General features: G+C 40.5%; 90 protein-coding genes and 4 tRNA genes (1 of these 94 running past the window's edge). 56 read left to right on the top strand and 38 right to left on the bottom strand.

Annotation, left to right across the window (positions count from 1 at the left end; translation table 11 throughout):
- Positions 1-85: transfer RNA gene (locus KO530_RS00320), tRNA-Tyr, on the bottom strand.
- A 96-nt stretch (positions 86-181) separates the two neighbouring features.
- Between KO530_RS00320 and KO530_RS00325 the strand changes: the two genes are divergently transcribed.
- The 7 genes from KO530_RS00325 to KO530_RS00355 all read left to right on the top strand — a co-directional run bounded on the left by KO530_RS00325 (position 182) and on the right by KO530_RS00355 (position 5963).
- Positions 182-655 carry a VC2046/SO_2500 family protein gene (locus tag KO530_RS00325; protein WP_216046400.1) on the top strand — a complete coding sequence of 158 codons (474 nt, stop codon included), beginning with the start codon at positions 182-184 and terminating at the stop codon, positions 653-655.
- A gap of 117 nt (positions 656-772) precedes the next feature.
- Positions 773-1765 (top strand): oxygen-dependent tRNA uridine(34) hydroxylase TrhO, encoded by a 993-nt coding sequence (trhO, locus tag KO530_RS00330; protein ID WP_216046401.1) that lies wholly within the window; start codon positions 773-775, stop codon positions 1763-1765.
- A gap of 67 nt (positions 1766-1832) precedes the next feature.
- Positions 1833-2081: an EF-hand domain-containing protein gene (locus tag KO530_RS00335; RefSeq protein ID WP_216046402.1), complete on the top strand. Its 249-nt coding sequence runs from the start codon at positions 1833-1835 to the stop codon at positions 2079-2081.
- 79 nt (positions 2082-2160) lie between these two features.
- Entirely contained in the window at positions 2161-2778 is a 618-nt protein-coding gene (locus tag KO530_RS00340; RefSeq protein WP_216046403.1) for an FMN-binding negative transcriptional regulator, read from the top strand.
- Positions 2779-2804: 26 nt separating this feature from the next.
- On the top strand, positions 2805-3275 hold the full coding sequence (gene ybaK / locus KO530_RS00345) for a Cys-tRNA(Pro) deacylase (RefSeq protein ID WP_216046404.1): 471 nt from the start codon (positions 2805-2807) through the stop codon (positions 3273-3275).
- A gap of 319 nt (positions 3276-3594) precedes the next feature.
- Positions 3595-4548 carry a transposase gene (locus KO530_RS00350; protein WP_216046405.1) on the top strand — a complete coding sequence of 318 codons (954 nt, stop codon included), beginning with the start codon at positions 3595-3597 and terminating at the stop codon, positions 4546-4548.
- A 485-nt stretch (positions 4549-5033) separates the two neighbouring features.
- Positions 5034-5963: a PEP-CTERM sorting domain-containing protein gene (locus KO530_RS00355; RefSeq protein WP_216046406.1), complete on the top strand. Its 930-nt coding sequence runs from the start codon at positions 5034-5036 to the stop codon at positions 5961-5963.
- Between the two features lie 313 nt (positions 5964-6276).
- Here the strand turns inward: KO530_RS00355 and KO530_RS00360 are convergent, their stop codons facing one another.
- The 4 genes from KO530_RS00360 to KO530_RS00375 form a co-directional block, all read right to left on the bottom strand.
- Positions 6277-6621 carry a lactoylglutathione lyase gene (locus tag KO530_RS00360; RefSeq protein ID WP_216046742.1) on the bottom strand — a complete coding sequence of 115 codons (345 nt, stop codon included), beginning with the start codon at positions 6619-6621 and terminating at the stop codon, positions 6277-6279.
- Between the two features lie 12 nt (positions 6622-6633).
- The gene (locus KO530_RS00365; RefSeq protein WP_216046407.1) at positions 6634-7956 is read right to left on the bottom strand and encodes a DEAD/DEAH box helicase; all 1323 of its coding nucleotides are present in this window, start codon (positions 7954-7956) and stop codon (positions 6634-6636) included.
- 484 nt (positions 7957-8440) lie between these two features.
- Positions 8441-9097, bottom strand: coding sequence for a CoA transferase subunit B (locus KO530_RS00370; protein WP_216046408.1), 657 nt, complete (start codon positions 9095-9097; stop codon positions 8441-8443).
- Positions 9097-9810: a CoA transferase subunit A gene (locus KO530_RS00375; RefSeq protein ID WP_216046409.1), complete on the bottom strand. Its 714-nt coding sequence runs from the start codon at positions 9808-9810 to the stop codon at positions 9097-9099. Before KO530_RS00375 ends, KO530_RS00370 begins: the two co-directional genes overlap by 1 nt.
- Before the next feature lie 110 nt (positions 9811-9920).
- On the opposite strand from KO530_RS00375, the gene KO530_RS00380 reads away from it, so the two are divergent.
- Positions 9921-10799, top strand: coding sequence for a LysR family transcriptional regulator (locus KO530_RS00380; RefSeq protein ID WP_252728687.1), 879 nt, complete (start codon positions 9921-9923; stop codon positions 10797-10799).
- Between the two features lie 11 nt (positions 10800-10810).
- Here the strand turns inward: KO530_RS00380 and KO530_RS00385 are convergent, their stop codons facing one another.
- On the bottom strand, positions 10811-11578 hold the full coding sequence (locus KO530_RS00385; RefSeq protein ID WP_216046410.1) for a hypothetical protein: 768 nt from the start codon (positions 11576-11578) through the stop codon (positions 10811-10813).
- A gap of 51 nt (positions 11579-11629) precedes the next feature.
- On the bottom strand, positions 11630-12331 hold the full coding sequence (locus KO530_RS00390; protein ID WP_436792288.1) for a sensor histidine kinase: 702 nt from the start codon (positions 12329-12331) through the stop codon (positions 11630-11632).
- Positions 12332-12511: 180 nt separating this feature from the next.
- Here KO530_RS00390 and cysB point away from each other — a divergent pair, with 180 nt between their 5' ends.
- Positions 12512-13486, top strand: coding sequence for an HTH-type transcriptional regulator CysB (cysB, locus tag KO530_RS00395; RefSeq protein ID WP_216046411.1), 975 nt, complete (start codon positions 12512-12514; stop codon positions 13484-13486).
- Positions 13487-13518: 32 nt separating this feature from the next.
- Here the strand turns inward: cysB and KO530_RS00400 are convergent, their stop codons facing one another.
- From KO530_RS00400 to pabB, 3 genes are all read right to left on the bottom strand, one after another.
- Positions 13519-14892, bottom strand: a complete 1374-nt coding sequence (locus tag KO530_RS00400; protein ID WP_216046412.1) for an L-serine ammonia-lyase — start codon at positions 14890-14892, stop codon at positions 13519-13521.
- 138 nt (positions 14893-15030) lie between these two features.
- Complete coding sequence (locus KO530_RS00405; protein WP_216046413.1) at positions 15031-15603, bottom strand: CoA pyrophosphatase; 573 nt, start codon at positions 15601-15603, stop codon at positions 15031-15033.
- Entirely contained in the window at positions 15600-17042 is a 1443-nt protein-coding gene (gene pabB / locus KO530_RS00410; protein WP_216046414.1) for an aminodeoxychorismate synthase component I, read from the bottom strand. Before pabB ends, KO530_RS00405 begins: the two co-directional genes overlap by 4 nt.
- 125 nt (positions 17043-17167) lie before the next feature.
- Here pabB and KO530_RS00415 point away from each other — a divergent pair, with 125 nt between their 5' ends.
- Together KO530_RS00415 and rmuC are read left to right on the top strand one after the other, a co-directional pair.
- On the top strand, positions 17168-18703 hold the full coding sequence (locus KO530_RS00415) for a fumarate hydratase (RefSeq protein WP_216046415.1): 1536 nt from the start codon (positions 17168-17170) through the stop codon (positions 18701-18703).
- A 96-nt stretch (positions 18704-18799) separates the two neighbouring features.
- Entirely contained in the window at positions 18800-20278 is a 1479-nt protein-coding gene (gene rmuC, locus KO530_RS00420) for a DNA recombination protein RmuC (protein ID WP_216046416.1), read from the top strand.
- A gap of 422 nt (positions 20279-20700) precedes the next feature.
- On the opposite strand, the gene rimO is transcribed toward rmuC, so the two are convergent.
- The gene (rimO, locus tag KO530_RS00425; RefSeq protein WP_216046417.1) at positions 20701-22107 is read right to left on the bottom strand and encodes a 30S ribosomal protein S12 methylthiotransferase RimO; all 1407 of its coding nucleotides are present in this window, start codon (positions 22105-22107) and stop codon (positions 20701-20703) included.
- Positions 22108-22527: 420 nt separating this feature from the next.
- Between rimO and KO530_RS00430 the strand changes: the two genes are divergently transcribed.
- Both KO530_RS00430 and KO530_RS00435 read left to right on the top strand, forming a co-directional pair.
- Positions 22528-24318: a GGDEF domain-containing protein gene (locus tag KO530_RS00430; protein ID WP_216046418.1), complete on the top strand. Its 1791-nt coding sequence runs from the start codon at positions 22528-22530 to the stop codon at positions 24316-24318.
- 54 nt (positions 24319-24372) lie between these two features.
- The gene (locus tag KO530_RS00435) at positions 24373-24858 is read left to right on the top strand and encodes a DUF2919 domain-containing protein (RefSeq protein WP_216046419.1); all 486 of its coding nucleotides are present in this window, start codon (positions 24373-24375) and stop codon (positions 24856-24858) included.
- A 19-nt stretch (positions 24859-24877) separates the two neighbouring features.
- Here KO530_RS00435 and KO530_RS00440 read toward each other — a convergent pair whose 3' ends face one another.
- Positions 24878-25291, bottom strand: a complete 414-nt coding sequence (locus KO530_RS00440) for a hypothetical protein (protein ID WP_216046420.1) — start codon at positions 25289-25291, stop codon at positions 24878-24880.
- Between the two features lie 223 nt (positions 25292-25514).
- On the opposite strand from KO530_RS00440, the gene KO530_RS00445 reads away from it, so the two are divergent.
- Positions 25515-26156, top strand: coding sequence for a hypothetical protein (locus KO530_RS00445; protein ID WP_216046421.1), 642 nt, complete (start codon positions 25515-25517; stop codon positions 26154-26156).
- Between the two features lie 5 nt (positions 26157-26161).
- On the opposite strand, the gene tcdA is transcribed toward KO530_RS00445, so the two are convergent.
- Positions 26162-26938: a tRNA cyclic N6-threonylcarbamoyladenosine(37) synthase TcdA gene (gene tcdA / locus KO530_RS00450; RefSeq protein ID WP_216046422.1), complete on the bottom strand. Its 777-nt coding sequence runs from the start codon at positions 26936-26938 to the stop codon at positions 26162-26164.
- A 312-nt stretch (positions 26939-27250) separates the two neighbouring features.
- Here tcdA and KO530_RS00455 point away from each other — a divergent pair, with 312 nt between their 5' ends.
- Both KO530_RS00455 and KO530_RS00460 read left to right on the top strand, forming a co-directional pair.
- Complete coding sequence (locus tag KO530_RS00455; RefSeq protein ID WP_216046423.1) at positions 27251-28669, top strand: mannose-1-phosphate guanylyltransferase/mannose-6-phosphate isomerase; 1419 nt, start codon at positions 27251-27253, stop codon at positions 28667-28669.
- Positions 28670-28685: 16 nt separating this feature from the next.
- Positions 28686-30134, top strand: a complete 1449-nt coding sequence (locus tag KO530_RS00460) for a phosphomannomutase CpsG (protein WP_216046424.1) — start codon at positions 28686-28688, stop codon at positions 30132-30134.
- A gap of 91 nt (positions 30135-30225) precedes the next feature.
- On the opposite strand, the gene KO530_RS00465 is transcribed toward KO530_RS00460, so the two are convergent.
- Both KO530_RS00465 and gltA read right to left on the bottom strand, forming a co-directional pair.
- On the bottom strand, positions 30226-30651 hold the full coding sequence (locus KO530_RS00465; RefSeq protein ID WP_216046425.1) for a DUF3429 domain-containing protein: 426 nt from the start codon (positions 30649-30651) through the stop codon (positions 30226-30228).
- 221 nt (positions 30652-30872) lie between these two features.
- Positions 30873-32153 (bottom strand): citrate synthase, encoded by a 1281-nt coding sequence (gltA, locus tag KO530_RS00470; protein WP_216046426.1) that lies wholly within the window; start codon positions 32151-32153, stop codon positions 30873-30875.
- 403 nt (positions 32154-32556) lie between these two features.
- Between gltA and sdhC the strand changes: the two genes are divergently transcribed.
- The 10 genes from sdhC to KO530_RS00520 all read left to right on the top strand — a co-directional run bounded on the left by sdhC (position 32557) and on the right by KO530_RS00520 (position 50407).
- Positions 32557-32931 (top strand): succinate dehydrogenase, cytochrome b556 subunit, encoded by a 375-nt coding sequence (gene sdhC, locus KO530_RS00475; protein ID WP_216046427.1) that lies wholly within the window; start codon positions 32557-32559, stop codon positions 32929-32931.
- Positions 32925-33275, top strand: coding sequence for a succinate dehydrogenase, hydrophobic membrane anchor protein (gene sdhD, locus KO530_RS00480; protein WP_216046428.1), 351 nt, complete (start codon positions 32925-32927; stop codon positions 33273-33275). Before sdhC ends, sdhD begins: the two co-directional genes overlap by 7 nt.
- On the top strand, positions 33272-35041 hold the full coding sequence (sdhA, locus tag KO530_RS00485; protein ID WP_216046429.1) for a succinate dehydrogenase flavoprotein subunit: 1770 nt from the start codon (positions 33272-33274) through the stop codon (positions 35039-35041). Before sdhD ends, sdhA begins: the two co-directional genes overlap by 4 nt.
- 14 nt (positions 35042-35055) lie before the next feature.
- Positions 35056-35766, top strand: coding sequence for a succinate dehydrogenase iron-sulfur subunit (locus KO530_RS00490; RefSeq protein ID WP_216046430.1), 711 nt, complete (start codon positions 35056-35058; stop codon positions 35764-35766).
- Between the two features lie 176 nt (positions 35767-35942).
- The gene (gene sucA / locus KO530_RS00495) at positions 35943-38765 is read left to right on the top strand and encodes a 2-oxoglutarate dehydrogenase E1 component (protein WP_216046431.1); all 2823 of its coding nucleotides are present in this window, start codon (positions 35943-35945) and stop codon (positions 38763-38765) included.
- A gap of 12 nt (positions 38766-38777) precedes the next feature.
- Positions 38778-40262, top strand: a complete 1485-nt coding sequence (gene odhB, locus KO530_RS00500; protein ID WP_216046432.1) for a 2-oxoglutarate dehydrogenase complex dihydrolipoyllysine-residue succinyltransferase — start codon at positions 38778-38780, stop codon at positions 40260-40262.
- A 132-nt stretch (positions 40263-40394) separates the two neighbouring features.
- Positions 40395-41561: an ADP-forming succinate--CoA ligase subunit beta gene (gene sucC / locus KO530_RS00505; protein WP_216046433.1), complete on the top strand. Its 1167-nt coding sequence runs from the start codon at positions 40395-40397 to the stop codon at positions 41559-41561.
- On the top strand, positions 41561-42433 hold the full coding sequence (gene sucD, locus KO530_RS00510; RefSeq protein ID WP_216046434.1) for a succinate--CoA ligase subunit alpha: 873 nt from the start codon (positions 41561-41563) through the stop codon (positions 42431-42433). The genes sucC and sucD overlap by 1 nt, the downstream gene beginning before the upstream one ends.
- Before the next feature lie 493 nt (positions 42434-42926).
- Positions 42927-46019 (top strand): TonB-dependent receptor, encoded by a 3093-nt coding sequence (locus tag KO530_RS00515; protein WP_216046435.1) that lies wholly within the window; start codon positions 42927-42929, stop codon positions 46017-46019.
- Positions 46020-46084: 65 nt separating this feature from the next.
- Positions 46085-50407 carry an alpha-1,6-glucosidase domain-containing protein gene (locus tag KO530_RS00520; protein WP_216046436.1) on the top strand — a complete coding sequence of 1441 codons (4323 nt, stop codon included), beginning with the start codon at positions 46085-46087 and terminating at the stop codon, positions 50405-50407.
- A gap of 113 nt (positions 50408-50520) precedes the next feature.
- Here KO530_RS00520 and KO530_RS00525 read toward each other — a convergent pair whose 3' ends face one another.
- Complete coding sequence (locus KO530_RS00525; protein ID WP_216046437.1) at positions 50521-51549, bottom strand: LacI family DNA-binding transcriptional regulator; 1029 nt, start codon at positions 51547-51549, stop codon at positions 50521-50523.
- A 188-nt stretch (positions 51550-51737) separates the two neighbouring features.
- Between KO530_RS00525 and glnS the strand changes: the two genes are divergently transcribed.
- Complete coding sequence (gene glnS / locus KO530_RS00530; RefSeq protein ID WP_216046438.1) at positions 51738-53402, top strand: glutamine--tRNA ligase; 1665 nt, start codon at positions 51738-51740, stop codon at positions 53400-53402.
- A gap of 103 nt (positions 53403-53505) precedes the next feature.
- On the opposite strand, the gene KO530_RS00535 is transcribed toward glnS, so the two are convergent.
- Positions 53506-54252, bottom strand: a complete 747-nt coding sequence (locus tag KO530_RS00535; protein ID WP_216046439.1) for a YciK family oxidoreductase — start codon at positions 54250-54252, stop codon at positions 53506-53508.
- Positions 54253-54608: 356 nt separating this feature from the next.
- On the opposite strand from KO530_RS00535, the gene KO530_RS00540 reads away from it, so the two are divergent.
- Together KO530_RS00540 and sohB are read left to right on the top strand one after the other, a co-directional pair.
- Complete coding sequence (locus tag KO530_RS00540; RefSeq protein WP_216046440.1) at positions 54609-57188, top strand: VolA/Pla-1 family phospholipase; 2580 nt, start codon at positions 54609-54611, stop codon at positions 57186-57188.
- A gap of 249 nt (positions 57189-57437) precedes the next feature.
- Entirely contained in the window at positions 57438-58460 is a 1023-nt protein-coding gene (sohB, locus tag KO530_RS00545) for a protease SohB (protein WP_216046441.1), read from the top strand.
- A gap of 88 nt (positions 58461-58548) precedes the next feature.
- Here sohB and KO530_RS00550 read toward each other — a convergent pair whose 3' ends face one another.
- Both KO530_RS00550 and KO530_RS00555 read right to left on the bottom strand, forming a co-directional pair.
- Positions 58549-60378, bottom strand: coding sequence for a M2 family metallopeptidase (locus KO530_RS00550; protein WP_216046442.1), 1830 nt, complete (start codon positions 60376-60378; stop codon positions 58549-58551).
- Positions 60379-60457: 79 nt separating this feature from the next.
- The gene (locus tag KO530_RS00555) at positions 60458-60796 is read right to left on the bottom strand and encodes a hypothetical protein (protein ID WP_216046443.1); all 339 of its coding nucleotides are present in this window, start codon (positions 60794-60796) and stop codon (positions 60458-60460) included.
- A 129-nt stretch (positions 60797-60925) separates the two neighbouring features.
- Between KO530_RS00555 and KO530_RS00560 the strand changes: the two genes are divergently transcribed.
- A complete protein-coding gene (locus tag KO530_RS00560; RefSeq protein ID WP_216046444.1) occupies positions 60926-61687 on the top strand; it encodes a Nif3-like dinuclear metal center hexameric protein in 762 nt (253 codons plus the stop codon).
- An 11-nt stretch (positions 61688-61698) separates the two neighbouring features.
- On the opposite strand, the gene elyC is transcribed toward KO530_RS00560, so the two are convergent.
- Positions 61699-62457, bottom strand: a complete 759-nt coding sequence (gene elyC, locus KO530_RS00565) for an envelope biogenesis factor ElyC (RefSeq protein WP_216046445.1) — start codon at positions 62455-62457, stop codon at positions 61699-61701.
- Between the two features lie 15 nt (positions 62458-62472).
- Between elyC and KO530_RS00570 the strand changes: the two genes are divergently transcribed.
- Entirely contained in the window at positions 62473-63279 is an 807-nt protein-coding gene (locus tag KO530_RS00570) for a methyltransferase domain-containing protein (RefSeq protein ID WP_252728689.1), read from the top strand.
- Between the two features lie 54 nt (positions 63280-63333).
- Here KO530_RS00570 and KO530_RS00575 read toward each other — a convergent pair whose 3' ends face one another.
- From KO530_RS00575 to sbcB, 4 genes are all read right to left on the bottom strand, one after another.
- A complete protein-coding gene (locus KO530_RS00575; protein ID WP_216046446.1) occupies positions 63334-64323 on the bottom strand; it encodes a 2-hydroxyacid dehydrogenase in 990 nt (329 codons plus the stop codon).
- A gap of 51 nt (positions 64324-64374) precedes the next feature.
- Positions 64375-64857, bottom strand: coding sequence for a glutathione peroxidase (locus tag KO530_RS00580; protein WP_216046447.1), 483 nt, complete (start codon positions 64855-64857; stop codon positions 64375-64377).
- Positions 64858-65066: 209 nt separating this feature from the next.
- A complete protein-coding gene (locus KO530_RS00585) occupies positions 65067-66722 on the bottom strand; it encodes a DUF342 domain-containing protein (protein ID WP_216046448.1) in 1656 nt (551 codons plus the stop codon).
- Between the two features lie 171 nt (positions 66723-66893).
- The gene (gene sbcB / locus KO530_RS00590) at positions 66894-68324 is read right to left on the bottom strand and encodes an exodeoxyribonuclease I (RefSeq protein WP_252728691.1); all 1431 of its coding nucleotides are present in this window, start codon (positions 68322-68324) and stop codon (positions 66894-66896) included.
- Positions 68325-68613: 289 nt separating this feature from the next.
- On the opposite strand from sbcB, the gene KO530_RS00595 reads away from it, so the two are divergent.
- The 3 genes from KO530_RS00595 to KO530_RS00605 all read left to right on the top strand — a co-directional run bounded on the left by KO530_RS00595 (position 68614) and on the right by KO530_RS00605 (position 73403).
- Positions 68614-69030 (top strand): CBS domain-containing protein, encoded by a 417-nt coding sequence (locus tag KO530_RS00595; protein WP_216046450.1) that lies wholly within the window; start codon positions 68614-68616, stop codon positions 69028-69030.
- Between the two features lie 90 nt (positions 69031-69120).
- Entirely contained in the window at positions 69121-73026 is a 3906-nt protein-coding gene (gene hrpA / locus KO530_RS00600; RefSeq protein ID WP_216046451.1) for an ATP-dependent RNA helicase HrpA, read from the top strand.
- Positions 73027-73100: 74 nt separating this feature from the next.
- On the top strand, positions 73101-73403 hold the full coding sequence (locus tag KO530_RS00605) for a PilZ domain-containing protein (RefSeq protein WP_216046452.1): 303 nt from the start codon (positions 73101-73103) through the stop codon (positions 73401-73403).
- 71 nt (positions 73404-73474) lie between these two features.
- Here the strand turns inward: KO530_RS00605 and KO530_RS00610 are convergent, their stop codons facing one another.
- Positions 73475-74662 (bottom strand): class I SAM-dependent methyltransferase, encoded by a 1188-nt coding sequence (locus KO530_RS00610; RefSeq protein ID WP_216046453.1) that lies wholly within the window; start codon positions 74660-74662, stop codon positions 73475-73477.
- A gap of 109 nt (positions 74663-74771) precedes the next feature.
- Here KO530_RS00610 and KO530_RS00615 point away from each other — a divergent pair, with 109 nt between their 5' ends.
- Positions 74772-75746, top strand: coding sequence for an NAD(P)H-quinone oxidoreductase (locus KO530_RS00615; protein ID WP_216046746.1), 975 nt, complete (start codon positions 74772-74774; stop codon positions 75744-75746).
- Positions 75747-75785: 39 nt separating this feature from the next.
- Here the strand turns inward: KO530_RS00615 and rnhA are convergent, their stop codons facing one another.
- The gene (gene rnhA / locus KO530_RS00620; RefSeq protein WP_216046454.1) at positions 75786-76244 is read right to left on the bottom strand and encodes a ribonuclease HI; all 459 of its coding nucleotides are present in this window, start codon (positions 76242-76244) and stop codon (positions 75786-75788) included.
- A gap of 73 nt (positions 76245-76317) precedes the next feature.
- Between rnhA and dnaQ the strand changes: the two genes are divergently transcribed.
- The 5 genes from dnaQ to KO530_RS00645 all read left to right on the top strand — a co-directional run bounded on the left by dnaQ (position 76318) and on the right by KO530_RS00645 (position 78969).
- On the top strand, positions 76318-77034 hold the full coding sequence (gene dnaQ / locus KO530_RS00625) for a DNA polymerase III subunit epsilon (RefSeq protein ID WP_216046455.1): 717 nt from the start codon (positions 76318-76320) through the stop codon (positions 77032-77034).
- Between the two features lie 31 nt (positions 77035-77065).
- On the top strand, positions 77066-78478 hold the full coding sequence (locus KO530_RS00630; RefSeq protein WP_252728715.1) for a TIGR03503 family protein: 1413 nt from the start codon (positions 77066-77068) through the stop codon (positions 78476-78478).
- 211 nt (positions 78479-78689) lie between these two features.
- Positions 78690-78766: transfer RNA gene (locus KO530_RS00635), tRNA-Asp, on the top strand.
- Between the two features lie 24 nt (positions 78767-78790).
- A tRNA-Asp gene (locus KO530_RS00640) sits at positions 78791-78867 on the top strand.
- 25 nt (positions 78868-78892) lie between these two features.
- Positions 78893-78969: transfer RNA gene (locus KO530_RS00645), tRNA-Asp, on the top strand.
- 132 nt (positions 78970-79101) lie between these two features.
- On the opposite strand, the gene KO530_RS00650 is transcribed toward KO530_RS00645, so the two are convergent.
- Both KO530_RS00650 and gap read right to left on the bottom strand, forming a co-directional pair.
- Positions 79102-79944 (bottom strand): D-hexose-6-phosphate mutarotase, encoded by an 843-nt coding sequence (locus KO530_RS00650; protein ID WP_216046456.1) that lies wholly within the window; start codon positions 79942-79944, stop codon positions 79102-79104.
- Between the two features lie 151 nt (positions 79945-80095).
- Positions 80096-81091, bottom strand: coding sequence for a type I glyceraldehyde-3-phosphate dehydrogenase (gene gap / locus KO530_RS00655; RefSeq protein ID WP_216046457.1), 996 nt, complete (start codon positions 81089-81091; stop codon positions 80096-80098).
- A 451-nt stretch (positions 81092-81542) separates the two neighbouring features.
- On the opposite strand from gap, the gene malQ reads away from it, so the two are divergent.
- From malQ to KO530_RS00705, 10 genes are all read left to right on the top strand, one after another.
- On the top strand, positions 81543-83738 hold the full coding sequence (gene malQ, locus KO530_RS00660) for a 4-alpha-glucanotransferase (RefSeq protein WP_216046458.1): 2196 nt from the start codon (positions 81543-81545) through the stop codon (positions 83736-83738).
- Between the two features lie 73 nt (positions 83739-83811).
- Positions 83812-85995: a 1,4-alpha-glucan branching protein GlgB gene (gene glgB / locus KO530_RS00665; protein WP_216046459.1), complete on the top strand. Its 2184-nt coding sequence runs from the start codon at positions 83812-83814 to the stop codon at positions 85993-85995.
- A 4-nt stretch (positions 85996-85999) separates the two neighbouring features.
- Positions 86000-88075, top strand: coding sequence for a glycogen debranching protein GlgX (glgX, locus tag KO530_RS00670; RefSeq protein WP_216046460.1), 2076 nt, complete (start codon positions 86000-86002; stop codon positions 88073-88075).
- A 30-nt stretch (positions 88076-88105) separates the two neighbouring features.
- Positions 88106-88498, top strand: a complete 393-nt coding sequence (gene msrB, locus KO530_RS00675; RefSeq protein WP_216046461.1) for a peptide-methionine (R)-S-oxide reductase MsrB — start codon at positions 88106-88108, stop codon at positions 88496-88498.
- Positions 88499-88745: 247 nt separating this feature from the next.
- Positions 88746-90191: a glyceraldehyde-3-phosphate dehydrogenase gene (locus KO530_RS00680; RefSeq protein WP_216046462.1), complete on the top strand. Its 1446-nt coding sequence runs from the start codon at positions 88746-88748 to the stop codon at positions 90189-90191.
- 218 nt (positions 90192-90409) lie between these two features.
- On the top strand, positions 90410-91537 hold the full coding sequence (locus KO530_RS00685) for a M14 family metallopeptidase (protein ID WP_216046748.1): 1128 nt from the start codon (positions 90410-90412) through the stop codon (positions 91535-91537).
- A 64-nt stretch (positions 91538-91601) separates the two neighbouring features.
- Positions 91602-93275, top strand: coding sequence for an alanine/glycine:cation symporter family protein (locus KO530_RS00690; RefSeq protein ID WP_216046463.1), 1674 nt, complete (start codon positions 91602-91604; stop codon positions 93273-93275).
- Positions 93276-93360: 85 nt separating this feature from the next.
- Positions 93361-93687 (top strand): hypothetical protein, encoded by a 327-nt coding sequence (locus KO530_RS00695; RefSeq protein ID WP_216046464.1) that lies wholly within the window; start codon positions 93361-93363, stop codon positions 93685-93687.
- Entirely contained in the window at positions 93687-93968 is a 282-nt protein-coding gene (locus KO530_RS00700) for a YeaC family protein (RefSeq protein ID WP_216046465.1), read from the top strand. The genes KO530_RS00695 and KO530_RS00700 overlap by 1 nt, the downstream gene beginning before the upstream one ends.
- Positions 93958-96768, top strand: a complete 2811-nt coding sequence (locus tag KO530_RS00705; RefSeq protein WP_216046466.1) for a DUF349 domain-containing protein — start codon at positions 93958-93960, stop codon at positions 96766-96768. Before KO530_RS00700 ends, KO530_RS00705 begins: the two co-directional genes overlap by 11 nt.
- Before the next feature lie 25 nt (positions 96769-96793).
- Here KO530_RS00705 and ansA read toward each other — a convergent pair whose 3' ends face one another.
- Positions 96794-97807, bottom strand: a complete 1014-nt coding sequence (ansA, locus tag KO530_RS00710) for an asparaginase (protein ID WP_216046467.1) — start codon at positions 97805-97807, stop codon at positions 96794-96796.
- Positions 97808-97971: 164 nt separating this feature from the next.
- Here ansA and KO530_RS00715 point away from each other — a divergent pair, with 164 nt between their 5' ends.
- From KO530_RS00715 to KO530_RS00740, 6 genes are all read left to right on the top strand, one after another.
- Positions 97972-99306 carry a M24 family metallopeptidase gene (locus KO530_RS00715; protein ID WP_303499994.1) on the top strand — a complete coding sequence of 445 codons (1335 nt, stop codon included), beginning with the start codon at positions 97972-97974 and terminating at the stop codon, positions 99304-99306.
- Between the two features lie 127 nt (positions 99307-99433).
- Positions 99434-101281, top strand: a complete 1848-nt coding sequence (locus KO530_RS00720; RefSeq protein ID WP_252728697.1) for a DUF885 domain-containing protein — start codon at positions 99434-99436, stop codon at positions 101279-101281.
- A 130-nt stretch (positions 101282-101411) separates the two neighbouring features.
- Entirely contained in the window at positions 101412-102539 is a 1128-nt protein-coding gene (locus KO530_RS00725) for an exonuclease SbcCD subunit D (RefSeq protein WP_216046468.1), read from the top strand.
- Positions 102540-102549: 10 nt separating this feature from the next.
- Complete coding sequence (locus tag KO530_RS00730; RefSeq protein ID WP_216046469.1) at positions 102550-105612, top strand: AAA family ATPase; 3063 nt, start codon at positions 102550-102552, stop codon at positions 105610-105612.
- Positions 105613-105725: 113 nt separating this feature from the next.
- The gene (locus KO530_RS00735; protein WP_303499836.1) at positions 105726-106010 is read left to right on the top strand and encodes a putative quinol monooxygenase; all 285 of its coding nucleotides are present in this window, start codon (positions 105726-105728) and stop codon (positions 106008-106010) included.
- A gap of 18 nt (positions 106011-106028) precedes the next feature.
- Positions 106029-106466 carry a MarR family winged helix-turn-helix transcriptional regulator gene (locus KO530_RS00740; RefSeq protein WP_216046471.1) on the top strand — a complete coding sequence of 146 codons (438 nt, stop codon included), beginning with the start codon at positions 106029-106031 and terminating at the stop codon, positions 106464-106466.
- A 9-nt stretch (positions 106467-106475) separates the two neighbouring features.
- Here the strand turns inward: KO530_RS00740 and KO530_RS00745 are convergent, their stop codons facing one another.
- From KO530_RS00745 to mrdA, 9 genes are all read right to left on the bottom strand, one after another.
- A complete protein-coding gene (locus tag KO530_RS00745; RefSeq protein WP_216046472.1) occupies positions 106476-107327 on the bottom strand; it encodes a peptidylprolyl isomerase in 852 nt (283 codons plus the stop codon).
- A gap of 81 nt (positions 107328-107408) precedes the next feature.
- Entirely contained in the window at positions 107409-108371 is a 963-nt protein-coding gene (lipA, locus tag KO530_RS00750; RefSeq protein WP_216046473.1) for a lipoyl synthase, read from the bottom strand.
- Positions 108364-109005: a lipoyl(octanoyl) transferase LipB gene (gene lipB, locus KO530_RS00755; RefSeq protein ID WP_216046474.1), complete on the bottom strand. Its 642-nt coding sequence runs from the start codon at positions 109003-109005 to the stop codon at positions 108364-108366. Before lipB ends, lipA begins: the two co-directional genes overlap by 8 nt.
- A 27-nt stretch (positions 109006-109032) precedes the next feature.
- Positions 109033-109296, bottom strand: coding sequence for a DUF493 family protein YbeD (gene ybeD, locus KO530_RS00760; protein ID WP_216046475.1), 264 nt, complete (start codon positions 109294-109296; stop codon positions 109033-109035).
- 45 nt (positions 109297-109341) lie between these two features.
- Positions 109342-110514: a serine hydrolase gene (locus KO530_RS00765; RefSeq protein ID WP_216046476.1), complete on the bottom strand. Its 1173-nt coding sequence runs from the start codon at positions 110512-110514 to the stop codon at positions 109342-109344.
- 259 nt (positions 110515-110773) lie between these two features.
- Positions 110774-111595: a septal ring lytic transglycosylase RlpA family protein gene (locus tag KO530_RS00770; protein WP_216046477.1), complete on the bottom strand. Its 822-nt coding sequence runs from the start codon at positions 111593-111595 to the stop codon at positions 110774-110776.
- Entirely contained in the window at positions 111592-112539 is a 948-nt protein-coding gene (gene mltB / locus KO530_RS00775; protein WP_436792289.1) for a lytic murein transglycosylase B, read from the bottom strand. The genes KO530_RS00770 and mltB overlap by 4 nt, the downstream gene beginning before the upstream one ends.
- A gap of 107 nt (positions 112540-112646) precedes the next feature.
- Positions 112647-113765: a rod shape-determining protein RodA gene (gene rodA / locus KO530_RS00780; protein ID WP_216046479.1), complete on the bottom strand. Its 1119-nt coding sequence runs from the start codon at positions 113763-113765 to the stop codon at positions 112647-112649.
- A gap of 9 nt (positions 113766-113774) precedes the next feature.
- Positions 113775-115343 carry the 3' portion of a penicillin-binding protein 2 gene (mrdA, locus tag KO530_RS00785; RefSeq protein ID WP_216046480.1) on the bottom strand. Its footprint extends 345 nt past the window's final position, so only the last 1569 of its 1914 coding nucleotides appear in the window; its start codon lies off the right edge, out of view — the gene reads right to left on this strand; its stop codon occupies positions 113775-113777.

Here is a 115343-nt window from a genome sequence, read left to right on the forward strand (position 1 = left end):
TGGTGGAGGGGGCAGGATTCGAACCTGCGAAGGCTGAGCCGGCAGATTTACAGTCTGCTCCCGTTGACCGCTTGGGTACCCCTCCAAAGAGGCGCGTATACTAACAGGAAATTTCAGTGTGTAAATAGAATTAAAGATTTTTTTTTAATTAACGATAAAAATAGATTAAAAGGAAAATACTTTGACTGCTGAAATATCCCCACAATTTAAAGTGGCCATTTCTGACCTCGAATGGTCGGGAACCCTTAATCGTGCTCTAGAGCAAGGGGATAAATTCGCATTGTTATTGGCGATGTTGGAAGATGACTACCTGCAACGGCCTAATGTAAACGGTGGCGCTGATGAACCTAGCCATTTTCCCAGTAGCATTTCAAAACACTACTACCCACAAACTCCACTCCAAGCAGAGCAGCAAGACTGGTCATTAGCACGCACAACAAGTGAATTAATGGCGCAAAATGTGAGTGACGCTATCCTCTGGCAGCGAATGCATCCCCAACCATTATCCATATTCAATGATGCCAAACGAATTGAACCTGAAGTGAAAATTAATTGTGGTTATCATACCCAACAACGATTCCACGCTGCACACTCGGCCAACACAATAGATGTAGATGAAACCAAACTCTACGATATCTTAAATGAGATAAGTTAATTAGCTAATTATTAACCCTAATTAATTTACGGTTTTTGCAAAATTATCTGTAGTTGGTATAATCCGCGCCGCAAAAAATGCTTTGGTTTTACGTTCCAATTCGCAAAAAGGTTAAATATGTCTAAATTCATTGTTTGCGCAATGTATAAATTTGTTGCGCTTGAAAACTATAAAGAAATGCGTCAGCCACTCATTGACGTGTTAGAAAGTCACAATATTAAAGGTACCTTGTTACTTGCTAGTGAAGGTATTAACGGAACTGTCTCTGGGACCCGTGAAGCAATTGATAGTCTAATTGCGTACCTCAACAGTGATCCCCGTATCAATCCAATTTCCTGTAAAGAGTCTCTAGATGACGTGCAGCCATTCTATCGTACCAAGGTGAAACTCAAAAAAGAGATTGTCACTATGGGAGTAGAAGGTATTGATCCAAAAAGAACTGTAGGCACATATGTGAAGCCTGCGGACTGGAATGCATTGATATCTGACCCTGAAGTCTTACTGATTGATACTCGTAATGATTACGAAATTGAAATTGGTACTTTCGAAAATGCAGTCAACCCTAAAACTGACTCTTTTCGGGAGTTTCCCCAGTATGTAGCAGATAATCTCGATCCTAAAAAGCATAAAAAAGTAGCGATGTTTTGCACGGGGGGAATTCGTTGTGAAAAATCCACTGCATTTATGAAGGAGCAGGGATTTGAAGAGGTGTATCACTTAGAAGGGGGGATTTTAAAATATTTGGAAGAAGTCCCTGAGCAAAATACTATGTGGAAAGGCGATTGTTTTGTATTTGATAACCGTGTTGCAGTTGATCATAAATTACAAAAAAGTCACTACGAAGCTTGTTATGCTTGTCGTCTACCCATAACTGAAGAAGATAAACAAACACCAGAATATGAACCAGGCGTGAGTTGTCCTAAATGTTTTGGTAAACACACAGATGAGCAGATTGCGCGTTTTCGTGAACGTGAAAAGCAGGTGAATTTAGCTAGAGAGCGCAACGAAGAACATGTGGGATCTGAAGCTCGAAAGGCGACAAAGTTGCGTCGACAACGTAAAGCGGCTGAGCGCAGAGAAAGACGTTTAGCTGCAGGTAAGTCAGCGTAGACAGACACACTTATAACGCGTTAAACTGCCGTTTGAATTAAATTAGAAAGTATTATAAGACTTAAATATGACCGACAAAACACCATTGGATGACAGCAAAATTGCTGAGATTCGCAAAGAGTTTGACTTTTTTGACCACGATAAAAATGGTCAAATTGATTTACCTGAGTTTATAGAGCTTTTAACCATCCTTTCGCCAAAAACAAAAGCGAGTCACGTTCAAGAAGGCTTCTCATTGATTGATGAGAACAATGATGGATTCATCGACTTCGAAGAATTTCTAGATTGGTGGCAAGAGGCTTGGTGGGAATATTAATTCCATTTACAAATTGCAGTTTTTGAAAGCCCCGCAAGGGGCTTTTTTATGTTCAAAGATGATATTTGTGGAGAAGCCCATGTATGTTGAGAAAAAATTTCAGTTATCAGACTTGGATGCGATGCGAAGTTTTATCGCACAAAATAGTTTTGGATTAATTGTATCTACTGATTTGAATTCTACCCATCTGCCATTTGTTTGTGATGTGGATGAAAATGGTAAACTATGTTTGTTTGCCCATATGGCCAAAGCCAACCCTCACTGGAAAACTATCGACAATAACCGAGCGCTTGTTGTCTTTAATGGGGCGCACGCTTACATTTCTCCTAGCTGGTATGCGACAAAACCCGCTGTCCCTACTTGGAATTATGTGGCTGTTCATTGTTATGGGGTAGTGCAGTTATTAGATGAAGATGATACTGCCTTAAGAATGCGCCAATTGATTTCTCACTATGAGCCTAGTTTGTTAAAAGATGACAGCACAATGCCTGAAGATTACCAGCAACGTCTTCGTCAGGCCGTGGTAGGTTTCAAAATGGAAATAGATGACATTCAGGGAAAAGAAAAACTTGGCCAACATCGTAAACATGAGGATCAACTCGGGGTCTTTTCGAGCTTAAATAATAGCGCGGATCCTGTTGCTAAGCTATTGGCTGAATACATGGAAGAACGCAGTCTGGGTAATGGTGAGACCTAAACCTTTTAATTAATGAGTATTGAAAAATGACACCTGCAATTAATCTTGCCAAAAAACGTAAAATTCAATATACCGTCCATCAATATCAGCATGATTCAGACACTAAATCATTTGGCTTAGAGGCTGCAGAGAAGCTGGGATTAGCCCAACAACAAGTATTTAAAACCTTGGTTGTTGAATTTGATGGAAAGGAATTGGCAGTGGCCATTTTACCGGTTAATACTAGCCTGAGTATGAAGTTGATGGCAAAAGCGTTAAGTGCAAAAAAGGTAAACATGGCGGACAAAGCTGATGTGGAGCGAGCCACCGGTTACGTATTGGGTGGTGTCAGCCCTTTAGGTCAAAAGAAACGCTTAAAAACCATTATTGATGATAGTGCTCAAAGGTTTTCGACAATCTATGTCAGTGCAGGCCGTCGAGGCTTGGAAATTGAATTGGCTGCTGATGATATCATCACCTTACTCAATGCAAAATACGCAGAGATTAGGCAGCAGTAAATCCCTTTTGGTTTACTATTTTAAACATGGACAGCCATATTATTTTAAACATGGACAGCCATATAGCATGAGCCAAAACAGCCAACATGGACAGCCACAAACTAGACTAGAACTAGACTCTTAGGAAAATAGAATCAACTATGCTTTAGTATGATTATTTTAAACATGGACAGCCATATAGCATGAGCCAACATGGACAGCCACATATCTTAACATAGCCAACATAGCCAACATGGACAGCCACAAACTAGACTAGAACTAGACTCTTAGGAAAATAGAATCAACTATGCTTTAGTATGATTAATTCAGGGAGTGAATTATGCCACTGGCAAGGAAGCGACAAATCAATCTTTCAGATACCCCTTATTATCATTGTGTATCCCGATGTGTCCGGCGTGCCTTTTTGTGTGGTGAAGATGAACTGACAGGGAAAAGCTATGAACATCGTCGCCAGTGGGTAGAAGACAGGTTATTGTTTTTAACCACCGTCTTTGCCATCGAAGTTTGTGCCTATGCAGTGATGAGTAATCACACCCATGTGGTGTTACATGTTAATGCTGACAAAGCTAAACATTGGACGGATACAGAGATTGCTCAGCGTTGGCATAAACTTCACAAAGGAACCTTGCTCTCACAAAGGTTAACCTCAAAAGAAACTCCCGTGTTCACAGACGATGAACAAATCACACTCCAGTCAACCTTGTCCGTTTATCGTAATCGCTTAACCGACATTAGCTGGTTTATGCGAGAATTGAATGAGCCGATTGCTCGACAAGCGAATCAGGAAGACGACTGTACCGGTCACTTTTGGGAAGGGCGATTCAAGTCACAAGCACTATTGGATGAACATGCATTGGCAGCTTGCATGGTGTACGTAGACTTAAACCCTATCCGGGCAAAAATGGCAACAACCCCAGAGTCATCTAACCACACTAGTGTGAAACGCCGTATTCATGATTTTAAGAAAGGTTATCAGCCATCTACGTTAATGCCTTTTGTTGGCAACCCAAAACAGCCACAACCGCAGGGACTAATGTTCGATTTAGTCGAATATCTTAAGTTGGTTGACCTATCTGGTCGCAGTCTTAATCCCAATAAAAGAGGGGCAATTGATATGAGTGAATCACCCATATTGCAACGTTTAGGGTTGGATGAACACACCTGGCAAGATATGTTTTTGACCTTTGAAACCAATTTTAGCGTGGCTGCAGGGCAATCAGACACCTTGAAACGCTATAAGCGAAAACGTCGGCAAAAAAATTCTGTAGGCTAACGATTCCACTAAAGCCGCTTTTCATTTCAATTGTTTCTTTGCACAAGAGACAGGCCTCCCCCTGCACTAAATTCAGCTCAATAGCGCCCATTTCCCAGAAACCGATGATTCCATAGGTATTTATCTAGATAATGAGCGTATTAAAACCTTTTCGATAAAATCCATTAATAGTTATGAGCCACGATCTTTCACTACTTTGAAAGGTGGCTGTCCAGATTGGAGACTTCTACTTTGAAAGGTGGCTGTCCAGATTTGAGATACAGATTTGAGATAATGTTAATTAATCGTTTTGAGATATTTTCTTCCCTTCTTTTTGTCAGGGTTTTTTACAAAATTTACAATTTGTTAACCGATGGGGAGTTAAAACGCTTAGTTTTCAACATGGTTGAAAATTTGGCACAAGGTATGCTGAAGCAATTACGTAGTTTTACAAATGTTAAGTAGTAGATCTAAGTGAGCCTATGTAATTAACAAGGAATAAAAATATGATAAATCGTTTCTCTAAACTCAGTATAGGGGTGGCTATATTGGCTTGCAGTACGGCTGCTTCAGCTAATTTAATCAACCTATTCGAAACTCAACGTGAAACCGATTTCGCCTATGCTGGCGTAGGGGGATTGCGTGGCACAGGAGTAGGTGATATTGCACTATCTGGTGTGTCAGGCACGGTCAGTCAAGCCTATCTATACTGGCATGGTCCTACATCATCAAGCGATTCAACATTTAATGCTAACGTTATGTTCAATGGCAGTGCTATTTCAGGCACTAATATCGGTTTTTCTGATGATAATTTCTGGGGACAGGATAACAGCCAAGCCTACCGCGCGGATGTGACTGGCTTAGTCAGTGGCGATGGTACCTATGCTTTGTCAGGATTCTCGCCTGACAATTCAAATGGAGCATCTTTGGTCGTTTATTACGACGATGGTGATACCACAAACAACAGAGATATAGTGACATTCGATGGCAATGATGCGAATTTCCCAAACTCTTATGATCCTGATGGATGGGACGTGACTTTGCCTGGTATTAATTATTCTGGTGGAACCGCTTCTCTAGTAATGGGGGTAAGTGATGGACAAGATTTTGGGATAGGCAACGACGGCCAATTTTTCATTAATGGCGTTGATATCGCAGGTCTTTTCGATGGCGCTTCAGTTCCCGCTACACCTGGCTCATCGGTAGGTAATGGCGGCCTTTGGGATTTAGTTGAGATTGATATAACGTCTTTCTTATCATTAGGCAGCAATACTATTAACTTGACCCATAGTGGCTTTCAAGATGCACTGAGCGCTGTTCACTTTCATGTGAATTTACCAGCCGGTGCTGCACCACCGGACCCAGGTCAAGTGCCTGAACCAGGCGTTTTATTACTGTTAGCATCCGGTTTATTGATGCTTAAACGCCGTAAATAGTAAACGTTAGTCTGATAGTGACAAAGGGCACACGCTAGAATATGCGTGTGCTCTTTTTAGTTACGTTATGGGTTTCCCTAAAAAGCTTCGCAACGCAAAGCTTCAAAAATTATAAACGCCACAAAGTAGAAATAAATTGTTGTATCAGTCGCTTGAGTGCAAAAGGGAGCTTTGAGGGATCTATGTTCTTCCAACTTTACCAACCTAGCTATAAATAATTAAGTTTGAAAGACTGTTTCTGGCAGGATACTGGCTGCGAAAACAGACAAAGAGCATTAATTTCGACGGACTGATTTAGGTTAAGCTATTCCCTTTAATGATTCAGTTGAGTTATGTGCAGTAATTCTCCAGCGGGGCCCCACAGATAAAAAACCTTGGCCCACGATTCGGCTTGAATCTCTGATAATTTGGTTTTGTATCGTGACTTTTTGGCTAAAGTGTAGGCTTCCTCAATATCAGATACGCATATCTGTAACATCAAATTTTCGGCTAATTGTTGATTATAAAAACGCTGTATGAAAAATTCACATTCGCCATTTTTGCACAAGGTGAGATCATCTGTAACGTATTCACTGGTAAATCCCAATTGATTATAAAAACTGACCGATTTTTGATAATCTAAACTGGGTATAAATACTTTGATATCTTCAACTTGCATAGGGCTCATGCTTTATTCATCTTCAGGTTCTACGGGTCTAGCTTTCTTACGCATGGGAATATGACCCACATCAACCCCTTCTTGGGCGCGGATCCGTTTTTGCGGTTTAGGGGCATTTTGCGGCGCGACTTTTTTGGCTTTTTTCTGTGGCGCACCTTTTAAAGCTCGTTGTTTAAGCGCTTTAAGTCCCTTGAATTTGCCTTCAAGTCCCTCAAGCTCACTGAAACTAATACTTTGTTGTAAAATTCCTTTGATGGTAATAAAACTCTGCCAATCTTTAGGACCAACAAGAGATGCTGCATTGCCTTTACTACCAGCTCGTCCAGTGCGTCCAATGCGATGTATGTACTCGTCTGCCAATTTGGGCAAGTCAAAATTGATTACCCATTCGACTTTTCGGAGATCTAAACCTCGTGAGGCTACGTCGGTGGTGACCAATACTTGATGTTGACCACGACTAAAGGCATTCATAATGTTACTTCGTTGAGACTGGGTTAAACTAGCGCTCAAAGCTGCGCTATCTATGCCATCTGCCGCTAATAATAGAGACAGTTTCTCAGTGTCTTCTCTGGTTGCGGTAAAAACAATTACTTGTTTGTTATCCGTATTTTCCAGCAATTTTTTGAGCAATGAAATTTTATGATCTAAATGATCTGCCAAATAAAATTGCTGTTCAATATCGAGGTGTTGTTCTCTTGAGTCACCCACACTTATTCGTTGTGGCGCATTCAACATTCTTTCGGTTAGATAATGTAATTCTGCTGAATCTAATGTGGCAGAGAACATCATTGTCTGTCTTTTGCGGTGATCAGCACAACGGTCAATTAACTTTAATTCCTCCGCAAAACCTAAATCTAACATGCGATCTGCTTCATCAAGGATAAGTAACTCTAGTCCATTCAAATATAGACTTTTCCCTTTTACATGATCAGCTACTCTGCCAGCTGTACCTACAACAAACTGTGGGTTTCGTTTTAGCGCCTTAACTTGATCATTAAAATTTTCACCACCTAAAATGAGAGTCGCAAAAATATTCTGATTGGCAATTAACCATTTGAGCTGCATGAATACTTGTTTTGCCAATTCCCTTGTCGGCGCTAAAATTAGCACTCTTGGGTCTTTTCGACTCAGGGCTCGCTGTTTAAGTACCCGTTGTAGCGCAGGAATTAAAAACGCGAGCGTTTTCCCCGAACCCGTTTTAGAAGATGCTAGCAAATCTTTGCCAAGCAGGCCTTGTCCAATGGCTTTCGCCTGAATTTCAGTTACTTCTTGAAAGCCTTTTATTTCTAGGGCTTTTAAAATTCGATGGTCTAGGGGAAAGTCATTAAATTGCAAAGTTTGTTCTCTTTTAGGGCTTGGAATTGGTCAAATGGAGATATTAACACACAGATGTAATTTTCATCTGAAAACTTATCTCAATGATAATTAGGGTATTGAGTTTGCGAATGCGCTTACCGTGCTCAGTTACCCTATTTGATTATGTCATTGCAAGCTAACCATAAATCCTAATCAGTTCGCGGAGTTATTTTTACAGCGCTTAAAATGCCATTCTTTACTTTGAATCTCTGATTAACAGTGTTGTACAAATAGAGAAGCAAGTTGAAGTGATTTTAATCTATCAATCTACAAATGCAAACAACTGAAGGGGAGTTTTATGTGAAGTCTAAAAAAGTCTGGGGAATTGTCATTCAATGTGATGACTTAAAGTTATTTGGAATTTTGAAAGCTGATATATAAAAATCTAAAAAACGTTTCATACGAGTAAAACTGTGTAGTTGAGGGCAGGGAACATATCCTTCAACTACACACTAAAACTAAACTAAAATGTCATTTCTTTTACATCGTTACTCACAACGAGTTTTCCAGCTGTTTTCTGTTTAACTTCATCAACCGAAACCCCTGGAGCGAGCTCTAATAAATGAAAAGCACCGTCTTTCACTTCAACCACAGCTAAATCAGTAATAATTTTATTAATACAGTTCACTCCAGTCAGCGGCAATGTGCAGCTTTCCAACAGTTTTGAGTTACCGTATTTATCTGCGTGGGTCATAGTGACGATGATGTTTTTCGCTCCCGCTACAAGATCCATTGCTCCCCCCATGCCTTTTATTAGCTTGCCAGGGATCATCCAAGAAGCAATGTTGCCACTGGTATCTACCTCAAATGCACCTAATACCGTAAAATCTACATGACCGCCTCTGATCATCGCAAAACTTTCAGCTGAATTGAAAATGGAGGCTCCAGTAATTGCGGTTACAGTTTCTTTGCCTGCATTGATCATGTCGGCATCTAATTGCTCTTCAGTTGGATTTGGCCCCATTCCTAATAGACCATTCTCAGATTGCAACATTACAGCAATATCTTCAGGCACATAGTTGGCTGCAAGTGTTGGAATACCAATACCAAGATTCACGTAATCTCCGTCTTGAAATTCTTGAGCGACGCGCATAGCTATTTGATCTCGAGATAAAGCCATTAGATTTCTCCTTGGGTTTTAGCAACTACACGGCGTTCAATTCGTTTTTCGAATTTGCCTTGGATTACTCTGTTTACGTAAATACCGGGAGTATGAATTTGGCTTGGTGGAATTGCTCCGGGTGGAACGATTTCTTCCACTTCAACAACCGTAATCTTTCCCGCTGTTGCTGCCATAGGATTAAAATTCTGAGCTGTATGACGATAGATGCAATTACCAAAAATATCAGCCTTCCAGGCTTTGACGATGGCAAAGTCGCCGGTGATAGATTCTTCTAAAATATAAGGACGCCCATTAAACTCTTTGACTTCTTTGCCTTCACCTACGGGAGTGCCGTAGCCGGTAGCAGTATAAAATGCAGGGATTCCAGCTCCGCCGGCACGCATCTTTTCAGCTAACGTCCCTTGTGGAGTCAATTCTACTTCTAACTCTCCGTCTAATAATTGCTTTTCAAATAGGGCGTTTTCTCCAACATAAGAGGAAACCATTTTTCTAATCTGTTTGTCTTCAAGCAACAATCCAAGACCAAAACCGTCTACTCCACAGTTGTTGGAAACAACAGTTAAGTCTTTGGTTCCCATCGCTTTTATTTGTGCGATTAGCCCTTCGGGTATACCACACAAACCAAATCCGCCAGCAATCACGGTCATACCGTCTTTTAAGCCGGCTAATGCGTCTTCATAGCTGGTAACAACTTTATTAAATCCGCTCATAAAAGCCTCTTTTTTACATAAATTTAACTTAGTATTAATCCAACTTGAACTAAAGTAAAATTGATTTAATATGCATATTAATAAATTAAATTTATCAATTGGTGTAAATCATGTTGTCTTATAAACAACTCCAGTGTTTTATAACATTAGCCCAATCTAGCACTTTTGCAGAAGCCGCAGAAAAAGTGCACCTTTCGCAACCTGCTTTATCAACCTCGATTAAAAAATTAGAAACATTTTTAGGTGGTGCGTTGTTTTCACGAACAACACGTAAAGTGCAATTAAGTCATGAAGGTCGCGAGTTTGTGCCTATGGCTAAGCGCTTAATGCATGATTGGGAAACGGCCATTGCAGATATGCAAGACCTCTTTGCTATGCAGCGGGGGCGACTAACTATTGCCGCGATGCCGTCTTTTGCAAGTAGCATTTTACCTGGGGTTTTGAAGTCATTTCACCAAAAGTGGAAAGATATTAATCTGACAATACGTGATGTAGTAATGGAAGATGTGATTGATTCGGTGCGAGAAGGTCGCGCCGAAATTGGATTTACCTTTGAAAATGAACAATTGGATGGTTTAGATTTTTATCCTTTGATGAATAACAAATTTGTCGCCGTTGTTGCCTCGAATCATCCTCTTTCAAGTTGTGTAGATGTGACTTGGCAGCAGTTGTGTGAATATCCGTTTGTTGTATTGAACAGGGGATCATCTGTGCGTAAGTGGATTGAAACCTTTGCCCAACACAATGGAATCGATTTACATATTGTGGCTGAAGCGAATCAACTGGCGACTTTAGGCGAATGTGTTAAACAAGATCTTGGGGTATCAGTAGTGCCGGGAATTTGTCAGCAGCAATTTAGCCACAACGAACTTGTCTGTTTACCCATTGCAGGAGAAAACTTAGTGCGCCGAATCGGCATGGTTAAAGCGTCAAGAAAGTCCCTGTCGGTGCCTGCTGAAACGTTGTGGCAACTGCTGGTTGAAAAATAATAAAAGGGGATTTACCACTTTTTCTTGGGGGCGAACAATTCGTCCAATTCGTCTCGTTCTTCTTCTTGCTTTTTCTGTCTATCTTTTGCATTGGCGTTGCGCAGATTGTCTTGAATAACTTTTAATCGTTCTTCAAGGGAAGCTTTGCGCTCAATATTGTATTGATCAGGCTGATTTTGCGCTTCCAGAGCGGCAATGGCTTTTTCAAAATACTGACGAGCAGATCCCAACATATTCGATTGCAAGGCCGAGTTTCCTCGTTTCGCTAAAGTTTCAACATTTACTTTAATTTGTAGAGCCGAAAGTTGTCGATCTTCTAACGTGTATAACTGAGTATCTACCTTTCCTTTGGCATGTTCTGAGCGCAATAAGGAACGAAACTTTTTAACCGCTTGAATATACTGAATCACCATTTTATCACTATCGGGTAACACGAAGTTTTCGTGTGACGGAGGAGGTGTGTCCATATCAACCATTTTTAAGCGATCTTGGGATTGTTTAATCCGTTGCTTTAATTCAGGCATGGTTGGATTTAATTCATAAATAACTTTCAAGGCGTTAAGAATACGGTTTTGCAGCACGGCAACTAAGCGTTGCGATACTGGGATAGTATCCACCGTCATTAAAATATCTTCAGTCTCATCAATTACCGATTTTTGTTTGGCAATCTCAGTCCGTTTTTCAGCCTCAACTTTTTCTTTGTGCTGTTGCAATGCGTTCACCACAATTGCAACCACAACTAATGAAACAATTAATATTATTATGATAGGAAAAATCATTTAGCCTTTAAATCCTGTAACAACTGACTTTTTGAATGATAAAACCGGATGTTAAGGCAACTTAAGTGTAAATACACTGCCGCCTATATTTCCGCCATTAGATAACGCTATTTCGCCTTTTTTATCACCTCGACGGTGAGCAGAAGCTATCAATCTGGCAAAAAACAATCCTAAACCTGTTCGCCCATTACTTATTTTAAAATCCTGCATTTTGAGTTCATTGTTGGCTAACATTTTACAAGGATAACCTTCACCATCGTCTTCGACTTTGATGTATAACCAATCATCCTGTTCATAAGCCGAAACTCGCAATTTCTTACTGCCGTATCGTATAGCATTGACCAAAATGTCATTTAACAAAAGAGTAATTAAATCTTGGTCTAAATAACGCACTAGTCCCGGAGTTTGTTCGATTTCCAGCGTCATATTTCTATGTCCCAAGTAGTGCTCATGGGTAATAAAAATATTTTCTAATAAATCGTCAATAAAACACTCATCTTCATTTATCGGCAGATTTTCCATTTCCGCCCTATATAAAGACAAAAGTTGTACTAAACCCGTATTTAAGCGTGAAGATTCATAGTGAGCTGTCGATAAAAATTGCTGAGCTGAGTGATTATCTGCTGTGATGGTTTTATTAAGACCATCAATAGATTGTTGTAAAAGATTTAGTGAGCTTTTCATATCGTGCACTGCCGCAGCCAGTACCGTCGAAAAGTCAATCAATTGTTGCTCTTTTGCTGTCACTGTAATACTCGTTGAACTGGGCTACAAAAAATTAAGTATCCCTGAACTAGGGGATATTTACCAAAATTTTTGCATTACTGGAATAAAAAAGCAGATTTTTATTAAAATTTTATGGAATTAATGTAACCTACAGTATATATATTTTGAATATATGCATATGTACTTAAAGGCACTTGGTTAATAAAAATGAAATTACAGCAACTAAGATATATTGTTGAAGTCTTAAACAACAATCTGAATGTTTCGGCTACGGCAGAAAATTTATACACCTCGCAACCGGGGATAAGCAAACAAGTTCGCATGTTAGAAGATGAACTCGGCGTCCAGATTTTCGGACGTAGTGGTAAACATCTAACTCATGTCACCGATGCTGGCCAAGATGTGATCAATATTTCACGTGAAATTTTGGCGAAAGTAGAAAGCATAAAAGCGGTAGCGAGAGAGCACACTTTGCCGGATCAAGGTAAACTGAATATCGCTACTACTCATACTCAAGCACGTTATGCGTTGCCTGATGTGATAAAAGGCTTTATGGGTAAATACAAAAAAGTGTCACTGCATATGCATCAAGGTACACCTTCACAAATAAGTGACTTGGCAGCAAAAGGTGAGGCTGACTTTGCCATAGCTACAGAAGCACTGCATTTGTACAATGATTTAGTGATGTTGCCGTGTTACCACTGGAATCGCAGTATTATTGTCAATCGTGATCATCCATTAGCTAAGAAGACAACGATCACCATTCAAGACATTGCTGAGTATTCTTTAGTGACTTATGTTTTTGGATTTACTGGCCGTTCTGAATTAGACCAAGCCTTTGACCGTGCTGGATTAGAGCCGAAGATTGTCTTTACCGCTACGGATGCCGATGTAATTAAAACCTACGTAAGGCTTGGAGTCGGGGTTGGTGTAATTGCCTCTATGGCAGTCGATGACAAATTAGATAGTGATTTGGTTAAAATAGACGCCAGCCACTTATTCGAATATAGCACAACCAAAATTGGTTTCAGAAAAGGCTCTTTCTTACGTAGCTATATGTATGAATTTATCGAACGTTTTGCGCCGCATCTAACCAAAGATGTTGTTGAACGTGCGATGATGCAAAAGAATAACGATGAAGTAGAGAAAATGTTTAAAGGACTAACTTTACCCGTTAAATAAACGGGTAAAGCATTACAAGCTAGAAAATTACTTCAGCATTCTATAATATTTACTGCTAAACCGCCTCGTGCGGTTTCTTTGTATTTGGACTTCATGTCATTACCAGTGTCCCACATGGTTTTAATCACTTTGTCTAAGGATACTTTGTGTTGACCAGTGCCTCTTAGGGCTAGCCTTGACGCATTTATTGCTTTGATGGCTCCCATCGCATTGCGCTCAATACAAGGTACTTGTACTAAGCCGCCAACAGGATCACAGGTAAGCCCTAAATTATGCTCCATACCAATTTCAGCTGCATTTTCAACCGCATCCACTGAGCCACCAATTATTTCCGTCAACGCTCCTGCAGCCATTGAGCAGGCAACACCGACTTCTCCTTGGCATCCAACTTCAGCTCCTGATATGGACGCGTTCTTCTTATATAAAATGCCGATAGCAGCAGCGGTGAGTAAATAACGAGCCGCCGTGGGTTTTTCTACTTTCCTAACAAACTTGTCAAAATAACATAAAACCGCAGGAATAATGCCAGCAGCACCATTGGTCGGAGCGGTTACAACTCTTCCTCCGGCAGCGTTTTCTTCATTAACAGCTAACGCAAATAGGTTAACCCAATCCATTGCTTGCATCGGATCCGCCGTTTGTTCTGTCTCTAAACGACGATAAAGGGCTGGAGCTCGACGAGTCACTTTCAAGCCTCCTGGCAGAATACCTTCTGTTTGAATTCCGTTGTGCACAGACTCCAACATAACCTGCCAAATATTCCAGAGCTTATCAATGACTTCCGATTTCGGCTGCACTGTCGACTCGTTTTCTAACATTAATGCGCTTATCGATAGGCCGTTATCTTTACATTGTTTAATCAATTCCAAAGAACTTGCGAACGGGTAAGGTAAAGGTTTTTGTTCTTTTTCAAGGGACATGTTTTTAACTGATTGAAAGTCTTCTTGTTTTACAATGAACCCGCCACCAATAGAATAATAAGTCTGACTTAGTACTAGTTGTTTATTTTGATAGGCATGAATGGTCATGCCATTTGAATGCAAGGGTAAGGTTTTACGACGATGAAAAACAATTGCGCCTTCACGGGGAAATTTAACTTTGTGAGTAGCGTTCAAATTTATTTGTTGTGAGCTCGCAATTTCGGATAGCCAATCCTCCACCTTAGATACGTCGACGGTTTCAGGATCAAACCCCATTAATCCTAAAATAACCGCTTTTCCAGTACCATGACCTTTACCGGTTTGTCCGAGAGAGCCGAATAATTCCACACAGACTTGATCAACGTTGGTTAATAAATTGTCTGAAGATAGTTGCTGACAGAAGGCATTTGCTGCACGCATGGGGCCCACAGTGTGTGAACTCGATGGACCGATACCAATGCTAAACATGTCAAAAACGCTGATCATTGCTGTATTTTCCTAGTTAATATGAATGTCATATTACTATGCTGATAGTTACTCTGGAGGGCAAGTGTTTACAGGCAACTTTTATCCGAGAATTGTTAATGAGGGCGTAAACAAAACTTATACAGCTTGCTAAATGTGCTAGTAGTCGATGTGATTTGACAGCAGTCTCACAAATGAAGCTGTAGCGCCCCAAATGGTCTTGTCTTGCCAAGTTATGAAATAAATAGGGTGTTTAGCATTGTTACGTTTAACCCAATGAATAAGATGATTTTGTTTATCCATAAGGTGCAACAACGGTACTTCAAACACGTTGTCTACTTCGTTTCGGTCTAAAACAAGGTCGAACTCAGGCTCAACAAAGCTCAAAAAGGGCGTCACTTCAAAACGACTAACGGTGCGAAATTTGGGAAGGCTGCCAATCAAAGTGATTTTATCGGACGTCAGTCCTATCTCTTCTTGCGTTTCTCGCAGCGCTGTATGTGCTAAATTAATATCGCTGTCTTCTAGCTTTCCGCCGGGAAAGCTAACTTGTCCAGGGTGGTTCTTTAAGTGCATCGCGCGCTGCGTAAATAATACGGTTAACTGATCAGCCCGTTCAATAATCGGGATCAGCACAGCAGCGGGTTTACCGGCTTTCAGTAAGGGAAAATCCGCTTCAGGCTTGACTTGTCTAATATGTTGAAATCGACGAATAAACTCTTCTTTGTTCACTGGTCGTTGTCCAAAATAGGTAAAATTTTCGACACTTTATCTAAACTTTCCTGATATTCATCTTGAGGATTTGAATCTAGTACAATTCCACCGCCTGCCCAACAATATATCTGTGAATCTTCACATAATAAAGTGCGAATACAGATACTTGTATCCATATCACCGTTTCTATCTATATAACCTATGCTACCACAATAGATATTGCGTCTATCTGGCTCTAATTCATCAATGATTTCCATTGCTCGGATTTTCGGGGCTCCGGTAATCGAACCACCTGGAAACGCACCTTCTAATAAACTCAAGCTATCATTATCTGCTTTTAGAGTGCCAGTTACGGTACTGACTAAATGGTGCACCGCTTCGAAGGTTTCGATGGCGAAAAGTTCAGGTACTTGAATAGAATGATCTTCACAGGTTTTACTCAAATCATTTCGCAATAGGTCTACTATCATTAAATTCTCGGCACGATCTTTGGCGGAGTTTCTTAATTCTTCGATATTGTGTAGATCTGTTTTCAACTCCGTTGCCCGAGGCCGAGTGCCCTTGATGGGTTGGCTTTCGACCTGATTGTCTTTCACTTTTAAAAATCGTTCAGGAGAAATACTTAAAACTGTGCTGTTTAAAAGTTGAATGTAAGCAGAAAAAGGAGCTTGATTGGATTTTCTTAATTTTAAATATGCTTGCCAAGTAGAGCCGCTAAATCGGGCACTAAAACGTTGTGCTAAATTGACCTGATAACAATCACCCGCGCGCAAGTAATCCAGAATCCTTTGCAGCTTAGTCACATATTCGGCCTTCGACATATTTGCTTCCCAGCGTGTTTCCAACTTATATTTTTGCTGGGTTTCAGGATGGGCTGGGGCGTTGAGCAGATTTTCTATTTCACTTTTACTAGGCGCAGGTAAGCCGGGAATATCTGCCAGATAAAAAAGCCCAGTCTGATTATCTTTTATAACACTCCAACCGTACACACCCACGGCCATATCAGAATTACTGTAGCCATCTTTCGCTAAGCTAGGCAAAGATTCATAACATCGGCCTAAATCATAGCCGAAAAAGCCCACAGCACCACTGGTGAAAGGTAAGCTTATTGGCGTTTCAGTCTCTATCGGTAGTGCTTTGGGGAGTGTGGATTTTAGCAAAGTACGCAAAATGTGAATTGGCTGACCTTCAATTTTCAGTACTTTTTGAATAGCAGAATACCCATTTTCTTGGTCATAAAAGTATTCTATTTCACACAAGTGCTGTTTGGCGGTAATCGCTGCTATAGGGTTGGCAACAAAAATATCAAAGCGGGCATTTTTGTGTGTGCTATTCGATGAATCCAGCAAAATCGACCATTTAGATTGGCAGAAATCCGCAAACAATTCCGTAATGTCTGTTGAAGAAGGAATAGCAAGTGTTTGAATACGAGAGCTTTTACAAGCGCTATGCTGCATGGAAATTTTACCAACAAATTTAAATTATACGCGTTTAGCGATGGAGCAATTGATTCCAAGAGGGTATCATATTGGCGGATATTTAAGACACAAAAAACTTCCCTACAATTGATTTAGAGGCACCTATGGCACTCATTCGTCAGCAAGATTTAATTGATAGCATTGAAGATGCATTACAATTTATTTCCTATTACCACCCTATAGATTATGTAAAAGCGGTTGAAGCAGCTTACAACAGAGAACAAAGTCAGGCAGCAAAAGACGCTATGGCTCAGATACTGATCAATTCTCGTATGTCAGCTGAAGGCAAACGTCCCCTTTGCCAAGATACGGGTATCGTAACTTGTTTTGTCAAAGTTGGAATGGGCGTGCAGTGGGATAAAACTGACATGACCATTCAACAAATGGTTGATGAGGGAACTCGTCGCGCTTACCTTAATCCAGATAATCCACTTCGAGCATCCATCGTATCTGATCCTGCCGGTGCTCGTAAAAACACTAAAGATAATACCCCAGCTGTAGTCCATATCGATATGGTACCAGGTGAAGGTATTGAAGTGATGATTGCGGCCAAAGGCGGCGGTTCTGAAAATAAATCAAAAATGGTTATGCTTAATCCAAGTGATGATATCGCTGATTGGGTGGTTAAAACTTTGCCAACCATGGGCGCGGGTTGGTGTCCTCCTGGCATGTTAGGTATAGGTATTGGAGGAACAGCCGAAAAAGCAGCGGTATTGGCCAAAGAAAGTTTAATGGATCCCGTTGATATTCAAGAGTTAATGGAGCGGGGCGCTGAAACGACTGAAGAAAAACTGCGTTTAGATATTTTCAAAAAAGTAAATGACCTCGGTATTGGGGCGCAAGGTTTAGGCGGCTTGACAACAGTAGTCGATATTAAAATTAAATCAGTGCCAACCCACGCGGCTTCAAAACCCATCGCCATGATCCCCAACTGTGCCGCCACGCGACACGCACATTTTCACCTTGATGGCAGCGGACCCGCAGAATTGACGCCACCTAAATTAGAAGACTGGCCAGATATTACTTGGGAAGTGGGCGACAATACCCGTCGTGTAAATCTCGATACTGTCACAAAAGAAGATATTTTGGACTGGAAAGTCGGAGAAACCGTTTTACTCTCAGGCAAAATGTTGACTGGTCGTGATGCCGCCCATAAACGTATTCAAACCATGATGGATAATGGTGAGGGTTTACCGGAAGGGGTTGACCTAACTAATCGCTTTATTTATTACGTGGGGCCTGTTGATGCAGTGGGTGATGAAGCCGTTGGTCCTGCAGGTCCAACAACCGCCACCCGTATGGATAAATTTACCGACATGATGCTGGAAAAAACCGGTTTAATGGGGATGATAGGTAAAGCCGAACGAGGACCTGCTACTGTTGATAGTATTGCTAAACACAAAGCGGTCTATTTAATGGCAGTGGGCGGCGCGGCCTATTTGGTATCAAAAGCGATCAAAAAATCCCGTGTTGTTGCTTTCGAAGACTTAGGAATGGAAGCAATTTACGAATTTGATGTTGAAGATATGCCAGTAACCGTTGCCGTGGATAGTACCGGAGCTAATGCTCACGAGACTGGTCCTGCAATTTGGAAAGTGAAAATAGAAGATTTAAACAAGAAGTTAGAATCCTCTAAATAAAAGCTACAAAAGTGCATCCTGTCTAGGATGCACTTAATCTACCTTGTCAAAAACTTCGTCATTTAAGCCAGTCATTTAGAATTAGAATCCATTAATATGAATTTAGATTTAGATCAAAATACCATTTTACTGTTAATCAGTGCCGCTTTTTTAGGGTTATTGTTAGGGGCATTGATAACCAATGTTATTAATCGTCAAAAGCATTTAGCTGAAAAGAAGCAAGAGCAACTGCAACAGGATCAAAATCGACAACAACTAGAAAATCAAATACTGCAACAGCATGACGAATTAGAAAAAATGCAGTTAAGAATTGATGAGGCCCACCAACAACAACTTGTGGCACAACGAAAATTTGGTGAGCTCGAACAAAAAAACCTGCAAATAGAACAATTAACTATACAGCTTGCTACTTGGCAGGAAAATGCCCAAAAAGCCAACGACAAGTCAAATAAGTACTATTCACAACTAGAGTCTCAAGCGGCTAGCTTTGCTCAAGAACGTATAGCCTTAGAAGACAAACTAGATTTACTTGCCAGTGCTGAAAAGCGTTTGCAGGAACAATTTGAAAATTTGGCGAATAAAATATTTGAACAAAAACAAGAGAAGTTTACACAATCAAGTAAAGCCGGATTGGACGCTCTTTTAACGCCACTGAAAGAGCAAATCGAAGGTTTTAAAAAGCAAGTTTCCGATCAGTATGTAAAAGAAGGGCAAGAGCGAGCTTCCCTTAAAACTGAGATTTTAGGACTCAAAGAACTCAATCAACAAATTACCCAAGAAGCAGCAGCTTTGACCAAGGCCTTGAAGGGCGATAATAAACAACAGGGTAATTGGGGTGAGGTTGTTCTAGAGCGCATTTTGACTGAATCTGGTTTACGTGAGGGACACGAGTTCGATACCCAAGTTAGCCTCAAGAATGAGTCGGGAAAACTGTATCAGCCAGACGTAGTGGTGCACTTACCTAACGACAAAGACATTGTTGTCGATTCTAAAGTGTCCCTTGCAGATTATGAACGCTATTTTAATTGTCAAGATGATGAGGTTGCCCGTAAACAATTTTTGCAAGCTCATACTAATTCTATTCGTAATCATATTAAGGAGCTGGGGAAAAAGGATTATCAAGATTTAAAAGGCATTCGCACACTCGATTATGTGTTGATGTTTATCCCCATAGAGTCTGCATTTTTAGTGGCCATCGACCAAGCGCCAGAGCTGGTAAAACTGGCACTGGATAATAATATTATGTTAGTTAGCCCAACTAATTTATTGGTGGCGCTGCGCACTATAAATAACATTTGGCAATACGAATACCAAAACCAAAATGCACAAAAAATCGCAACTCAAGCTGGTAAGCTTTACGACAAGTTTCATGGCTTTGTGGACGATATTGAAAAAATCAGTAAGTCTGTAGATACTGTGCAAAAACACGTTGATGCAGCAACCAATAAGTTAGTCTCTGGTAAAGGCAACCTTGTTCGCCAAATCGAACAGTTCCGTCATCTTGGAGTACAAACCAATAAACGCCTCAATCAAGCATTAGTAGAACAGGCAGAAGACGATTTAGACGAAACCTAAATGTTGCAACAAAGCACTTTAGCGATAGGTTTACAGCTGGAATTTACGCTCAATCCAGAGTAGCGAAATCACAATAATGAATAACCACCAAAATGGCAATTTTGATAATGTTTTTGCATGTTGTTGTGGGACATTAATTTAGCTACTGTCTGCGAAAATAAATAATCCTAAACCACTATTTACTGTGTTACTCAAGGCACTTTGCTGAGAGTCTGATCACGAAAGCAATGCCTGCCAATCTAGCTGAAATAATGACACTTGGTATATGCTTGGAGGGCGAGTATTAACACTATCACGAGAATTTAATTAGACTGAGTTAACCGCAAGATTTTATGAATATTAAAAATAGATAGGGCTGATTTACAGCCCGCAAATTAATTTTAAAATTTTGTTGGGATCAGAATGTTACTAAGTTCGAAGGGTTAGTCTTCTACCTTTACTGCCCACATATCGTGCTCGTCTGCGTGAATAATTTGGCCCCAAATTAGATCGCCAGGATTGACGTCAAATTCATCTGTTAAATAAACTTGCCCATCTATTTCTGGAGCATCGGCGAAACAGCGACCTACAGCTCCTTCACTTGTCACTTCATCAATCAGAATTTGGTATTCCAAACCTATTTTTTGTTGTAGTTTTTCAGCGCTAATTTGCGACTGAAGCGCCATGAAGCGTTCAAAACGCTCCTGTTTAACTGTTTCGGAAACTGGATCAGGCAAATCGTTAGCCTTGGCACCTTCCACGTCGGAGTATTTGAAACAACCAACTCTATCTAGCTGAGCTTCGGTTAAGAAGTCTAAAAGTTGTTGAAATTCTTCTTCTGTTTCACCTGGAAAACCGACAATAAAGGTTGAGCGTATAATTAATTGTGGACATATAGCACGCCAAGCTTTGATCCGTTCGAGGGTTTTTTCGGCAGCCGCAGGACGCTTCATCAGCTTTAAAATTCGCGGCGTCGCATGTTGAAAAGGAATATCTAAATAAGGCAGTATTTTGCCTTCAGCCATAAGCGGGATCACTTTATCAACAGAAGGATAGGGGTATACATAGTGCAATCGTACCCAAATTCCCATTTCAGCTAATTTTTTGCATAACCCCAACATGTCGGTTTTTACCGGCATACCATCCCAGAACCCTGTTTGATACTTAACGTCAACGCCGTAAGCGCTGGTATCTTGGGAGATAACCAATAACTCTTTTACACCTGCATTTTTTAAGCGTGTGGCTTCATCTAACACTTCTCCCACAGGACGACTGACTAAGTCACCGCGCATGGATGGGATGATGCAAAAGGTGCATCTGTGATTACAGCCCTCGGATATTTTCAAATAGGCATAATGTTTTGGCGTTAATTTAATCCCATGATCTGGCACTAATTGCATGAAAGGGTCGTGTTGGGGTTTTGGCAGATGCGCATGCACCTGTTCCACCACACTTTCGTATGCATGGGGACCGGTAATAGCCAAAACATTAGGATGCACTTCGCGAATTTCGTCTTCTTTGACGCCTAAACAACCGGTAACAATGACCTTACCATTTTCAGCTAATGCTTCACCGATGGTATCTAATGACTCTTGTACAGCTGAATCGATAAAACCACAGGTATTTACAATCACTAATTCAGCGTCATTGTAGGTTGGTACAACGTCGTAACCTTCGGTGCGTAATTGCGTCAAGATACGTTCTGAGTCAACTAAATTTTTGGGGCAGCCCAGGCTAACAAACCCTATCTTCGTTCCCGAAGTCACTTTATTTACGTTATTTGATTCCAAGACTTTCACTGGTGTTTCTAGGGTAGTGGTTTGCTTGGGGTTAACAATTTCTACGGTCATCTTGTGCCTTGTGCTATAGCTGGTATTGCTTAAACGTTTCGGTTTAAGACTAATAAATGGTGGATTAACTCATGTTTAGCTGACTAAACGTTGTCTCGACGAGTCGGTACTTTAATACGCGGGATTATACAGGAATGTCATTGGTCGTGATAGTGATAGCGTTCAATCATCGCTATAAGCTTTAGGCCAGTATATGTGCCTAAGTGTTTAGGTTTGCTAATAACCATTTTCGTTTCAATTTTGTATTTCTGTTTGGCTGGTTTTTTCTTACTAATTCATTCTGTCTTGTGCTTAAAACTAGAAAGACTTAAACTCGCGTTATTGATTTCATACACCTGAACATTCAGGGTTGAATGTAATAAGAATAATTGAATCATGCTAAATTGCTTTTCCCTTAAAAAGTGCGGGTTGGACGTTATCTTGAATATAAAATCCGTGTGCTTTTATTTCTTCATGTTTGGCCTGCTTAATTCCGCTGTTGTTTTCGCTGATCAAAATAAACAAGTCGCTGATTTTATTTTTGCCTCAAAAGTCAATACATATGATTGTCCTGAAGACGATGCAAATATTTCTATTGGTGAACACTTAAACCTTCCTGAAATAAACGACACACAACGTTTTCAATTAACCGTTATGAGGACTCATTGGCAAATTTGCGTTGGCAAACATGAGGAAGCCAAACAAGCGTTAATCGAACTGATTAATAATGCCGATGTGAATGAAGAAATGGAATATTACGCATCCGCTACTTATCAGCTGGGCTTTATCTATGATGTCCAAGAAAACTTGGAGCGATGTGAACTTTACGAACGCGCGGAGCAACTTTCCAAAAATAAATTTAAGGACATTCATTTAAGCGCGCAATTAGGCTTGATTACGGTCTGTCATGCTGACATGGATGAAGGTGTAAAGCTGGGTAAAATGTATGCCTTATTAGAAACCTATGCTGTAAAGAATGATCAGGCAGCGTTAGCGCATATACACAATAATATTGGGCTATTATATGCCTCACTCGGACAACAAATTTTAGCCGCTGAACAGTTTCAAAAGTCTTATGAATTGGGGTTAAGCACGTACACCAGTTCCAACTTGTTGGCCACTCTCATGAGTGTGATCTCTTCACAAATGGCGAGCGGGAATTTTGAAAAAGCCGAACAAGCAATCCAAGAGTTTAAGAGAGTAAATATCTCTGTGGATACCGCGCTTTCTAACGTATGGTTGCACTTTGCTGAGGCCGGATATCATTATAGAACTAATAATATTGAGCAGTTACGTTATAGCTTGGCGAAGTGGAAAATCTACCTAGACTCAATTAACAGCTCAACATTTAACAGCTTATTTCGTTGGTATAGTGCTGTGGTGTGTTATGAAGATGAAGATATCAATTGCTTAAAACAGTTTTTAGAAGATGAAAAAAACACCAGCGATGGCTATAAAATATTCATCAATAGAAACAAAGATTACTTAAAATTTATTGTGCAAATACAGTTGTTTTTAGGTGATGTTGAAAACGCGCAAAAAGCCTTTGAAGCATTTTCAGATGTGATGATTAATAAGACTATTGAGCAGCAAGAATCAGGCAAAATATTGGGTGTGGCTAATTTACACAGTCAAATACAAAGTTTGGAGTCCAGTCTACAAGAATCGAGAAACGAACGTATTCAAACAATCGTCATAGTCGTCTGTGTGCTTTTGATCGTGGTCATCGCAATTGTGTTTTGGTTACGTCGCAGATACCTCAATAGTTTGTCCTTTGATTCGGTTACCAATTTATTAAATAGTAAAGCTGCGCTGGCAAAAATTCGTCGTGTACCTGAACCTTCGCCTGGCCGCGCTAATGCTTTAGCGTTATTTGATTTAGGTAACTTCCGAGATGTAAATCGTCAAATAGGTGCGACAAATAGTGAATTGGCGTTACAACAAATTTCGTCAACCCTTAGTCAGGTAACTCGCGATAGAGATATTTTAGGTCGATTTGCACCTGAACAATTTATTGTGTGTTTAACTGACATAGAGGAAGATTCAGCCAAATCATTTTTTGAACGTATGAGATACGCTTTGGAAAGCACAATTTTAGGTGATCAACAAGGTCAGCAAGTGAGTATACGTTCAAGTATGAGCATATATATATCTAGCGGCACCTTCGATGATTTAGATGAAGTGCTTGATGACATGCTTCTGTCATTGGGTATTCAAACTGAGAGTGAATAAAGGGTTGTTGCATTTGGCTGCGATGCCTGTGTCTAGCATTAAAAAATAGGTAACATGTCGAAATTATTATTACCCTTGAGTCAATACGATGAAGCCGGACGCATTAGACCTCCACGGTTCTTTTGGTGGTGCTGTTTATTTCTTGCCAAAAGCTACGTGATTTTTATTTTGTCTCTAAGTAATTTCCGCGATGCTGATGGCTTATTAGAAATATTTTACCCGCAAAAGAATGAACTGTTTATTGGTTTCGGAATTGGTGGTGGCGCGCTGCTCGCGATAATTATTGTGGCTTATAGAGAAAAGTGGTGGGACACAAAATGGCAATTTATCAGACGACTAATTAAACCTTGTTTGATTCTAACCGTGATTTTGGATTTGCTCCATCAAATACAAATTTCTTTGAGCCAACATTGGCAATTTTCTTGGGCGGTAGCGACCTTGTTTTTATTTGATTTAGTGGTGTTATATTGGATTTTCAAAAGTCGTCATTTACGTTACATGATTGCAGATTGGGCCGATAACCAGCCCGTATCTTCTTAAACTGACTTTCTTTATTATTTTATTGAACGCTATTTCCAACGGCTTGTTGAAAGTAGTCTTGCACACTGATTTGGCTGTCATTGACCAATCTTTGATAACAGATGCCGGCAAATGCATAAGACTTACCTGAATATTCCATAACCACGTAAGGGGCATCTTTGTCAGATTCATCATAGCGCCAATTTCCACCCACAAGCTGTTTAAATATTTCACCTATATATGCACCGTAAATATTAGATATTGTGAATACAGCATCATTTTCCAATGCTTGATCTTTGTATTTTTCAATCCAAGCTAAAATCACATCGTCCACTAAAGCGATACTTTCAACTGTGCCATCCAAAACCAGTTTAAATTCATCCAATGTTGTATCAATCGCGTTTTGGGCACTGTCTGCCATTAATTGATTGAGTTCGTCTTGGGTCATACGCATGAAGTATCCTTAATTATTATTCGTGTCACTAAACTAATACCTTGATTGTGGCGACATAATTACCTTTTGTCTAATTTTCCAATCCAATTAAGCATCGGTTATCTAGGTATCGGCAATATGCCCAATTTCTTTTCTTTAATAGTAATGAATTCCAATTCCAACATTTATCAAGGTGAAATGTGGTTGTGTTGATCTCAAAATGATTAGATGGCGTATCTTTGATATGAAATATGCTTTTATATTGCCAACAACCGCTTTATTCGCGTTAGGTTTAATCGCTAGCCTAGTGCACTTTGATATTATTCCGGCGGGAATTACAATTCTTGAAAATCTAAAATCAGCTTTTGGAGAGTACTTTTACACCCTCATTTTCTTCATTATTTTAGCTGAATCAATTGTCTATGTGGGGTTCTATTTTCCAGGTCAATTTTTCGCGGTGGTGTTGGTTATTGTATCCAAGCCTAATTTAGAGGATATTCTATATTTGACCATAGCAATGGTTTTAGCCGCAACCTTGGGCTCTTTTCTTAACTACCAATTAGGCCGCTTAAATAGTAAGTCAAGTTCGTCTGATTCCGCGACTAATTTACGTTCATTATTACTGGCCATGGTACATATTAATTCACTGGCATTTTTTATGTTTAACCAAGGCGCTAACAAACGACCGTCAAAAGTGGTTTGGTTAGCGGGATTGCTTAATTTACCCTATTACTTAATATTGATAACCTCAACTGCACTATTAAGCGAAGAAATAATGCAGGTCGCGGAGAGCACCTGGTTAATGGTGTCGATTGTATTAATTTGGTTGTTCGTGGCTATTATTTTAGATATTAAAAAAGCCCGAGTGAGCAACCGGCTAACATGAGCAGTTTAGCTTGATAAAAACTTATTAATTGCTCGTGATGCAGCAAAAAAACCAAAACATGCGGTCACTGAAACGGATGCCCCAAAGCCGCTATTACAATCCAGTCTTGCGCTATTTTGAGTCTCAGATTTTTGGCAAGACACACTGCCATCACCTTGAGGGTAGCGCAGTTGTTCAGTGGAATAGACACACTCTACGGCAAATCGACGTTTGGGATTTTGACTGAAATTGTGAAAGCGCCTTAACTGATTGCGAAGTTTCGCCGCAAGGGGGTCTTGAACGGTTTTTGACAAGTCTGCGATGGTGATTTTGGTTGGGTCGATTTGACCGCCAGCCCCTCCGGTACTAATTATCTTAATTTTATTTCGTTTACAATGGGCTATCAAAGCGGCTTTTGCAGGCACGCTGTCAATTGCATCAATGACATAATCAAATCCATTGTTCATATATTCATTTAAGTTGTCTGGGGTGACAAAATCTTCAATGCAATTTACATTACAATCAGGGTTAATTTGCTTTATTCGTGCAGCCATTACTTCCACTTTCGCTTCGCCAACGGTGTCGGTTAGGGCATGAATTTGGCGATTAGTGTTAGTGGTACAAATATCATCTAGGTCGATTAAGGTGATATTACCTACTGCTGTGCGGGCTAAAGCCTCAGCTGCCCAAGTTCCCACACCACCAATGCCGACCACACAAAAATGAGCGTCTTTTAGACGCTGTGTTTCGGTTAAACCATAAAGTCTTTCAGTGCCGCCAAAGCGAGATTTTTGTTCCTGCATAGATGAAATTTGTTCGCGATATTTCGATTGCCGCGCAGTATAACAAGTACTATCAATATTGCTAATTTATGACACTGTTTAGAAGTTAAAAAAATGAAAGGAAAAAGTTAATATTGTGTTTGTAATTGGCTTTAAATGGACGATTTACAGTTAATAGACATTCAGTTGTTGATTACTAAGCGCAGCTTTTATAGCATGCGTTTAACTATGTTTGTGGAACGGGTGATTTCTAGAATTAGGCGAGCTTCAAAGTATCCAATATTAGCGAGTTGCTAATCTAGACATCATTAAAATATAAAAAAGGAAAAATACATGAAACCAGTTGTACTCGCCGGCGGATCTGGAAGTAGATTGTGGCCAAAATCTCGAGCTGCATTACCAAAGCAGTTTTTGGCATTAACCGATGAAAACACCATGCTGCAAAATACGATTAGCCGACTCGATGGTTTGCAAGTAGAGCCTGCTATTTACATTTGTAACGAAGCCCATCGTTTCTTAGTTGCTGAACAGTTACGTCAACAAGGTAGGAAACATGGTGGTATTTTACTTGAACCTGTTGGCCGAAATACCGCGCCTGCTATTGCTTTAGCTGCGTTGCAAGCATGTAGCGAAGGTCAAGATCCGGTTTTATTAGTGTTGGCTGCAGACCATTTAATTAAAGACAATAAAGCGTTCCACAAAGCGATACAACATGCCAATGCATTGGCTGAACAGGGTAAACTAGTCACCTTTGGAATTGTTCCAGACAGTGCACACACTGGTTACGGTTATATTCGCAGAGGCGAGCAATTAAACCATTCTGAAACCGGATTTGCGGTTTCTCAATTCGTAGAAAAACCAGATATGGAAACCGCTAAAAAGTACGTTTCTAATGGTGATTACTATTGGAACAGCGGAATGTTTATGTTCAAAGCAAGTCGTTACTTGCAGGAACTGGAAAAATTCGCACCTGAGATGCTTAAAGTATGTAAAGAAGCGATTTCATCTGAATCTAAAGATTTGGACTTCGTTAGAGTCGATGCTGACATTTTCGCTACCTGTCCAGATGATTCGGTGGATTACGCGGTAATGGAAAAAACTGACGATGCCGCTATGGTTCCTCTTGATGCTGGTTGGAATGATGTTGGCAGTTGGTCGTCGTTGTGGGAAACCTCAGATACAAAAGACTCCCAAGGCAATGTTTGTGTGGGCGATGTGATGCTAACCAATACGAATAATAGTTACATTAATTCAGAGCAGCGTTTAATTGCAGTGGTTGGTTTGGACGATGTGGTAGTTGTAGAAACTAAAGATGCAATTTTGGTAGCCAACAAAAATAAAGTTCAAGACATTAAAACCGTGGTTAACGAACTTAAAGCACAGCATCGACCTGAGTTTGAATTTCATCGTGAAGTATTCAGACCTTGGGGAAGTTATGACTCCATAGATAATGGTGGCCGTTTCCAAGTGAAACGAATTACCGTTAATCCTGGTGAAAAATTGTCAGTTCAAATGCATCATCACCGCGCGGAACATTGGATTGTAGTTTCAGGTACCGCAAAAGTGACTAATGGCGAAGAAACCTTCTTAGTTACTGAAAATGAATCGACATATATTCCAATTGGTATAGTTCATGCGTTAGAAAATCCAGGCAAAGTGCCTCTTGAGCTTATTGAAGTGCAATCAGGTAGTTATTTAGGTGAAGACGATATTGTTCGCTTTTCCGATAGATATGGTCGTACTGCTAAGTAAATAAGGATTGATCAAGATGCAAATTAGTTGTTTTAAAGCGTACGATATTCGCGGCAAGTTGTTGCAACAGTTGGACGAAAATGTTGCCTATCGTATTGGTCGAGCTTATGCCGAATACCTAAAAGCTAAAGACGTGGTGGTTGGTGGAGATGTTCGTCATACCTCTGCGCCATTAAAGTTAGCACTTAGCGCCGGTTTAGTTGATGGCGGGGCAAACGTTATTGACCTTGGGATGACAGGGACCGAAGAAATTTACTTCGCCACTAAACATTTAAAAGTTGATGGCGGAATCGAAGTTACCGCCAGTCATAACCCCATTGATTATAATGGTATGAAATTAGTCAAAAGCGAATCTCGTCCAATCAGCGGTGATACTGGCTTATTTGCAATAAAAGATATTGCAGAACAATATGAGCAGGCCATTGTCGATGAGCGTTTAAACTTTTTTTCGGATAAGCGCTGTAGCGACGACGCTTTTTTAAAGGGGCAGGGTAGTGTTTCAACAGAAAAGCTTGCCACTTCAGGAAAGTATTCTCAACGTACCTGTTTACCCGCTTATGTTGAACATATGTTGTCTTACGTTGATTTGAAAAACTTTAAGCCTTTAAAACTAGTTGTAAATGCGGGTAACGGTGCGGCAGGAAAAGCGTTAGATGCCATTGAACAACAACTCAAAGAGCTAAATGTTGCCATTGAATTTATCAAAGTTCATCATCAACCAGATGGTGACTTTCCAAATGGTATACCAAATCCATTATTACCAGAAAGCCGAGCGGATACTGCCGATGCCGTTATCGCCCACAAAGCTGATATGGGTATCGCTTGGGATGGCGACTTTGACCGTTGTTTCTTGTTTGATGAAAAAGGTGACTTTGTTGAAGGCTATTACATTGTAGGTTTATTAGCTAAAGCATTTTTAGATAAAAATGCAGACAGTAAAATCATCTATGATCCGCGTGTTTATTGGAATACCGAAGATATTGTTAAAGCAGCTGGCGGGACCCCGATAAAGAGTAAAACGGGTCATGCGTTCATTAAAGAAAGAATGCGAAAAGAAGATGCTGTTTATGGCGGTGAGATGAGTGCGCATCATTATTTTCGAGACTTTGCATATTGCGATTCAGGTATGATCCCATGGTTACTCGTTGCTGAGTTAATCTGCACAAGCTCTCAACCTTTATCTGAATTAGTTAAACAGCGAATAGCTGCTTTTCCTTCTTCGGGTGAAATTAATAGCTTGCTTGAAGACGCTGATGCTGCATTACAAAGAGTTATCGCAAAATATCAGCCTCTGGCTGAGGTTATTGATGATACCGATGGTGTTGGCTTGGAATTTGGCAACTGGCGATTTAATTTGCGTAAATCGAATACAGAGCCGGTTATTCGCCTAAATGTTGAATCCTCAGGTGATATTGCCTTGATGGAGCAAAAAACAGCGGAATTATTGGAGCTCATTCGAGCTTAAAACCTCTTGTTTTTGATAATATAAACAACAAAAATAGCCCATTAGGGCTATTTTTTTATGTTGAAAATTGTTTTGGGATTTTGAATTTTAATTATTGAGACGTTTGCTGAATTAACCAAATCATCATTAAATGGCTACCAACGGTAATCGAGGTCAAGCGTATTCTTAAGGATCGATACCATACGGCCAAGGTGGAAAGTTTAAATTCGTAGAAAATAACCACAGTAAAAGCACAGGCTAAAGCAATCAGGGCTATCTTTGGAGGTAACCAAATAACACTTAACCAGGCTAAAATTGACGGCAACATGGCAATATACAACAAGCTAATAGAACGTTCGTTATTAATTCCGTCAAACCATAACACCCCACCTAAAAACGACAGTATTATAGCGGAGTATTGAATGAAGAAACCGACCCCTTCAAAGTAAGAAACGGTTTCCCATAGAATGAAAAAAGGCAACATGATAAATGGAATTAGGCCTGCGTACCCTAATATTTTGGCGTGGTATTTAAGCATTTTTTATCACTTATACTCGTTTTATTCGATGTTTACGTAAATTTAACTTAGCTAGTTCAATCGTTTTTCAAAAAACAATCGATTATTTAAACTGTCAATCATTAAACATTTAGGCAACATTGTGTAAATTTATAGTTAATGCCTGTTTAGTTGTTTATTGATTGTTCAGTTTACAAAAAAATAGCGCCAAAAAAGGCGCTATTTTTGAACATAACTAAAAGTTATTTTTTAATTGGGGTGTACTTTCTTAAGTTCTCACCAGTATAAAGCTGACGAGGACGCCCAATTTTTTGTCCAGGTTGACTAAGCATTTCATGCCAATGAGAAACCCAACCAACAGTTCTTGCTAATGCGAATATACAAGTAAACATGTTAGTAGGAATGCCAATTGCTTTAAGAATGATACCTGAATAAAAATCCACATTCGGGAAAAGTTTCTTCTCTGCGAAATAGGGGTCGCTCAAGGCGATTTTTTCAAGTTCCATAGCTACATTTAGCAAAGGATCATCGATATTCATTTCTTCTAGCACTTCGTGACAGCTTTCACGCATAACAGTTGCACGAGGATCGTGGTTTTTATAAACACGGTGTCCGAATCCCATTAGTCTGAAAGGGTCATTCTTGTCTTTAGCGCGGTCGATAAACTCTGGAATACGGTCAACACTGCCTATTTCTTGCAGCATGTTTAAGCAAGCTTCATTAGCTCCACCGTGAGCCGGTCCCCATAAAGATGCAACACCAGCTGCGATACACGCATATGGGTTAGCACCTGAAGAACCTGCAAGTCTTACTGTAGAAGTCGATGCATTTTGCTCGTGGTCAGCATGCAGCGTAAAGATACGATCCATAGCTTTAGCAACAGCAGGGCTGATTTTGTAATCTTCAGCTGGTACAGAAAACATCATGTTTAAGAAGTTTTCTGCATAACTTAGATCATTACGAGGATAAACAAAGGGTTGACCAACGTTATATTTGTAACACATGGCTACTAAAGTAGGCATTTTAGCGATTAAGCGATATGCACTACGAAGACGTTGTTCAGGATCTGAAATATCTAAATCATCATGATAGAAGCTAGAAAGTGCGCCTACTGTTCCACATAACATGGCCATAGGATGCGCGTCTCTGCGGAAACCTCTAAAGAAATTTGTTAATTGATCGTGAACCAATGTGTGACGTGTAATAGTGTTTTTGAAATCAGCATATTCTTCTGAAGTTGGCGTTTTGTCGTGTAACAACATATAACAAACTTCAATATAATCAGCGTCTCTGGCAAGCTCTTCGATTGAATAACCTCTATGAAGCAATACGCCTTTAGCTCCATCAATAAACGTGATGGATGATTCGCAAGAACCAGTAGCCATAAAACCAGGGTCAAAAGTGAAGTAACCGCTAGAGCCTAAAGCTCGAACATCTATTACGTCGTTCCCAGCAGTTCCCGAAAGTACCGGAAGTTCTACCTCTTTGTCGCCTACCTTTAAAATGGCTTTAGTTTCTGCCATAAGATGTTCTCCTTAGACTAAGTTCTTAAACTGTTATAAATATCTTAAATAATAACAGCCATGAAAAAAAGTGTGCTATTTGTACTTAGAAAGTTGCTGCAAGTCAATTTTAATACATGAATGTTTAATATTTATTCTCATAATGTATTCAGAATACCTATTAATATCGAAAACTTTGAATAAACAGTTTTTTTATCTAGAACAAAAATTGTAATTAAGCTCAACGCTGGATATACTTTGTGCCACTAAATGAAAAAAAACGCTTAGTTGTTAAAGGTTTAATAGTTAATTAACAAAGTGTTAACAGTTGAACTTGTTCAACTCAGTTTTCGTTTATGCACTATACAATAAAATAACTTTAAATAAATGCGTCAAACCTCAACAATGATTACAGGCACATAAAGTGAAAAAACAAAGACCAGTCAATCTGCAACTCAATACGATAAGTTTTCCCCCTTCAGCTATAGTTTCTATTTTACATCGGGCAACCGGTGTCGCAATGTTCTTCGCTCTGATTTTCGTAATCTGGGCTTGGGCTGTATCTGTATCTTCCCTTGATGGGTTTAATACAGTGCAAGAAGTTATGGCAGGGCCCCTTGGTAAATTCGTGGCTATCGGTACTTTATCCGCATTGACCTATCATATCCTTGGCGGTATCCGTCACGTGATTATGGACATGGGTCATTGGGAAGAAATTCAGTCAGGTAATTTAAGCGCACAAGCCACTATTGGTTTGTGGGTGTTAGTGACTATCGTTATAGGAGTGATATTGTGGTAACGGAACAAGCGAGTTTGAAACGTAATGGAGTGCAAGATTTTGTTACTCTGCGTGCTACGGCACTTATCATTACCTTATTTTCTTTTTACATGACATATTTCTTTATCGCCACTCCAGTGGTGACTTTTGAAGTATGGAGAGATTTGTTCTCTAGCATATTTATGAAAGTTTTCACTTTCATTACGCTAGTCGCAATTATGTACCATGTAAGAATTGGTCTATGGCAAGTTTTAACCGATTATGTCAAGGCTCCAGGTTTAAGAGCAACGTTACAATATGTACTTAACATTATTGCTTTTGTTTATGTTGCAGTTGGTTTATTTGTTTTGTGGGGTGTGAAGTGAGTATTCCGGTTCATGAGTTCGATGCAGTAGTAGTAGGAGCTGGCGGCGCTGGAATGCGAGCAGCTTTACAAATTTCTCAATCAGGCAAGTCCTGTGCGTTACTTTCAAAAGTGTTTCCAACACGTTCACATACAGTGTCTGCCCAAGGCGGAATCACTGTAGCCTTAGGAAACGCCCATGAAGATAACTGGGAATGGCACATGTACGATACGGTTAAAGGTTCTGATTATATCGGTGACCAAGACGCTATCGAATATATGTGTAAGACTGGTCCTGAAGCGATCATTGAAATGGAAAATATGGGTTTGCCATTTTCTCGTTTTGAAGACGGTCGCATTTATCAACGTCCTTTCGGTGGTCAATCTCAAAACTTCGGCGGTGAGCAAGGCGCTCGTACAGCTGCAGCGGCTGACCGTACAGGCCACGCATTATTGCATTTGCTTTATCAGCAAAATGTTAAAAATAAAACAAAAGTATTCAGTGAATGGTATGCCCTTGATCTCGTCAAAAACCAAAATGGTGATGTAGTCGGTTGTACTGCTATTGACATTGAAAGTGGTGAAGTCGTTTACTTTAAATCTAAAGCGGTAGTATTGGCTACCGGTGGTGCAGGGCGTATATACGCTTCAACCACTAATGCACACATTAATACTGGCGACGGTGTTGGTATGGCATTAAGAGCTGGTGTTCCAGTTCAAGATATGGAAATGTGGCAGTTCCACCCAACAGGTATAGCCGGTGCTGGTACGCTAGTAACCGAAGGTTGCCGTGGTGAAGGTGGATACCTTCTTAATAAAGACGGTGAGCGTTTCATGGAACGTTATGCACCAAATGCTAAAGATTTGGCTGGTCGTGACGTTGTTGCCCGTTCAATGATGACTGAGATTCGTGAAGGTCGCGGATGTGAAGGTCCTTGGGGTACGCATATTAAACTTAAACTAGATCACCTAGGTAAAGACGTTCTAGAATCTAGATTACCGGGTATCCTTGAGTTGTCTCGTACGTTTGCACACGTGGATCCAGTTAAAGAGCCAATTCCAGTTATTCCAACTTGTCATTATATGATGGGTGGTATTCCAACTAATGTTGATGGCCAAGCTATCAGCATCGATAAAGATGGCAACGAAAAACCAATTGGTGGGTTGTTTGCCTGTGGTGAGATTGCATGTGTATCTGTGCACGGTGCAAACCGTCTTGGTGGAAACTCGCTATTAGACTTGGTTGTATTCGGTCGTGCCACTGGTCTTCACCTTGGTGAAGCTATCGATAAGATTGATTTTGCTGAAGCATCGCAAACTGATGTTGAAGAAGCGCTGGTTCGTTTCAATCGCTGGGAAAGCTCAGAAGTTGGTAAAGGCGAAGATCCAGTACAAATTAAGAAAGACTTACAGCAATGTATGCAGCTTAATTTCTCTGTATTCCGTGAAGGTGATGCGATGGCCGAAGGTCTTGCTGAATTGAAAGAAATTAGAGAAAGATTGAAATTCGCTCGTTTAGATGACAAGAGTAGCGATTTCAACACTCAACGTATTGAGTGTCTTGAACTAGATAACTTAATGGAAACTGCATTTAGTACTGCAGTTGCAGCGAACTTTAGAACGGAAAGTCGTGGTGCTCATAGCCGATTCGATTATCCTGACCGTGATGATTCACAGTGGTTATGTCACTCTGTTTATTTACCAGAGTCAGAATCAATGCTTAAACGTGATGTGAACATGACACCTAAATTACGTGAAGCATTTCCACCTAAAGCTAGAACTTATTAATTGGAGTAACGAAGATGAATCTTTCTTTCTCAATATATCGTTACAACCCGGATGTTGATAACGCACCACGCATGCAAGAATACTCGCTTGAAGTGGAAGAAGGGCAAGATATGATGGTGCTTGATGCGCTTATCGCCCTTAAAGAACAAGATCCTACGTTGTCATTCCGTCGCTCATGCCGTGAAGGTGTTTGTGGTTCTGATGGCGTAAATATGAATGGTAAAAATGGTTTGGCATGTATCACGCCGCTTTCCGCTTTAGGAAAAGGTAAAATTGTGGTTCGTCCATTACCTGGTTTACCAGTCGTACGTGATCTGGTCGTTGACATGAGTCAGTTCTATACGCAATATGAAAAAATTAAACCATTTTTGATCAATGACGACAATCATCCGCCAGCCCGTGAACATCTTCAACTTCCTGAAGAGCGTGCTAAGCTGGATGGCTTATATGAATGTATTCTATGTGCATGTTGTTCTACATCATGTCCGTCATTTTGGTGGAACCCTGACAAGTTCATTGGACCTGCTGGATTACTGCATGCTTATCGATTCCTAATTGATAGTCGTGACACAGCAACTGATGCTAGACTAAGTGATTTGGACGACGCTTTTAGCGTGTTCCGTTGTCACGGTATAATGAACTGCGTTAGTGTTTGTCCCAAAGGACTAAACCCGACGAAAGCCATCGGCCATATCAAGTCGATGCTACTACAACGGGCTGTTTAGTTTAGTCATTTAACACCAGTGGTGTTATTCGTGACAGCAAGTCTAAATAGCCATCCTTTGCAGGATGGCTTTTTTACTTAAAAAATCAAACCTTTTAGGTTTATTTACTTTTATTTTTTGGATATTTACGCATACTAGATATCCGGTTGTTAGCCTTACTTTTTAAAGGGACAATAATGCAACAAAGCGTGATGAAAGCATGGTGGGATTCTTCACACATGGCTGGCGGCAACGCTGCTTATATAGAAGAACTCTACGAAACATTTTTGGAAGACCCCAACAGTGTTTCAGAGCAGTGGCGAAGTATTTTCGAAAGCCTGCCTAAAGTAGAAGGCGTTGAATTAGATACCAACCATTCTTTAATTAGAGAACAATTTAAAGCGTTGGCAGCACTAGGCCCAGCGGCTAGAGCAACTAGCAGTGCACCTTCAAAAACTTCAACAAGTGATGATAAGCAAGTCAAAGTACTCCAGCTTATTAATGCCTATCGATTTAGAGGGCATCAACATGCCAATTTAGATCCATTGGATTTATGGAAGCAGCCTAGAGTTCGCGACTTAGAATTATCTCATCATAATTTGACTGAAAAAGATTTCGACACACATTTTAATGTGGGATCTTATGCAATTGGTCAAGAAACGATGACATTGAAGGATTTATTCACTTCTTTAAATAGAACTTATTGTGGTTCTATTGGTTCTGAATATATGCACATAACGGATACCGAACAAAAACGTTGGTTACAACAACGTATCGAATCGGTACAGGCAAAACCTGAAATTAGTCGTGATGAAAAAATCAATATTCTTAAAGGCTTAGTTGCTGCAGATGGTATGGAAAAATACCTAGGTGCTAAGTTCCCTGGAGCTAAACGCTTTTCGTTAGAAGGCGGCGATGCTTTAGTACCTATGCTCAAAGGGTTAATCAACCACGCGGGTGAAAGTGGCGCTAAAGAAGTTGTTATTGGTATGGCTCACCGTGGACGATTAAACGTACTTGTGAACGTTTTAGGAAAAAATCCATCAGTTTTATTTGATGAGTTTTCCGGTAAACACGATGAATCGCTTGGCGCTGGTGATGTTAAATATCATGCTGGTTTTTCGTCTGATTTCGCTACCGGCGGTGGCAACGTTCATTTAGCGTTGGCATTTAACCCTTCACATTTGGAAATCGTAAACCCAGTTGTTATCGGTTCAGTAAGAGCGCGACTTGATCGCCGCAACTGTGCTGATGGTTCTACCGTACTACCAATTACTATTCATGGTGACTCGGCCATTGCTGGACAAGGCGTTGTGCAAGAGACATTTAATATGTCTCAGACACGGGGATTCAAAGTAGGTGGTACAGTAAGAATAGTCATAAATAACCAAGTTGGTTTTACCACTTCTAAAACTGAAGATACTCGTTCCACTCAATATTGTACTGATATTGCAAAGATGGTTCAGGCGCCTATTTTTCACGTTAACTCTGATGATCCTGAAGCGGTTTTATTCGTGACAAAATTAGCATTAGATTATCGCAACACATTTAAACGTGATGTGATGATTGACTTGGTATGTTATCGACGTCATGGCCACAACGAAGCCGATGAGCCGAATGCAACTCAGCCGTTGATGTACCAAAAAATTAAAAAACATCCTGTGCCACGCGCATTGTACGCTGATCAATTAACGACTGAGGGCAGCATTGAAGCGCATGAAGTGGAAAAATTGGTCAGTGAATACAGAGCAGCGTTAGATCACGGTGCATGTGTTGTGCCTGAATGGCGTCCAATGACCGAGCACTCTGTTGATTGGACTCCTTACTTAGGGCACGATTGGACTGCTGAATATGACGCATCAATTGAGAAAGAAAGGTTACTTGAGCTAGGTCGCTCAATAGTTAAATATCCTGAAGAGTTCAAATTACAATCTCGGGTTAAGAAACTATATGGCGATCGTGAAGCCATGTTAAAAGAAGAAAAACTGATAGATTGGGGTATGGCAGAAAATCTGGCCTACGCTGATATAGTATCTAAAGGTACGAATATTCGTTTAACAGGGCAAGATTCAGGTCGCGGCACATTCTTCCATCGTCATGCTGTGTTGCATAATCAAGTTGATGGGGCTGAGTTTATGCCTCTACAAAACATTGATGAATCTCAAGGTAAAATGGAAATCTACGACTCGGTTTTATCTGAAGCCGCAGTTGTCGCATTTGAGTTTGGTTATGCAACCGCTGAGCCTGGCACATTAACCATTTGGGAAGCACAATTTGGTGATTTTGCCAACGGTGCGCAAGTGGTTATTGATCAGTTTTTAAGTTCTGGCGAAGCTAAGTGGGGACGTTTATGTGGTCTAACATTATTGTTGCCACATGGTTATGAAGGACAAGGTCCGGAACATAGCTCAGCTAGATTAGAACGTTTTCTACAATTATGTGCAGATCACAATTGGCAAGTTTGTGTGCCTTCTACACCTGCACAGGTTTACAATATGATCAGACGTCAAGCTATTCGTCCGATGCGTAGACCTCTAATCGTGATGTCACCAAAATCACTTTTACGTCATCCTTTGGCTGTTTCTAGTTTTGATGAATTGACCGATGGTATCTTCCATAATGTCATTGACGAAATTGATGAAATTAAGCCAGCTGACGTTAAGCGTGTTGTCATGTGTTCAGGTAAAGTATATTACGATTTGTTAGAACAACGTCGTAAAAATGAACAACACGATGTGGCTATAGTCAGAATTGAGCAACTTTACCCATTCCCAAGTGAGGAAATGGTGGCAAACATAACCAAGAAGTACGCACATGTAAAAGATTGGGTATGGTGTCAAGAAGAACCACAAAATCAGGGAGCTTGGTATTGTAGCCAGCATCATTTCTGGGCATCTATCCCAGAAGGCGCAAAATTGACCTATGCGGGTAGAACTGCATCTGCTTCTCCTGCAGTTGGCTATAACGCGGTTCACAATCAACAGCAAAAAGCGTTGGTTGATGATGCACTTACTTTATAATTAGGAACCAGTATGACAATAGAAATTAAAGTACCGGTGCTACCAGAATCAGTAGCAGATGCTTCGATTGCCACATGGCATGTCAAAGTTGGTGACAAAGTCAGTCGTGATCAAAATCTTGTTGATATTGAAACCGACAAGGTAGTGCTAGAAGTTGTATCCCCAGAACAGGGTATAATCACAGAAATTATGGATGCTGAGGGTGATACAGTCCTTGGTGAACAAATAATTGCAAAACTAGAAGAAGGCGATGGCGCTAGCAGTACTAAAGCATCTGCAGCTCCAGCCGCTAGTCAACCATCTACATCAAGTACAAAGGGTAAATCAGTGGAAATTAAAGTTCCTGTGCTGCCAGAATCGGTAGCTGACGCAACAATAGCAACATGGCATGTACAACCTGGGGAAGCTGTTTCTCGGGATCAGAATCTAGTGGATATCGAAACTGACAAAGTAGTGTTAGAAGTCGTTGCTCCAGCAGACGGTTCTTTGAGTGACATATTGGCACCTGAAGGCGAGACAGTTACTGGTGAACAAGTCATCGCTAATTTCATCGAAGGTGCGGGTGCTGCAGCCCCAACTGCTGCAGAGTCTGCAGAAGCCGAATCAGCAGAAGAAAATGATGCACTTAGTCCTTCGGTTAGACGTTTATTAGCTGAAAAAGGCGTAGACGCGGCTAACATCAAAGGTACTGGTAAAGGCGGACGTATCACTAAAGAAGATGTAGAAAAACATCTTAAAGGTGCTTCTAAACCTGCAGCCAAAGATGCACCAGCCGCGCCTGCTGCTTTAGTCGGTGAGCGCACTGAAAAACGTGTTCCAATGACACGTTTGCGTAAAACCATTGCAACTCGTTTGTTAGAAGCGAAAAACTCTACTGCAATGTTGACAACATTTAATGAAATCAACATGAAGCCAATTATGGATTTGCGTAAGCAATACCAAGAAAGCTTCGAAAAGCGCCATGGTATTCGTTTAGGTTTCATGTCGTTTTATGTAAAAGCAGTAACTGAAGCGTTAAAACGTTTCCCTGAAGTAAATGCATCAATCGATGGTGATGATATTGTTTATCATAACTATTTTGATATCTCTATTGCGGTTTCTACTCCTCGCGGTTTGGTAACGCCAGTATTAAGAGATTGTGACGCATTGGGAATGGCAGGGATTGAAAGCGGTATTAAATCTCTTGCGCTTAAAGGTCGTGATGGCAAACTTGCTATGGATGATCTACAAGGTGGTAACTTTACTATCACTAACGGTGGTGTTTTTGGGTCATTATTATCAACTCCAATTATTAATCCTCCACAAAGTGCGATTCTTGGTATGCATAAAATCCAAGATCGTCCAATGGCGGTAAATGGAAAAGTTGAAATTTTACCTATGATGTATTTGGCGTTATCTTATGACCACCGCATCGTTGATGGTAAAGAATCCGTAGGCTTTTTGGTTACGGTAAAAGAAATGCTAGAAGACCCAACTCGTCTATTATTGGACGTTTAAAACCTTGGTCTAAATCGAATTGATAGATGATAACGGAAGTTATCATCTATCCGAATGTCGGTATATTATCGACACCTTTAATCAAGTCGCTGATGTGCGGCTTTTATATTAAATTAAACGGATAGAAACACCATGAATTTGCATGAATATCAAGGTAAGCAATTATTCAAAGAATATGGCTTGCCAGTATCTGAAGGGTTTGCAACAGATTCTCCAGAAGAAGCTGCAGCGGCGGCTGATAAAATTGGCGGAAGCGAATGGGTAGTTAAGTGCCAAGTACACGCGGGTGGCCGAGGTAAGGCTGGCGGTGTTAAATTAGTTAAATCTAAAGACGAAATAAAAGCTTTTGCTGAAAAATGGTTAGGTAAAAACCTAGTTACATTTCAAACAGACGAAAACGGCCAACCAGTTAGCAAGATCTTAGTTGAATCTTGTACTGATATCGCCGATGAACTTTATTTAGGTGCGGTTGTAGACCGTACTTCTCGTCGTATCGTTTTCATGGCGTCTACTGAAGGCGGCGTTGAAATTGAAACTGTTGCTGAAGAAACACCTGAAAAGATTTTAAAAGCTGAAATTGACCCAATCGTTGGTGCTCAACCATACCAAGCTCGTGATATGGCATTTCAGTTGGGCCTTAAAGGCGTACAAATTAAACAGTTCACGCAAATATTCTTAGGTTTAGCAAAAATGTTTGTTGACCTTGATATTGCCCTGATCGAAATCAACCCTCTAGTAATCAAAGCTGACGGCGACATTCATTGTCTAGATGCTAAAGTTGCTATCGATGGTAACGCAGCATATCGTCAGCCTAAAGTTAAAGCTATGCACGATCCATCACAAGATGACGCTCGTGAAGCTGAAGCGGCTAAATGGGAACTTAACTATGTAGCACTAGACGGAAACGTTGGTTGTATGGTTAACGGTGCCGGTCTTGCAATGGGAACTATGGATATTGTTAACCTTCACGGTGGCAAACCAGCTAACTTCCTTGATGTTGGTGGCGGTGCAACTAAAGAACGTGTAGCAGAAGCATTTAAAATTATTCTTTCTGACAGCAACGTTAGTGCAGTATTAGTTAATATTTTTGGTGGAATTGTACGTTGTGACATGATCGCTGAAGGTATTATTGGTGCAGTTAAAGAAGTAGGTGTAAACGTACCTGTAGTTGTACGTCTTGAAGGTACTAACGCTGAACTAGGACGTGAAGTATTAGCTGCTTCTGGCCTAGATATCATAGCTGCAAGCAGTCTAACTGACGCAGCTCAGCAAGTTGTTAAAGCTGCGGAGGGCAAATAATGTCTGTATTAATTAATAAGCATACTAAAGTTATCTGCCAAGGTTTTACTGGTGGTCAAGGTACTTTCCACTCTGAGCAAGCGATTGCTTACGGTACTCAAATGGTTGGTGGTGTAACTCCTGGTAAAGGTGGTACAACTCACTTAGATTTGCCTGTATTTAACACAGTACGTGAAGCTGTTGAAGCAACTGGCGCAACTGCTTCTGTTATTTATGTACCTGCTGCATTCTGTAAAGATTCAATTGTCGAAGCTGCTGATGCGGGCATCGAATTGATTATTTGTATCACTGAAGGTATTCCAACAATCGACATGTTGTTCGTAAAAGAATACTTGACCGTGAAGGGCGTTCGTATGATCGGTCCTAACTGTCCAGGTGTGATCACTCCTGGAGAATGTAAAATCGGTATCATGCCTGGCCATATCCATAAGCCTGGAAAAGTAGGTATTGTTTCTCGTTCTGGTACATTGACTTATGAAGCCGTTAAACAAACTACGGATGAAGGTTTTGGTCAATCTACTTGTGTAGGTATTGGTGGTGACCCTATCCCAGGTTCAAACTTCATCGACATCCTGAAATTGTTCCAAGAAGATCCAGAAACAGAAGCTATTGTTATGATTGGTGAAATTGGTGGTTCTGCAGAAGAAGAAGCTGCTGAATTTATCAAAGCTAACGTTACTAAGCCTGTTGTATCTTACATTGCTGGTGTTACTGCACCTGCTGGTAAGCGTATGGGTCACGCTGGCGCAATTATCGCCGGTGGTAAAGGTACAGCTGATGAGAAGTTCAAAGCACTTGAAGATGCCGGTGTTAAAACGGTTCGTTCACTTGCTGATATTGGTAAAGGGCTACGCGAAATTACTGGTTGGTAATCTGCGTTTAATTTGCTAGATAAAACCCGTCATTTGGCGGGTTTTTTTTATTTATTTTAGTCTAAAAAACGACCTTTTTATGGCTATTTAAAGTCGTCTAAAAAACACAAATATTTAACAATAATCTCGTTATTAAATAATATCCTGTTGTCTCAATGTTAATCATGATCTTGACTTTCCCTTTGCTATTATTGTGCCTAAATATGAGAGTAAATCTGTTTTAGTTACCTAGTAATCCATCTTCTCGTTCAAATATTATAAATAAATACAGAAGCTTAAGATCATTTCATTCGTTCCAACTTTCCTGATTAGATCTTCATTTTTAGCCAAAATCTATACATCACTGCATTGAATACGTATGCACAGCATTGAGTGTTCTGTTAACACAGATGTAACATTGTATGATCGTAAATTTTGGTGTTATTGGCCAATCGTATTTAGATTGTCGATAAAATTTTCAAATAGAAACCACAAACGGGAACGGGAAACACACATGAAAAAATTCAGACCCAGTTTGATTACAACAGCTTTGCTTGCAAGCGGTATGACACTCACAAGTATAAGTGCCCTTGCTCAGGAAACAGAGTTGCAACAGCCTGATGCAAAGGTGGATCAAATCGAAAAAATAGAGGTTAAAGGATTCAGAACAAGTCTAATAAAGTCCCTTAACCAAAAGCGTTTCAGTGACACTGTTTCAGAGCAATTATCAGCTGATGATTTAGGTGGTTTACCAGATGTATCTATGGCAGATGCATTGACGCGTTTACCCGGTATTTCAGCGGTGAGAACGGGAGGGCAAGCTGCTGAAATAAATATCCGAGGATTATCTGGTGATTTTGTTTTTTCAACTTTAAATGGTCGAGAACAAGTATCCACTAGCGGATCTCGCTCAATCGAATTTGATCAATACCCGTCTGAATTAATTTCCTCTGCAGCGGTATACAAATCTCCCAAAGCATCCTTAATTGAAGGTGGAGTAGCAGGCACAGTTGAGTTGCAAACAGCTAGTCCATTGTCTATTTCAGAAGATTACAAGTTCAATATGAATGTGCGAGGCATGTATAACGATCGGGCAGGTGAAGTGTCCGATGCAGAAGAATTTGGTCACCGCATTAGTTTTTCTTTCCAAACTAAAATGCTAGATGACACTTTAGGGCTGGCGCTAGGTTACGCAAGGTTATTTCAGCCTAGTGTATCTACTCAGTTTATAGGTTTGGCCTACAATACTGAGCGTGATGTAGATTTCCTCGAAGGTGATGAGGAAAATTATGACCCTACCTCTGATGTGCCTAAAGATCAGCAATGTATCGAATGTGAATTCGTCAGCGAAGGATTCGAGATGCAGCACAAAGGTGGCGAAGAAACCCGTGATGGCTATATGGCCGCTATCGAATGGGCACCCACTGATAATTTTGTATTAAAAACCGATGCATTTTATTCCCGTTTCGATTCTGAGGAATTTGCCCGTGGTTTTCGAGTTAAGCTAGAACCAGGTACCGCAGTCATTACTAACCCTGTTGTGGATAATAATACGGTTATCGGCGGCACATTTAGTCGCGGTACAGATTCATTTACTCGTGTTGAGTTGGTAAATGATGACAATCAGGATTTTGATGAAATTCAGAATTTCGGATTAAATGCAGATTGGCAGGCTACGGATAATTTGAATATCAAAGTCGATTTTTCATATTCAAAGGCCAAAAGTGAATTTAGAAACGGTCTATTGTGGTCATTAGTAGGGGCCGAAGATGAAAGTGGAACGCCTCGATTTGATACCGATATTTCAATTTCATATTTGCTCAATGGATTGGATTTGCCGGATATCGGCTTTAGTCAATTTGATGATTTTTCAGATGTAAATAATGTCTATGTGACCAAATATGGTATCTATCCTTATGAAAATGAAGATGAATTATTTGCATATCGTTTAGATCTTACATATGAAGTTGATAATCCATTTATTTCTTCATTTGAGGTTGGGGTTCGTTATTCAGACCGCGAATACTCTAATGATCGCTCAGTATATGAATATGGCAGCGACTCTTCATTTTCCGCCAGTCAACCGCCTTTGGCGTTGAATGATCAGTTGGCTTCTGTGGTCAATTGGGAAGGGGATTTTGGTTATTTCCCAAGTTACCTCTCTGTGGATCTTGATAGCGCATTGTCAGCTTGGTTCCCCGAAGGAACACCACAGCCAGTTCAAACCTGGGGAGCAGGTCATCCTGGTGTGATCAACAGTCCAGGCGGCACCACTAATACGGCATGGTCGGTGTTAGAAAGTGGCGAAGTCTATGAAAAAGTGTTGTCTGCCTACATCATGGCAAATATTGACACTGAAATCGGTGATTTACCCATTACAGGAAACATTGGTATTCGTCGTGTTGAAACAGAACAATCATCTACGTTTTTACAAGATGTAAGTCGCAGTATTCAAGTGGAAGGGACTGATCCTGATACCGGAGAGACTATCCTAGTTGATGTAGTTATGGGAGATCCTGAGTTAGGAGCGCAGTTAATCACCGATGAAGTTGGCTTGATCAATAATTTTTACCGTCCAGAGTTATTAGTTGATAAATACACAGACTATTTACCTTCGTTCAACTTGAATTTTAAATTGACCGAGCAAGACCAACTTAGATTTGCAGCGGCAAAAGTGATGGGTAGACCTCCGATTAATCGCTTATTCGCCAATTCAAATGTTCGTGTAGCTGATGTCAACGCGACTATGAATCCAGATTCTGGGGAAATTTCCGTTGATCGTGATGCCGAGCTATCCGGTAGTTCAACCAACAGCCCTTATTTACGTCCATTTTATGCTAATCAATATGATATCTCTTATGAGCATTATTTTGATGAAACCGACGGAGCAATTGTTGTCGCGTTATTTTACAAAGATATTAAGTCATTTATTAATGACTTTACCATCGACCCCTTTGATTTCGCTGGCAATGGCTTCCAAACCCCTTCTTCTATTGAAGTACCTGTGTTCTTAGATTCTGATGATCCAAGCGCCGAAGCAACGCAAGCCACAGATGCCAATGGTGAGCCATTGTTCATTACGGTTCCAACCACGAATGGACCCTACACAACGGCCGTTAACAATAGAGAAGGCGGTTATATTCGAGGTATCGAATTGGCTTACACCCAAGTTTATAGCTATTTACCTGCACCTTGGGACGGCTTAGGGGTGAGTGCGAGTTACTCCTACACTGAAAGTGAAATTCAATTTCAAACAAATTTGGGTGGGACAAGTGTTCCGCAACAATTACCCGGATTATCTGAAACGGTAGTAAATGGCACATTTTTCTGGGAATACGAAGACTTCGAAACTCGCGTGAATGTGCGCTGGCGTGATGCGTTTGTCTCAAAACAAGTTGCTGTAAATGAGCAAATTGTTAACTTCGATGACGAACTCATTATTGACTATCAAGCATCATACGACATCAATGACAATCTAGGTGTGTTGTTTCAAATTAATAATCTAACGGATGCACCCACCAAAAGTTATTTCGGTCGAGAATCTCAAACCGGCACTATTCAATACTTTGGAACCCAATACTTCCTTGGGGTGACGTACTCGCTATGAAACTAACCAAACTTTTTAAATCGAATCGTCGCTGTCAAAAGAAAATAACATTGGAGTATAGACCTATGTTTACTAATTTAAGCGCATTAATAAAGATGATGCTGCTAGCAACCGCACTGATTTTAACTGGCTGTGGTGGAGCTGATGTTAAATCGGGAAGCAATAACTTGCTGACCTGTAGTGTCCCTAATGTACCTAATTCAACGGGCACTGCATGCGTGGCACCACCGCCGATTCAGTGTGATGCGCCCACTGTACCTAATGAGACCAATGATGCCTGTGTGGTGGGAGCTGACCCAACTGCTCCTGAACCTATGGTGACCCCGGAAGCGGATCAGGCGGTTTTGTATTATAACCGAGCAGCGGTAGGTGCGGATAATTCCTCTACTGATCCCTCCTATGAAGGCTATCGTTTACACACGTGGAATAATGATACTTGTAGTGCATATGCTGACTCTGATACCGATTGGGCTAATGGTCGCGTGCATGACGGAGTGGATCCTAATTATGGTGCATATTGGGTTATTGATCTTGTTGAAAACTACGCGGGTAGCGCAGGAGCGTGTGGAAACTTCATTATCCATATTGGGACTGATGACGCCGGTAAAGAAATGGGCGGCTCAGATAAAAGAATGCCGCTGTCTCAAGATGATCCCAAATTCGCACGCATGAATTTTACGTTCTCTGGTGAAGAGGCCGTATTCGAGTATCCGATCGTTTCGCTCGGTCCTCAACCAGTTAAAATTGAAGGCCAACAAGCTCACTGGCTAGACGTTAATACCTTACTTTGGGATACCAGTGACGCGGTTGCTGTGGTGAAGTTACATTATTCGGCTGATGCTGATTTGGTCGCTTCTTTAGAGACTGGTTTAAATGGTACTGCTATCGAATTGACGGCAACTGACTTAACCGATGAACAGCAAGCCATTGCCCCTCATTTAGCGAATTTAGGCGCGTTTTATGGTGATTGGTCTGTAGAGGATGCTAAATCTGTATTTAAAACCCAAGCCGTTTTGGCCGGTTATAACGCTGAGGGACTGATAGTTGCTGCAACGGGTATTCAAATGGCCAATGCAATTGATCAGGTGTATACGTCAGGGGATATGGATGCGGATGAAGCAACGCTAGGTCCAATCTATGATGGCGATACAATCACTGCTTCAGTATGGGCGCCAACTGCGCAAAATGTACAATTAAAACTGTATAACCAGGACAAAACACTGGCGTCAACCATACCTATGTCAGTAGATGATGATACTGGTGTTTGGTCGTATACCGGCGGTGCGGAATTAGATCGACAATTATACCGATATGAAGTGACTGTTTATCATCCAAAGGCAAGCGGCATACAGGTATTAAATGTCACTGACCCTTATTCGGTTAGTCTTTCCACAAATAGTCGCTTTTCTCAATTTGTGAATTTGCAGGATGATGATCTTAAACCGGATGGGTGGGATTCACATGTGATTCCTACTATTGAAAATTTTGAAGATGCGGTCATCTATGAAGGGCATATTCGCGACTTTAGTGTGCGCGACCAAAGTACTTCGGCAGCTAATCGTGGCAAGTACTTAGCCTTTACTGAAGACGGCAGTTTGCCAGTAGAGCATTTACGCAAGTTAGCTGAAGCGGGTGTCACTCATTTCCATTTATTACCCGCTAACGATATTGCTTCAATCGAGGAAGACACAACTAAAGTCGTGGATTTAAACAGTACTTTTGGTCAACTTTGTCGTTTAAATACCAGTGCCGATATTTGTAAAGATGGCTCAATTAGTGAAGATATGACCTTAGCTGAGCTATTTGAAAGTTTTGGTGTTGGGGAAGGGCAAAAAGCCCAAGAGTTAACTCAAGCTATGCGTAATCACGACCAGTTTAACTGGGGGTACGATCCGTTTCACTTTAATGCGCCAGAAGGTAGCTATTCCTCTGACCCTGAAGGGGTTGCTCGGATTAAGGAAATGCGCGCAATGAATATGGCATTGCATGGGCTAGGATTACGTGTGGCACTGGATGTTGTATACAACCATACCAATGCGTCAGAACTCAGCACAAAATCTGTCTTAGATAAAGTTGTTCCTGGGTATTACCACAGGTATGCAGTAGATACTGGCGCGATTATTCGTGAAACCTGTTGCGATGATACAGAACCCCGCAATGTGATGATGGAAAAATTAATGCAAGACTCACTTACGTTGTGGGCGTCTGAATATAAGTTTGATTCTTTCCGTTTCGACATTATGAGTCAAGCCAGCAAAGATACGATGGTACGGTTGTTTGAAGCGGTTAAAAGTGTGGATGAAGATACTTATTTCTATGGTGAAGGCTGGACTCGTGAAGACCGTGGTTACGAACAAGCGAATCAAGGGAATATGGCTGGTACAGAAATAGGTACATACAATGACCGAATACGTGAAGCGGTTCGACAAGGTCACATCTTCAAGCGCGAAGCTGATAATGCCGCGATGCTCGACCAGGATAGAATTAAAATGTCATTGGCAGGCACCCTAACTGATTACGTCCTGGAAGATTTTAATGGTGTTGCTTCTACCACTAGCAGCATTGGTGGCTACGCGACAGATCCTGCTGATATTATCAATTATGTATCTAAGCATGATAATGAAACCTTATGGGATAATTTCCAATATACCTTGCCTGATGACTTAACATTGGCAGAGCGTGTGCGTGCTCAAAATGTAGGTGCTACTTTACCACTCATGTCTCAGGGTATCCCGTTCTTACAAATGGGCGGTGATTTCCTACGCTCTAAATCAATGGACCGTAATACCTATGATGCTGGAGATTGGTTTAACTACGTAGATTTCAGCATGCAATCGAATAACTGGAATGTTGGTCTACCATTAGCCGAGGACAATCAAGATAAATGGCAGCAAATGCAAATTTTCTTTGCTGCACCTGAACGTGCTGCAAGCATGACTGAAATTGAATTTGCTTCTGCAATATTTGATGAGATGCTAATGATACGCTCGGGCAGTCCTTTGTTTAGATTAACCTCTGGCGATCAGATAATAGACCGTCTTGGGTTTCACAATATTGGTCGCCGTCAAACTAACGGTTTGATTGTGATGAGTATTGATGATGGAGTATCTGCCGATCCTGATATGCCCAGAGCTGATCTTGATCCTATGGTCGATGCTTTAGTGGTGGTGGTTAACACCAGCTACGAAGAGCAAAGCCACACTGTCCCAACTGCTACTGATTTTGAATTGCACAATGTGCAAATGGCTTCTACAGATCCTGTGGTTCGCGGCGCTTATTTTACTGCAGGTGAGGGAGAGGGGACCTTTACGGTGCCAGCCTTAACCACTGCAGTGTTTGTTAAACCACAAATGGGCGCTCAAGGCACAGGCTTATCTGCTTACGCCACATCAGGTGCTCCTGATGTTGTACCCTACGGCAGTACTTCCGTGTTTGTCCGCGGTGGATTCAACGGTTGGGGGGAAAGTAATAGTATGAACTATGTCGGTGACGGTATTTATGAAGCTGTTATCGCTGTTGCTGCCGGAACTTATGAATTCAAAGTGGCGTCTGCCGATTGGTCTACAGTTGATTTTGGTTCTTCCGATCAAGTTGTGTTGTTAGGAGATGAAAAAACCTTATCAAGAGGCGGTTCGAATCTACAATTGACACTAACCCAAGACGCTACCTTGAAATTTGTTATTGATGCAAGTGACTCAGAAGCTCCTGTATTTAGTGTTGATCACGAAGAACCTTTCTTCGGAACAACGGTATTTGTTCGTGGTGCTATGAATGGTTGGAGTGAAGATAACCCAATGTCTTATGATGTTGGCGGTATCTACACTACTACAATGAATATTGCCGCCGGAGATTACGAGTTTAAAGTGGCATCAGCTGATTGGTCGACTGTTGATTACGGTAGTGCCGAGGCAAATACTTCTATCGTAATTGGCCAACAAAAGTTTTTAGCTAAAAGTGGTAGTAATCTAGCGCTAACGATTGAGCAGGAAGGTGAATATAGCTTTGTTTTTGATGTAAGCAATATTGAGGAACCCACTGTTTCTGTGTTTTCTACGGAGTTTTTTGCAGATACGTCTGTTTATATTCGAGGTAGCATGAATGGGTGGGGCGAAGTAGATGTATTAAGCTACGACGGTGCTGGAGAATACTCCGTGCAAATTAACCTTGAAGCTGGCAGCTATGAATTTAAAGTGGCTTCTGCTGATTGGTCTACTGTTAATTTAGGTGCTGCAGAAGAAAGTACTTCAATCGATTTAGGGACACCCTTAGGCCTGCTTTATAATGCGAGCAATTTAATGCTAGAAATTGAGAGTGCAGGTTTGTATCAATTTAAGGTGTCAGGACCTGACCCTGAAGCGGCTGTGGTAACAGTGACTGCGGTGGAATAACACTATATAAATTTATGAGCAGCTAGCCGCGCTATTTATCGTCTTATTACTATAAAATGAGACTTTATTTAGCGCGGTTTTTTACTTTCTGCAACAAGTTAAAGCCGTTATATCTACTTCTTACATCCACATGATTCACGCTGAATCACTTCTACTTGCATGGATTGTGTCTTAGGTTCTTCGCCGTTTATAAGCGACAATAGACTGGCGACTAATAATTCACCTGCACGAATCGTGTTTTGCGAAACGGTAGTTAATGCAGGGTGAGTGAATCGTGATACCGGAATATTATCATAGCCTACGACCGCAATATCATTGGGGATGTGTCTACCTAAATCTTTACAGGCTTGCATTACGCCAATCGCAATTAAATCACTGGCACAACAGATTGCATCTATTTCTGGACTAGCGGTCAAAAGTTGTTTGGCGGCATCATACCCAGAGTTTTCAGTAGAAAATGCTTCAACTTGGTAGTTTTTATCTACTTTTAGCTGGGCATCTTTTAACGCTTGGCAATGACCTAAGTAACGGGCCTGAAATTCAGGGGCATGGTTATCTGCGCCACCAACAAAACCAAAGGTTTTACGTCCAGACTTAATCAAGTGTTGTGTCACATCAAATCCGCCTTGGTAGTTGTCACAGCCAATGGAAAGTCCAGGGTGAGCTTTATCTTCGGCTCCCCATCTGACGAAATGGGTTTGTTGTTCTTCCAGCTGAGTTAACTTATCTCGATAATCAACAAAATCGCCGTACCCCAGTAAAATGATACCATCGGCTTTATTCGTGTCTTCGAATTCGGCGTGCCAGTCATCACTCATATTCTGAAAAGATATGAGCAGATCATAACCTGCATTTGAACTTGCTTTGGTAATACTGCCTATCATCGATAAAAAGAACGGATTAATTAGAGAGTCATCGGTGGTCAGATCTTCAAACAATAATAAGGCTAGGGTTCTACTTTGTTGTTGGCGTAAATTACTCGCATTTTTATCCACCTTGTAATTTAGCTCAGTGGCTATCGCTTTGATTTTATCTCGAGTTTGTTGGTTAACCAGAGGGCTATCCCGAAGGGCTCTGGAAACAGTAGATTGTGACACGCCGGCGAGGTGGGCAATATCAAAAGAGGTCGCTTTTACTTTCATAGTGGTAACATTTTATTATTCTTTAGCGATGCTGGTAAATGGAAAACCTTATATTCGTTACTTTTATACACCAGCTTTCAGGTGAATGCTTTATAAATTATTTGATTAAAAAGATTTTGCCTTTGTATCAAAGTGCTATAATGCCTTCTTTTTTCGTGTCTAATACATGTGTTACAGGGGAACTATTAATGGCCGAGACAGACATTCGTCCGACCAACTTTATACGTCAAATTATTGATAAAGATTTGCAAGCAGGGTTGCACCAACAAATACATACTCGTTTTCCGCCTGAGCCTAATGGTTATCTGCATATAGGCCACGCGAAATCGATATGTCTGAATTTTGGCATTGCACAAGATTATCAAGGCACCTGTAACCTCAGGTTTGATGATACCAATCCAGATAAAGAAGATATCGACTATGTCAATTCAATCAAGAACGATGTTCAATGGTTGGGGTTTCATTGGGAAGGCGATGCCCGTTATTCTTCAAACTATTTTGATCAGTTGCATGCTTATGCCACGCAATTGATAGAAAAAGGCTTGGCATATGTAGACTTTTCTAGTCAAGAAGCGATGCGAGAAATGCGTGGTACGCTAACTCAGCCTGGACAAAATAGTCCTTATCGTGACACTACAATTGAGCAAAACTTAGCTGAGTTTGGCAAAATGACAGCCGGAGAATATGCTGAAGGCCATTGTGTTTTGCGGGCTAAAATTGATATGACTTCCGCATTCATGTGTATGCGTGATCCGGTTATTTATCGCGTTAAATTTGCCCATCATCATCAAACGGGTGATAAGTGGTGTGTTTATCCAATGTACGATTTTACCCATTGTATATCTGATGCCATTGAAGGGATTACCCATTCACTATGTACGCTAGAGTTTCAAGATAATCGTCGTTTGTATGATTGGGTTATTGACAATATCGATATTCAATCACAACCACGTCAATACGAATTTTCACGCTTAAACCTAGAATATACGGTTTTAAGTAAGCGTAAACTGATTCAATTAGTTGAAGAAGATTTTGTTAACGGTTGGGATGACCCGCGGATGCCTACTATCGCTGGATTACGTCGAAGAGGGTTTACACCTGCTTCAGTGCGTGAATTCTGTAAGCGTATTGGCGTGACCAAAATGGATAATATGGTCGAAATGGGAATGCTTGAAGCCTGTATACGTGAAGATCTTAATGAAAATGCCAATCGCGCTATGGCAGTATTAGCTCCCGTTAAGATCGTGATTGAAAATTATCCTTCTGATCAGGTTGAAGAACTTACCGCAGCTAATCATCCTAATGATGAAAGTAAAGGAACTCGCACTATTCCGTTTACTCGAGAAGTGCTAATCGAAGCCGATGACTTCCGTGAAGAAGCGAATAAGAAATTTAAACGCTTAGTATTGGGTAAAGAAGTGCGCTTGCGCAATGCCTATGTGATTAAAGCTGAGCGAGTTGAAAAGAATGACGCAGGGGAGGTCACAACGATTTATTGTAGTTATGATCCCGATACATTAGGTAAAGACCCTGCTGATGGACGCAAAGTAAAAGGAGTAATTCATTGGGTAAGTGCGAGTAAAGCCTTACCGGCTGAAATACGACTTTATGATCGTTTGTTCACGGTGCCTAATCCTGCAGCTGAAGAAAACTTTGTTGATTGTATCAACCCTGATTCTTTAATTGTGAAAAATGGATGGGTAGAGCCAAGCTTATTAGATGCTGAAATAAATCAAACCGTACAATTTGAACGTACGGGGTATTTCTGCAAAGACAAGGACAGCAATGAATCTAATCTAGTATTTAACCGTACAGTGGGTTTACGTGATACTTGGGCTAAAATCGGCGATTGATTTTGTTTCAACGTCAGTAGTAAAAATGCGGCTTTCATTAGCCGCACTTTTGTTTTTGAACCTTCGCTTAAACTCATTTTCATCCAAGCATAAGTTCAATTTGCTACGATTTAGGTTGGGCTACAAAGGTTTTTCCATTCTCTTCTTGACTGTCATCTGACATCAAATATAAATACAATGGCATAATATCTTCCGGCGCTTTAAGTGTACTTGCATCCTCTCCTGGAAATGCTTTTGAACGCATTGAAGTACGAGTAGCCCCTGGATTAATGCAGTTAAAGCGTAAACTTGAGCCTGCGTATTCATCAGCTAAGACTTGCATCATTCCTTCTGTTGCAAATTTTGATATTGCATAGCTTCCCCAATAGGCTCTGCCTTGGCTACCAACACTGGAACTGGTAAAAATAACTGAAGCTTTAGGAGCGAGCTCAAGGACTTCTAATAATGCTTGTGTCATCAAAAATTGACTGTTTAAATTAATTTGCATTACTTGATTGAAAATATCTTCTTCAATCTGTTTAAAAGGTTCTAAATGCCCTAACACGCTGGCGTTTTGCAATACACCATCAAGCTTTCCAAACTGACTAATAATGGTATTGGCCATATCTTGGTAGTGTTTTTTAGTGGCACCTTGCATATCTAAGGGTACTATGGCGGGTTCTGGGTATCCTGCATTGACTATTTCATCGTAAACCGATTCCAGTTTTTTTACCGTCCGACCTAACAGAATGACAGTTGCCCCATGTTTGGCAAACGTTATTGCTGCTGTTTTACCGATACCAGCGCCGGCGCCGGTGATTAATATTGTTTTATTTTGTAAGGCATTTAATGGTGCAGAATAATTGAGCATTTTAAAAATTGAGTTAAACCAAAGATAACGAATTCTAACATTTAAGGGCTTTTTGAGGTATTCATTTTTGAGTTAACTGCATAGCATTGGGAAAGGCTGGGGGATTTCGATATTGTCTAGGTTTCTAGCTTGGTGACCTTTATTCAAAAATTATAACCTACTTGTTCACTGTAATTGTTACCTAACAAAATATTAACAAACCTATTTGCAAAAAACTAACAAAGCCAATACTATGGGGGCAATGACAACTGGTCATACTTGTTAGATAGTGGACAGTTCAAGCTTTGAACGAAGATTGACTAAAAAAACCACATTTTATAAGTGTATCAATGAAATAACTGTATTTGGGAGAAATAATGAAAAAACTGTTAATCAGCACAAGTATCGCTGCAGTGTTTGTGCTCGCTGGTTGCGGTGGTGGCGACGAACTAAAAGAAATCCAACAGGATACAACTAAAACAGTTCCCGCTTCACGTATTATGTTTGACCCCGCCAATAGTGTATTGAATGTTCCAAGTGACTTATTTTTCGCTTTAGTGGAAATCACTGACGATGGCACATTGGAAATGCCTGATGAGATAGCAGGTCAGGCAAATGGTGCTACCCCTGATTTTGGAAACCCTTCCGCTGCATTAGGCGCGTTAGATGGTTGGTCTACTCAACATCCGTTTACTTTTTCTACTTCACACCCTACAGGTGTTAGTTTAGATGCTAGCTCAGCCGCTAGTGCCGGAGCTGTGCGTATATTTGAAGGCGCAATTGGTGGTGATTTGAATGACCCCGACTGCACCACTGCACCACCAATAACCGGTTGTAAAGTGGGCGATGAATTAACCTTTGGTGTTGACTTTATTACTCAAGCAAGTGGTAACGACGTTGCAATTATTCCACTTAAACCGTTGAAAGAATCAACTTCTTACTATGTGGTGGCAACAAATAAATTAACTGCTGGTGGACAGGCGTTGAAACCTTCAACCACCTATGAATTGGTTCGTCAGGATCTGACAACGCTACCTTTAGCAACAGATTCACAACGTAGCTTACAAGGGATTATAAACTCTTATGAAGCCGTGTTAACCAGTCAAGCTGGCCTGAGTCAAGACGAGATAATATTCAGCTATACTTTTACTACTCAATCTACTACGCAAATTATTGATACCGTTAAACAACTGCAAATTGCACCTTTCGCACAAGCTCTGCAAGCGGGTCTTTCACCTGCCGAAGCCGCTGCATATTTGCCAGTCATTCCAGTAACAGAAGCATCTGTGTCCACGGCATTTGATATGTTAGCGCCGAGTATTTTGGGCGAAGATCAATTGGCGGGATTAACTGCTGTAGGATTAAATACTTGTGATGGTATGATTTCCGCTATTTCTGATCCTTCATCTCCGTTATTCTCCACAGCTGCTGCCGTTTTTCCGCAGGTAGGGGCGTTTTGTGCCGCATCCATGAAAACAGGAAGTATTGACCTTCCTTATTACAGTGATCCGGCTGATCCTTTAAATGGTCGATGGGAAGCTGCTTGTACCAATGGTCTTGCGCTACAAACCTTGGGCAGTGAGCAAATTGCCACGCTTTTAGCCAATGGTACTATTAGCACCGGTCCTAATAATGATCTTTGTCAGGCTGCGTCTGGCGGACAGTTATTAGATTTAGACCTAAGTAATTTAGGTATGAACGATTTAAGACACGTAACACGTTACAGTCCTATTCCTGCAAGGCAGGGGTCTAACGACGATGGAACTGAAACTCTTGATGTGCAGATTACTGTACCAGATGCCAATGTGATTGCTGTGTTAGCTGCGTTACCTAACTCTGGTGTAACTGCTATTAGTAAGCCGGAATCTGGTTGGCCTGTTGTTATATTACAGCATGGTATCACTTCTAAGAAAGAAGACTTCTTAGCTATCACTGGCGCTTTGTCACTAGCTGGTTTCGCAACAGTAGCAATAGATCATCCATTACATGGTAGTCGTGGATTTACTATTGACGGACAAATTGTGAATACCTCCACCGGTTTTGGTGGTTCAACCACAGATTATTTGAACCTTGCGTCGCTATTAACCACACGTGATAACAACCGTCAGAGTATTGTAGATGCTATGGGATTGCGTTTAGGACTTAACGCTGTTGTAGATTTAACTGGTGGTAGCGTTGATTTAGATAGCAGTAAAGTCTCATATATTGGACAGAGCTTAGGTTCTATAACGGGTATTACATCCGTAGCCTCGTCAAATAAATCATTCGGGGAAACCAGTCCTCTTGCTGCGTTTGATTCTATGTATGCATTTGAAACAGCGGTATTCAATGTACCTGGAGGTGGCACTGGTGGTTTCTTAATCGAGTCGCCTAGCTTTAGCAATCTAATTAAAGGTTCTTTATTAGCTTCATCATCCGCTGAATTCCAAGGGTATTTAGTTGAATATGCAACGGAAAATCAAATACCAGCAGAGCAAGCTATCATTCCTGCCTTTATTGCTTATGAAGCGCAACTTGATGAGGCTGGTTTAGCTGAGATTAATGCTACATTTGCGAGTTTTGTGTTTGCAGCACAAACGATAACGGATGCATCTGATCCTAATAACTTTGCGGCATTACTTGCTTCTAATAGTAACTTTATGTTCCAAGAAGTGATTGGTGGCGGGACTAATGATGATGGTTCAACTGCATTGCCAGATCAGGTCATTCCTAATTCAACGGTAAATTCACCGACCTTTGCGGGAACTGAGCCATTGGCAAAATTCGCTGGCTTGAGCGGAGTTTCAACTACCACAGATGGTAATGGACTGGTGCGTTTTATTGCTGGTGTTCACTCCAGTTTATTGAGCCCTTCGCCTAGTGCAGATGTAACAACTGAAATGCAAAAACAAGCCGCTGCGTTTTTTGCAACCGGCGGGACTATTGTTGTCACTGACACATCGGTGGTTGCCAATTAAGCCAAAGTGATTAGAAAAGCCAAGTCTATGACTTGGCTTTTTTTTGCCTGCTCTTATCTTAAATTGCGAACTCAGCTATATTCTGATAATTGTAAATACGTGGTCTGTGTCTGAATGTGAAAATAAAGCGCTTTTAATCTCACATTTTGTCCCCACATAGATGGATTACCTTGTGATCGGCTTTTGAGCTGATCCCCAAATTAGTAATATTATTCAGTTGATACTTGTATCAAGATAAAGGAGTAACGCTTGGAGTTTTTATTTCAATATGGCTTATTTGTGGCCAAAGCAGTCACCATTGTGGTCGCAATTTTACTGACAGTAGGCGGTATCGTTGCCCTTGCTTCAAAGCAAAAACAGGGCAATGGACAGTTAGAAATTAAATCTGTTTCTGAGCAGTTTGAAGAGTTAAAGGAACATGCTCAACATCTCCTTTTAAGTAAAGAACAACTTAAGAAAAAGCAAAAAGAACAGAAAAAAGCGGATAAAGTCGCTAAAAAGAAAGATGAATCTGACCAAAAGCCGAATTTATTTGTAGTGGATTTTAAAGGCTCAATGGATGCCCACGAAGTGGATAGTTTACGCGAAGAAATTACGGCTATTTTATGCGCTGCTCAGCCAAAGGATGAAGTGTTGGTGCGTTTGGAAAGTGGTGGTGGAGTTGTGCATGGTTATGGATTGGCAGCATCTCAATTACAGCGTCTAAAAGATAAAAATATTCATCTCACCGCTGCGGTCGACAAAGTGGCGGCAAGTGGTGGTTATATGATGGCCTGTGTGGCGGATAACGTATTAAGTGCTAAATTTGCGATCATAGGTTCAATTGGTGTGATTGCTCAGTTACCGAACTTTAATAAGATTTTAAAGAAAAACGATATTGAGTTTGAACAACATACCGCAGGGGATTTTAAGCGCACATTGACGTTGTTTGGCGAAAACACTGATCAGGGAAGAGACAAGTTTAAGCAAGAACTTGAAGAAGTGCATGTGATGTTTAAAGACTTTGTATCATCTCATCGCTCTGAGCTAGACATTGATAAAGTGGCTACTGGTGAATACTGGTATGGTAGTCGTGCAAAAGAGCTAGGCTTGGTTGATGTTATTCAAACCTCTGATGACTTTTTAATGAGTAAATTAGAGAGCCGAAATATTTATTCAGTTAAGTACAGTAAGAAAAAGGGTCTAGCTGAAAAGTTAGGTAAAGCCGCATCTACTGGGATTGAGTCCGCTTTTGTAAAGCTATGGTCAAAAAGCCAGACCCTTTTTAAATAAGAGCTCGTTGCTTAAAATTATAATCGTACAGAGATGGAAATGAAAAGAGCGATCTAGGTCGCTCTTTTTTATGCTTAATTTTTAACTGTTACCAACCACATTGTCGACCTTGGTTTTGTTCATCTAACCAAGCTTTAAGAGGCTCAAAGTAATCAAGAATGGCGGTGGCATCCATTTCAGGTTTGCCGGTTAGGGTTTCCAAGGCTTCTTGCCAAGGTTTGCTTTGACCCATTTCCAACATATTATTCAAAGCTGCTCCGGCTTCTTTGCTACCGTATATCGAACAGCGATGAATAGGACCTTTATCACCGGCAATTTCACACAAGCTTCGGTGGAATTGGAACTGTAATATATGAGCTAAGAAATAGCGTGTATAAGGAGTATTGGCTGGTACATGGTATTTAGCACCTGGATCAAATGCATCGGCAGGGCGATCAACTGGTGCCTTCAAACCTTGATACTTTTCACGTAGTTCCCACCAAGCTGTATTGTATTGTTCTGGTGTGACTTCTCCTGAGAATACTTTCCAGCGCCATTGATCAACCATTAACCCAAAAGGTACGAATGCTATTTTATCTAAGGCCAGTTTAAGTAACATGCCTATATCATTCGAAGCATCTGGAATAGTATCCACTAAACCGATTTCTTTTAGATATTTTGGGGTAATGGATAAAGCAACTGTGTCGCCAATTGCTTCATGAAAGCCGTCATTGGCAGCCCCTTGGTATAGCGTTGGTTGCTTATTATAGGCTCGTTGATAGTAGTTATGGCCTAACTCGTGATGTATTGTTGAGAAATCTTCACCATTCTTCTGAATACACATCTTAATACGCAGATCTTCTACGTTATCTAAGTTCCAAGCTGAAGCATGACATACTGCATCTCTTTCAGTTGGCTGTTTGAACATAGAGCGTTCCCAAAAGGTTTCTGGTAGGGGATCAAAGCCTAACGATGAGAAAAAAGACTCTGCTTGTTTAACCATCTTAATTTCATCGTAATTGTGCTCTTCCAAGGCTTTGGTTATATCAATTACGTCCATTTTTTGCTCGGGTTTGACGATGTCATAAACATTGCCCCAAGATTGCCCCCACATGTTACCTAATAAATGTGCTGGAATTGGTTCATTTTGAGGAACAATGTCTTCGCCATATTTCTCGCCTAACTCTGCACGAACGTGACAATGAAGTGCTTCATAGAACGGTTTTACTTGTCCCCATAAACGGTCAAGCTCTTGGCCAAATGCATCCGCTTCCATGTCGTAGCTGCCGCGCCACTGTTCGCTTAAATCTTTTTTACCCAGTTCTTGGGCACCCAAGTTCGCTAGTTCAGTTTGCTCCGCATAAAGTGCTTTCATTGGTGGAGACACTTGGCGCCAACCTTCCCACATTTCTAAAAGTAGCTTAGGGTCACGCTCAGTTGCCATAATGTTAGACATTTCAGGGAGACTGAAACATTCATCTTCAGTACGGCAATATTTACCTGCGCCGTACATGCCTCCTAACTCAGACCCTATCTGGGCTAAACGCGCAGACTTCTCTGGATCTCCAGGGGCAGGCATCACCAAGATATTAGACATTAAATTAAGCTTACGTCGTGTATCTGCATCAACTTCAACAGAATTAAATTTTGCAGCCTCTTTGGCATAACTGGTCGCTTTGGAAGTAACTTTTTCGTTAAAATAGGCACTTAACGCAGCAGTATCTTGGTTAATGTATGTTTGATAGGCCCACTCAGCCTGGGCTGCAGGTACTAACATTTCTGCAAGATCTTGTTGCGCTTTTTCAACAAACTGCTGCGCATCTTTTTCAGTTAAAGCTTGAGGTTCAGACTGTGAGGAGGCTTCTTGTTTATCCCCACATGCAGCCAAACCTAAGGCAGCAATAACAAATAGTGCACTTTGAGTGCGTTTGAAAGTCATGTGTTTTTCCTTTTAAAAACAGAAATGAAAAAGCGGCTAATAAGCCGCCTAAATCGTTTATCACCTAGCATTGTACAAATTAACGTGGCAGTTTTGAACCAGGATTTTGCGCCATAATCTGATCTTGCCAATATTGTTTAACAGAGAAACTGCTTTTTGATTTAGCTTTCTTGGTTGCCTTTGCTTTTGCCGCAAGTTGCTTTTGTTGTTTAGCAGTTTTGTTTTCAACCGGTTCAACTTTAGAGTCACTTGATTCTAGTTCAGTAATCATTTCTTCGAGAGCTGACAAACGGACATTTTTACCGCCGTCGACACTGTACCAACCGCCTTTTGCTTCTATTGTCGGCGCTTTGCCGTGGGCGGATTTATATGCTTCGGTAAATTTCTCGATAACCTGTTCTTTGTCCAGTTTGCTCATCGTAGGGTCTACACCTTTTTGCTAAAAAAAAATTGATATTGTTGAAATGCTTTTATACCGTGTTTTCAGAAAGATGTCTAATTTCGACATTTATGTGTATAAAATGCTATTAAATTGTAAAGAGTGAATATGAGCATCAATAATCAAACGTTGTTAAGCCACCTTAATCAGCTGCTAAAACCAGAAAAAGTTAAGGATTATTGTCCTAATGGGTTACAAGTAGAAGGCGTGTCTGAAATTAGCAAGATTGTTACTGGGGTAACTGCTTGTCAGGCACTAATTGACCGCGCTGTTGAGTTGAACGCAGATGCAATTTTTGTTCACCATGGCTATTTTTGGCGTGGTGAAAATCCCTGTATTGTTGGCATGAAACGTCAAAGAATTAAGCAGCTTATTAATCACGATATTAATCTTTACGGTTATCATTTACCGCTGGATATTCACCCAGAATTAGGTAATAACGCGCAATTAGCAAAAAGGTTAAATATAGAAGTCATCGGAGGTTTGGAACAACAAAATCCGCAAAGCGTCGCCATGCATGGGCAATTCGAAACACCATTAACCTTGCAGCAATTGGCTAAAACTGTTGAGCAGTCATTACAACGTACACCACAAATCATTAGTGCTGGTGAGCACAGTATAAAATCAATTGGTTGGTGCACAGGCGGCGGCCAAAGTTATATTGAAATGGCAGCAGAGCAGGGCATAGATGCGTTTATCAGTGGCGAAATATCTGAACAAACGGTGCATGTCGCCAGGGAGATGGAGATCCATTTTATCGCCGCCGGCCACCACGCAACGGAACGTTATGGAGCCAAAGCCTTAGGCGAGTATTTGGCCAAATCCTTTGATTTAGACGTGACTTTTGTGGATATTGATAATCCGGTATAGTCACCAACAGGTTAGAACCAACTTTTTACTTTGACCCAAGTATTTCCCATCCATTCATACCACCAGCGCTCAAACTTGTATACGTTTTGGGCGTTTGGTAGCAAGTATCCGCTGTCGCCATCCTCAGAATCACGCACCAGGTGTTCCGTTGGCGCGGCAATAGGTTTTAAACCTTGTTGTTCAAACAAATTAACTGCCCGTTTCATGTGAGAGGCTGATGTGACTAAGGCAAATGCTTTATTATTCAGGGTGGCGCGCAAATTTGCCGCTTCTTCTTCGGTATCTTTGGATAACGAAACCTCGATAATGCGATTTGATGGGACTCCCATTGCAATCAAAAACTGTGCGTTCATATAGGCGTTACTGAATGTTTGGCGTCCTACATTTCCCGACGTCACTATTTTTGCCTGTGGATTATATTGCAATATTCTAATCGCCTCTGTAGCTCTTATTAGCGAACAAGGAGAAAGTTGAGACGTAATAGGGACAGCTCTATCATTGACATGGCCACAGCCGAGTACGACGATATATTCGACCTTATTAGCAAGATCGTATTGTGGATATTGACGTTCTAAGGAATGCAATAGCGTATTTGGCAATGGCGCAAAAGAAACCAATATAAAACCGATGACTCCCGCACTCAAAAACACATTGGCTTTAGCGTATTTTTTCCGCCAGATATAGAAAATAGCGATTAACAAAAGCAATAGAATAATCGGAAGTGGCATTAAGAATACACCGATAAACTTTTTAATTAAGAACAAATCCACGTAAAATGATCTCCAATGAAGTCACTAGAAGTGAACGCAACTTGTTCACCCCAATATTATAATCCTATGAGTAAAAATTCAGATCAAAGCTTTGATTCGTTGATGGATAAATTTGCCAACAATATTTATGGTTCGAGTAAAGGTAAACTGCGCCATGAATTGTTAGTTAATAACCTGCACGATTATATCAAGCTTGCAAATAAACCGCTCGATATAATCGATGTTGGTGGTGGCACAGGGATTATGAGTAAGGTAATGCTAGAGTTGGGGCATACCCTTACGTTTAATGACTTGTCGGCTGAAGCAGTTGAAATGGCAAAGGAAAACTTGGCTGAATTTGATGATGTGACTTTTGTTTGTGGTTCTCTAAATGACTTACCACCTAACAAAACCTATGACTTGGTGATTTGCCACGCTGTTTTAGAGTGGTTGAATTCACCGTTTGAAGCTATTTCCGCATTGGTGTCTCAAGTCAAGCCAGGTGGCATTTTGTCGTTAAGCTTTTTTAATAAAGATGCGCACCGCTTCGGTAATCTCCTTTATGGTAATTTTGATTATGTTGCTGCTGACATGAAAAATAAAAACACAGTGAGATTGAATCCTAACAATGCGTTAGAACCAAAAAAGGTCATAAGTCACTTACAAAACTTGCCAGTAGAGATTATAAGCAGTGCAGGGATTCGGTGTTTTCATGATTATTTGAAAGATACAACGAAACAGCAAGACGAATATGAAAATATAAAAGCAGCGGAAATAAAATATGGCCATACCGAACCCTACAAATGGTTAGGTAAATATTTCCACCTTATTGTTCGTTGTTAAAGTTGGCTTTAACAAAACCACATATGTTAAGCATCCATGCTCAATGAATCGGATTTAGACTAAGAATGTGTGGGGATCTGATTGTTGTTTATCCATTAGCGCAATATTGTTAAGGGTAGTTTGCGCAATTTGTTGTAATGCCTCGTCGGTGAAAAAACCTTGATGGCCAGTAATTAGAACATTGGGAAACCCTACTAATCTATCAAATACGTCGTCTTGCATTATTTCCCAAGATTTATCTTCAAAAAAGAGGTCTGATTCCATTTCGTATACATCTAAGCCTAATTGACCAATTTTTCGCGACTTTAGAGCCCTGATCACAGCTTTACTATCTACCAAACCGCCACGAGAAGTATTAATTAGCATAACACCATCTTTCATTTTGCTAATTGAATCATCGTTTATCATGTGTTGGCTTTCATTTGTTAGCGGGCAATGCAGACTTATGATATCTGAGTCGCACAGCAGGGTGTCGAGGGAAACAAAAGTGATGTCCTTTTGGTCGCTTGTTTGCGTCATGGGGTCATAACAGATTACTTTGCAGCCCAGTCCCAAAAGTATGTTCGCAGTACATTTTCCTATTTTTCCGTAACCCACAATACCTGCAGTTTTGCCATGAAAGTTGAAGCCAATTAATCCGTTAAGACTAAAGTTGTTCTCGCGAACGCGGTTGTAGGCTTTATGCAATTTTCTATTTAACGTCATCATTAACGCAACAGTATGTTCAGCCACAGCTTCAGGAGAATAGGCAGGAACGCGAGATACCCTTATTCCAAGTTGTTTTGCCTTTTGTAGATCAACATTATTGAAACCAGCACAGCGCAATGCAATGTGTTTTATACCCATTTCTTTTAGCTGTTCAATAACTTGACTATCAACTTGGTCATTCACAAAAACACATATTGCTTCGTATCCCTGACATAAAGCAACGGTATCAATGGATAACCTCGCTTCTTGAAAGTCTAAGGTGAAATTATACAGCGTGTTTTGTTTGTTAAAGTAACTAATATCATGCGATTTACTACTGAAAAAAAGTGTTTTCATTCTGCTAGTCCCTTGTGCGCAAGTTGTGATTTTGGGATGACAAAAAGCGATTTACAATAATGCTTCGATGTCTTTTTGAATCGCTTCGGGTTTTGTTTTGGGAGCGTATCTTGCCAGTACTTTGCCTTCTTTATTGACCAAAAATTTTGTAAAATTCCATTTGACACTTTTACTTCCTAACACCCCAGGAGCTTCAGCTTTGAGGAATTCATAAAGTGGTGATGCGTCTTTACCATTAACATCTGACTTTTTAAATAACGGAAAGTCGACATTAAAATTTAAACTACAAAACTGTTCTATTTCAGAGTCTGAACCAGGCTCTTGATGACCAAATTGATCGCATGGAAATCCAAGAATTTCTAATCCTTGTGACTTGTATTTTGTGTAAAGTGATTGTAATCCATCATATTGAGGAGTGAAGCCACATTTACTTGCGGTGTTGACTATCAATAGAACTTTGCCCTTATAATCGGAAAGCTCTTTTATTTCACCGTTATTCATGGGCATTTGAAAGTCGTAAATCGTATTTGGCATAATTTTCTCGTTTATATTTTTAATGTCGCTAGGGATTGGATACTTAGGTTGAAATTTCGCGTATTAAGCTAGCATTGTTTAAGTAATATATCATGGTGATAGATAGGAAGCAGATCAATAGAGGATTTTTATTTAGGTTTAATTTTGTACTGTTTTTATCGTACTAAAAGATGATTTAGGTAACGTCCTAAATCATCTTTTTATGTGAATTACACAAGAGGTTCGTAATTCCATTGATGTCCCGCATAATGGACCTTCGCTTTTGCATATTCTCGTTCAGCACGCCAAGTGCGGTTATTGAGTTTAACCACTACACCAGCGTACAAACGTTTATTGGCAATGAGTTTAATATCCTGCTGATAGGATTCTTTTGCCAATTTCATTTTTTCACACTTAGCCTCTAACCATTCCAATAATTGAGACTCGTTTTTGAACATTTCCTCGGCTTCTTTAAACTTACGTTGTAATTCTGGATGGATTTTTTTGCCGCGCATTAACTCGAATTTACCCCTGTGGCGAAGGTTATTATCGCGCAGTTGCAATAAAAGCTCATCAACAGTGTCTTTTCTTTCCAGCAGAGTATTAAAGCCGTGGCTGAAATCAATATTCAGGTGGCTTCCAGATACAGCGCCAAGAGTGCCTGCGGTTATTGCACCTTTGCACTGAATATCACAGGCGAATAAGTTCCCATTTGGTTTATCAATAGGACCAACAGTGACACTACCACCGCAATTGATTTTACTGTAAGCCAATTGACGACCAATGGTGACATTTCCACTACACTGCACATTAAGACCTTGACCATGTTGCACATGGACGCTGCCCTCGGCTATTAACTTAGTACTAAATTCGGTGCTATGTTCATTGACTTTGCCCATGGCTCCTTCCGTTATGATGATATCGCCACCTGCTTTGATGGTTGCTGATTCAACAAAGCCATTGATCGTGACATCACCGCTGGCGGTAATTTCCATCTTTTCAGTAACATCGCCATTTACCAGCACCGCACCATCGTATTTAATATTACCTGTGCCTACATTTACACCTTTACAAATGAAGGTATCATCAACCCACATTTTGCCGTTTTGAAACTTTGGCATGCCGGTTATAGCAGCTAGATATAAATTTTCATCCTGATCGCTACTCTTGATACCTTCACCTGGTTTGAATTTAATCCAATTGCCAGGTTTAGGGGCAATTATTCCGCCTTTAACGGTAAATCCACTGCGGCCTTTAGTAGGAGCGATTCGTCGTAACACTTCTGTATTGGCTTTGACACAAATGACATCACCTAAATTACGCATGTCTACGCGAGTAGAGCCACTTGACTGTGGTTTAAGAATTCTTTCTAGTGCATTAGGGACCAATGGGTTCAATTTAGAATCTTTGCCATTTTTCACCGGCAGGCCTTTTGCTACTAAGTCTTCAATGATTGAACCCGGTTTTGCCGCTTTTGCTTTTGTTGCAATTTCATTGATGGTTTTATCACTTAGGCCTCTTACAACCCCTTTATCATTTGCTATTTTGACTAATTCACTAGCCGTAGGGGAATGACCTCCATATGCGGCAGTGACAGAGATAAAAGCCACCATGTCATTGTCTTCAATGCGAAACTTTACTGTCGCATCTTTTTTCTCCGCAATAACTTCGCTAATAACCTCATAGCTGCCTTCTTTTCGCGCTTTGGTCAATAAATCATTGGCATTAATGACATTTTCATCAGATAAATACAAAGCTGAATAGTTGCTGTTATTAAAACTATTAATAAGGGATTTCACGTCTATATTGGGCGCAACTTCGCTTGGATTTATGAGTAAGCTTAAAAACGTTCCACTGTCATCAAGCCTAAAATTAATGCCTTTCATTACTACCACCTGAAATTAATCCGATCTATTTGTTACTGCTGTATCGACTATATTTATGAATATATTAATTATAGACAAAATATACCATTAGGTTCGTCAGCTTACTTTGATTTTTCTGCGCATTAGCCAAATTTATATTTGGCGCTAAAAAATGTTTTCTGTTTTTCATAACTACAGACTTTCAGCGTAATGGTGTAGTGCTCTAATTATCGCTCTTTTTTCAGGATTATTCTGATACTCAAAAGTGAGTTGCTCTAATAAATCAAGGTATTCGGGAAGCTGTATACTCGCCGGCGAGTCTGGATCTGTCAGGCGGTACTGTCTATGTCGCTGCCACTTAATGACTTCTTCTTCATTTAAGCTTAAAGGATAATTTCTGGCCCTGTAACGGAATACTAGGGTGTTAAGTCTTGGATCGCTAAACTGCCAATCTTTTGGACCTAGATTGCTTGGGTCGATTTGATGAATTTGATCGAGTTTTTGTCGGTCCGAATCACTTAAAAAACCACCAGTATAGAGTGCGTAGTCCGGATCAATCGTTGGATCAGATTGACGTTCTTCATCAAATACCGCAGTAAGTTTTGTTGATAAACTGGGTTCATTTTTCAACTTAGCTAAATTTTGCAAACACAGATTGCGATCAATGCCCAAGCGCTCTGCATTTTCTTCGGTAAGGGTTTTAGCTGGTGCGATAATGGGACACTTATTCAAGTGAATAAGCTTTATCGGAAGTCTTTGCTGACCTTCCTGCATATCTGCAGTTCGTTGGTATAATCGAGCTTTTATTTCTTCAATATCTAAATCATAGAGGGGGCTGGGATCTAACCCAAGATTCAAACATATAATCGCATTCTTATTTGTTGGATGGTAAGCAATTGGCAGTACCCAGGTACAGCATCCATTTTGGGCCGGTAATTTTGATGAAATATGCACTAAGGGAACTTGTGCATCAATGTTGATATGCTCAGCCACCTTGCGTTTATTGCGCAGACTGAAAATGTAGTCATAAAGCTTAGGTTGGGCCTGTTTAATTAGTTTGGCAATGGCAATAGTTGCATATACGTCTGATAGGGCATCATGGGCATCTGCGTGAGCAATATCATTCGCCTGGGTAAGGTCTTCCAATTTAAAGCTTGGTGTGCCATCTTCTTTATATACCCAATTTATCCCCTCTGGTCTTAGCGCATAACAAGCTCGCACTAAATCAATGATATCCCATCTGCTATTGCCATTTTGCCATTCTCGCGCGTAAGGGTCATATAAGTTTCGATACAGGGTGTAACGTGTGACTTCATCATCAAATCGAATACTATTATAACCAGCACTGCAGGTTCCTGGAGTGGCCATCTGTTGAAGAATTTTTTTGATAAATTCAGCTTCAACCAAACCGTCTCTTAAGGTTAATTGCGGAGTAATACCTGTGACTAAAGCTGCATGAGGATTAGGCAAATAATCATTGGGTATTTGACTGTACCATTTCACCGGCTTATCGATAATATTTAGCTCAAGGTCTGTTCTTATCCCAGCAAACTGACAAGGAAAGTCTTTTTGCGGGTTGACCCCCCATGTTTCGTAATCGTGCCAAAGGATTGATGGGTTCAAGGTACTCACTCTCTAATATTGATTCACTCGAAACTACTGTTAAAACAAGGCGTATTTTCAACCTGTTTTTATTTGAGTCGATTTCGAGATATGAAAAATAAGAATTATACAGAAACCAATAGGTTCTGCTATGCAGAATGCAGTTACTTCGTTTTTCACTATAAAAAGATTTAAATATTATTAAAAAAGTTATGTTTTTTAATTGGTTATGACTATCTTTATATTAGGCGATCGGTTTAATCATTAAATTGATAACTAAACAAAACACTTTCGAAGCTAAGGAGAAAGGGTGGAATCATTAAAAGTAAATCATTATATGAATCGGCGGCCTGTTACATTCACCGATGAAATGCCTGTCGCTGAGGCGGTTGAACGCCTTTTAACAGGCAAGCAATCTGGTGGGGCAGTGCTCAATCCTCGCAACAAAGTAGTCGGATTCTTGTCGGAAAAAGACTGTATTGCTCGTATGATTACCTCGAGTTATTACCGAGAACAAGTAGCCCGTGTAAAAGACATTATGAAAACCGATGTTTTGGCGGTGAAATCCTATGATTCGATTATTGAAGTGGCGCAACGCTTTTTGAATGAAGGCACTAAATTGTATCCTGTGGTTGACGATGATGGTTATTTTATCGGCACCATAAGTCGTGCTGATGTCCTTTATGCTATCGATGTGCAACTGCGAGATGGATATAAACGAGCTTAAAACCGTTTTATAGCTCACTTTGCTGGAAATTTGTTGGCGTTTCTTCTAGGATCCGTTGCGTTTTAAAGCATCGAATTTTTTGAGAATATATTGTCCAATAATCAAAATACAGCCGTTCCAAATCGCGAGGAGCTGCAAAAGCAGTTACAAGATTGCCTTGGTAGTGATATTTTTCGACTTCAAAAACGATTGAATCGTTTAGTTTCAGGCAAAAGTAATGACTCTCAGTGGCAAGCAATTGCTACTGCCATTGAGGAGTCCAAACGCGTTCGCCAGTTCAAATTGCAGAATATTCCGGATATAGAGTATCCAGATTTGCCGGTGAGCGAACATAAAGATGCGATTAGTGATGCTATTGCTAATCATCAAGTTGTTATTATTGCTGGCGAAACAGGGTCGGGGAAAACCACCCAGATACCTAAGATTTGTCTACAACTCGGTCGCGGAGTAGATGGCCTTATTGGTCATACTCAACCAAGGCGCTTAGCTGCCAGAACTGTTGCCGGACGTATCGCCGAGGAGTTGGGGACGACTGTCGGTGAAAAAGTTGGATTTAAAGTACGTTTTTCTGATCAGGTTGGTGATGATACTTACATCAAGTTAATGACGGATGGTATTTTACTTGCTGAAATGCAAGCGGATAGGTTTTTAAGTAAATACGATACATTAATCATTGATGAAGCTCATGAGCGCAGTCTAAACATAGATTTTATTTTGGGGTATTTGAAACAATTATTACCCAAACGCCCTGAACTCAAATTAATCATAACTTCAGCCACTATCGACCCTGAGCGTTTCTCAAAACACTTTAACAATGCCCCTATTATCCAAGTTAGCGGACGTAGTTACCCAGTTGAAATACGTTATAACCCACTTCAAGACAATGATGAAGACAGTGATCAAATTCAAGGAATTATCCAAGCCGTTGATGAATTAAGTCGCGAAAAGCGAGGGGATATCCTGGTTTTTCTAAGTGGTGAGCGAGAAATTCGAGACACGGCTGACGCCCTGAGTAAACAGAATTACAAAGCCACAGAAATACTGCCTCTTTATGCTCGACTATCGGTGGCGGAACAAAATCGCATTTTCCAATCTCATGGCAATCGTCGAATAGTGCTGGCGACAAATGTGGCTGAAACCTCGTTGACTGTGCCTGGTATCAAATATGTGATTGATCCCGGATTTGCAAGATTGTCTCGCTACAGTTACCGAAGCAAGGTACAAAGATTACCAATTGAAGCCATTTCTCAAGCCTCTGCTAATCAACGTGCTGGTCGGTGTGGTCGAGTCTCCGAAGGGATTTGTATTCGTTTATATTCAGAAGACGATTTTAATGGGCGTCCGGAGTTCACCGATCCGGAAATTCTTAGAACCAATCTAGCATCCGTCATTTTGCAAATGCTATCGTTAAAGCTCGGAGATATACAAGATTTTCCATTTGTTCAGCCTCCAGATAATCGGTTTATCAACGATGGATTTCGTCTCTTAGAAGAGCTCACTGCGGTTGAAAAGCGTCACGGTAAATTGAGTTTGACCGAGACTGGGCGTCAAATTGCAAAGTTACCAGTAGACCCTCGTTACGCTAGAATGGTAGTCGAAGCAGGTCACAATAATTGTGTATCTGAGTTAATCATCATTGCTGCAGGCTTGAGTATTCAAGACCCAAGAGAGCGACCACAAGATAAACGTGCAGCGGCGGATCAACAACATGAGAAGTATGCAGATAAGCAGTCTGATTTTGTTGCTCTGTTAAATTTATGGCAAGACTTCAAATTACAACAAAAAGAGTTAACCGCGAATCAATTGCGTAAGTGGTGTCGCACACATTTTATTAATTATCTTAGAATGCGTGAGTGGCAAGATGTCGTCAGCCAACTTAAAAAATCCATAGTCGAAGTTGGTTTTAGGTTAAATAAACAAGAAGCTGATTTTGATGATGTTCATAAAGCTATCCTCTCTGGGCTTTTATCTCATATTGGTTTTAAAGATAAAGAACGAGAATTTGAGGGGGCTAGGGGATCTAAGTTTTTAATCTTCCCTGGCTCAAACTTATCGAAAAAACCACCTAAATGGACAATGGTCGCTGAACTGGTGGAAACCTCCCGATTATTTGGGCGTGTTGCCGCTAAAATTGAACCCGAATGGATAGAGCCCCTAGCTAAACATTTAACCAAGTATCAATATAGTGAACCTGTCTGGTCGAAAAAACGTGGGGCAGTGCAAGCACTGGAAAAAGTGCTACTGTTTGGCTTGACTATAGTAAGCAATCGACATGTTAATTTTAGTCAAATAGATCCTGATATCAGTCGTGAAATTTTTATTAGAGAAGCATTAGTGAATGCGGATACAAAGTTGTCTTACAACTTTATTCACTATAACCAATCGTTAATCGAGGACATACAATTACTCGAAGAAAAATCCCGCCGTCGCGACGTATTAGTCGATGAACAAGAGTTGGTGGCATTTTACGAACAAACTATTCCAAAGCATGTGTGTAGCGAAAGCGGCTTCAAAAAATGGTGGAACAAAGCTGAGTCTAGTGTTCAAGAAAGTTTGAAGTACGATCCTGAGCAACTAAAAAAACACCAAGCGGAACAAGTTAATGAGCTCAACTTCCCTGATAGTTGGCAGCAAAATAATTTAAATCTGAAATTAACCTATTGTTTTGAACCCAATCAAATTGATGATGGTGTTAGCTTAATCATTCCATTACCGATTTTAAATCAGCTTGAAGAAAATGGCTTCGACTGGCTTATTCCTGGGTTTCGCCATGAATTAATTGTGACATTAATTAAATCGCTCCCCAAACGGTTAAGGCGTAATTTTGTGCCTGCTCCTAATTTTGCCGATGCTTGTATGTTAGATATGCAGTCAAAAGATAATAAAGGCCATCCATTGCCATTTTTGACCGCGTTAAGCAAAAAACTACTAAAAATGACCGGGGTGAATGTTGCTGAAGAAGAATGGCAATGGCAGTCGTTGCCTAATCATTTAAAGTTCAATTTCAAAGTGGTCGATGGCAAGGGAAATTTACTTAAACAGGGGCGTGATTTACACGTTCTCAAATATGGTTTGCAAGAAAAGATAAGTAGCACCTTAAAACAGGCGGCTTCTCCAGAAATTGAAAAAAGCGGACTAACTCAGTGGGATTTTACAGCGCTTGAAGAAGAATATATCGATAACTCTCAGGGGTACGAAGTAAAGGCCTATCCGGCATTAGTGGATGATAAAAAGAGTGTCGCCATTAAGTTGTTCGAAAGCCCCGAAAAGGCATTAAACATGCATCGACAAGGTCTTCGACGTTTAATCATGTTGAACATTCCATCGCCGCTAAGTTATCTAAAAGAAAAACTACCAAATAAAGCTAAGTTGGGTTTGTACTTTAATCCTTTTGGGCAAATACAAGCGCTAATTAACGATTGTATCGAGGCCGGAGTAGATCACCTGATAACGCGTTTTGAGAGTGATAATAATGTGCAAATCCGTTCACCCGAGGTGTTTAATCAAGCTCGAGATTACGTCAGAAAAGATATCAATGATGTAGTCTTGGATATTGCCAAAAAAGTGGAAGTCGGTTTAACCCAAGCTCATCAGGTCCAAAAGAAATTAAAAGGTAATGTAGCGCTTAATATGATTAGTGCCCATGGGGATATAAAACAACATTTGAATTCTTTGGTTTTCCCTGGTTTTATCACGCAATTTGGTATTGAGAAAATTGACGATTGGAATCGCTATATCAAAGGTATTGTTAGGCGTTTGGAAAAATTACCGATAGATCCTAACAAAGACCGGTTGCACCAGCTTAATATCGAAAAAGTGCAATCTCGATTTAATGCCGCATTGAGCAAAATACCAGACGGTAAACCCGTGCCTGCTGACTTAGCATTTGTTCGCTGGATGATAGAAGAGTTGCGTATTTCCTTTTTTGCTCAGCAACTTGGTACACCGATGCCGATTTCTATGAAGCGCATTGAAAACCAATTGCTATCATTTTAAACGATGTTCGTTGACTTTATAGCAGATGCACCCTATAAAAGTGATAGGTGTTTATAGTTAGGATGAGGTAAAAGATGTTGGGATACGATGACAAGCGAAACTTTTTTCGGATGATGTTGAACTCACCCTGTGAGTTGACAGTTCACGATGACGAATCGACTCGTTCTATGCCTGCAGTTTGCAAGGACATTAGTGCCACAGGCATGTCTTTTGAAGTTGAGGAAGAGTCTGTTGAAATAGGAACACTTGTTGACGTCGCGATTGAATCGACCAGCAGTCAAATACCTTCTCTAAGTGCTAAAGCGAAAGTTGTTCGCTGTGATAGCAGCACAGATAGTAGTTGTATTATTGGTGTTGAAATCATCGAAATGAATTAACAAGCATTTTGGCTAAACGACCAAGCAGCATAATGTACTTGGTCTTTTAGCTATTTATATTGCAAATTTAGTTAACTTACTCTGCAAACCAACCCTTTTAAATAAAAACCCTCTGGGTAATTACTGGCAACTGGATGATCGGGAGCTTGCCCTAATCTTTCCAAAAAATGTACGGTTTTATTCGCATCTAAAGCAGCATCTGCCACCACTTTTTGAAATAAATCGGAAGACAAAAGTCCTGAACAACTGAAGGTTAACAGTATGCCGCCCGGATTGAGAATTTTCATTGCCAGCATATTAATGTCTTTATATCCTCGACAGGCTCTATTTAAAGATGCTTTAGAGTCAACAAATTTAGGTGGGTCAAGCACGATCATGTCGAAGGTTGTGCCATTGTCACGATATTCCCTCAAGGCTTCAAACACGTCTTTTTTAACGAAACTCGCTTTAGATATATCTAGCTTATTTATTTCAAGATTTCGCTTGGCTGTTGCTAACGCATTTTCAGATACATCCATATTGACTACGCTATTAGCACCACCTTTGAGGGCGTAACAGGCAAATGTTCCAGTATAACTAAAACAATTTAATACACTCTTATTGTCAGCATAACTTCCGGCAATGGCGCGGTTATCTCGTTGATCTAGATAAAACCCAGTTTTATGTCCTTGAATGAGGTCGACAATGATTTTTACCCCATTTTCTTCAATAATGACCTCATCGGGTACATCACCATGTAAGGTTTGAACAAGTTCTGGCAAGCCTTCCTTTGCTCTAACTGCTACATCACTGCGTTCTAAAATACTGCAATCAGGAAAGCGTTTGTTTAATGCCCAAACTATTTTTTTGCGGTGCTTTTCAGCACCAGCTGAGAGTAATTGGCAGACGATAACGTTGGCATATTTATCGATAGTGATACCCGGCAAACCGTCGGATTCAGCCGCGACTATTCGATATCCGGTTAAACCGTGTTTTAATACAATTGACTCTCTCAATGCTATCGCTTGATCTAGTTTTCGCAAAAAGAAACCGTTGTCGACCACTTCTTGGCGATCAAATGTCCAAACCCGCAATTGGATCTGCGACTCAGTAGACCATGCTCCTTTGGCAAGAAATTCACCTTCACCACTGAATATATCTACGGTGTCGCCATTACGAACAACGCCTTTGTGTTCTTTGATAGCACTGTTAAATATCCACGGATGTCTACGTAATAAAGATTTTTCCCGGCCGGGGTGTAGAATGACAGATGCACTCATAAAAATTCCAAAATTGACTAATTTTGAGATTGTACAGCAGTCACTATATGATAGCTAAATTCGATTCTATTTTTTACATATGGAGTAATTTTTGAACAGTCAACAGAGCATGACATTTGTGGATTTTGAAAAAGGTGAGTCACCGAAGTCCCTTAAAATGAATAGCACTACTATCCCCACAATTGAATCAAACGAAGTGTTAGTTAAAGTTAATGCTTTTGGCGTAAATAGAGCTGACACTTTGCAACGCCAAGGAAAATATCCACCGCCTAAAGGTGAAAGTGAAATTTTAGGTTTGGAAATTGCCGGTGTTGTGGTGGCCGTGGGCAGTAATGTCACAACGGTAAAAGAAGGTGAGCGGGTATTTGGATTAGTGGCAGGCGGCGGTTATGCGCAATACGCCAAAATTCTGAGTGACCATGTGTTTAAAACCCCTGACAACTTAAGTTGTGCTGAAGCGGCGGGCATTGCTGAAGTCTTTTTAACGGCTTATCAAAGTCTTTGTGATATTGGTCAACTTAAACAAGGTCAGTCTGCATTAATCCATGCTGGCGCAAGTGGAGTAGGACTTGCTGCAATTCAACTGGCTAATTTGATCGGTGCCAGTATTGCGGTAACTGCGTCTTCTCCTGAAAAGTTACAAGTCTGCGCTGATTTAGGTGCAGGTACATTAGTTAACTATCAGCAGCAAGACTTTGCCGATGCGTTATCGTCTACGGGGTTTAAAGCCGATGTGGTTATCGACTTTATCGGCGCTGAATACACTAATCGCAGTTTGAAAGTGCTAAATATGGATGGCTGTATTATTCAGTTAGCCATGCTAAATGGTCGCTTTGGCGATAACTTGGATATGGGCTTATTGTTAGGTAAGCGAGCAAAAATCCAAGGGTCTACTCTCAGAAATCGCAGCGATGAGTATAAAACGAAGTTAATTACGGAGTTTAGCCAAAGATTTTTAGACGAATTTAAGACTGGAAAATTGAAGCCTGTAATTGATACCGTTTATGCCGTTGAGAAGATTACTGAGGCGCATACTCGAATGGAAGACAATGACACTATTGGCAAATTAATTTGTACTTGGTAGCAGGGGACGGCCCCTGCTTCTTAGACAATTCGCATTAGGTTATTGAAAACCGCTGTCTTCCAGTAAATTCGAGGATTCGGCAGCGGTTCTGGCTAACACATCACAGCGCTCGTTTTCTGGGTGTCCTGAGTGCCCCTTGACCCATTCCCACTTTATCGTATGTTTTTGCGCTTGCTCATCAAGTCTCTTCCATAAATCTGCATTTTTAACTGGTTTTTTGTCTGACGTGCGCCAGCCATTTTTCTTCCAGTTTTTTATCCATTGATTTATGCCGTTTTTAACATACTGACTATCGGTAGTGAGCGTCACCTGACAAGGCTCTGTGAGGGTGTTCAAGGCTTCGATTGCGGCTAATAGCTCCATACGGTTATTCGTTGTATGCTTAAAGCCTTGGCTTATTTCTTTATCATGCTGATTAAACTTAAGAACTGCACCGTAACCGCCAGGGCCAGGATTACCAAGACAAGAGCCATCTGTATAAATTGTAATATGCTTCATGGAAATATTCGTGATTTAAAGTTACAGGCAAGTATAATGATTGCTACTACTAATTCCACTTGAGTTGATATAAATGCGTCAAATCGTTTTAGATACGGAAACTACCGGTATCGATCCTAAACAGGGTCACAGGGTAATTGAAATAGGTTGTGTTGAGCTCGTTAACCGTAAACTTACCGGCAACCATTTTCATGTGTACATAAATCCAGAACGTATTGTAGAAGCAGAAGCCATAGAAGTTCACGGTATAACGAATGAATTTCTCGCAGATAAACCCAAATTTAGAGAAATATGCCAAGGCTTCGTTGATTTTATTCGTGGTGCCCAGTTAGTTATTCATAATGCGCCTTTTGATATCGGCTTTATGGATCATGAATTTCAGTTGATGAATGCTATCAACCCAATTAAAAGCAGAGAAATCTGTACTGTTCTGGATACCTTAGCCTTGGCCAGAGAGTTACATCCAGGGCAAAAAAATAATTTGGATGCTCTTTGTAAGCGCTATGGAATAGATAATTCCCATCGTGAATTGCACGGCGCTTTGCTGGATTCAGAAATTCTGGCTGATGTTTATTTGTTGATGACCGGCGGGCAAACAGATTTAAATTTAAGTGGCAATAAAGCAAATGAAAATAACAATAACAATGCAAACATCATTCAACGTCTAGATCCAAACCGAAAACCATTCAAGGTTATTCAAGCATCTGCCGATGAATTAGAACAACATCAAGCACGTTTAAAACTTGTAGAGGACAGCAGTGGTTCTTGTATCTGGCGTCAGCCAAATTAAGTTAATCGGTCATTGGACAGCAATTGTATTGCTGTCACTTTTTAGCATAACTCAAATTTATGCCCAAACCCCTGCGGCAGAAAATCAGCAACCACTTCATGAATTAGGTGATCAATATCACAATAGTATAAAGCTATTGCAAAATCGCTTCCGGATAGATTACCAAGTAGATGAAATCACAATGGTATTTTTTCGTGAATTTGGCAGCGCTCCTGTTGTTCTTGTAAAACCCGATGGCTCAAAAATATTTGAAGCGGACGCCGATGGCGAGAATATTTTTTGGTATGACGCGGCGACTTATGATCTGGTCAACATCAAAAATCCCACTCCCGGTCCATGGCAGGCTGTAGGGCAAATATTGCCTGATAGCCGAGTGATGGTGATAACCGATATTGAACTTCACGCAAAACCGCTTCCTGATGTGCTATTTTCAGGGGAAATCTTAAAGCAAAGCGCGCAATTAACCAATGGCGGTGAACCTATTGACAGCACTGAATTTCGCGATGTTGTTTCCTTGGAAATCAAATTTGTAAGTACAAATAATCCCAACTACAACAATTTTGGTGCTGAAGTCGCGACTATTGCGACCTTTGAAGATAATGGTCGCGGTATGGATGAAACGCCGCTAGACGGAGTCTTTACTGGACAATTTAATTTATCGGTAGCCAACGGTGAGTGGACACCGGTGTTTGTGGTAAATACCCCCATGCTCACCAGAGAACAGGTTGATCCGCCGCTGATGCTTTATCCAAATCCAATAAAGATTAGTATGATCGAAGATGGAGGAGGGGATGGATATCACAAATTGGTGATTGATGCTGAGCGAGAATACGTAGATATGAATTCGCTGTTGATTGATGGCAAAGTACGTTTCCCAAATGGTGATGTACAAAACTTTTCATTAACAGAACAAACGCCAAATGCACGAGAATATTTAATTGTTAATTATGAGTCTGGCGTCTACCGCATCAAACTAACTGCTTATGGCAATACCAAAAGTGGTCGGGACTTCATCTTAGATGTACCAGAGTATACATATTTAGTAGAAGAACCTGAGGTGGTAATTGAGCCGCAAATGCAAACGACTGGGGCTGATGGTCAAAATAATATTGATGCAAGCTCACAGTTAGAACAATCTCCGCCATCTAGTCAACCAGAGCCTGAAGAACAGCAAATGTCACAATTGATGTTCTGGGGGCTAATTATCGGAATTAATTTCATCATCATTGTTATTGGCTGTGTGACTTTGTGGTTATATTTAAAACCGCCTAAAAAACCGAAAGACCCAGAAAACACCCAACTTGAAAGTCAAAAAGTCGGTATGCTTGATAAAATTAAAAATAAGTTTTCGAAGAAAAACGTTCAACAGCCAGAAATTACTCCAAGCAAGGAGAATAGTGAAGAAAGCGGAATTATCGATCTTTCTATTCCCAAAAAGGATTAAACCAATAAATGCGTTCTCGCCATAGGTCGATAAATGGCGTGTATTTATTGAGCAACTTTGACACTTTTGCACAAAATTAAAACAAATAGATGGATAAGGTTAGGATATACGAAAAAACTGGTTGACTCGCCAATAGTGAACCCTTATTATCTGCGCCGCGGTTGACTAGGGGGTTATACAAAACTAGTTAACAGCGCTTCAATAGGTCAGCGGAGTGGTAGTTCAGTTGGTTAGAATACCGGCCTGTCACGCCGGGGGTCGCGGGTTCGAGTCCCGTCCACTCCGCCAACATATTGAAGAAAATTTGCGAATGGAGTGGTAGTTCAGTTGGTTAGAATACCGGCCTGTCACGCCGGGGGTCGCGGGTTCGAGTCCCGTCCACTCCGCCAGCAAATTTATTCTGTTTTAAAATGCGGAGTGGTAGTTCAGTTGGTTAGAATACCGGCCTGTCACGCCGGGGGTCGCGGGTTCGAGTCCCGTCCACTCCGCCATTTAAAACAACACTAGACATCTAGTTACAATCACATCTAAGCACAATTAAACCTAAGAACAATCCTTTCTAATATTAAATCCGTTTTAGTCTCAAATCCTTTTAGCAACAACATTACTTACCAGTCTGTTAGTTAAATTATTTGCTGCTTGATAATAACTTCTTCTTTGCTTTTAAGTATTTTGCCTTGTGTAATAGCTGTTTCAACACAAATCATGGTTTCATAGCTATCCGGCTGCATGTCTTTCATCCTTAGGCAGTTATCTTTCCAAGGGTTCCAAACTACAATACTGTCGTGTCCTGTTGAACGTACGCTGATATGATGGCCATTGTTGATTTCAACCAATACCGCTGGATGTAAATGGACACGATCGGTTTCTTCTTTTATTCGGTAGGTTTCTGGTGTTTCAAATTGTTCATAGTTTTGAGTTTTGTCTAAATAGGGACCGCTTAATCCGGCTAGCGTTACCCCATCAATATCGTCCACACTAAAATACGTATGTAGTGCACACCCAAGATGAATATCTTCAGCGTCCATGTTGCGTGTAATCAATTCTAGCACCAAGGTTTTACCCACAGTAACCTTGAGTTTTAAAGTGGTTTTAAATGCCCATCCAGGCCCTTGTGTGGATTTGGGCGTCAATACCAATTGTGTACCCTGGTCATTTTCTTCGGCTGAGTCCAAAGACCAAATTTGGTTGCGGACAAATCCATGAGCGGGCAGGTCATCTCTATTTTGTTTATGCCCATCGCCAAACCAAGGCCAGCATACTGGAATCCCACCTCGTATTGCTGTTTTGTTATCAAATATCGCAGCGTCGCTGACCCAAAGTCTGTCTATATTATCTGTTTTGGGAATGTAACTTAGAATATGCCCACCAAATAAAGAAATTGTCGCTTTCGCAAAATCATTGTTGATTTCCAATATATCGTTCTCACCTCTTTTACTGGTGGAGATACTAGATGGTGTGTTCATACTCAAATACCTATTTTAAACATTGTAATTATTAATACCCTTAGGATGGGTAATAATATGATCTATAAGAATTATTAACTAAAGTAGATTGGAATAACATAAAAAAAGCGACCATAAGGTCGCTTTATTACGTTTAAAAATTTTATTAAACTTATTTACTGATGTGAGCCACTAAATCAAGCACTTTATTGGAGTAGCCAATTTCATTGTCGTACCATGAAACGACTTTTACAAAAGTGTCGGTTAGAGCAATACCGGCTTTAGCATCAAAAATAGATGTTCTAACATCGCCAATAAAGTCTTGCGATACCACTGCATCTTCGGTGTAACCTAAAATTCCGGCTAGTTCACCTTCAGAAGCTTCTTTCATTGCGGCACAAATTTCATCGTAAGTAGCTGGCTTTTCTAAATTAACTGTCAAATCAACTACTGAAACATCAGCCACTGGTACTCTAAATGCCATTCCGGTTAATTTACCGTTCAATGCAGGAATTACTTTCCCCACTGCTTTAGCAGCACCAGTTGAAGATGGGATAATATTTTGACTTGCACCACGTCCGCCACGCCAATCTTTGTGCGATGGACCGTCTACCGTTTTTTGCGTAGCTGTTGTTGCGTGAACAGTGGTCATTAGACCGTCAACAATACCAAACTTATCATTCAGTACTTTTGCTAATGGCGCTAAACAATTGGTTGTACAAGAGGCGTTAGAAACAATGTCCTGACCTGCGTATGTCTCATGATTAACACCCATAACAAACATAGGAGTGGCATCTTTAGACGGTGCAGAAAAGACCACTTTTTTAGCGCCGGCTTGTATATGTTTACGTCCAGTTTCATCGGTAAGGAATAAACCTGTACATTCCACTACCACATCAACATCCGCTTCATTCCATTTAAGGTCAGCAGGATCACGCTCTGAAGTTACACGTACTGTATTGCCATTTACGACTAGATGACCGTCAACTACTTCAACAGTGCCATTAAATTTTCCGTGCGTAGAATCATACTGAAGCATATAAGCCATATAATCAGGATCTAGAAGATCATTTATTGCTACAACTTCAATATCAGAGCGTTCGCATGCAGCTCTAAATACAAACCGTCCAATTCGGCCAAAGCCATTAATTCCAATTTTGATTGCCATGAAGGTTCCTCAATTTCACATTTGGTTGTAAGATAATTACAAAAATTATGGATCATAATTGCCTATAAGGCAAAAAAAACCCTGAAATTTGTTGTTTTATTACGATATATTCACTGCAAACGTATTCAATAACGATTTATTAACATTATGACGGATAATGTAGACACCATCATAACAGAGTCTGTGGGGTAAAATTAGTACCTTGTTGGTCTGTTAACTTCATATAGACTTGAGAAACGAAGTTCTATTTAATAGTCTTTGAAGATCAATGAATAGGGATTTAATCAAGCATGATGGTGAGTCTTTAAATTCGCTACTTAGGTAGTAAATGAAAAAATTGACAATATATCAACGCACATTTACCACTTATTAAGTAAAATTTCAGTTTTATATGAGACGAGGCTATTCTTAAAACTCGTCAAAGTACTATATTAATAGGACACAAAGCGGCATGACTTCTCCTCTTATCGACAAGCTTGTAGATATAAAAGGTGTAGAATCGAACTACATTGATGCATGGGGCAAACCCGAAATAGTTAAACAACAAAGTAAACGCAAATTATTGAGCGCCATGGGTTACCAAGTTGATGACGAGGAATCGTTAATCGCTCAGGTAGAAACAGAGTTTCAACAAATTTGGATGTCTCCACTTAATCCAGTTCAAGTAAATCGTGATACGGATGAGTTATTTATTACGGTTAGGCTTCCAATAGAATTAGTTAATGACGACTTTGTCATCGCCATCGATTGTGAAGACAAAAGTACATTACAACAAAAGTTTGTACCTATAGATGGTGATTTAATCAACGCGACTATTATTGAAGATATAGAGTTTCAAGAATACCTAATTAAACTAAATCATTCTTTACCACTAGGTTACCATCAACTCAAACTGTTGGCGGATGACGGTGATCAGATTGCAGCAATGCGAATGATAATGGCACCTTCTTCTTGTTATCATCCTCAATCGATTCTAGATGGCCGCAAAGTCTGGGGGTTAAGCGTACAGCTTTACTGCCTTCGAAGCGAAAATAACTGGGGCGTTGGAGACTTCTCTGATTTGGCTCAATTGATTGCGTCTGCTGCTAAAAACGGTGCACAGTTTATTGGTTTGAATCCTATTCATGCACTTTATCCAGCAAATCCAGATGCGTGCAGCCCTTATGGACCTTCTTCCAGACGTTGGCTTAATTTTATATATCTAGATGTGACAGCTATTGATGGTTATAACTGTCCTGATGTACAAGAATTGGTGAATAATGCAGAATTTCAATCGCGCCTAGATCATGTGCGCAGTTTGGAATATGTGGATTACGAAGCGGTCACTCAATTAAAATTAGGTGCCCTTGAGCGTGTATTTGATAATCAAAATAGCCACTTTTTAAGTAAAAATACTAAGCAGAATAAAGCCTTTAAACAGTTTGTGAAAGAGGGGGGGGATAGTCTGCAAATGTTAGCCACATATGATGCTTTGCAAGAGCACTTGGCTAACCAAGGAAAACCCTCTTGGGGATGGCCTGTTTTTCCCAAAGAATATGCTGATTTTCAGTCGCCAGCGGTATCTAAATTTGTTAAAAAGAATGCAAAACGTGTCAAATTTTACTTGTTTTTGCAATGGCAAGCCGCGCTGCAACTAGAAGCAGCTAATCAAGTCGCAACACAAAATAACATGTCTATTGGTATTTATCGTGATTTGGCTGTTGGTGTGAGTGAAGGCAGCGCAGAGATATGGGGAAATAAAGATTTGTATTGCACAGATGCTAGCGTAGGCGCGCCGCCTGATGTGCTTGGTCCGTTAGGACAAAACTGGGGCTTGCCTCCAATGGATCCAGAGAAACTCTATCATCAGCAATATCAACCTATTATTGATTTGTTTGATTCAAATATGAGGTCTGCCGGAGCGTTAAGAATTGATCACGTGATGGCGTTACTTCGTTTGTGGTGGGTAGCAAAAGGTGACAATGCAAAAGATGGCGGCTATGTTTATTATCCTGTAGATGATTTATTAGGTATCTTAGCCCTTGAAAGCCAGCGTCATCAAAGTTTAGTCATTGGTGAGGACTTAGGAACCGTACCTGAAGAAATCCGCAGTAAATTAGCTGATAACGGTGTTTACTCTTACCGTGTGTTCTTTTTTGAACAAGCTAAAGACGGCGGTTTTTATTCTCCATCAGATTATCCGGTTCAATCTATGTCAACGTTAACCACCCATGATATGCCAACGTTGTCGGGATATTGGCATTGTCACGATTTAGAACTTGGCAAAGAACTGGGGTTGTATCCTACTGAGGAAATATTGTCGGGGCTGTATGCCAGTAGACACAGTAATAAGCAGCAAATCTTGAATAGTCTGCATGGACACCATGCCATTCCCGAATGGATGGATCGTCAAGTAGATCATCTTGGTATGAGCAAAGAGTTAAACTATGACATGCAGGTGCATATGGCAACTGGGTCTAGCGCATTACTCAGTTTGCAACTTGAAGACTGGTTACAAATGGATAAACCTGTCAACATACCTGGTACTTTCAAAGAATATCCAAACTGGAAGCGCAAACTAAATCAGGATTTAGAGCAAATATTCTCTGATCCCGATATTGTGCTTTTAGCGAAAAAGCTAACGAAGGCTAGAGACAACGCAAAGTAATTCTGTAATTATACTTTACTTAAACGGTTAAGGTTCTATATTTTGAACTGACGTTAACCCATAAGGCGAATCAATGTTAATAGAAGAAGAATTAAAGCAAGCTAATTGTACTGAACCATTTGAATTTTTAGGTAAAAAAACCATTGAAGAAATAACCCAATTTAATGTTTGGTTACCCGGAGCAAAAAATGTCAGTGTGTTTGACTTAGATTCTGGAAAAAACGTTGGCAAGCTAAAGCGAAAAAACAAAACAGATTTGTTTTGTGGTCAGTTTAAAAAGGTCAAAGAAGATTTGGTTTATGGTTTGAAAGTGGAAACTAAAGAAACTACCTATGACCTTATAGACCCTTATCAGTTTCAAGAACAAGCATTCCATGCGGTGCACTATGTTGATCATGCCCCTGAAAATGTGTATCAGCAATTGGGGGCACAGTTAATATCTTTAGACGTTGGACTGGATAAAAAAATAGAGGCAACTCGATTTGCGGTCTTTGCGCCTAACGCTAAGGCTGTATCTGTTATTGGTGATTTTAACTATTGGAATGGCAGTTGCCATCCGATGCAAAAAACGTCAATGGGTTATTGGGTTTTAATTATTCCAGGTTTATCTGCCGGCCAACGATATAAATATCAAATTAAAGATGCGAATGGCAATCAACTGCCTCACAAAGCTGATCCTGTGGGTTTTAGTGCTGAACAGTATCCATCTCACGCATCAATTATATTTAATCAAAATGATTATCAATGGAATGACGCTGAATGGATAGAGCAATCAAAAGCAGATAAATACTTACAGCCAATGAGTATTTATGAGGTGCATCTAGGTTCCTGGAAGCGACCAACTGATCCAGATAAAACCTATTTAAGTTACCGCGAATTGGTCGATGACCTTATCCCTTATGTGAAAGACATGGGATATACTCATCTGGAAGTATTGCCGATTTCTGAGTTTCCGTTCGATGGCTCTTGGGGATATCAACCTGTAGGCTTGTTTTCACCCACTAGTCGATTTGGCGATCCCGACGACTTTAAATTTTTCGTAGATAAATGCCATCAAAATGGTATTGGCATTATAATCGATTGGGTACCGGCGCATTTCCCCGAAGATGGTCACGGATTAGCTCGTTTCGATGGTACTCATGTTTACGAGTACGAAGATCCGCGTAAAGGCTGGCATCCAGATTGGAACTCTTGTATCTATGACTTTGGTAAAGATACAGTGCGTCAATTTTTGGTGGCCAACGCATTGTTTTGGATAGAACATTTCCACATTGATGGACTGCGTGTAGATGCTGTAGCATCTATGTTGTACTTGGATTATTCCCGTAAAGATGGTGAATGGATCCCCAATGTTGATGGCGGAAACGAAAATTACGAAGCGATCAGCTTTTTGCAATGGATGAATAAAGCCGTTTATGAGAAGTTCCCTCGGGCAATGACCATCGCCGAAGAGTCGACTTCGTTTCCTAAAGTGTCTAAACCCGTATTCGAAGGTGGTTTAGGTTTTGGATTTAAATGGAACATGGGGTGGATGCACGATTCGTTGCATTACATCAGTAAAGACCCTTCCTACCGACGTTATCATCATGGTGAAATAACCTTCAGCATGGTTTATTCCTTTAGTGAGAGCTTTGTTCTACCTATCTCCCACGATGAAGTGGTGCATGGTAAAGGGGCATTACTTAGAAAGATGCCTGGTGACGAATGGCAGCAAGCCGCCAATCTGAGATGCTATGCTGGCTTTATGTATGCACACCCAGGTAAAAAATTGAATTTTATGGGCAATGAAATTGGGCAAAGTTCTGAATGGAATCATGACGCTTCATTACAATGGGATTTGCTTAATTTTGATAAACACAAAGGCATTCAATCTTTGTATCGAGATCTAAACAACATATATCGCACTTATCCTGCGCTATATGAAAGTGATCATGATCCTGATGGGTTTGCATGGATCGATCATGGGAATGCTGAGCAATCTATGCTTTCGTTATTGAGAAAGTCTAAAAATGGACAGCAAACGGTGATTGCGGTTAGTAACTTTACGCCAGTACCAAGGGATGAATTTAGAGTAGGGGTTCCTGAAGAAGGTGAATACCATTTAATACTTAATTCTGACGACAAAAAATATTGGGGTAGTGGTTACAAGGTACTTAAAAATGTACAATCTGAAGCGGTAAAATGGAATAATCAACCTTATTCTATTCGTATTAATATGCCTCCTTTGGCTACATTGATGTTACAAATAACAGAGTGAAAATTTGGCTAATTCAAAACAACATGGTTTTTCAGTAACCGAAGGTGAATGCCTTCCTTTAGGTGCGACTTTAACAGAAACGGGCTGTAATTTTGCAGTCCACAGTCCAAATGCTCAACAAGTGTTGCTTTGTCTTTTTAAGCAAGACACTGAAGAACCAATAGAATATTTTGAATTGAAAGCAAAAACTGGTGAAGTATGGCATGGCCATATTGAAGGTGTTTCAGCCGGCCAGTTATATGGCTATCGCACCCAAGGCGAGAACAAACCCTGTAATGGTAACTGTTTCCATCCAGAAAAATTATTGATCGACCCTTACGCAAAGCAATTAAATCGCGCGCTACATTGGAACCGCAAAAAGTATGAAGGTGATAGCGCTTTAATGATGCCAAAGTGCGTGGTTGTCGCTGAAAATAATCCGCCTTTAACCGACGACCATCAAAGACCTCGCACTCCGTTAAGCGAAACTATCATATACGAAGCCCATGTTAAGGGCCTGACAAAACTCCATCCCGATGTTCCTGAAAACCTCAGAGGCACGTATCTTGGTGCTTGCCAACCAGCAATTATTCAGCATTTAAAAGAGTTGGGGGTGACGGCTGTACAATTTTTACCCGTTATGGCGTTTATGCCAGAGCCTTATATCACTGAAAAAGGACTGACAAATTATTGGGGTTACAACCCAATTAATTATTTCTGCCCTGAGATGCGCTATGCCATTGATGACCCTATTGCTGAATTCAAAACCTTAGTGGAAAAATACCATGAAGCGGGATTAGAGGTTATTTTGGACGTGGTATTTAACCACACCGCGGAAGGGGGCTTTGATGGCCAAGTATTGTCGTTTAAGGGATTTGATAATGCGTCTTTTTATCTGTTTGAGAAAGATGAACACGATCTTAGGAATTTCGAGCATTACGTCAATTATTCTGGATGCGGCAATAGTGTCAATACGGCTTCACCTTATGTCATGAAGATGGCGATGGATGCATTGCGGTATTGGGTTAGTTATATGGGCGTGGATGGCTTTAGATTTGATTTGGCCGCTGGGTTAGGGCGAGATCCTTATGAATTTTCAAGCACTTCAGGCTTTTTAACGACACTGCGTCAAGATCCTATTTTGGCTGGCGTTAAGTTGATAGCAGAACCCTGGGATATTGGCCATGGTGGCTACCGTTTGGGAGAGTTTCCTGCTAACTGGCAAGAAGTTAACGACAAGTTCAGAGATACGGTTAAAGGTTTTTGGCGTGGTGATGTCGGTTTAACCGGAGAATTTGCAACCCGCTTATTAGGATCCAGAGATATATTCCCAAAAGGTCGGCGCTCAATTCATTCGTCAGTGAATAATGTGACTTATCATGACGGATTTACGTTACATGATTTAGTTTGTTATTCGAGTCGGCATAACGAAGCCAATTTAGAAGATAACCGAGATGGTCATGGGCATAACTTGTCTGCTAATTACGGTGTTGAGGGGCCAACGAAGGACGAAAATATCAATGCATTGCGCGAAAAACAAAAGCGTAATTTATTCGCGACCTTAATACTTTCCCAAGGCATTCCCCATGTGTTAGGTGGCGATGAGCTGAGTCGAACACAACAAGGGAATAATAATGCCTACTGTCAGGATAACGAGGTAAATTGGTCACAGTGGCAATTAAACGAGTCACAACAAGACTTTTTGGCATTCTGTAAACAAGTGATTGCATTGCGAAAAAGCAGCATCATTTTAACCGACTTGTCTTTAAAGGATGACGAGTACAATCTTCATCACAACGTTGATGAAGTGAATTGGTATCGACCCGATGGTGAAAATAAATTGGATTCGGATTGGCAAGATCCCCATAAACAATCTTTTGCGGTTGAATTGAAAGGATGCCCCAAACATACAGACGAACATTTGTTATTAATTTTTAATACCTACGATCATGATGTTCGTTTTCAACTACCAAGCGGAATTTGGACGTTAGAACTTGATACACGATACAAGAAGCCGTCGTTACAACCTAAAACCAAAATATCGAATGTATTCCTGCAAGCCTATCGAAGTGTTACTGTATTTAAACGAAGCTGTAATTAATCAGTATTAAATTCTACTTTGGAGATTTCGATGAAATTAACCGATGAGCAATGGCGTGAAAAGTTAACCGAAGAAGAATATAGAGTATGCCGACAAAAAGGCACTGAAAGACCCTTTACTGGGGAATTGCTGCATAATAAAGATACTGGGGACTACACCTGTACTTGTTGTGGCAGTATTCTTTTTTCATCTGAAGATAAATTTGATTCAGGTTGTGGTTGGCCGTCTTTTTCCGCACACACTAAACATGACAATGTGGCGTTCCATGAAGACAATTCATTGGGTATGCAACGAATTGAAATAGTGTGCAAAAATTGTGAAGCTCACCTAGGACATGTTTTCCCCGATGGCCCAGCACCTACAGGCCAACGTTATTGCGTCAATTCAATTTCCGTTAAGTTTTCACCTGAAAAAGCGGAATAAATCGCAGTTTTTTAAAATAGTTAGAAATAATTTTTGTAATATTTTTACAGGAATTCCTAGCTAATTTCCTGCATAAGGCGTTGTTCTCCTTCATAACGGAAATTTATGAGGTAAAATTACATTCAATACCTGCTTTCATTACTATTTTGTCTAAAAATTGAAACTTTATACCAGTTTGGTGATATGCATAACTACCTTTAGAATACCCGCGTTTTTTGATGCTATTAACAAATTAGGGTAGTAAAGAATGAATCAGCAGTTTGAACAGGAACTCATGGGCAGTTGGCAAGAGCGTCAAGAATACGCTGAATTGATGCAGCCTGTACTTGGTAAATTATATCGTGACAGCGCTGTTGAAATCTCGATTTTTGGAAGACCTATGTTAGGTGCCAGCGCTATCGACATTATAAAATCTCACCGTAAAGTTAGACGTCATACAGGTGATAAACTTCGACTAAGAGAAAGTTGGCCAATTCTAGAGGAAATGAGCAAGCTTCAATTAGCACCTGCACACATTGATTTAGGTAAATTAGCTTACGCATATCATCACGATGATAAATTTAAAGATATGGACATCAAGTCCTACTTAGATGAACAGCTAGTTAGTATTGCAGGAAAGCAAGATAATCACCCAGTTCAAGACGTGGTTTTATACGGCTTCGGTCGAATTGGAAGACTGTTGGCTCGATTGCTTATTGAGCGTCAAGGTAAAAACAATAAGTTACGCCTAAAAGCCATTGTCGTTCGTGGCGGAAAAGACGGTGATTTAGAAAAGCGTGCCAGCTTACTACGCAGAGATTCTGTTCATGGTCCATTTAGTGGCAGCATAACAGTTGACCACGAACGCAATGCTATAAAGGCGAATGGTTCATTTATTCAAGTTATTTACGCAGACTCCCCAGACAGTGTTGATTACACTCAATTTGGTATAAAAGATGCCATTGTCATTGATAATACGGGTATTTGGCGTGACCGCGACGGTTTAGGTCTACACCTAAAAGCGAAAGGCACTAAAAAGGCTATTTTGACCGCACCAGGAAAAGGCGACGTTAAAAATATTGTTTACGGTGTAAACCATAGTGATATTACCAGCGACGATACTATTCTGTCGGCCGCTAGTTGTACAACTAACGCTATTACACCAGTATTAAAAGCCTTAGATGAGCAGTTTGGTATTGAAAACGGTCATGTTGAAACGGTTCACTCATTTACCAATGACCAAAACCTAATCGATAATTTCCACAAAGCAGAGCGACGTGGTCGCAGTGCAGCATTAAATATGGTTATTACGGAAACAGGCGCAGCAAAAGCCGTATCCAAAGCCTATCCGAAGTTAGAAGGTAAATTAACCGGCAACGCGATACGTGTACCAACGCCAAATGTATCTCTAGCTATTTTGAATTTAAATTTGAATAAGTCGACAGATAAAGAGGAAATGAATAATTTCTTGCGCGACCTTTCATTGTTTTCTTCATTGCAACACCAGGTAGATTTTACTTCATCTATTGAAATTGTATCTACTGACTTAGTTGGTTCACGAGCAGCATCAGTGGTTGATTCGCAAGCCACTATCGTTGCAGGTAATCGTGCTACCTTATATGTTTGGTATGATAATGAGTTTGGATATAGTTGTCAGGTTATGCGCGTAGTGCAAGCTATGGCAGGTTTAACTTACCCAACAATTCCAGCTTAAAAAATTAAATACACAGATTTGCCGTTTTGGTCAGAAAGTCCATTTGATTAGGGCGGCAAGCTGTTTTACTCGATATCCCCGCGCGAAATACTTCTCTTTTAGTTATTTATATTTATGAGCCAATTTGATTTTTTTATCTAAATTAGTGGTTCAGCCTAACCCATTTTTTATCAGATTATGGTAGATTGATGTCGGTTAAAATATCAGTGAGTCTGAATGTGAATATTAGCAGCAATTTTGATTCTGGCAATATCGTCGTAATCAACGCAGAAAATCCAAAACAAATCGAATTACAAATAAGAAATGACAACCAGTCTGAATTTTATCAATGGTTTCATTTTAAATTAGATTCCACTCCCTTTTTAGAGCATAAGATTAAAATTAGTGACTTGGCTAAATCTGCCTATCCTGAAGGGTGGGAAGGTTATCAAGCTGTAGCGTCTTACGACCGACAGGAATGGTTTAGAGTCGACAGTGTCTTTGATGGTGACAATCTAACTATTTCCTTCACCCCAGAGCATAAACACACTTACTTTGCTTACTTTGCACCCTACAGTTACGAACGACATTTAGATTTATTAGCTAGCGCCCAAGTGAATAACGATTGTCAATTGCACCATTTAGGTGAAACATTGGATGGTCGCGACATGTCAGTGTTAGAAATAGGGCAAGCCGAGGAAGAAAAACCCGTAGTTTGGATAACAGCAAGACAACATCCCGGCGAAACCATGGCTGAATGGTTAATTGAAGGGCTATTAACGCGTCTTTTCGATCCTGATGACGGAGTGGCCAGAAGATTGCTAGACAAAGCAATATTTTACGTTGTGCCTAACATGAACCCAGACGGTTCCGTTCGTGGTCATTTGCGCACTAATGCAGTTGGCACAAACCTGAATAGAGAATGGCAATCTCCTAGTTTAGAAAAAAGCCCTGAAGTCTTTTTGGTTATGCAGAAAATGCGTGAGACAGGGGTAGATCTGTTTTTAGATATTCATGGAGACGAATCGTTACCTTATAATTTTGTCGCCGGTGCTGAAGGAAATCCCGGCTACAGTAAAAGAATCGAAAAGTTAGAAAATGCGTTTAAGTCAGCTTTTTTAACGGTCACACCGGAATTCCAAGATGAGTTTGGTTACGACAAAGATGCACCTGGTGAAGGTAATATGACAGTGGCGACTAATGCGGTTGGACAATTATATGATTGTTTAGCTTATACCTTGGAAATGCCATTTAAAGATAATGCGCTTTTGCCAGATGCGGCTTATGGCTGGTCTCCAGAAAGATGCAAACAGTTAGGTGAAGATTTACTCGTAGCCGTGAATGCTGTGATTGATGATTTACGTTAGTGAAATAAAACACAATTAGAAACTTGTATTAAACACGATATAACAATAAAAAAAGGGGAGTCGTTTGGAAGTTTTTCATGATTTTTTAAAGCTATTAGATAGTTTTTTAGGGGGCAATGCTCTGTTTCCATTTATCTTGTTGGGAACAGGTCTGTTTTTTACAATTTTTCTAGGTTTTCCGCAAATACGTTATTTTAAGCATGCGTGGAAAGTGGTTACCGGTAAGTTTGATAGTGATGATTCTCCCGGTGATACCAGTCATTTTAGAGCCTTAACTACAGCTTTATCCGGTACTGTCGGTACCGGAAATATTAGTGGTGTAGCATTTGCTATTTTCCTCGGTGGACCAGCAGCATTGTTTTGGATGTGGGCGACTGCATTTTTTGGTATGACTACCAAATTTGTTGAAGTGACCCTTTCTCATAAATATCGCGAAAAAACCGAAGATGGCACTATGGCTGGAGGCCCCATGTATTACATGGATAAACGTCTCAATATGAAGTGGTTAGCGGTGGCATTTGCGATTGCAACGGTAATCAGTTCTTTCGGTACAGGTAATTTACCGCAAAGTAATGGTATTGCCACTAGTATTGAAGAGACCTTCGGCTTTGAACCTTGGATTGTTGGTAGTGTACTAGGGATTCTACTTGCGTTAGTCATCTTAGGTGGAATTCAACGTATAGCAGCGGTTACATCTAAAATTGTGCCTTTTATGGCGCTGATTTATTTAATCGGAGCTTTAGCCGTAATCTTCGCCAATTTAGAAAATATCGGACCTTCATTTACGTCAATATTCTCAGATTTGTTTACCGGTTCAGCAGCAACGGGAGGCTTCTTAGGCGCTTCTATTGCGTATGCATTTAACCGTGGTGTGAATCGTGGTTTATTCTCCAATGAAGCGGGTCAAGGTTCAGCTCCCATCGCTCACGCGGCAGCAAAAACCAAAGAGCCTGTGTCTGAAGGTATGGTTTCAATATTAGAGCCGTTTATCGATACTATCGTTATTTGTACTTTGACCGGTCTCGTTATTTTATCTTCTGGTGTTTGGAAAGATAAACATATCAACCAATTCGAACGCTCCAGTTTAGAAATAGTCGCAGGTAGTTACTCTGAAGAAGATCCACAAGACAGAGAAAACTTGTACCACTATTTAAATAATATCGGTAGTTCAAGCGTTGAAAAATACAATGGTGATATTCAAGTTGTATCTGGCAAAGCGGTGAGTAGTGGTTTTACGATTATTCATGCTCGTTCTTTGGCTGAAGATGTGATGTTTACCGTGGGTGGAAACGAAGATTTATTCACCGGCTCAGTCAAAATAGTGGATGGCAGCATTGTAAAAGAAAACTTGATTTTAACCGGGAAATCTTTGGTACACTCGGCGCGTTTAACCACTATTGCATTTACTAAAGGCTTTTTCGGTGATTTTGGCCAATACATAGTTTCTGTTGGACTATTGTTGTTTGCCTTTTCGACTGCCATCGCGTGGTCTTATTATGGTGATAGGGCAATGACTTATTTACTCGGGCCGCGCTCAGTAATGCCATACCGAGTGGTTTATGTTGCCGGTTTTGTTTGGGCTTCATTTTCAGACACTGAGTTAGTTTGGACATTGGCAAGTGTCGCTATCGTTGTCATGACTTTACCGAACTTGTTTGGTATTTTAATGCTCAGTAAAGAGATGAAAAGTTCGGTTAAGGATTATTGGGAAAGATTTAATAAAGAAAATAAATCCTGATTTAGTAAAATATAAGCAATAATCGATTTGTGTAGCGTTGACGGAGGTAAAACTACCGTCAACGTTTTGTATTTGGAGTATAAATATGGCACTGATAGACTGCCCTTCGTGCAATAAGAAAATTTCCGATAAAGCGGATACTTGTTCCCATTGTGATTTTCCGGTGGGCGATGCATCTGCTGAAGATCTGTTACGAAAAAAGAATTTAAACAAATTTAAGAAACAACACAGTATTCAAAATCAGTCTTTGCTGGCGATGTTGATGTTTGTGGCTGGCTTTGGTTTTATGTATTGGGGTGGGGCGCAACCCGGTGACCTGCAACATACTATGGCGATTGCCGTTTCCGTTACTGGTTTTGTTTGGTACGTGGTCAATCGAATTCGATTAATTTTTATAAAGCGAGCTAATTAGTGAGTATAGATGCGTTAGTGTCGTCAATGACAAAAGATACCTATGAAAAGCTGCTACAAGCAGTGGAAACGGGAAAATGGCTTGATGGTTTGCCCTTGACAGAAAGCCAACGAGAGAGCAGCATGCAAGCGGTTATGATGTATCAGGTTAAAGTTTTAAAACTTGATCAACATATGACGTTAAATGCTGATGGCCAAATTAATCATAAAAGCCGTCAACAACTTAAAGAGCAGTTTGCTCCACAAAGCAGCATAGCACGGTTCAAGCAGGATGATTTTTAAACACTTTTTTCGACCCAAATATCAGGATCCTAATCCGCAAGTTAGAATCCAAGCAATTGCAAACTTAATCCCAGAAGAATCTCAACATAAGACTCAATTACACGAGCTCGCCTTTAATGACGAAGATCCAAATGTAAGTTTGGCTGCTTTAACGCGACTAAATAGTTTCGCGCTGTGGTGTAAAATGGCTGAAACAGCCAAGTCTGAACGGGTTAAGAAACGGGCACAGATCACAGTGGAAAATGCTTTGTTTGAACAAGGTGATTTGTTGATCACCGATCAGGAAAGACAAAGATTTATTGCTGAATGCAAAAGTAATTCATTGTTGGAAAAGCTGCTGCAATTACCATCGGTTAAAAATGATGAGTCTGGTTTATTGCTCAAGGTATTAAACAAGCTAAATAAGCCCCATGTCACCAAACAACAATTTATCAATAGCAATAATGAAAAGGTACAACTGAGTTTATTGGCATTGATAGATGATGAGTCTACTCTAAATAAAGCGTTAAAAAGAACGGCTTTTAGTGGAGTAAAAGACGCGATTACCAGTAAGCTTCAAAAAATCGAAGAAGCAAAACTCAAGCCCTTAGAAATTGAGAAAGACGCAAAATTAGTACTGTCTCGTTTATTGGCGTTAAAAGATAAATCTGACTATGCATTAATCAAACAACAAAACCGAGAACTGACGGATTCATTTACTGCTCTGCAACAAGAATTTGCTTGTTTAAAAGACGAAACAAAAGAGCAATTAAATACGCGATTCGACGAAATTAGCCACAAAGTCACCAGCTTAATTCAACAATTAGCACCCAAGTTCGAAGCAGCAGAGCAATTTAAAGCGCTTAATGCACAGCTAGAAAAAATTGCACAAAAAGTGGATTTAATTTTAGCTGAAGCGAATAAAGAGTTGTCACAAGATGTGGAAAAGGTAACTCTTGGGGCTGTGGAAGCTTATGAACATGCGTTGCAAGATTGTCAGCAACAATTAACTATAATATTTCCTGAACTATCTCACGATATTGCACTAAAACGAATTTGGGAATCTATTTCTTCACAAATTATTCAATGCCGTTCAACCTTAGAACGTTTGCCTGAATTTAAAAAAGCGGTGACTCTTGGTAAAGAGTTTATTGAGCAATTTAAACGTCTCAAGCCGCCTACAGATATAAGCCAGATTAGTGCCTCTAAAGAGTATTTAACTGAGCAAACATCATATTGGAAAGCGTTGTCTGCGCCTTACGGTTCAGGTTGGCCTAAGGAACTTGAAGTTGAGTGGCAGGATTGCCGTAAAGCGTTTAACGCGGGATTAAAAAAGCTTTTAGATGATGTTAAACAGAACGAAAATCGCTGTAAAGCCAAGTTAAGAGCCATCGACGGACTGATTTCCCAAGGTAAATATAATGCTGCAATGGGCTTGTATGAAAAAGTCACAAGTTGGTATGAGCAACTTCCTGAACGCAATCAACATTTTGTTAGCCGTCAACTCCAAGCAATTAAAGAACAAGTTGAAAATCTAAAAGATTGGCAGCAGTACATTGCTCAACCTCGTAAACCTGCAGTGCTCAAAGAAGCCGAAACTATTGCTTTGCATCCATTGCCTGTTGAACAACAAGTCGCGGAGGTTAAACGCCTAAGAAGTGCTTGGAATAGTCTCGGCAATACAGACTCAGAGGCGGACACTATTCTTAACAAAGCCTTTGATATGGCGATTGAAAAAGCATTTGAACCTTGCCGCATACATTTCGCTGAGATGGAGTCTCAACGCAAAGACAATGAACTGCAAAAGTTAGCATTAATCGAGCGCTGCAAATTATTGCAAACTGAAGAGAAATCAGTCAGTGCAATAGCGGAAGAAGTCAGTCAAATTCAACAGCAGTGGAAGTGTATTGGTAAAGTGGATTATAAGATTTTAGATACAATCAATGAGGCATATTCAAATGCACTCAAACCACTAAAAACGCAAATTCAGCAATTCCACCATGACAACGCAGAATCTAAGCAAATGCTAATTAGCAAAGCGCAGGTGTTGCTTACCCATGAAGATATTAATGAAGCAATTGAGCAAGCCAAAAAGCTGCAACATCAGTGGAAAGAAATCGGTAATGCTGGTCGCAAACAAGACGCTTTATTATGGAAACAATTTAGACATGTTAATGACCAGTTATTTGCAAAACGCAATGACATTCAAAACAACAATAAACAAGCATTGCAAAAAGGCATTGAAGAAGCTGAAGTTGCTTTGCAGGTGATTCAACAAGGAGCAGATGGTGCCGACAGTTTATCTGCTATTGAGAAAGTAGTTGAACAATTGCAGCAATTTAAAGCCAGTCTTGATGATAATGAACAGGTCTTAAAGTCGCTTAGCAGTAAATTAATCAAAATTGAGAAACAACTCGCCAGCAAAAAACGATCGGTGACTAGTGATAAGCAGCGCCGAATGTTAGATAACGTATTCGAATTGTTAGGCGGCTCAATCAGTGAGCAAGAAACTAAAGACTTAGTAGAGCAGTTACCCCAAGCATGGAGACAAGCTTACCTTAGTGATAAAGTGACTGATTTTAACCGTAACCAAATTGCAGTTTTGTTGGAGATTCTTGGATCTGAAGAAAGTCCAAAAGAGGATTCTCAATTGCGTAAAAATCTGCAGTTACAAATGATGACCGATAAGTTACAACACGGTGAACAGCTAGATAAAGACACATTACTATTACAGTTTATTCAACAAGGGAAATTAGCTGCGGAGGCGAGTGATAAAGATCGGCAGTTACTCGAACGGGTAAAATCTCACTTTATCAATTAATTAAATGCAAAAATTGGCCGGTGAATTAACTTAATTCACCGCGCAAATTTGTTATTAATTGACGTTTTATTTCTTCCACTGGAAGCTCTTTACTGAGCAGATAATGTAGTTTCGCTAATGCTGCTTCTGGTGTCATATCATGTCCAGACACCACTCCAACTTCACGCAATACATGACCGTTTGCATAGCCACTCATGTTCACTTTACCACTAAAACATTGTGTGCAATTTAGTACAATAATATTGTTCTGCTGGGCTTCTTTGAGTTGTGCTAACAACGACGGGTTTTGCGGTGCATTACCGACACCATAACTCAATAAAATTAACGCTTTGACTGGTTGCTGTAAGGTGTTTCTAATGACTTCTGCACTGATCCCCGGATACAAGGTTACTACACCTATGGGTTGTGCATTTACAGGGCTGACCTTCATTACTTTTTGGCTGTCTTGGCTGATTTTCCCAGCAATAAGTTCGATATCGATTCCCGCTCTAAGTAGTTCTGGATAATTTGGTGAGCCAAAAGCGTCAAAACCATCAGCGTCAACTTTGCGACTACGATTTCCACGAAACAGACGGTTATTGAAATATAATGATACTTCGGAAATAGGGTAGTTAGCCGCGATGTAAAGGGCATTTAACAGGTTTACTTGACCGTCTGAACGCAATTCAGCAAGGGGAATTTGCGAGCCTGTCACAATCACTGGTTTGCCTAAGTCTTCTAACATGAAGGATAGCGCTGAGGCCGTATATGCCATCGTATCAGTACCATGCAAGATAATAAAACCGTCATAGTCGGCATAGTTAGCACTGATATCATCGGCGATGTTTTGCCAATCATGGGGGCTCATGTCTGAAGAATCGATTAGACTTTGATACTCCTGAATCGTAAATTCGGGCATCTCAGGGCGATGAAATTCAGGCATATTATTAAGGGTCTCGGTCAAAAAACCAGAGACTGGAACATAACCATGGGATGAAGGGCGCATACCAATTGTGCCGCCAGTATAGGCCACGTAAATTCGTTTTTTAGTGTGAGTCATTATTTTTTATGTCTATTAATGCAATGCCGACATTCTAACCTGAAATATTCCCTTATTGACGATATATTGTTGTAATTTCACTGAGTATTTACAAAAATGATGATAACGAGGTAACTATCTAAAGTGGGTAGTTTTTCAAAAGCAAAGGACAAATTTTGATTAATATAAAGACAGTTACTTTATTAACGATAATTCTAGTAAGCACTTTGTTTGCAGCGACTTCCCACTCAGAAGAAGTGTTGAGTATGCGCGAACGTGCGGCATTAATAGATGACATACTCAAAGATCGTCTTGAGCGAACGCTTCCCAAGTTGATGGAGCGGGAAGGGATCGACATGTGGATTTTGATATCTAGGGAGTATAACGAAGATCCAGTGTTAAAAACCATGTTACCAGCAACCTGGCTATCGGCTAGACGCAGAACTATTTTGGTGCTGTTTAATCCCGGAAATGGACAAGCTGTGGAACGTCTTGCAGTAAGTCGATACGACGTCGATAGCATGTTTAGAAAAGGATGGGATAAAGAAAAACAACCCAACCAATGGCAACGCCTTGTGGAATTAATAAAACAAAAAAATCCACAAAAAATAGCCCTCAATAAATCTGCTCATTTTGCTTTAGCTGATGGTCTGAGTGCAACAGAATACCAAGAGTTAATGGACGCTTTACCTTCCGAGCTATCCAACAAAGTGGTTTCATCACAAAATTTAGCCATCGCGTGGTTAGAAACCCGTAGCGGCAAAGAAATGGAATTGTATCCAAGCTTAATTAAAATCGGTCATCGCTTAATTGCTGAGGCTTTTTCCAATCAGGTTATTACTCCCGGAGAAACAACTACGGAAGATGTGGTTTGGTGGTTAAGGGAAAAAAGCAGAGAACTAAAATTAACCAATTGGTTTCATCCATCCGTTTCAATTCAACGCTCAAGTACAGTGAAGTTTGACCATTTAAAAGCCTTTACAGCTAGCAATGCGGAACAGGTTATTCAAGCGGGTGACCTTTTGCACGTGGACTTCGGATTGGTTTATTTGCGTTTACATTCTGATCAACAACAGCATGCTTATGTGTTAAAACCAGGTGAGACGGATGCACCTGACTATCTGCAAAAGGCATTTACAAAAGCTAATCGATTACAAGATATTTTTACCAATAACTTCAAACCAGGACGAACGGGAAATGAAGTACTAAAGATGTCTAGAGAGCAAGCTATTGCTGAGGGTATTAAACCCTCAATTTATACTCACCCAATTGGTTATCATGGTCATGCAGCTGGAACCACTCTTGGGATGTGGGATTCTCAAGGTGGTGTACCGGTCACAGGTGATTATCCCTTGCACCTCAACACCGCTTATTCCATCGAATTGAATGCCGCTTCTTTTATTCCAGAATGGAAAAAGGAAATTCGGATTATGTTAGAGGAAAATGCATTTTTTGATAGTAGCGGAGTGCATTACCTAGATGGCCGGCAAACAAAACTCCACCTAATTCAGCCTAAATAGAGCATGATTTATAACACTTTCTAGAAATAAAAAGTGTTACAGGATTTATATTATCAAGCTAGTCTCGAAGTGCTTTGTTATGCTTGACATCTAACAATAAAAACACGCACTAACACAGGAAAAAAATATGAAAATTAGAATTAAGCCGATGGCGATAAAACAAGCACTGATCGCTATGTCTGTATCAATTGCTTTAGCGGGTTGTGCAGGTAACAGCACGGACAATTCAACGGGTAATCAGGTGGCGGCTGAAAAAATGACTCAATTAGCTGAGTCGAAAAAAATCCAAGAATTAACTGAAAATTACTTTAATGAAAGTATGGCGTTTAATCCGATTTATTCTACTTTTGTTGGCGAAACTAAATATAACGATCAATTTGATGAACCGCTAACGGAAGCTGTTTTCGCTAAACGTTTAGCCTTTGAGAAGAAATATTTAGCGGCTGTTAATACTATCGATTCAAGTAAATTGAGTGGTCAGGATTTATTGAGCTATGAAGTATTTAAACGGGATCTTGAAGTAGGTATCAGAGAGTTTGAATTGCCTGAACACTTGATGCCAATAAGTCAGTTCGGTGGCGTACATAGTTATTTTGCAATGTTAGGCTCAGGCAGTAGTGCACAGCCTTTTAATACCGCGCAAGATTATCGTAACTTTATGAAGCGCTCGGTTGGCTTTTCTGCTTACATGGACAGCGTAATTACGACTATGCAAGAAGGCATTAAAAAAGGTGTAGTCCATCCCAAGCCAATTATTGAAAAGCTGATACCGCAATTAAGTGCTCATGTTGTAGATGATGTTAGCAAAAGCGTTTTTTACGGCCCAGTAGCCGCGTTAGAGGATAATGAAAATATATCCGAAGATGAAAAAGCTAAATTAAAAAGTGAATATATTGCCGTTATTAAGCAAGTCATTATTCCTGCATATGCGAAGGTGGCAAAATTTGTAGCAGGCGAATATCTGCAAAATGGCCGTGATACTGTTGGCTTATCGGCACTTCCTAACGGTAAAAAATGGTATGAATACCGAATCGAAACGAATACCACATTACCTTTAACCGCTGAAGAAATACATGAATTTGGCAAGCAAGAAGTGGCTCGCATTTTATCAGAAATGATTAAAGTAAAAGAAACTGTCGGCTTTGAAGGGGATTTACCTGCATTTTTCGAGTTTTTGCGTACAGATGACCAATTTTACTTCGATTCTAAGCAAGGGATCATTGATGGTTATACAGAAGTAAAAGAAAAGATTAATGAAAGACTACCATTACTGTTTGAAGTATTTCCTAAAGCGGATTACGTGGTGAAACCGGTTGAGGCATACAGGGAAGCTTCTGAAGCAGGAGCCAGTTATATGCCTCCGGCACCGGATGGCTCGAGACCGGGGATTTTTTATATTAATACCCGTGATCTAAAAGGCCAACCAAAGTTTTCACTAGAAACCTTAAGTATTCATGAAGCGGCACCCGGGCACCATTTCCAAATCGCGATTCAGCAAGAAGTAGAATCCCTTCCAAAATTCCGTAAATTTGGTGGTTACACTGTGTTTGCTGAAGGTTGGGCGTTATACGCAGAAAGCTTAGGTAAAGAGTTAGGGCTCTTCACTGACCCTTATATGTGGTACGGGCGACTAAGCGACGAACAATTGCGTGCTATGCGTTTAGTGGTCGACACTGGATTACATGCATTCGGCTGGACTAGAGAGGAGGCCATCGCCTACATGTTAGCCAATTCATCTATGGCCAAAAGCGATGTTGTTGCAGAAGTTGAACGTTATATTTCAATCGGCGGCCAAGCGCTCGCTTACAAAATAGGTCAACGACATATCCGGATGTTACGCAATAAAGCCTCAGCAGCACTGGGTGATAAGTTCGACGTGCGTAAGTTCCATACCCAAGTGCTAATAGATGGCGCATTACCTATGCCAATTCTTGAAGCAAAAATTGATCGTTGGATCGAGAGTCAAAAAAGTTAATCACATAAGGGTTGCTAGCTTTACAGCGTTTTCAGCGCTCTTTCGATGAGTTAGTATGATAGGCGAGGCTTAGGTCTCGCCTTTTTATTTCCCTTAATAATTTCCAATATCGTAATTTTAAAGGACTTTTGTGAAGTTTTTACATACCTCAGACTGGCATATTGGCCGTCAATTCCACAACGTTTCTCTACTTGAAGATCAACAATATGTGCTTAATCAGTTGATCGAGTACATTAAACAACAAGAAGTTGATGCGCTAATTATAGCTGGGGATATATATGATCGTGCATTACCGCCAGCTAACGCAGTAGAGTTGCTTGATCAAGTCCTTACAACTATCTGTATAGATTTAAAAATTCCAACTATTTTGATTCCAGGAAATCATGATAGTGCTGAAAGAGTCAGGTTTGGCGCAAAACACATGAAACAATCTGGCCTGCATATTATCGGTGATTTACAGCAGATTACACAGCCAACTATCATTGATATAAAAGGGGTTGAAGTTGCTTTTTACGGTATTCCATATTGTGAGCCAGCAATGGTTAGAAATACCTTTGATGTGGAGGTTAGCAGTTATGATGAGGCTCACAGTTACTTGGTCGAAGAAATTAAAAAAGTGATGTCAGACAAACAAAAAAATGTGTTGATCAGCCATTGTTTTATTGATGGTGCCAGCGAATCTGACTCTGAACGACCATTACAAATAGGCGGTGCAGACCGAGTGAGTTATCAACCTTGTATCGACTTTGATTACGTGGCCTTAGGGCACCTGCATAGTCCGCAGTTTAAAGGAAAAGAACATATCCGTTACTCTGGTTCGATCATGAAATATAGTTTTTCAGAGCAGCACCAGAAAAAAGGTGTAACCCTTGTTGAATTCGACTCTGAAATGCCAGTATCAATGACACACCTAGCGCTTAAGCCACTCAGAGACATGCGTATTATTGAAGGTGAATTAAGCACTATTTTAGGACAAGGTAAAGTCGACCCCAACAATGACGATTATCTTTTAGTTAGGCTAACAGATAAGCACGCAATCTTAGATCCCATGGGTAAGTTAAGAGAGGTGTACCCCAATGTGTTGCACCTTGAAAAACCTGGCATGCTAGAAACCAACTCAACACAATTAAATCAAGAGTCGTTAAAGCAAGGGGAGCTGGATATGTTTCGAGATTTCTATTCGCAAATTGCCGGCCAAGCCATGTCAGAGGCTCAAGATAAATTGGTCTCCGAACTAATTAATCGATTAACCAAATAGGGACATTAACATGAAGCCACTTAAACTGACTGTACATGCTTTTGGCCCTTTTTCTGGTACTGAATGTATTGATTTTGCGGAGTTGGGATCTAACCCCTTATTTTTGATAAATGGCCCTACAGGCGCGGGCAAAAGCTCCATACTTGATGCCATCTGTTTTGCCTTATATGGCCAAACAACCGGGGCTGAACGCTCAGCCTCACAAATGCGCTGTGATTTCGCCGATATAAATTTACTGACCGAGGTAACCTTAGATTTTAGCTTGGGCAATAAGGCTTATCGTATTTCTCGGATCCCTATGCAAGAGAGGGCTAAGAGTGTTGGAGAAGGCACCACGTCGCAAAATTCCAAAGCCAGCCTTTGGGAGCTTGATGGTAGCGAGAACAATCGGCTACTAGTTTCATCTAGCGTGAAAGAAGCAGACAACCAGATTAGAAGTCTTATTGGATTAGATGTTGAACAATTCCGTCAGGTTATGGTGTTACCTCAAGGTAAGTTTAGAGAATTGTTGTTAGCGGACTCTAAAGATCGCGAAAAAATATTTAGCCAGTTATTTCAAACTTCCATCTATAAGAGGATTGAAGATGGTTTAAAACTCCAAGCTGCAGAGATTAAAAAAGCGGTGGAGCAACATCAGAACCAAATAAAAGGCATATTGCAAAGTGCTGACGTCAACTCAGAAGAGCAGGTTGAAACAAGCATTGTGCAGATAAAACCAGAACTTGTACTGGCATTTACTCAAAAACAAGATGCACAAAGCCAGGTTAAACAAACGGAAAAAGCCTTAGAAGCGGCTAATCAATTAGTTAAAAAGTTCACCGACTTTGAGTTGAAAAGTCATGAGTTAGAACAACTTAAAGAATCCATTCCCGCGTTCGACAAGCTAAAACAACAGCTGAGGCTTGCCCAAGTTGCACAAAAGTTAGCACCTCTTTTTAAAGACAAAAAGAGCGTGGCATCAAAACTAGCTCAAGGGCAGGAAAAATTAGCTAACAGTCAAACGGCATTAAGCCAATATGACGCCCAGTTAAAACAAGCAGTAGAAAGATTTAGCGCCGCACAAGTTGAGCAGCAACAAGTTGAGTCTGTGCAAAAACAACTCAATCAACTGGAACAGTTTTTAAAAGTGGCGCAAAACTTAAACGCCGCCACAGTGTTAAAAGAAAAGGCCCAATCACAGGCGACGGAGAGTAAAAGTAAACTTAATAAGCAACAAGGTCAGATAGACACTATCAGTTCACAAATAATGAGTTTAGAACAACAATGGCAGCAACTTTCAGAGCAAATAAGCGCCATCGCAGCACAACAACTATTACTTGAAAAGTTAAGTCAAAACTTGACCAAGGGTAAAAATTTACAGAAATTACGGGACGAATTAAAGCAACTGCAACAGCAAAGTGCTCTGGCCAGACGTGATTATGATTCAGCCCAAAATAGCTTATTAGACAGTTCACGCTTAGTTAAAAAAACCGAGTTTTCTTGGCATGCTAGTCAAGCGGCTATTTTGGCCCAAGAGTTAGAAGACGGAGAGCCATGTCCTGTGTGTGGTAGTTTGCAGCACCCTAATATTGCCACGACACAAGGTGTTATTGAATTCACCAGCAAAGAAAAAGTCGATGAGGTTAGAGCCCTAGAACAACAAGCAACTAACACGCGAGATAAGGCAAAAGCACTATTAGATAACGCTGTCAGCAAGGAAACCGTTAAACAGAGCTTAATTGATTCCCTAAACCAAGAGTTAGGCGATATTGCATCTAAAAGCATAGAAGAGATGCAAACTGAGCACGACACTCAGCAGCACAAAGTCAGTGAGTTATTAAGGGTTCAAAAAAACCTGACAACTGTAGCTGAAAACCTAGAAAACAATAAAAACACACTCAAAGAGTACCAAGCTAAACTCTCTGGTTTGCAAGACCAAGCAGCGGTAGATGAGAAAGGTTTGATCACAGCTGAAGCGAATGTTGCGCAACTTGAAAAACAAGTCCCCCCTCAGCAACGTAATATTTCCGAGCTAGAATCCAATATAGATGGTCTAAAACGTAAGATTAGCCAGCTTAATGAGGCCTTAGTGTCTGCTCGACAAGACAAAGAAGTCGCCCAATCTCAATTCGACCAAGGTCATGCCAACAACCAGGCATTACAGGCAAATTTAGCTGAGCTGGAAACCGAAAGTCGAGAGGCCGAAAAAAATTGGGAAACCGCTTTAGGGGCAAGTGAGTTTATTAATGAAGACGCTTTTTTAGCCGCGCAACTAAGTGATCAACAACAACTTGAGTTACAAACCAATATTGAAGGGTTTAAAACTAGGCTGGATAATTTAACCGGAGCGGTTTCCCAACTTAAATCTGAGTTAACCGCCCAAACCAAACCTAACCTTGTTGTGATCCAAGACGAACTTGCCTTGGCTAATTCAGTGCTTAATGAAAAAGATCGCATATGGCGGGAATTAGAAGAGCGCAAAAATCAGCTTCTTTCGGTACAAACCAAGTTAATTGCTGCCCATAAAAAGAACCAAGCACTTGAAGTGCAATATCAAACCGTAGGAACCTTATACGAGGTATCCAACGGACTCACCGGTGATAAAGTTAGTTTGCAGCGATTTGTGCTCAGTGTCTTGTTAGATGATGTATTGATACAGGCTTCACAGCGATTGTCGTTAATGAGTAAAGGCCGATATCAACTTATTCGCAAGGAAGAGCGTGCGAAAGGCAACAAAGCATCTGGACTTGAACTGGAAGTAGATGATGCCTACACCGGCAAATCGCGTCCTGTTGCCACTCTGTCAGGGGGAGAGTCCTTTATGGCTGCCTTATCATTAGCCTTGGGTTTGTCTGATGTGGTGCAGTCCTATTCAGGTGGTATTCGACTGGATACATTATTTATAGATGAAGGGTTTGGTAGTTTAGACTCTGAGTCGTTAGATTTAGCCATCCGCACTTTAATCGATTTGCAATCCACTGGCCGCATGATTGGGATCATTTCCCATGTTAGTGAGTTAAAAAGTCAAATGGCCCTGCGAGTTGATGTGAAATCAGGCAGAGCGGGTAGTCAAATTGAGGTGTTAACTGCATAACGAGTCTGAATATAAAAAGCCATGGCATAAATAGACAAAAAAACATATCTGCTTGACAACTTAGTGCATATAGTTACCATGGTAACTATATTGTTTTGATTAAGGACTGCTCTGTGCATTGTATCTTTGCCACCATTACACCAAAGCCCCAATATTTTAAATATGCAAAAAAAGCTATCCTTGGAATATTAGGGGCTACTCGAAAAGAAGAAGGCTGCTTGCAATTTGACGTCCACACAAATCAAAGTGAAACACAGCTATTTTTATATGAACAATGGCAGGATGAAAGTGCCCTTGAACAACATTATCAGCAAGATTATACAAAACAGGTGTTTACTGCTTATCAAGACTGGTTAGCTGAGCCTGTTGAGATAAAAACCATGGCTTTGCTTAAATAATGGTAGAAGTTTAAAAGTATGTTTTTTCTAAAAGAGCTACCGACTCAAGCAATGATAAACCGCTACAGTGAAGATTACTTTCCTGAGCGAAGTGAAGATGTCGCTAAAAAATTGCAAGGACTGCGAGAATACAGCACTTTGATTCGAAAATTAGAGGACTACTTTGCTAGCCACAACCTTTCTCAATTACGATTTTTAGTCATGATGGTGATTGATCGTGAGCCGGATCGTGATCACCTCCTTGCCCATGAAATAACAGAAAGGTTAGATGTATCAAAGCCGGTATTGAGTCGAGCCATAAAGAAGCTTATTGCAGCCTCGTTATTGTCTTCCAAAAAGGATAAGCAAGATGCAAGGGCAGTTTTGCTATCTTTGACTCCAACAAGTAAAGAATTACTGAGGTCAATATTGCCCGGCTATTTTGACATTCTGAGTGCTCAAAGCCACTCGGTGTAGATAAAACCGTTATTCGTTTATGTAAGTTTTGGGCTTGTAGTAGCACATGTCCAAGTTACCGTTAGCCTTAAAGTGAAAGAATTCACTTTCTAAACCACGAGCGCTTTGTAAACGCTTTTGGAAGGCGTCAGAGTCCTGTTTTTGTATTTCAATTTTAATGCGCTCTTCAGGGGCAATATTTTCTGCCATTTTAATCCAATGTATTTTACTACGCTGCTCAGCTTGTTCGATAACGCCACTCGCTTCATTGACACTTGCCCGTTTTAAGGATTGCAAGGCAGGCATGCCATAGATAACCTGACCAAAGGAGCTCATGTTTCGATCTAGGTGTCGAGTAGCTTGGCCAATGACCATATAAAAATGGGTAGTGGCTGAGTCTTTATTTACATCCCTGGCCATGGCTACATTACCTGGGCAGTGAAGAAGCCACTCTTCTTTACTTTGTAAATCTCGACCGGCAGGAAATTCATGTAAATAGCCAGTTTCAGGTGCCATGAAATCATTTTTTTGTTCCAGTTGAAAGGCACTAATGGGGGGAATAGGGCGGGTAAACTCTGCCTTTAATGGACTATTAAATTGAGTTGGTTTTTTATCCTCAAGATCACCTGCTTGGGCAACAAAACCGTCTATCACCCGATAAAAGTCTAAGCCGTCGTAATAACCTTCACTAATCAGGTTTTTAAAGCGTTTTACATGCTCAGGAGCGATAAACGGCGCTAATTCAATGATCACTAGTCCTTCATCAGTTTGCATATAAACTTGGTTTTCTAATCTAGGTGCACGCCATTCTGTTTGGACTTTACTCAAAGCTGAACAAGAAAAGAATGCAACAACGATTAAAAGTGTAGTGAAAGGTTTCATGGTTATTCCTTGTATAAAAAAGCCCGTTAATGACTACATTAACGGGCTTTGTTTAATCCGTAAACTTAATTAGGTTTTTGGCTATTTTACTTCGACCCCAGCGGCTTGCTTGTCAGCATGATAACTGGAACGCACCATAGGTCCGCAGGCTGCGTGAGTAAATCCAATGCTGTGAGCATAGTCACCTAATTCGTCAAATTCAGACGGGTGTACATAACGTTTTAAAGGGTAATGATGTTTACTAGGTTGTAAATACTGTCCTAATGTAAGCATATCAACGTTGTGAGCACGCAAATCGTCTAACACTACGCTTATCTCTTGCTTGTCTTCACCCATTCCCATCATTAAGCCTGATTTAGTCGGGATCTCAGGATGTTGTTCTTTGAATTTTTTGAGAAGATCGAGTGACCACTGATAGTTTGCCCCTGGACGACATTCTCGATAAAGACGAGGTATGGTTTCCAAGTTATGATTAAACACATCTGGCACACCTTGTTTAAATATTTCTAGTGCGCGATCCATACGGCCACGAAAGTCGGGTACCAGTACTTCAATTTTGGTCGATGGGCTGTGTTCACGAATAGCATTAATACAATCGACAAAATGTTGAGCACCGCCATCACGCAAATCATCACGGTCAACAGACGTAATGACCACGTACTTTAATCCCATCTCAGCAATGGTTTTAGCAAGTTTAATCGGTTCTTCTGCACTTGGAGGTAAAGGCTTTCCGTGGGCAACGTCACAAAATGGACAACGTCTGGTACAGATATCACCCAAAATCATAAAGGTAGCTGTACCATGGTTGAAACACTCCGCTAAGTTAGGGCAGCTTGCTTCTTCACATACAGAATACAGATTATTTTTGCGCAGGGTTTGTTTGATGTGATCAATTTTTTCCGTTGTACGGGGTAATTTAATTTTGATCCACTCAGGCTTACGCAACATTTGTTCTTTTTCTGTGGGAACAATCGTAATGGGAATGTGTTTTACTTTCTCATCATCGCGGAGTTTTACTCCAGCTTGTGGTCGTGCGTTACTCATCAAAACCTTCTTTATATTCTTTGTGATCAATATTTAACAAATTGCAAAAGTGCTCAACCAATTTAGTGCCTGCTGCATTTACAGATTGCGGGCCACCAATAGTTGCGCAATTTATCATCTCAAGGCCAGCATAGCCACAAGGATTAATACGATTAAATGGCGACAAGTCCATGTTTACATTCAATGCTAAGCCGTGAAATGAGCAGCCTTTACGTATACGTAGCCCAACTGAGCAGACTTTCTTTTCGTCAACATATACCCCAGGAGCGTCAGCTTTAGGATAAGCGTTGATTGCATAATCCTGCAAAGTATTCACAACACAGCTTTCAAGGGCAGTTACCAAGTTCCTTACACCAAGCTTACGCCGCTTAATGTCCAACAAAACATACATAGTTTGCTGACCTGGACCGTGATAAGTAACCTGTCCACCTCGGTCGACTTTCACCACGGGGATATCCCCAGGTGCTAATAAGTGTTCTTCTTTACCAGCCTGACCTTGGGTAAACACAGGTAAGTGTTCAACTAACCATATTTCATCTGCAACAGTTGCGTCTCGAGAATCGGTAAAATCTTGCATTGCCTGCCAGATGGGTTGATAACTTTGTTTACCTAATTGACGAACAACTAAAGACATATTACGCAAACGCCACTACCGATTTCATTACAGCACAACTCTTACTAATTCTAAGCTAGATAACTCAGTGTAAATGGTTTCCATATGTTCTTTACTAGTCACCTTTACGCTAATAGATAGCGAATGGTAGGTACCTTTAGAACTGGGTTTTACTGTTGGGCTGTAATCACCTGGTGCATGGTTCTGCAAACAAGAAATAACATCATTAGGAAGCTGCTCATGAGCAACTCCCATTACTTTGAATGTCTGCAAACAAGGAAAATCCAACAATTGATCGAATTTAGTATCCACTTTTTACTCTTCACTAATTTAGGGATTTGAATGCTAGTGAATTGACTAGTCACCAAATCCAAGTTGTAATTTTATATAATCATATGCCCGGTCAAACAATCCGCCTTCTTGCACTTCATGCAGGGCGACTAACGGGTATTCAGCAATATCTTCACCTTCTAGTTGCAAAAATAGCTTACCAACCACTTCACCTTTTGCGATGGGGGCTTCCAAACTTTTTTCTAGTTCAAAGTTTGCTTTGAGATTTTTGACCTGACCTCTAGGGATAGTTATGGGGGTGTCTTGGTTAATTCCCAAGTCTACAGTTTCTTTATCACCCATATAAATACGGTGGGAAACAAAGCTGTCACCCGCTTTATATGGCGTGACGGTTTCAAAGAAACGGAATCCATACTTTAATAATTTTTTATTTTCATTTTTACGGGCTCTTTCACTATCAGCGCCCATAACCACTGCCACCAAGCGCATATCACCTTGGGTAGCAGATGTAACTAAGCTGTAACCAGCATCAGAAGTATGACCGGTTTTGATCCCGTCTACATTTAAGCTTTTGTCCCACAACAGACTATTACGGTTATATTGTTTTATATCGTTGTAAGTAAATTCTTTCTCTTCATACAAAGCGTACTCTTCAGGAACATCATTAATTAGTGCACTAGCAAGAATAGCCATATCACGGGGAGACGTGTAATGATCCGCATCATGCAAACCATGACTATTAACAAAATGGGTTGATGTCATGCCTAATTTTTCAGCATGGGCATTCATTAAACTAACAAATGCACTCTCTGTTCCGGCAATGTGTTCAGCCATGGCCACGCAAGCATCGTTACCTGATTGAATGATAATGCCGCGATTTAAATCGTGTACTGAAACTTGCTTACCGACTTCAATAAACATTTTCGATGAATCTGGAAAGTTTTTGGCCCACGCATTTTCAGATACCGTCACCATATCGGATTCTGAAATATTACCTAACTTGAGTTCATTGCCGATAACATAACTGGTCATCATTTTAGTTAAACTTGCTGGAGCAAGTTGTATATCCGCATTTAGTTCTGCAATCACATGACCGGTATTATGATCGATCAACAAGAAGCCTTTAGCGGCAACGGTCGGAGGAGGGGGGATGACTACAGCTGAAAATGCACTAACCGAAAATACGGCTGTGCTTACTGAGCAAAACAACCCGAAAAAAATAGACTTAATATTGTTCATTGACCTACCATTATTATTAATCTTTTAAAAAGTGTTTCTTGAGCGGTGCGTAATATATCATTTCTGCCAATCACTTTCGTGAAAAATATCTTCAAGTTCGTTTAATCGTTTAGATTTTATGGCGGACGACATATTTGGCTCAACAATAGACGCATGGGTATTCACTAAATATCCACAACTCCCTTAATTACAACTCATGTTACGACCACTAAAAGTTAAAAAAAGTTTAACTTGTTTTTCAACTCAGTATACAACTTCATTAGGGGGTCATAGTCGTTTGGCTGTATATGCGAAAGGCACTGTTATAGCCATCTAATTTTAATTGTTGCAAAAGTTGTTCTGCATGATTTTCATCATCCAAAGGACCTAAATGCAGTCTGAATAGACCATTTTCGTTTGGTGTGTTGACGGATACTTGATACTGGCTTTGAAGACCTTGAGCTAATGCTTGTACTTTTGTTGCATCTTGTAAAGCCGCAACTTGAATAAATAGCTGGTTATCTGCTTTTGCTGATGCTATTTCAGACGCTGATGGCGCTGGTGTATTACCTACAGTCAGCATGCCATTTTGATCCACGTGCATTACTTCTACTTTCACATGAGCCGTTCCGGTATCTAACACGCCAATTTTCATCGCTGCTGCATAAGATAAATCGATGATACGATTGTGATGGAATGGCCCTCGGTCATTGACTCGTACCACAGCAATTTTACCATTTTCTATGTTTGTCACTTTGACGATCGATGGCAGCGGTAGGGTTTTATGGGCGGCACTCATGGCAAACATATTGTAGACTTCGCCGTTAGCGGTTAAATGGCCGTGGAACTTCTGTCCGTACCAAGATGCAATACCTTGTTTAACGTAGCCTTTTCCTGTTGTAAGAGGTTTATAATATTTGCCTAAAACAGTGTACGGTCGCATCGATGCGGCAAGATATGGTTCGTATTTAGGCTGCACATCACGAAAATCAATATCTCGACTAATCGTTTTTGGTTTTGAATCTGAATGCTGGCTATAACGACCTGTATTACTACAAGACGCAATTAGCGCACAAAGTATCAAACAACCAATTATTCTCATTTTAATTCCATTGCTTGTTGTAGCTGTTGACTAAACTGAAATACTGCCATGGCATATAATGGGCTGTGATTATAGCGAGTTATCGTGTAAAAGTTAGGTAGTCCTACCCAATACTCAGTATTATCAGGTTGTTCAAATGCGAGTAATTTCACGCTTTGTTGTGCTGATAAGGAAGTTTTGTCATCTAGTCTTACGCCCGCGTCACTTAACTCTTGCCATGTATGCTTATATTTTAAACTTTTACTGACTAAATCATCAACTTTATTACTGGATGTTGCAACTGTTGCTTTAAATGCAATAGGTTCGCCTGATCGCCATCCATGACGTTTAAAGTAATTAGCCACGCTGCCAATCGCATCTGTGGGATTGTTTAATAGATCGCGAACGCCGTCGCCATCAAAATCTACTGCATAATGCCGATAGCTAGAAGAGATAAACTGACCCCAGCCCATGGCCCCAGCATAAGAACCTTTAACATCGGATAAATCGAAGCCTTCTTCTCGGGTGAGTAGAAAATATTCTGCTAATTCACTTTTAAAAAAAGTGGCACGGGGAGGGTAGTAAAAACCCAGCGTATACAATGCATCTAATACCGAATATTTACCTTTATATGTGCCATAAAAGGTCTCAACTCCAATAATCGCGACAATGATTTGAGCAGGGACTCCGGTTTCTTGCTCAGCTCGTTGCAAATCTTCTTGGTGCTCTTGCCAAAAGGCTAGTCCTTTGGCAAGACGCTTTTCAGTTAGGAAAATAGGGAAGTATTGATGCCAAGGTTTGGCTTCCCAAGGTTTAGCAATGGCTTCTAAAATAGTCTGGTTCTTGTTAGCCCCGTTTAATGTTTGTTTTATAAAGTCGGGATCAAATTGATGCTTTTCAGCCATCATTGTAATGAACTCTTCTATTTGCGCATCAACTTTTGAATCGACGTCTTGGTTGGCCATTCCCTGTGTCATATTCAGGCATAAAATGGAAAACAATATACATTTTGTTAGCGCACGCATTTTCTCTCCGCTTGGAAATCAGCCCGCTTAGGCCGTTTATTTAGTTATTATTGTCTGGAAAGCAGACGTTTTTGGGTACTGATTGCCATTAGAATGCCAAATCCGGCTAATAAAGTCACCATTGATGTTCCGCCATAGCTGACGAGTGGTAAAGGCACACCCACTACCGGCAATAAACCAGAGACCATTCCCATATTAACAAATACGTAAACAAAGAAGGTTAAGGTGATGCTACCAGCTAGTAGTTTAGCGAAAGCATCTTGAGCTCGCATGGCGATCATCAAGCCAACCACTATGATGTAGCAATATATGGCTAACAGCGCCAATATTCCAAACAAACCAAACTCTTCACTAAATACCGCAAAAATGAAGTCGGTGTGTCTTTCCGGTAGAAACTCTAATTGGGACTGTGTTCCTTGCAACCACCCCTTGCCGCTAACACCACCGGAACCTATTGCTATTTTGGATTGAATTATATGGTATCCGGATCCTAAGGGATCACTCTCAGGATTAAGAAAAGTCAAAACTCTCTGCTTTTGATATTCTTTCATTAGGAAGAACCACATAACTGGCGCAAAGGCCGACAACAAAAATGTGACCATTAATATCAGGCTCCAACTCATGCCCGCTAGAAATAATACAAATACGCCTGAACTGGCGATTAACAGTGAGGTACCTAAATCTGGTTGTTTGGCGATCAATAATGTCGGTACAGCCACAAATAAAAATCCGATACAAATGTTCCAGATTTTGGGGGGCAGGTTGTAGCGGCTAATATACCAAGCAATCATCATCGGAACGGCCAATTTCATTATTTCTGATGGCTGAAATCGCACAACCCCTAAATCTAGCCAGCGTTGCGCGCCTTTTCCTGACACCCCAAAAAGTAATACTGCAACCAGCATTAACACGCCTGCGATATAAAAATACACTGACATTCGTTGATACGCCAAAACGGGGATTTGCGCTAACATGAACATGACTAATAGGGCGACTCCAAGTCGAATTACTTGTCGTTGTATCAACGCCATATCTTGGCCGCCAGCAGAATATATAGTGACTAAACCCACAGCCATTAGAACTAATAGTCCAATCAACAAAGTAACGTCTATGTGTATTTTGGTGAAAATGGATTGTTTATTTGGTTCTAATTTTGTTCTTAACATAGTCAATGCTTATTGTTGTGTCTGATTATCGGTTTCAGATTCATCGACGTTAGTTTTAACCAACTGATGCTGTTTATCTTTAAAATAAAAATCCATCACTTTTCGAGCGATTGGCGCAGCTTGGGAGCTACCTCCACCGGCATTTTCAAGTGCGACAGCAATGCTAATTTGCGGATCATCATAAGGCGCAAAACCGATATACATCGCGTTATCCCTATGTTTTTCTGCTAACTTTTCAGCGTCATATTTTGCATCTTGTGCAATAGACACAACTTGAGCAGTACCGGTCTTGCCAGCAGGCTCATAATTAACGTCTACAAAAGCGCCCCGCGCTGTACCATGAGGTTCATGGATTACTCCATACATAGACGCTAGAACCAGATCCCAATTTTCACTGTTTTTTATGGGGATGGGTTGGAGTTCTTTTAGTGGATCTAAAACCATTTCATTTTCAACAATTCTTCCTCGTAATATTTGAGGAACAATTCGTCTACCTTTATTTACCAACGTATTCACCGACTTTGCTAATTGCAGTGGCGTTGCGGTCCAATAACTTTGCCCAATGCCTACCGAAATGGTGTCGCCGATGTACCAAGGTTCGTTATAGCGTGCTTTTTTCCAACCGCGGCTTGGCATATTTCCATCTGATTCTTCATAAATATCAACTCCGGTGTAATCACCAAATCCAAACTCTGTCATGGTTTCGTTAATGCGATCTATACCGAGGTGGTAGGCTAAATCGTAAAAGAAAAAGTCACAGGATACTTCTACTGACTTTTTGACATCTACCCAACCGTGACCCCAAGGAATCCAATCTCGCCATACATGGCTAACATTTTTTAGTTGATAACGGCCATTGTCGAAAAGACGAGTTTCGCTGTCGATAACACCTTCTTCTAAGCCTGCTAACGCTAAGTGCGGTTTAACCGTTGATGCAGGCGGATATTGACCTTGTGTTGCGCGGTTAATCAGTGGTCTATCGGTTGATTGAAGTAGTTTTGAATAGTTTTTACTGCTGATACCGTGCACAAAATAATTGGGATCATAGCTGGGGTTACTATAAAGCGCTAAAACACCACCGGTTTTTGCATCTAGTGCAACCACTGAACCTCGAGTGTCGCCCAAAATGTTCTGTATTTCTAACTGCATTTTAACGTCAATATTGAGGATCAAGTCTTGACCTGGTTCAGGTGGTTGAAAGTTCAACGTACGGATAATCCGTCCTTTACTATTCACTTCTACTTCTTGATATCCCACTTCGCCATGGAGTAATTCTTCATGGTACTTTTCGATACCTAGCTTGCCTATATCATGGGTAGCAGCATAGTTGTCTTCTTGCCCGGCTTCGCTGAGTTTTTGTAAGTCTTTTTTATTGATTCTTGCTACGTAGCCCAACGCATGAGTAAGTGCGCTACCAAAAGGATAATGACGGGTTAATCTGGCTTCAATCGACACCCCTGGGAATTTATGTTGGCTAGCTGAAAATAAAGCCACATCAGTATTCGTTAGACGATTACGTAAGGATACAGGTTTGAACCGTCTTACTCGTTTCATATTGGCTTTAAAGTCAGAAATTTC

The organism is Aliiglaciecola lipolytica (genome assembly GCF_018860635.1).
GTDB classification, from domain to species: Bacteria; Pseudomonadota; Gammaproteobacteria; order Enterobacterales; family Alteromonadaceae; genus Aliiglaciecola; species Aliiglaciecola lipolytica_A.

Bases quoted from the DNA above. Each gene is read 5' to 3' on its own strand.
- KO530_RS00535 (WP_216046439.1), bottom strand. From the start codon at position 54,252: ATGCTCAATTATTCTGCACCATTAAATGCCTTACAAAATAAAACAATA.
- KO530_RS00520 (WP_216046436.1), top strand. From the start codon at position 46,085: ATGTTTACTAATTTAAGCGCATTAATAAAGATGATGCTGCTAGCAACC.
- KO530_RS00580 (WP_216046447.1), bottom strand. From the start codon at position 64,857: ATGCCAAATACGATTTACGACTTTCAAATGCCCATGAATAACGGTGAA.
- tcdA (WP_216046422.1), bottom strand. From the start codon at position 26,938: ATGCAGGAACAAAAATCTCGCTTTGGCGGCACTGAAAGACTTTATGGT.
- rimO (WP_216046417.1), bottom strand. From the start codon at position 22,107: ATGACCGTAGAAATTGTTAACCCCAAGCAAACCACTACCCTAGAAACA.
- dnaQ (WP_216046455.1), top strand. From the start codon at position 76,318: ATGCGTCAAATCGTTTTAGATACGGAAACTACCGGTATCGATCCTAAA.
- KO530_RS00350 (WP_216046405.1), top strand. From the start codon at position 3,595: ATGCCACTGGCAAGGAAGCGACAAATCAATCTTTCAGATACCCCTTAT.
- lipB (WP_216046474.1), bottom strand. From the start codon at position 109,005: ATGTCTTTAGTTGTTCGTCAATTAGGTAAACAAAGTTATCAACCCATC.
- KO530_RS00585 (WP_216046448.1), bottom strand. From the start codon at position 66,722: ATGAAAGGCATTAATTTTAGGCTTGATGACAGTGGAACGTTTTTAAGC.
- KO530_RS00360 (WP_216046742.1), bottom strand. From the start codon at position 6,621: ATGCAAGTTGAAGATATCAAAGTATTTATACCCAGTTTAGATTATCAA.
- KO530_RS00615 (WP_216046746.1), top strand. From the start codon at position 74,772: ATGACATTTGTGGATTTTGAAAAAGGTGAGTCACCGAAGTCCCTTAAA.
- KO530_RS00550 (WP_216046442.1), bottom strand. From the start codon at position 60,378: ATGACTTTCAAACGCACTCAAAGTGCACTATTTGTTATTGCTGCCTTA.
- sucA (WP_216046431.1), top strand. From the start codon at position 35,943: ATGCAACAAAGCGTGATGAAAGCATGGTGGGATTCTTCACACATGGCT.
- KO530_RS00740 (WP_216046471.1), top strand. From the start codon at position 106,029: ATGTTTTTTCTAAAAGAGCTACCGACTCAAGCAATGATAAACCGCTAC.
- odhB (WP_216046432.1), top strand. From the start codon at position 38,778: ATGACAATAGAAATTAAAGTACCGGTGCTACCAGAATCAGTAGCAGAT.
- KO530_RS00695 (WP_216046464.1), top strand. From the start codon at position 93,361: ATGGCACTGATAGACTGCCCTTCGTGCAATAAGAAAATTTCCGATAAA.
- KO530_RS00340 (WP_216046403.1), top strand. From the start codon at position 2,161: ATGTATGTTGAGAAAAAATTTCAGTTATCAGACTTGGATGCGATGCGA.
- KO530_RS00705 (WP_216046466.1), top strand. From the start codon at position 93,958: ATGATTTTTAAACACTTTTTTCGACCCAAATATCAGGATCCTAATCCG.
- ybaK (WP_216046404.1), top strand. From the start codon at position 2,805: ATGACACCTGCAATTAATCTTGCCAAAAAACGTAAAATTCAATATACC.
- KO530_RS00380 (WP_252728687.1), top strand. From the start codon at position 9,921: ATGTTGTCTTATAAACAACTCCAGTGTTTTATAACATTAGCCCAATCT.
- KO530_RS00465 (WP_216046425.1), bottom strand. From the start codon at position 30,651: ATGCTTAAATACCACGCCAAAATATTAGGGTACGCAGGCCTAATTCCA.
- KO530_RS00335 (WP_216046402.1), top strand. From the start codon at position 1,833: ATGACCGACAAAACACCATTGGATGACAGCAAAATTGCTGAGATTCGC.
- KO530_RS00370 (WP_216046408.1), bottom strand. From the start codon at position 9,097: ATGGCTTTATCTCGAGATCAAATAGCTATGCGCGTCGCTCAAGAATTT.
- msrB (WP_216046461.1), top strand. From the start codon at position 88,106: ATGAAATTAACCGATGAGCAATGGCGTGAAAAGTTAACCGAAGAAGAA.
- gltA (WP_216046426.1), bottom strand. From the start codon at position 32,153: ATGGCAGAAACTAAAGCCATTTTAAAGGTAGGCGACAAAGAGGTAGAA.
- trhO (WP_216046401.1), top strand. From the start codon at position 773: ATGTCTAAATTCATTGTTTGCGCAATGTATAAATTTGTTGCGCTTGAA.
- KO530_RS00385 (WP_216046410.1), bottom strand. From the start codon at position 11,578: ATGATTTTTCCTATCATAATAATATTAATTGTTTCATTAGTTGTGGTT.
- KO530_RS00435 (WP_216046419.1), top strand. From the start codon at position 24,373: ATGTCGAAATTATTATTACCCTTGAGTCAATACGATGAAGCCGGACGC.
- gap (WP_216046457.1), bottom strand. From the start codon at position 81,091: ATGGCAATCAAAATTGGAATTAATGGCTTTGGCCGAATTGGACGGTTT.
- rnhA (WP_216046454.1), bottom strand. From the start codon at position 76,244: ATGAAGCATATTACAATTTATACAGATGGCTCTTGTCTTGGTAATCCT.
- KO530_RS00540 (WP_216046440.1), top strand. From the start codon at position 54,609: ATGAAAAAACTGTTAATCAGCACAAGTATCGCTGCAGTGTTTGTGCTC.
- rmuC (WP_216046416.1), top strand. From the start codon at position 18,800: ATGAATTTAGATTTAGATCAAAATACCATTTTACTGTTAATCAGTGCC.
- KO530_RS00515 (WP_216046435.1), top strand. From the start codon at position 42,927: ATGAAAAAATTCAGACCCAGTTTGATTACAACAGCTTTGCTTGCAAGC.
- KO530_RS00650 (WP_216046456.1), bottom strand. From the start codon at position 79,944: ATGAACACACCATCTAGTATCTCCACCAGTAAAAGAGGTGAGAACGAT.
- pabB (WP_216046414.1), bottom strand. From the start codon at position 17,042: ATGCAGCATAGCGCTTGTAAAAGCTCTCGTATTCAAACACTTGCTATT.
- KO530_RS00770 (WP_216046477.1), bottom strand. From the start codon at position 111,595: ATGAGAATAATTGGTTGTTTGATACTTTGTGCGCTAATTGCGTCTTGT.
- KO530_RS00560 (WP_216046444.1), top strand. From the start codon at position 60,926: ATGAGCATCAATAATCAAACGTTGTTAAGCCACCTTAATCAGCTGCTA.
- KO530_RS00525 (WP_216046437.1), bottom strand. From the start codon at position 51,549: ATGAAAGTAAAAGCGACCTCTTTTGATATTGCCCACCTCGCCGGCGTG.
- KO530_RS00375 (WP_216046409.1), bottom strand. From the start codon at position 9,810: ATGAGCGGATTTAATAAAGTTGTTACCAGCTATGAAGACGCATTAGCC.
- KO530_RS00575 (WP_216046446.1), bottom strand. From the start codon at position 64,323: ATGAAAACACTTTTTTTCAGTAGTAAATCGCATGATATTAGTTACTTT.
- KO530_RS00455 (WP_216046423.1), top strand. From the start codon at position 27,251: ATGAAACCAGTTGTACTCGCCGGCGGATCTGGAAGTAGATTGTGGCCA.
- KO530_RS00445 (WP_216046421.1), top strand. From the start codon at position 25,515: ATGAAATATGCTTTTATATTGCCAACAACCGCTTTATTCGCGTTAGGT.
- KO530_RS00720 (WP_252728697.1), top strand. From the start codon at position 99,434: ATGAAAATTAGAATTAAGCCGATGGCGATAAAACAAGCACTGATCGCT.
- KO530_RS00765 (WP_216046476.1), bottom strand. From the start codon at position 110,514: ATGAACAATATTAAGTCTATTTTTTTCGGGTTGTTTTGCTCAGTAAGC.
- KO530_RS00680 (WP_216046462.1), top strand. From the start codon at position 88,746: ATGAATCAGCAGTTTGAACAGGAACTCATGGGCAGTTGGCAAGAGCGT.
- glnS (WP_216046438.1), top strand. From the start codon at position 51,738: ATGGCCGAGACAGACATTCGTCCGACCAACTTTATACGTCAAATTATT.
- KO530_RS00440 (WP_216046420.1), bottom strand. From the start codon at position 25,291: ATGCGTATGACCCAAGACGAACTCAATCAATTAATGGCAGACAGTGCC.
- lipA (WP_216046473.1), bottom strand. From the start codon at position 108,371: ATGAGTAACGCACGACCACAAGCTGGAGTAAAACTCCGCGATGATGAG.
- sucC (WP_216046433.1), top strand. From the start codon at position 40,395: ATGAATTTGCATGAATATCAAGGTAAGCAATTATTCAAAGAATATGGC.
- KO530_RS00355 (WP_216046406.1), top strand. From the start codon at position 5,034: ATGATAAATCGTTTCTCTAAACTCAGTATAGGGGTGGCTATATTGGCT.
- KO530_RS00460 (WP_216046424.1), top strand. From the start codon at position 28,686: ATGCAAATTAGTTGTTTTAAAGCGTACGATATTCGCGGCAAGTTGTTG.
- mltB (WP_436792289.1), bottom strand. From the start codon at position 112,539: ATGGCCAACCAAGACGTCGATTCAAAAGTTGATGCGCAAATAGAAGAG.
- KO530_RS00605 (WP_216046452.1), top strand. From the start codon at position 73,101: ATGTTGGGATACGATGACAAGCGAAACTTTTTTCGGATGATGTTGAAC.
- KO530_RS00415 (WP_216046415.1), top strand. From the start codon at position 17,168: ATGGCACTCATTCGTCAGCAAGATTTAATTGATAGCATTGAAGATGCA.
- KO530_RS00745 (WP_216046472.1), bottom strand. From the start codon at position 107,327: ATGAAACCTTTCACTACACTTTTAATCGTTGTTGCATTCTTTTCTTGT.
- malQ (WP_216046458.1), top strand. From the start codon at position 81,543: ATGACTTCTCCTCTTATCGACAAGCTTGTAGATATAAAAGGTGTAGAA.
- KO530_RS00555 (WP_216046443.1), bottom strand. From the start codon at position 60,796: ATGAGCAAACTGGACAAAGAACAGGTTATCGAGAAATTTACCGAAGCA.
- KO530_RS00730 (WP_216046469.1), top strand. From the start codon at position 102,550: ATGAAGCCACTTAAACTGACTGTACATGCTTTTGGCCCTTTTTCTGGT.
- KO530_RS00490 (WP_216046430.1), top strand. From the start codon at position 35,056: ATGAATCTTTCTTTCTCAATATATCGTTACAACCCGGATGTTGATAAC.
- KO530_RS00400 (WP_216046412.1), bottom strand. From the start codon at position 14,892: ATGATCAGCGTTTTTGACATGTTTAGCATTGGTATCGGTCCATCGAGT.
- KO530_RS00610 (WP_216046453.1), bottom strand. From the start codon at position 74,662: ATGAGTGCATCTGTCATTCTACACCCCGGCCGGGAAAAATCTTTATTA.
- glgB (WP_216046459.1), top strand. From the start codon at position 83,812: ATGTTAATAGAAGAAGAATTAAAGCAAGCTAATTGTACTGAACCATTT.
- cysB (WP_216046411.1), top strand. From the start codon at position 12,512: ATGAAATTACAGCAACTAAGATATATTGTTGAAGTCTTAAACAACAAT.
- sucD (WP_216046434.1), top strand. From the start codon at position 41,561: ATGTCTGTATTAATTAATAAGCATACTAAAGTTATCTGCCAAGGTTTT.
- rodA (WP_216046479.1), bottom strand. From the start codon at position 113,765: ATGTTAAGAACAAAATTAGAACCAAATAAACAATCCATTTTCACCAAA.
- ansA (WP_216046467.1), bottom strand. From the start codon at position 97,807: ATGACTCACACTAAAAAACGAATTTACGTGGCCTATACTGGCGGCACA.
- KO530_RS00570 (WP_252728689.1), top strand. From the start codon at position 62,473: ATGAAGTCACTAGAAGTGAACGCAACTTGTTCACCCCAATATTATAAT.